103 protein-coding genes and 1 tRNA gene (2 of these 104 running past the window's edge) are annotated in these 114374 nt (G+C 66.2%); 43 read left to right on the top strand and 61 right to left on the bottom strand.

The features are described 5' to 3' along the window. From B3349_RS13830 to B3349_RS13840, 3 genes are all read left to right on the top strand, one after another. Positions 1–422, top strand: partial view of a serine/threonine protein kinase gene (locus tag B3349_RS13830; protein WP_291589487.1) — the 3' end only. The gene continues 583 nt to the left of window position 1, outside the view; only the last 422 of its 1005 coding nucleotides appear in the window; the start codon falls outside the window, past its left edge; it ends in the stop codon at positions 420–422. Positions 423–498: 76 nt separating this feature from the next. Continuing rightward, positions 499–1197, top strand: coding sequence for a response regulator transcription factor (locus tag B3349_RS13835; protein WP_066541151.1), 699 nt, complete (start codon positions 499–501; stop codon positions 1195–1197). 89 nt (positions 1198–1286) lie between these two features. Continuing rightward, on the top strand, positions 1287–4112 hold the full coding sequence (locus B3349_RS13840; RefSeq protein ID WP_291589488.1) for an ATP-binding protein: 2826 nt from the start codon (positions 1287–1289) through the stop codon (positions 4110–4112). Between the two features lie 10 nt (positions 4113–4122). On the opposite strand, the gene B3349_RS13845 is transcribed toward B3349_RS13840, so the two are convergent. Both B3349_RS13845 and B3349_RS13850 read right to left on the bottom strand, forming a co-directional pair. Then, on the bottom strand, positions 4123–4554 hold the full coding sequence (locus B3349_RS13845; protein WP_291589859.1) for a hypothetical protein: 432 nt from the start codon (positions 4552–4554) through the stop codon (positions 4123–4125). 71 nt (positions 4555–4625) lie between these two features. After that, positions 4626–5351, bottom strand: a complete 726-nt coding sequence (locus tag B3349_RS13850) for a TetR/AcrR family transcriptional regulator (protein ID WP_291589489.1) — start codon at positions 5349–5351, stop codon at positions 4626–4628. A gap of 146 nt (positions 5352–5497) precedes the next feature. Here B3349_RS13850 and B3349_RS13855 point away from each other — a divergent pair, with 146 nt between their 5' ends. Beyond that, positions 5498–6703, top strand: a complete 1206-nt coding sequence (locus tag B3349_RS13855) for an MFS transporter (RefSeq protein ID WP_291589491.1) — start codon at positions 5498–5500, stop codon at positions 6701–6703. A gap of 15 nt (positions 6704–6718) precedes the next feature. Here the strand turns inward: B3349_RS13855 and soxR are convergent, their stop codons facing one another. Continuing rightward, positions 6719–7225: a redox-sensitive transcriptional activator SoxR gene (gene soxR, locus B3349_RS13860; RefSeq protein ID WP_291589493.1), complete on the bottom strand. Its 507-nt coding sequence runs from the start codon at positions 7223–7225 to the stop codon at positions 6719–6721. A 180-nt stretch (positions 7226–7405) separates the two neighbouring features. Here soxR and B3349_RS13865 point away from each other — a divergent pair, with 180 nt between their 5' ends. Both B3349_RS13865 and B3349_RS13870 read left to right on the top strand, forming a co-directional pair. Beyond that, positions 7406–7894 carry a RidA family protein gene (locus B3349_RS13865; protein WP_291589495.1) on the top strand — a complete coding sequence of 163 codons (489 nt, stop codon included), beginning with the start codon at positions 7406–7408 and terminating at the stop codon, positions 7892–7894. 72 nt (positions 7895–7966) lie between these two features. Further along, positions 7967–9112, top strand: a complete 1146-nt coding sequence (locus B3349_RS13870; protein WP_291589861.1) for an MFS transporter — start codon at positions 7967–7969, stop codon at positions 9110–9112. A gap of 80 nt (positions 9113–9192) precedes the next feature. Here B3349_RS13870 and htpG read toward each other — a convergent pair whose 3' ends face one another. Further along, positions 9193–11136 (bottom strand): molecular chaperone HtpG, encoded by a 1944-nt coding sequence (gene htpG, locus B3349_RS13875; protein ID WP_291589497.1) that lies wholly within the window; start codon positions 11134–11136, stop codon positions 9193–9195. Between the two features lie 306 nt (positions 11137–11442). On the opposite strand from htpG, the gene aqpZ reads away from it, so the two are divergent. Further along, positions 11443–12147: an aquaporin Z gene (aqpZ, locus tag B3349_RS13880; protein WP_066541559.1), complete on the top strand. Its 705-nt coding sequence runs from the start codon at positions 11443–11445 to the stop codon at positions 12145–12147. 143 nt (positions 12148–12290) lie between these two features. Here aqpZ and B3349_RS13885 read toward each other — a convergent pair whose 3' ends face one another. From B3349_RS13885 to B3349_RS13905, 5 genes are all read right to left on the bottom strand, one after another. Further along, complete coding sequence (locus B3349_RS13885) at positions 12291–14747, bottom strand: TonB-dependent siderophore receptor (protein WP_291589500.1); 2457 nt, start codon at positions 14745–14747, stop codon at positions 12291–12293. Positions 14748–14971: 224 nt separating this feature from the next. Beyond that, positions 14972–16012 carry a FecR domain-containing protein gene (locus tag B3349_RS13890; RefSeq protein WP_349682191.1) on the bottom strand — a complete coding sequence of 347 codons (1041 nt, stop codon included), beginning with the start codon at positions 16010–16012 and terminating at the stop codon, positions 14972–14974. Positions 16013–16059: 47 nt separating this feature from the next. Beyond that, complete coding sequence (locus B3349_RS13895) at positions 16060–16569, bottom strand: sigma-70 family RNA polymerase sigma factor (protein WP_066541166.1); 510 nt, start codon at positions 16567–16569, stop codon at positions 16060–16062. 261 nt (positions 16570–16830) lie between these two features. Next, on the bottom strand, positions 16831–18942 hold the full coding sequence (locus B3349_RS13900) for a pseudouridine synthase (RefSeq protein ID WP_291589506.1): 2112 nt from the start codon (positions 18940–18942) through the stop codon (positions 16831–16833). Positions 18943–18949: 7 nt separating this feature from the next. Next, entirely contained in the window at positions 18950–19741 is a 792-nt protein-coding gene (locus B3349_RS13905; RefSeq protein WP_291589508.1) for a Crp/Fnr family transcriptional regulator, read from the bottom strand. 343 nt (positions 19742–20084) lie between these two features. Between B3349_RS13905 and B3349_RS13910 the strand changes: the two genes are divergently transcribed. The 8 genes from B3349_RS13910 to B3349_RS13945 all read left to right on the top strand — a co-directional run bounded on the left by B3349_RS13910 (position 20085) and on the right by B3349_RS13945 (position 30009). Further along, a complete protein-coding gene (locus tag B3349_RS13910) occupies positions 20085–22019 on the top strand; it encodes an AMP-dependent synthetase/ligase (RefSeq protein WP_291589510.1) in 1935 nt (644 codons plus the stop codon). A gap of 21 nt (positions 22020–22040) precedes the next feature. Further along, positions 22041–22826, top strand: a complete 786-nt coding sequence (locus B3349_RS13915) for an ABC transporter ATP-binding protein (RefSeq protein ID WP_291589512.1) — start codon at positions 22041–22043, stop codon at positions 22824–22826. A gap of 25 nt (positions 22827–22851) precedes the next feature. Then, positions 22852–23781 carry a branched-chain amino acid ABC transporter permease gene (locus tag B3349_RS13920; RefSeq protein ID WP_066541174.1) on the top strand — a complete coding sequence of 310 codons (930 nt, stop codon included), beginning with the start codon at positions 22852–22854 and terminating at the stop codon, positions 23779–23781. 33 nt (positions 23782–23814) lie between these two features. Next, positions 23815–24891: a branched-chain amino acid ABC transporter permease gene (locus B3349_RS13925; RefSeq protein WP_291589514.1), complete on the top strand. Its 1077-nt coding sequence runs from the start codon at positions 23815–23817 to the stop codon at positions 24889–24891. Between the two features lie 83 nt (positions 24892–24974). Continuing rightward, on the top strand, positions 24975–26297 hold the full coding sequence (locus tag B3349_RS13930) for an ABC transporter substrate-binding protein (RefSeq protein WP_291589517.1): 1323 nt from the start codon (positions 24975–24977) through the stop codon (positions 26295–26297). Positions 26298–26459: 162 nt separating this feature from the next. Continuing rightward, positions 26460–27269, top strand: a complete 810-nt coding sequence (locus tag B3349_RS13935; protein WP_291589518.1) for an ABC transporter ATP-binding protein — start codon at positions 26460–26462, stop codon at positions 27267–27269. A gap of 112 nt (positions 27270–27381) precedes the next feature. Further along, positions 27382–28629 carry a phenylacetate--CoA ligase family protein gene (locus B3349_RS13940; RefSeq protein WP_291589520.1) on the top strand — a complete coding sequence of 416 codons (1248 nt, stop codon included), beginning with the start codon at positions 27382–27384 and terminating at the stop codon, positions 28627–28629. Between the two features lie 390 nt (positions 28630–29019). Then, positions 29020–30009 carry a tripartite tricarboxylate transporter substrate-binding protein gene (locus tag B3349_RS13945; protein WP_291589521.1) on the top strand — a complete coding sequence of 330 codons (990 nt, stop codon included), beginning with the start codon at positions 29020–29022 and terminating at the stop codon, positions 30007–30009. A 119-nt stretch (positions 30010–30128) separates the two neighbouring features. Here B3349_RS13945 and B3349_RS13950 read toward each other — a convergent pair whose 3' ends face one another. The 3 genes from B3349_RS13950 to B3349_RS13960 form a co-directional block, all read right to left on the bottom strand. Continuing rightward, positions 30129–30476 carry a DUF1840 domain-containing protein gene (locus B3349_RS13950; RefSeq protein WP_291589524.1) on the bottom strand — a complete coding sequence of 116 codons (348 nt, stop codon included), beginning with the start codon at positions 30474–30476 and terminating at the stop codon, positions 30129–30131. 14 nt (positions 30477–30490) lie between these two features. Beyond that, positions 30491–31756 carry a class I SAM-dependent methyltransferase gene (locus B3349_RS13955; protein WP_291589527.1) on the bottom strand — a complete coding sequence of 422 codons (1266 nt, stop codon included), beginning with the start codon at positions 31754–31756 and terminating at the stop codon, positions 30491–30493. Positions 31757–31891: 135 nt separating this feature from the next. Continuing rightward, a complete protein-coding gene (locus tag B3349_RS13960) occupies positions 31892–32506 on the bottom strand; it encodes a hypothetical protein (protein ID WP_066541189.1) in 615 nt (204 codons plus the stop codon). 67 nt (positions 32507–32573) lie between these two features. Between B3349_RS13960 and B3349_RS13965 the strand changes: the two genes are divergently transcribed. Then, positions 32574–33755, top strand: a complete 1182-nt coding sequence (locus B3349_RS13965; RefSeq protein ID WP_291589531.1) for an aminopeptidase — start codon at positions 32574–32576, stop codon at positions 33753–33755. Next, positions 33736–34029 (top strand): polyhydroxyalkanoic acid system family protein, encoded by a 294-nt coding sequence (locus B3349_RS13970; protein WP_291589533.1) that lies wholly within the window; start codon positions 33736–33738, stop codon positions 34027–34029. The genes B3349_RS13965 and B3349_RS13970 overlap by 20 nt, the downstream gene beginning before the upstream one ends. Positions 34030–34311: 282 nt before the next feature. Here B3349_RS13970 and B3349_RS13975 read toward each other — a convergent pair whose 3' ends face one another. Both B3349_RS13975 and B3349_RS13980 read right to left on the bottom strand, forming a co-directional pair. Continuing rightward, a complete protein-coding gene (locus B3349_RS13975) occupies positions 34312–34566 on the bottom strand; it encodes an acyl-CoA-binding protein (protein ID WP_066541566.1) in 255 nt (84 codons plus the stop codon). Positions 34567–34746: 180 nt separating this feature from the next. Next, a complete protein-coding gene (locus tag B3349_RS13980; RefSeq protein ID WP_291589536.1) occupies positions 34747–35955 on the bottom strand; it encodes a M20 aminoacylase family protein in 1209 nt (402 codons plus the stop codon). Between the two features lie 571 nt (positions 35956–36526). Between B3349_RS13980 and B3349_RS13985 the strand changes: the two genes are divergently transcribed. Continuing rightward, on the top strand, positions 36527–38593 hold the full coding sequence (locus B3349_RS13985; RefSeq protein WP_291589538.1) for a molybdopterin-containing oxidoreductase family protein: 2067 nt from the start codon (positions 36527–36529) through the stop codon (positions 38591–38593). A gap of 71 nt (positions 38594–38664) precedes the next feature. On the opposite strand, the gene B3349_RS13990 is transcribed toward B3349_RS13985, so the two are convergent. Next, positions 38665–39576 carry a LysR family transcriptional regulator gene (locus B3349_RS13990; RefSeq protein WP_291589540.1) on the bottom strand — a complete coding sequence of 304 codons (912 nt, stop codon included), beginning with the start codon at positions 39574–39576 and terminating at the stop codon, positions 38665–38667. Positions 39577–39710: 134 nt separating this feature from the next. Between B3349_RS13990 and B3349_RS13995 the strand changes: the two genes are divergently transcribed. Continuing rightward, on the top strand, positions 39711–40613 hold the full coding sequence (locus B3349_RS13995; RefSeq protein WP_291589543.1) for a pirin family protein: 903 nt from the start codon (positions 39711–39713) through the stop codon (positions 40611–40613). 71 nt (positions 40614–40684) lie between these two features. After that, entirely contained in the window at positions 40685–41314 is a 630-nt protein-coding gene (gene ycaC / locus B3349_RS14000) for an isochorismate family cysteine hydrolase YcaC (RefSeq protein ID WP_066541200.1), read from the top strand. 103 nt (positions 41315–41417) lie between these two features. Here ycaC and B3349_RS14005 read toward each other — a convergent pair whose 3' ends face one another. Then, complete coding sequence (locus B3349_RS14005) at positions 41418–41813, bottom strand: winged helix-turn-helix transcriptional regulator (protein WP_291589546.1); 396 nt, start codon at positions 41811–41813, stop codon at positions 41418–41420. A gap of 176 nt (positions 41814–41989) precedes the next feature. On the opposite strand from B3349_RS14005, the gene B3349_RS14010 reads away from it, so the two are divergent. Together B3349_RS14010 and B3349_RS14015 are read left to right on the top strand one after the other, a co-directional pair. Beyond that, positions 41990–42997 carry a zinc-dependent alcohol dehydrogenase family protein gene (locus tag B3349_RS14010; RefSeq protein WP_291589547.1) on the top strand — a complete coding sequence of 336 codons (1008 nt, stop codon included), beginning with the start codon at positions 41990–41992 and terminating at the stop codon, positions 42995–42997. Positions 42998–43328: 331 nt separating this feature from the next. Further along, positions 43329–44897 carry a sensor domain-containing diguanylate cyclase gene (locus B3349_RS14015; protein ID WP_291589549.1) on the top strand — a complete coding sequence of 523 codons (1569 nt, stop codon included), beginning with the start codon at positions 43329–43331 and terminating at the stop codon, positions 44895–44897. Between the two features lie 211 nt (positions 44898–45108). Here the strand turns inward: B3349_RS14015 and B3349_RS14020 are convergent, their stop codons facing one another. From B3349_RS14020 to B3349_RS14030, 3 genes are all read right to left on the bottom strand, one after another. Next, positions 45109–46107 carry a Bug family tripartite tricarboxylate transporter substrate binding protein gene (locus B3349_RS14020; RefSeq protein ID WP_291589551.1) on the bottom strand — a complete coding sequence of 333 codons (999 nt, stop codon included), beginning with the start codon at positions 46105–46107 and terminating at the stop codon, positions 45109–45111. Positions 46108–46189: 82 nt separating this feature from the next. Then, positions 46190–47212, bottom strand: coding sequence for a TraB/GumN family protein (locus tag B3349_RS14025; protein WP_291589553.1), 1023 nt, complete (start codon positions 47210–47212; stop codon positions 46190–46192). A gap of 64 nt (positions 47213–47276) precedes the next feature. Beyond that, complete coding sequence (locus tag B3349_RS14030; RefSeq protein WP_066541209.1) at positions 47277–48326, bottom strand: fumarylacetoacetate hydrolase family protein; 1050 nt, start codon at positions 48324–48326, stop codon at positions 47277–47279. Positions 48327–48414: 88 nt separating this feature from the next. Here B3349_RS14030 and B3349_RS14035 point away from each other — a divergent pair, with 88 nt between their 5' ends. The 4 genes from B3349_RS14035 (at position 48415) to B3349_RS14050 (ending at position 53184) form a co-directional block, all read left to right on the top strand. Beyond that, positions 48415–49230 (top strand): IclR family transcriptional regulator, encoded by an 816-nt coding sequence (locus B3349_RS14035; RefSeq protein WP_291589556.1) that lies wholly within the window; start codon positions 48415–48417, stop codon positions 49228–49230. A gap of 11 nt (positions 49231–49241) precedes the next feature. Beyond that, a complete protein-coding gene (locus B3349_RS14040) occupies positions 49242–50381 on the top strand; it encodes a DUF3108 domain-containing protein (RefSeq protein ID WP_291589558.1) in 1140 nt (379 codons plus the stop codon). Between the two features lie 154 nt (positions 50382–50535). Beyond that, the gene (locus B3349_RS14045) at positions 50536–50832 is read left to right on the top strand and encodes a BTH_I0359 family protein (RefSeq protein WP_066541219.1); all 297 of its coding nucleotides are present in this window, start codon (positions 50536–50538) and stop codon (positions 50830–50832) included. Between the two features lie 207 nt (positions 50833–51039). Beyond that, a complete protein-coding gene (locus tag B3349_RS14050; RefSeq protein ID WP_291589560.1) occupies positions 51040–53184 on the top strand; it encodes a TonB-dependent receptor family protein in 2145 nt (714 codons plus the stop codon). 260 nt (positions 53185–53444) lie between these two features. Here B3349_RS14050 and B3349_RS14055 read toward each other — a convergent pair whose 3' ends face one another. Beyond that, positions 53445–53708, bottom strand: coding sequence for a hypothetical protein (locus B3349_RS14055; protein ID WP_291589562.1), 264 nt, complete (start codon positions 53706–53708; stop codon positions 53445–53447). Here B3349_RS14055 and B3349_RS14060 point away from each other — a divergent pair. Continuing rightward, positions 53707–55884: a c-type cytochrome gene (locus B3349_RS14060; protein WP_291589564.1), complete on the top strand. Its 2178-nt coding sequence runs from the start codon at positions 53707–53709 to the stop codon at positions 55882–55884. The genes B3349_RS14055 and B3349_RS14060 overlap by 2 nt on opposite strands. A gap of 148 nt (positions 55885–56032) precedes the next feature. Here B3349_RS14060 and B3349_RS14065 read toward each other — a convergent pair whose 3' ends face one another. From B3349_RS14065 to B3349_RS14080, 4 genes are all read right to left on the bottom strand, one after another. Beyond that, complete coding sequence (locus B3349_RS14065) at positions 56033–57100, bottom strand: AbrB family protein (protein ID WP_280057953.1); 1068 nt, start codon at positions 57098–57100, stop codon at positions 56033–56035. Positions 57101–57336: 236 nt separating this feature from the next. Continuing rightward, on the bottom strand, positions 57337–57882 hold the full coding sequence (locus B3349_RS14070) for a hemerythrin domain-containing protein (protein WP_218334138.1): 546 nt from the start codon (positions 57880–57882) through the stop codon (positions 57337–57339). 135 nt (positions 57883–58017) lie between these two features. After that, positions 58018–60498, bottom strand: coding sequence for an adenosylcobalamin-dependent ribonucleoside-diphosphate reductase (locus B3349_RS14075; protein ID WP_291589568.1), 2481 nt, complete (start codon positions 60496–60498; stop codon positions 58018–58020). 391 nt (positions 60499–60889) lie between these two features. Further along, positions 60890–63583, bottom strand: coding sequence for a sensor domain-containing protein (locus tag B3349_RS14080; protein WP_291589571.1), 2694 nt, complete (start codon positions 63581–63583; stop codon positions 60890–60892). A gap of 97 nt (positions 63584–63680) precedes the next feature. Between B3349_RS14080 and purU the strand changes: the two genes are divergently transcribed. The 8 genes from purU (at position 63681) to B3349_RS14120 (ending at position 74856) form a co-directional block, all read left to right on the top strand. Beyond that, positions 63681–64529, top strand: a complete 849-nt coding sequence (purU, locus tag B3349_RS14085; RefSeq protein WP_291589573.1) for a formyltetrahydrofolate deformylase — start codon at positions 63681–63683, stop codon at positions 64527–64529. Between the two features lie 10 nt (positions 64530–64539). Continuing rightward, the gene (locus B3349_RS14090; protein ID WP_083520620.1) at positions 64540–65478 is read left to right on the top strand and encodes a LysR substrate-binding domain-containing protein; all 939 of its coding nucleotides are present in this window, start codon (positions 64540–64542) and stop codon (positions 65476–65478) included. A gap of 180 nt (positions 65479–65658) precedes the next feature. Then, positions 65659–67161 carry an FAD-linked oxidase C-terminal domain-containing protein gene (locus B3349_RS14095; protein WP_291589576.1) on the top strand — a complete coding sequence of 501 codons (1503 nt, stop codon included), beginning with the start codon at positions 65659–65661 and terminating at the stop codon, positions 67159–67161. Positions 67162–67424: 263 nt separating this feature from the next. After that, on the top strand, positions 67425–68045 hold the full coding sequence (locus B3349_RS14100) for a TetR/AcrR family transcriptional regulator (RefSeq protein ID WP_291589578.1): 621 nt from the start codon (positions 67425–67427) through the stop codon (positions 68043–68045). A gap of 186 nt (positions 68046–68231) precedes the next feature. Beyond that, positions 68232–69677: an efflux transporter outer membrane subunit gene (locus B3349_RS14105; RefSeq protein WP_414646899.1), complete on the top strand. Its 1446-nt coding sequence runs from the start codon at positions 68232–68234 to the stop codon at positions 69675–69677. Positions 69678–69692: 15 nt separating this feature from the next. Then, complete coding sequence (locus B3349_RS14110; protein WP_291589581.1) at positions 69693–70772, top strand: HlyD family secretion protein; 1080 nt, start codon at positions 69693–69695, stop codon at positions 70770–70772. Between the two features lie 6 nt (positions 70773–70778). Next, positions 70779–73547, top strand: a complete 2769-nt coding sequence (rbbA, locus tag B3349_RS14115; RefSeq protein WP_291589582.1) for a ribosome-associated ATPase/putative transporter RbbA — start codon at positions 70779–70781, stop codon at positions 73545–73547. Positions 73548–73728: 181 nt separating this feature from the next. Then, positions 73729–74856, top strand: a complete 1128-nt coding sequence (locus B3349_RS14120) for an ABC transporter permease (RefSeq protein ID WP_291589584.1) — start codon at positions 73729–73731, stop codon at positions 74854–74856. 26 nt (positions 74857–74882) lie between these two features. Here B3349_RS14120 and B3349_RS14125 read toward each other — a convergent pair whose 3' ends face one another. From B3349_RS14125 to B3349_RS14160, 8 genes are all read right to left on the bottom strand, one after another. Continuing rightward, entirely contained in the window at positions 74883–76214 is a 1332-nt protein-coding gene (locus tag B3349_RS14125; RefSeq protein WP_291589586.1) for a serine hydrolase domain-containing protein, read from the bottom strand. Positions 76215–76346: 132 nt separating this feature from the next. After that, the gene (locus B3349_RS14130) at positions 76347–77252 is read right to left on the bottom strand and encodes an ABC transporter permease (RefSeq protein ID WP_291589588.1); all 906 of its coding nucleotides are present in this window, start codon (positions 77250–77252) and stop codon (positions 76347–76349) included. 7 nt (positions 77253–77259) lie between these two features. Next, positions 77260–78249: an ABC transporter ATP-binding protein gene (locus tag B3349_RS14135; RefSeq protein ID WP_291589863.1), complete on the bottom strand. Its 990-nt coding sequence runs from the start codon at positions 78247–78249 to the stop codon at positions 77260–77262. Positions 78250–78418: 169 nt separating this feature from the next. Beyond that, on the bottom strand, positions 78419–79477 hold the full coding sequence (locus B3349_RS14140; RefSeq protein WP_414646909.1) for an ABC transporter substrate-binding protein: 1059 nt from the start codon (positions 79475–79477) through the stop codon (positions 78419–78421). 165 nt (positions 79478–79642) lie between these two features. Further along, positions 79643–80578: a TauD/TfdA dioxygenase family protein gene (locus B3349_RS14145; RefSeq protein ID WP_291589590.1), complete on the bottom strand. Its 936-nt coding sequence runs from the start codon at positions 80576–80578 to the stop codon at positions 79643–79645. 148 nt (positions 80579–80726) lie between these two features. Further along, on the bottom strand, positions 80727–81272 hold the full coding sequence (locus tag B3349_RS14150) for a hypothetical protein (protein WP_291589592.1): 546 nt from the start codon (positions 81270–81272) through the stop codon (positions 80727–80729). Between the two features lie 139 nt (positions 81273–81411). Then, positions 81412–83556 (bottom strand): TonB-dependent copper receptor, encoded by a 2145-nt coding sequence (locus B3349_RS14155; protein ID WP_291589594.1) that lies wholly within the window; start codon positions 83554–83556, stop codon positions 81412–81414. Positions 83557–83680: 124 nt separating this feature from the next. After that, on the bottom strand, positions 83681–84139 hold the full coding sequence (locus B3349_RS14160; RefSeq protein WP_291589596.1) for a hypothetical protein: 459 nt from the start codon (positions 84137–84139) through the stop codon (positions 83681–83683). Positions 84140–84296: 157 nt separating this feature from the next. On the opposite strand from B3349_RS14160, the gene B3349_RS14165 reads away from it, so the two are divergent. After that, on the top strand, positions 84297–84758 hold the full coding sequence (locus B3349_RS14165; RefSeq protein ID WP_291589598.1) for a hypothetical protein: 462 nt from the start codon (positions 84297–84299) through the stop codon (positions 84756–84758). 39 nt (positions 84759–84797) lie between these two features. On the opposite strand, the gene B3349_RS14170 is transcribed toward B3349_RS14165, so the two are convergent. Next, the gene (locus tag B3349_RS14170) at positions 84798–85781 is read right to left on the bottom strand and encodes a siderophore ABC transporter substrate-binding protein (protein WP_291589600.1); all 984 of its coding nucleotides are present in this window, start codon (positions 85779–85781) and stop codon (positions 84798–84800) included. A gap of 177 nt (positions 85782–85958) precedes the next feature. Between B3349_RS14170 and B3349_RS14175 the strand changes: the two genes are divergently transcribed. Then, positions 85959–88181 carry a FepA family TonB-dependent siderophore receptor gene (locus tag B3349_RS14175; protein ID WP_291589602.1) on the top strand — a complete coding sequence of 741 codons (2223 nt, stop codon included), beginning with the start codon at positions 85959–85961 and terminating at the stop codon, positions 88179–88181. A 184-nt stretch (positions 88182–88365) separates the two neighbouring features. After that, a complete protein-coding gene (locus B3349_RS14180) occupies positions 88366–89751 on the top strand; it encodes a class I SAM-dependent methyltransferase (RefSeq protein WP_291589604.1) in 1386 nt (461 codons plus the stop codon). Positions 89752–89862: 111 nt separating this feature from the next. On the opposite strand, the gene B3349_RS14185 is transcribed toward B3349_RS14180, so the two are convergent. After that, entirely contained in the window at positions 89863–91635 is a 1773-nt protein-coding gene (locus tag B3349_RS14185; RefSeq protein WP_291589606.1) for a phosphoethanolamine transferase, read from the bottom strand. A 141-nt stretch (positions 91636–91776) separates the two neighbouring features. On the opposite strand from B3349_RS14185, the gene B3349_RS14190 reads away from it, so the two are divergent. Together B3349_RS14190 and B3349_RS14195 are read left to right on the top strand one after the other, a co-directional pair. Continuing rightward, positions 91777–92436: a response regulator gene (locus tag B3349_RS14190; protein WP_066541267.1), complete on the top strand. Its 660-nt coding sequence runs from the start codon at positions 91777–91779 to the stop codon at positions 92434–92436. Then, positions 92433–93842, top strand: coding sequence for an ATP-binding protein (locus B3349_RS14195; protein ID WP_291589608.1), 1410 nt, complete (start codon positions 92433–92435; stop codon positions 93840–93842). The genes B3349_RS14190 and B3349_RS14195 overlap by 4 nt, the downstream gene beginning before the upstream one ends. Before the next feature lie 7 nt (positions 93843–93849). Here B3349_RS14195 and B3349_RS14200 read toward each other — a convergent pair whose 3' ends face one another. Further along, on the bottom strand, positions 93850–95133 hold the full coding sequence (locus B3349_RS14200; protein WP_291589610.1) for a DUF445 domain-containing protein: 1284 nt from the start codon (positions 95131–95133) through the stop codon (positions 93850–93852). A gap of 184 nt (positions 95134–95317) precedes the next feature. Here B3349_RS14200 and B3349_RS14205 point away from each other — a divergent pair, with 184 nt between their 5' ends. Continuing rightward, positions 95318–95560 carry a DUF3297 family protein gene (locus tag B3349_RS14205; RefSeq protein WP_291589612.1) on the top strand — a complete coding sequence of 81 codons (243 nt, stop codon included), beginning with the start codon at positions 95318–95320 and terminating at the stop codon, positions 95558–95560. A 179-nt stretch (positions 95561–95739) separates the two neighbouring features. Here B3349_RS14205 and B3349_RS14210 read toward each other — a convergent pair whose 3' ends face one another. The 3 genes from B3349_RS14210 to B3349_RS14220 all read right to left on the bottom strand — a co-directional run bounded on the left by B3349_RS14210 (position 95740) and on the right by B3349_RS14220 (position 98330). After that, positions 95740–96123 (bottom strand): FKBP-type peptidyl-prolyl cis-trans isomerase, encoded by a 384-nt coding sequence (locus tag B3349_RS14210; protein WP_255578914.1) that lies wholly within the window; start codon positions 96121–96123, stop codon positions 95740–95742. 201 nt (positions 96124–96324) lie between these two features. Continuing rightward, positions 96325–97461 (bottom strand): aminotransferase class V-fold PLP-dependent enzyme, encoded by a 1137-nt coding sequence (locus B3349_RS14215; RefSeq protein ID WP_291589614.1) that lies wholly within the window; start codon positions 97459–97461, stop codon positions 96325–96327. A gap of 140 nt (positions 97462–97601) precedes the next feature. Beyond that, positions 97602–98330 (bottom strand): YggS family pyridoxal phosphate-dependent enzyme, encoded by a 729-nt coding sequence (locus B3349_RS14220; RefSeq protein ID WP_291589616.1) that lies wholly within the window; start codon positions 98328–98330, stop codon positions 97602–97604. Between the two features lie 206 nt (positions 98331–98536). Between B3349_RS14220 and B3349_RS14225 the strand changes: the two genes are divergently transcribed. Then, the gene (locus tag B3349_RS14225) at positions 98537–99439 is read left to right on the top strand and encodes an NAD(P)-dependent oxidoreductase (RefSeq protein ID WP_291589617.1); all 903 of its coding nucleotides are present in this window, start codon (positions 98537–98539) and stop codon (positions 99437–99439) included. 82 nt (positions 99440–99521) lie between these two features. Here the strand turns inward: B3349_RS14225 and B3349_RS14230 are convergent, their stop codons facing one another. From B3349_RS14230 to B3349_RS14240, 3 genes are all read right to left on the bottom strand, one after another. After that, entirely contained in the window at positions 99522–100181 is a 660-nt protein-coding gene (locus B3349_RS14230; protein WP_172591761.1) for a BON domain-containing protein, read from the bottom strand. After that, on the bottom strand, positions 100178–100774 hold the full coding sequence (locus tag B3349_RS14235) for an SIS domain-containing protein (RefSeq protein WP_066541284.1): 597 nt from the start codon (positions 100772–100774) through the stop codon (positions 100178–100180). The genes B3349_RS14230 and B3349_RS14235 overlap by 4 nt, the downstream gene beginning before the upstream one ends. Before the next feature lie 126 nt (positions 100775–100900). Next, positions 100901–101314, bottom strand: a complete 414-nt coding sequence (locus tag B3349_RS14240) for a YraN family protein (protein ID WP_291589621.1) — start codon at positions 101312–101314, stop codon at positions 100901–100903. Here B3349_RS14240 and rsmI point away from each other — a divergent pair. Next, positions 101314–102249: a 16S rRNA (cytidine(1402)-2'-O)-methyltransferase gene (gene rsmI / locus B3349_RS14245; RefSeq protein WP_291589622.1), complete on the top strand. Its 936-nt coding sequence runs from the start codon at positions 101314–101316 to the stop codon at positions 102247–102249. The two genes, B3349_RS14240 and rsmI, sit on opposite strands and share 1 nt — an antisense overlap. A gap of 201 nt (positions 102250–102450) precedes the next feature. Here rsmI and B3349_RS14250 read toward each other — a convergent pair whose 3' ends face one another. The 20 genes from B3349_RS14250 to B3349_RS14345 all read right to left on the bottom strand — a co-directional run. Next, the gene (locus tag B3349_RS14250) at positions 102451–103701 is read right to left on the bottom strand and encodes an Hsp70 family protein (protein ID WP_291589624.1); all 1251 of its coding nucleotides are present in this window, start codon (positions 103699–103701) and stop codon (positions 102451–102453) included. A 351-nt stretch (positions 103702–104052) separates the two neighbouring features. Then, positions 104053–104129 (bottom strand) — tRNA-Met (locus B3349_RS14255). Between the two features lie 24 nt (positions 104130–104153). Further along, on the bottom strand, positions 104154–104540 hold the full coding sequence (rplQ, locus tag B3349_RS14260) for a 50S ribosomal protein L17 (RefSeq protein ID WP_066541296.1): 387 nt from the start codon (positions 104538–104540) through the stop codon (positions 104154–104156). Positions 104541–104676: 136 nt separating this feature from the next. Further along, positions 104677–105675 carry a DNA-directed RNA polymerase subunit alpha gene (locus tag B3349_RS14265; protein WP_066541298.1) on the bottom strand — a complete coding sequence of 333 codons (999 nt, stop codon included), beginning with the start codon at positions 105673–105675 and terminating at the stop codon, positions 104677–104679. 107 nt (positions 105676–105782) lie between these two features. After that, positions 105783–106406 (bottom strand): 30S ribosomal protein S4, encoded by a 624-nt coding sequence (gene rpsD / locus B3349_RS14270; protein WP_066541300.1) that lies wholly within the window; start codon positions 106404–106406, stop codon positions 105783–105785. A gap of 90 nt (positions 106407–106496) precedes the next feature. Further along, positions 106497–106901 (bottom strand): 30S ribosomal protein S11, encoded by a 405-nt coding sequence (gene rpsK, locus B3349_RS14275; RefSeq protein WP_066541302.1) that lies wholly within the window; start codon positions 106899–106901, stop codon positions 106497–106499. 16 nt (positions 106902–106917) lie between these two features. Beyond that, entirely contained in the window at positions 106918–107283 is a 366-nt protein-coding gene (gene rpsM / locus B3349_RS14280) for a 30S ribosomal protein S13 (protein WP_066541304.1), read from the bottom strand. A gap of 25 nt (positions 107284–107308) precedes the next feature. After that, complete coding sequence (rpmJ, locus tag B3349_RS14285; RefSeq protein ID WP_003050535.1) at positions 107309–107422, bottom strand: 50S ribosomal protein L36; 114 nt, start codon at positions 107420–107422, stop codon at positions 107309–107311. Positions 107423–107557: 135 nt separating this feature from the next. Next, the gene (gene secY, locus B3349_RS14290) at positions 107558–108874 is read right to left on the bottom strand and encodes a preprotein translocase subunit SecY (RefSeq protein WP_291589678.1); all 1317 of its coding nucleotides are present in this window, start codon (positions 108872–108874) and stop codon (positions 107558–107560) included. 19 nt (positions 108875–108893) lie between these two features. Further along, the gene (rplO, locus tag B3349_RS14295; RefSeq protein WP_066541308.1) at positions 108894–109328 is read right to left on the bottom strand and encodes a 50S ribosomal protein L15; all 435 of its coding nucleotides are present in this window, start codon (positions 109326–109328) and stop codon (positions 108894–108896) included. Between the two features lie 11 nt (positions 109329–109339). Further along, complete coding sequence (gene rpmD / locus B3349_RS14300; protein ID WP_066475638.1) at positions 109340–109522, bottom strand: 50S ribosomal protein L30; 183 nt, start codon at positions 109520–109522, stop codon at positions 109340–109342. A gap of 13 nt (positions 109523–109535) precedes the next feature. Then, complete coding sequence (rpsE, locus tag B3349_RS14305; RefSeq protein ID WP_291589681.1) at positions 109536–110057, bottom strand: 30S ribosomal protein S5; 522 nt, start codon at positions 110055–110057, stop codon at positions 109536–109538. A 16-nt stretch (positions 110058–110073) separates the two neighbouring features. Then, on the bottom strand, positions 110074–110439 hold the full coding sequence (gene rplR, locus B3349_RS14310) for a 50S ribosomal protein L18 (protein ID WP_066541313.1): 366 nt from the start codon (positions 110437–110439) through the stop codon (positions 110074–110076). A gap of 11 nt (positions 110440–110450) precedes the next feature. Beyond that, complete coding sequence (rplF, locus tag B3349_RS14315; RefSeq protein ID WP_066541315.1) at positions 110451–110984, bottom strand: 50S ribosomal protein L6; 534 nt, start codon at positions 110982–110984, stop codon at positions 110451–110453. Positions 110985–111008: 24 nt separating this feature from the next. Then, positions 111009–111404 carry a 30S ribosomal protein S8 gene (rpsH, locus tag B3349_RS14320; protein ID WP_066541317.1) on the bottom strand — a complete coding sequence of 132 codons (396 nt, stop codon included), beginning with the start codon at positions 111402–111404 and terminating at the stop codon, positions 111009–111011. A gap of 20 nt (positions 111405–111424) precedes the next feature. Then, entirely contained in the window at positions 111425–111730 is a 306-nt protein-coding gene (gene rpsN, locus B3349_RS14325) for a 30S ribosomal protein S14 (protein ID WP_066541319.1), read from the bottom strand. An 8-nt stretch (positions 111731–111738) separates the two neighbouring features. Continuing rightward, positions 111739–112278: a 50S ribosomal protein L5 gene (rplE, locus tag B3349_RS14330; protein WP_066541321.1), complete on the bottom strand. Its 540-nt coding sequence runs from the start codon at positions 112276–112278 to the stop codon at positions 111739–111741. A 10-nt stretch (positions 112279–112288) separates the two neighbouring features. After that, positions 112289–112609 (bottom strand): 50S ribosomal protein L24, encoded by a 321-nt coding sequence (gene rplX, locus B3349_RS14335; RefSeq protein WP_291589689.1) that lies wholly within the window; start codon positions 112607–112609, stop codon positions 112289–112291. Between the two features lie 11 nt (positions 112610–112620). Continuing rightward, positions 112621–112989 (bottom strand): 50S ribosomal protein L14, encoded by a 369-nt coding sequence (gene rplN, locus B3349_RS14340; protein ID WP_016449173.1) that lies wholly within the window; start codon positions 112987–112989, stop codon positions 112621–112623. 428 nt (positions 112990–113417) lie between these two features. Continuing rightward, positions 113418–114374 carry the 3' portion of a glycerol-3-phosphate dehydrogenase/oxidase gene (locus B3349_RS14345; RefSeq protein ID WP_291589698.1) on the bottom strand. The gene runs 636 nt beyond the window's last position, so 957 of the gene's 1593 nt are visible here — the last part of the coding sequence; its start codon lies off the right edge, out of view; the stop codon is at positions 113418–113420.

Genomic DNA, 114374 nt, shown 5'->3' on the forward strand with positions numbered 1-114374 from the left:
CGCTGCACACCATCCGCCTGCATGGCGACTGCCACCCCGGCAACATTCTGTGGACACCGGTGGACGATAACGGCCAGGGCGGCCCCCATTTCGTCGACCTGGACGACGCCCGCATGGGCCCGGCCGTGCAGGATCTGTGGATGCTGCTGTCCGGCGACCGGCGCCAGCGCAGCCAGCAGCTGTCCACCCTGGTGGATGGCTATGAGCAGCTGCGCGACTTTGACCGGCGCGAGCTGCGCCTGATCGAGCCGCTGCGCACGCTGCGCCTGATCCACTACAGCGCCTGGCTGGCCCAGCGCTGGCAGGACCCGGCATTTCCCCGCGCCTTCCCCTGGTTTGGAACCGAAGCCTACTGGCTGGAACAAACTTCCATCCTGCTGTCCCAGGTCCTGACCATGGAAGAAGAACCATTGGCGATCTGAACGGCGGATATTGAAACATTTTGTTTCAACGTTCACCAGACAGCGGTACGCTCTGGGCTTTCGATCCGAGGACACCATGCTGATAGCCATAGTGGATGACGACAGCAGCATGCAATGTCTGCTGCAGGCAGCACTGGAACACGCCGGCCACCAGGTGCGCCTTTTCCCCGATGCCCATTCCTTTCTGGACCCCGGCTGCAACCCGGATCTGGGCATGCTGGTGGTGGACTGGCTGCTGCCCGACATGCAGGGGCCGGAGCTGGTCCGGGCGGCGCGGCAGCACTATGGCGCCCAGCTGCCCATCCTGTTTGCCACCCAGCGCCAGCAGGAGCGCGACCTGGTACAGGCCCTGGAAGCCGGTGCCGACGACTTCATGTCCAAGCCCCTGCAGTTGCCGGTCTTCATGGCACGGGTCCAGGCCTTGCTGCGCCGGTCGTACCGCGCGGGCCGCGCGCACACACCGCAATTCGGCCCCTACCGTTTTGACCCGGATGGCCGCCACGTCGAATTCGGCGCCCAGCGCGTCGCCCTCAAGGGGCGGGAATACGCCATCGCCCAGCACCTGTTCAGCCACTCCGGCCAGTTGGTCACCCGCCAGCAACTGCACCAGTTGTTCTGGCAAGGCAAGCCGGCGGTGGAAACCCGCTCGCTGGACACCCACATCTCCCAGCTGCGCAACAAGCTGCAGTTGGGCCTCAGCCATGACCCCCAACACCCCTGCCGGTTCGCCCTGCAAATGGTCTATGGCACCGGCTACCGCCTGGAACGGCTGTAACCACGGCAGAATCGGCCGGCACACTGGCACCGCACCGCGACCAGGCTGCCCCAGCCGCCGCACCCCACCCTTCCCCCCCTCCGCACGGCATGAAAGCACAGGATCCCACGACCTTGCCGGAGCGCACCGCGCGAATGCCGTGGCCGTCCGGCCAGCGCCTGGGCCGGTGGCTGGCCAATCTGCCCCTGGCCACCAAGACGGCGGCCCTGGTCGGCCTGACCGGCACGCTGTCTGCCGTGATTGCCATCAGCGCCATGCTGCTCTGGCAGAAGGTGGACGCACGCTACTACACACGGCTGAACCAGGAGACCCAGAACACCCTGCAGCTGGCCACCATTGCGGTCTACCTCAGCGATGCCACCCGCGAGATCCTGAGCGCCCCTGCCGCGCAGGAGCTGTTCGATCTGTCGCAGATCCGCCAGCAGCTGCTGCAGATCCAGATGGACCTGCGCCACGAGCTCAGCAGCATTGCCCGCCGCTCTCCCGAGCTGACCCTGGAAATCGAGTTTCTGGACCAGCGCTCCCAGCGCCTGTTCCTGCTGGGCCATGCCGTGGTGGATGCCGCATCGGCCGACGACCATGATCTGACCCAGGGACTGATCGAGTACAACTTCACGCCCGCCATGCGCATCCTGCGCCAGGACATCGAGCGGCTGCAGTACCTGACCCAGAAGCTCTACACCGACCTGGGCAAAGCCCAGCGCGTGGCCCGCCAGGAAGCCATCGTGCTGATCATTCTGGCCGTGGTGTCCGCCATCTGCCTGGTCAGCGCCTTGTCCGCAGCCTCCGCCGTGCGCTGGATTTCCCAGCCGATTGCACAGATGACGCGCAGCATGCAGCGGCTGCTGCGGCGGGACTACCACCTCCCCCCCCTGCCCCAGCAGCGCCAGGATGAAGTGGGCACCATGGCCATGACGCTGCAGGGCTTTCGCGACAGCATGCTCCACAACGAGATGCTGTCGGAACAGGTGCTGCAGGCCCAGGCCTCGCAGCTGCTCTCGGAGCAGCTGCTGGAGCTGACCGGCGCGGTGCCGGTGGCCATCTTCCAGCTGCACCTCACGCGGGAGGGACACAGCGACCTGCGCTTTGTCACGCCGCGCTGGGAAGCGGTGGTACGCCACGCACTCACCCCCCACCAGGAGCCAGCGCTGTGGGAGCAGTTCATGCGCAGCGTGCACACGCTGGAATCGGTCACGCACGACCTGCTGGTGACCCCGCCACGGCTGCCCGGCGCCACCTGGTTCAAGATCCTGGCCAGCACCCGGCGGCTGCCCGACGGCAGCGTCCTGTTCAACGGCGGCTGGCTGGACATCACCCAGGAAAAGAACCAGTCCCTGGCGCTGGCCCAGGCCAAGCAGGCCGCAGAAACCGCCGCGCTGGAACAGTCCCGCTTTCTGGCCACCATCAGCCATGAGATCCGCACCCCCCTGAATGCCATGCTGGGCATGACCCAGTTGCTGCAGCGCGCGTCCCTTCCGCAGGCACAGCAGCAGCAGCTGGACAACCTGGACCGCGCCGGCCGGCTGCTGCGCAGCCTGGCCAACGACGTGCTGGACTTCTCCAAGCTCGACGCCCACCGGGTCACGCTGGAGCACACGGTGTTCGCGCTGGACCAGGTGATCGATGATGTGCGCCGCATGTGCCAGGAAGACCTGCATGCCAAAGGCCTGCAGCTGGACTGCAAGGTCGCCCCCCAGGTCCCGCCCTGGCTCGGCGGCGATCCCTACCGCCTCACCCAGGCCCTGCTCAACCTGGTGCACAACGCCATCAAGTTCACAGCCCGGGGGCGCATCCGCATCCGGGTGACCGCCCTGCCGACAACGTCTACCGCCAAGGTGCTGCTGCGCTGGAGCGTGTCCGACACCGGCCCCGGCCTGACCCGTGCCGATGCGGCGCACCTGTTCCGCCCGTTCTTTCAGGTGGATGCCTCCATCTCCCGGCGCTTTGGTGGCACCGGCCTGGGCCTGGCCATCGTGCACCGGCTGGCACAGCTGATGCAGGGGAAGACGGGCCTGCACAGCCGCCCCGGCCAGGGTAGCTGCTTCTGGTTCACCACGGTCTTGGCGGTGGCCACGGCCCCGGGCACAGCTGCTGCGACCTCGGCCTTGCCGTCCATTCCGGCACTGCAGGGGCGGCGCATGCTGCTGGTGGATGACCACGCCCTGAACCTCGAGGTCTTGCAGGGCTTTCTGCGCCCCAGCGGCGCGCAGCTGGACTGCAGCAGCGATGGCGAATTCGCCTGGGAGCGGCTGCTGCAGCACGCCCCGGGCCACTACGACGTGATCCTGATCGACTTGCAGATGCCGCGGCTGGATGGCTGGAGCTTCTGCCGCCGCCTGCGTGCCCACCCGCTCTACCGCCATGTGCCCGTGCTGGCCATGACGGCGCACACCCGCCCGGAAGACCTGCGCCACTGCCAGGACGTCGGCATGAACGGGCTGGTGGCCAAACCCATTGTGGAAGCCACGCTGTGGGAGACCCTGGCACGCACGCTGGGGGAAAGCGCCACGCCCTTGCAGCAGGGCCTCCATGCCCCCGCGCTGGCGCCGCAAGCGCTGCAGCCCTGCGGCGTTGCGCACACCCCCGACTTTGCCGCGGCAGCCGTCGAAGTCCTGCGTCGCCATGTGCCGGGCGCGCGCCTGGCACCCCTGGTGCAACAGTTCAGCGCAGACCTCGAACACCGCCTGGACACGCTGGAGCAGGCCCGTGGCGATCTTGCCCTGCTGCGCCAGCAGGGCCACCTGGTGGCCGGCAGCGTTGCCACCTTCGGGCTGGAGCGCCTGGGCCAACTGGCCGCTCAACTGGCCGATGCGACCGATCTGCCATCGGCCATCGCGCTGCTGCCGGCGCTGCAATCCAGTGCCCGCAGCGGCCTGGCCCAGCTGCACGCCCAGCTGCAGACCGACACCCGCTGACGCAGGCGGCTCAGCAGCGCCCTTCGACGCGGCAGGTGGGCACCACCTGCCCGCTGGCATCGCGCCACTGGATCGGTGCCTGTGCCGGGGCTGGGTTCGGGTGCTCCGCCGTAGCAGCCCCGGCAGGTGTGGCAGCCGCTGGTGTCGGCGCGCGGGCGGGGTCATGCAGCACGGTCGATGTGCCCACCCCGGCCCCCACGCGGGCTCCGCCCACACCTGTGGACAGCCCCACGCCGGCATTGCCGGTGACCTGACCGCGCTGGTTGACCCCCACCCCCACGCCCAATGGGCCCCATCCGGTGCCGACCCCGGCACTCACGCCGCCGCTGCCCATGCCAACCCCGACCGACACCGGCCCCACCGGGATGCCCACACCCACCCCGGCCCCCACCGAGCCACAGCCCGCCAGCAGCGCAGCCGCCGCCAGCCCCAGCACAGTCATCAGGGAACGGGCCGCATGCGGCCGGGCCTTGGCCGTCTGTGCGTCCCGAATGGCAAAGGTGGTGTGGGGTGTCATGGCAGGCTCCGGACAGGCTGGGAGGAGGAAGGCAAGGGTGAGGCAAACAGTAACGCAATCAGCTGTTCCATCAAGGGCGCGATAGCCACGTGCTGCTGCGGGTCGTCCGTCAGCAGGCCGTTGTGCACCATGCCCATCCAGAACGGACTGGCCAGCAGGCGGGCATAGTCCTCCGGGGTCCGGCTCTGCAACTCCCCTTCCTCGCAGGCCAGCTGCAAAATGCCCAGCACATGCTGCTGCCAGGGGTCGAATGCCAGTTCCTTGTACAGCCGCGCCAGTTCGGGGTGCTGCTTGGCTTCGGTCAGTATCAGGCGTGCCAGGCTCCCACGTTCGCTGCGCTCGATGGCCTCCATGGTCGGCAGCAGACTGCGGCGCAGCAAGGCCTGGGCGGTTTCGCCCGGCTGGCGGCACAGCGGCTGGTAGGCAGCCGACTGCGCCAGGGCCTGCAGCACCACGCCGCGCAGCAAGGCCTCCTTGGAGGGGTAGTAGGTGTAGATCGTGCCCTTGGCCACGCCAGCCCGCACCGCGATCTGCGCCATGGTGGCGCGGGTGATGCCCTGCTCCAGAAAAATGGCCAGCGCGGCTTCGGTGATCTGGCGCTGCGTCTGTGCCGTCTTGTCCAGGCTGGGCCCGCGCCGGCGGCACACCGCCTCGGCAACGGGGGCGCCCCCCTTTTCCGGGACGGCATCAGGGCTGCAGGCAGCAGTGCGCGGCACAGACACGGGTTTTCTCCTTAGAATTCACAAAATTGACCGAAAAGTCATTTTTAATTGTATGCAGGCACCGGTCTTTCGCCGACCGACCGCCTCCATACCCGGCGCAGGGCCATGGAAATGCACCTGCCGCCTCCCTTACTCACTGTCCGATCATGCAAATCAAATGGGCCCCCTATCCCTGGGTGTGCTTCTCCATGTGCGTGGGCGTCATGGGCACCGCCCTGGCCAGCCCGCTCTATCCGCTCTACCAAACCCTGTGGCAACTGCAGACCAGTGACATCACGCTGGTCTATGCCATGTACATGGCCGGCGCCATGCTCAGTCTGCTGACCCTGGGCAGCCTGTCGGACCGGCACGGCTTTGTCCGCGTGCTGCGCTGGGGCCTGGTCGTCGTCACGGCCGGTTCGCTGCTCAGTGCCCTGGCCTGGAGCTACGCCAGCTTTGCCGTGGCGCGGGTGCTGGTCGGGCTGGCCTCCGGCATGATCACCACCTCGGCCTCGCTGGGGCTCACCCAGCTCAACAACAAGGGCGATCTGCAGCGCGCCGCCGCCATGGCCAGCCTGACCATTGCCTTCGGCTTTGGCCTGGGCCCGGTGCTGGGCGGTGTGGTGGCGCAGTGGCTGCCACAGCCTTTGCTGACGGCCTATGTGCCTTCGCTGCTGCTGGGGGTGCTGGCCGTGGTGGCGCTGGGCCGCATCCGCCACCAGGTTCCAGTGCCCACACCCAACCCCGACCTTGCGACCCCCAGCTGGATGCCGCAGATCACCCTGCCCGCACCGGAGCACCGCCGCCGCTACCTGCTGGCCAGCATGTGCGTGTTTCTGGCCTTTGGCGCCTTCAGCCTGTTTGCCTCGCTGGCCCCCAGCTTCATGGCCCGCATGGTGCCCTGGCATGGACCTGCCGTTTCCGGCCTGGCACTGGGCATGATCCTGTTTCTGTCCGCCGGGTTTCAGTTCCTGTCCCGTGCCCGCAGCAGCCGCTGGTGCGCACAGGCCGGGCTGGGCGCACTGGCCGCCAGCATGCTGATCCTGCTGGTCAACAACTACCTGGGCTCCAGCCTGCTGTTTGTGCTGTGCGTGCTCACCGTGGCGCTGGGCCACGGCCTGTGCAACATCGGCGGCATGTCGCTGGTCAACCGCGTGGCACAGGCCCACAACCGCTCCGGCCTGATTTCCACCTACCTGGTGATTGGCTACATCGGCTCCATGCTGCCCATCATGGTGCTGGGCAGCATGGCCGACCACATGGGGCTGGAAACCGCGCTGCCGCTGTACTGCGCCGCCATGGGCACGCTCACGCTGTGGGTGCTGTGGCGCATCTACCGCCTGCCCCCCATGGCCGTGGCACCTGCCGCCTGATCCCCCTGCGGGGACTCAGCGGAAATGCGGCCCCGGCCCGGCATGGGCCAGCTGGTCGCTGTCATTGCGCAGCGGGCAGTCCTGCAGTGACAGACAGCCGCAGCCGATACAGCCGTCAAGCTGGTCGCGCAGCTGCGTCAACTGGCGGATGCGGGCATCCAGATCGCCGCGCCAGCGTTCCGACAAGGCCCGCCAATCCTGGGCGGTAGGCGTGCAGCGCGGCAGCGCGTCCAGGGCCGCAGCAATCTCGGCCAGCGGCACGCCCATGCGTTGCGCCACCTTCACCACCGCCACCCGCCGCAGCACCACCCGCGCATAGCGGCGCTGGTTGCCGGCGGTGCGCACACTGTGGATCAGGCCCTTGGATTCGTAGAAATGCAGCGTGGACACCGACAGGCCGCTGCGCCGGGCCACCTCGCCCACGGCCAGCAGCGTGCCATCGGTGCCGCTGTCGTCCGCCTTCTCGCCAGGCACGGCCTGCTGCGCGCAGCTGCGGCGTGCCGCGCCGGTAGATTCCCACATCGCTAACAGCCTTTCGCATGTGTCGATTTCGGTACGTAAAAGCCTTGCAAAGCATGGGCCCAGGCTATTGACCTCAAGTGAACTTGAGGTTGAAGAATGTAACCCGTTTTGGTGCTGCTTTGGTGTGGCACCACGGCACCCTCCCCCCCATCCCGCGCTTCTTGATTCGGAATCTCCTCCATGGCCCAGGCCCTTGCCGCTGTTGCTCCGTCCTCCCCCTCTCCCGCCGCCCTGCCCAAACCCCAAAGCGGCCACCTGCAGCACCTGCAGCCGCCCGGGCTGTATGACGCCGCCCCGAACGGCTACACCCATGTGGTGCGGGTGGAGTCCCCGCTGCGCTGGGTCTTTGTCTCCGGCCAGGGGGGAGAAAACATGGCCGCCGAACTGCCGGACGACTTTGCCGCCCAGGCCCACCAGGCCCTGGCCAATGTGCAGACCGCCCTGCATGCCGCCCATGCCGACATGGCCGATGTGGCCAAGCTCACGGTGCTGATCGTGGACCATTCGCTGGAGCGCTTTCACCTGTGGCAACAGGCGCTGCGCCAGTACTGGGGCGAGGCCCACCAGCCACCATTGCCCTTTCCGGCCTGCACGCTGATCCCCGTCCCCAAGCTGGCCCTGCCGGGCATGCTGATCGAGGTGGAAGCCACGGCCGTGCGCCCTTTGTGAGTGTTGGTGAGCGCCGCCCCGGTGTCTGCCACCACGACCCCCATCCCCCTGTCCACCCGCACCCTGGTGCTGATGGCCGCCACCTGCGGCCTGTGTGCCGGGGCCAATTACTTCAACCAGCCGCTGCTGCACTCCATCGCCCAGAAGCTGGGCGTGCATGACGGCCAGGCCGCCAGCATCGTCACCCTTGCCCAGGTGTCGTATGCCTTCGGCCTGCTGCTGCTCGTTCCCCTGGGCGACATGCTGGAGCGCCGGCGTCTGGTGCTCAGCCTGATGGTGCTGGCCGCCATCGGCATGGCGCTGTCCGGACTCAGCGGCCCCAGCCACAGCTTTGCGCTGCTGGCCCTGGGCACGGGCATGACAGGGCTGTTCTCCGTGGCCGCCCAGGTGCTGGTGCCCATGGCGGCCAGCTTGGCGGCGCCGGGCACCAGCGGCCGTGCCGTGGGCCTGGTCATGAGCGGTTTGCTGATTGGTATTCTGGCGGCGCGCAGTGTGGCCGGTGTGCTGTCGGGCCTGGGCGGCTGGAACGCGGTGTACGGCGTGGGCGCCGTGGCCACGCTGGCCATGGCCGTGCTGCTGGCCCGCGCCCTGCCCACGGCGCCGGTGGCGGTGCGGCTGGGCTATGGCGCCGTGCTGCGTTCACTGGGCCAGCTCTGGCGCCAGTACCCGCGCCTGCGCAGCCGGGCGCTGATTGGCGGACTGGGCTTTGCCACGGTGAGCGTGCTGTTTTCCACCATGGCCCTGCTGCTGGCGGGCCCGGCCTATGGCCTGAATGACACGCAGATCGGTCTGATCGGCATCGTCGGTATTGCCGGCGCCCTGATGGCCAACGTGGCCGGCCGCATGGCCGACCGGGGCCGGGAACAGGCCACCACCCTGGCCGGTGGCCTGCTGATGCTGCTGGGCTGGGCGCTGCTGTGGCAGGGCGGTCACAGCCTGTGGGCCTTTCTGCTGGGCTTTCTGGTGGTGGATGGCGCGCTGCAGGCACTGCACATCAGCAACCAGAACGTGGTCTATGCCCTGGAGCCTCAGGCACGCTCGCGCATCAATGCGGTGTACATGACCACCTACTTCGTGGGCGCGGCCGGTGGTTCGGCGGTGGGCGCCTGGGCCTGGCTGCAGGCCGGCTGGGGCGGCGCCAGCCTGGCTGGGGGCACGCTGGGCCTGCTCACCCTGGCCGTGGTGCTGCGGGACCAGCGGCTGGCGCGGGCGGGTTAGGCCCCGAAAAACAAAACCCCGGCACCCAAGGGGCCGGGGTCGGGGATCCACGGGGCAGACCGGACGGTCTGCCCGCAGGCTCAGACCAGCAGCGCGTTCACACGCTTCACATAGGCGGCGGGGTCTTCCGGCATGCCGCCGTCGGCCAGCACCGCCTGGTCGAACACGATCTGCGCCAGATCGTGGAAATGCACCGATCCGTCCAGCTTCTTGATCAGCGGGTGTTCGGGGTTCACTTCCAGCACTGGCTTGCTCTCCGGCATGGCCTGACCGGCCTGCTTGAACAAACGGGCCATCTGCAGGCTCATGCCGCCGTCCTGCACCACCAGGCAGGCGGGCGAGTCCACCAGACGGCTGGTGGCGCGCACGTCTTCGGCCTTGTCCTTGAGCGCTTCCTTGAGCTTGGCCAGCAGCGGCTTGAAGGCTTCGGCGGCTTCCTCTGCCGCCTTCTTCTCTTCGTCGTTCTGCAGCTTGCCCAGGTCCACGGCGCCCTTGGCCACGGACTGCAGCGGCGTGCCGTCAAAGTCCTGCACGTAGTTCAGTGCCCATTCGTCCACGCGGTCGGTCATCAGGAGCACTTCGATGCCCTTTTTCTTGAAGACTTCCAGCTGCGGGCTGTTCTTGGCGGCCGCCAGGGTGTCGGCGGTGATGTAGTAGATGGCCTCCTGGCCTTCCTTCATGCGCGCCTTGTAGTCGGCCAGCGAAGTGGACAGACCGTCGTGCGTGGTGGAGGCAAAGCGCAGCAGCTTGGCAATGCGGTCCTTGTTGGCATGGTCTTCACCCAGGCCTTCCTTCAGCACGGCGCCGAACTCGGCATAGAACTGGCTGTACTTGCCTTCCTTGGCCTTATCCTCGTCACTGACCACATCGGTCACGTCGGCATCGGCCGCTGCTTCGTGCTTGTCGTGGCGGGCCAGGTCTTCCAGCATGGACAGCACGCGCTTGACCGAGCCGTCGCGGATCAGCTTCACGTCGCGGCTTTCCTGCAGCAGCTCGCGGCTCACGTTCAGGGGCAGGTCGGCCGAGTCGATCACGCCCTTCACAAAGCGCAGGTACTGGGGCATCAGCGCTTCGGCGTCGTCCATGATGAAGACACGCTTCACATACAGCTTGATGCCGGCGTGCTTGTCGCGCTGGTACAGGTCGAACGGGGCCTTGGCCGGGATGTACAGCAGCTGCGTGTACTCGGTATTGCCTTCGACGCGGTTGTGGCTCCAGGTCAGCGGGGCTTCGAAATCGTGGCTGATGGCCTTGTAGAACTCGACATACTGCTCGTCCGTGATGTCCTTCTTGGGACGGGTCCACAGCGCGCTGGCCTTGTTCACGGCCTCCCATTCGCCGGTCTTGACCATGGCGCCGGGTTGGTCGTTCTCGCCGTCCTTCCACTCTTCCTTTTCCATCAGGATGGGCAGGCTGATGTGGTCGGAGTACTTGGTGATCAGCTGCTTGAGCTTCCAGCCGTTCAGGAATTCCCGTGCGTCTTCGCGCAGGTGCAGGATCACGCTGGTGCCGCGCTGCTCGCGGGTGATCTGCTCCACCTCGAAGTCGCCGGTACCGGTGCTGGTCCAGCGCACGCCTTCGCTGGCGGGCAGGCCGGCACGGCGCGATTCCACGCTGATCTTGTCGGCCACGATGAAGCCGGAGTAAAAGCCCACGCCGAACTGACCGATCAGCTGAGAATCGGTCTTCTGGTCGCCCGAGAGCTTGTCCATGAAGGCCTTGGTACCGCTCTTGGCGATGGTGCCCAGGTGCTCGATGGCTTCCTGTGCGCTCATGCCGATGCCGGTATCGGTGATGGTCAGCGTCTTGGCCTTGTCGTCGAAGGCGATGCGCACTTCCAGGTTGGGCTGGTCGCCGTACAGGCTGCTGTCGTTCAGCGCTTCGAAGCGCAGCTTGTCGCAGGCATCCGAGGCGTTGGAGACCAGCTCGCGCACGAAGATCTCGGGGTTGGAATACAGCGAATGCGTGACCAGGTGCAGCAGCTGGGCCACTTCAGCCTGGAAGGAATGGGTTTGCTTGCTCATAGGATTCTGCTGGTGAATGCGAAATCGGGGTGGGGGTCCACCAAACCCTCAAGTGTGGCATGACCGCCACGCCCTGGTGTCGATAGACCACGACGCAACCACATTTAGGGTCTGCCGCCACAGTTTCAAGACGCTGCCCGCTACACGCTGACACCAACATGCGCTAGCCTGGGCTTCCACGATGGGGACGTTTCTTGACAGTTGGCCCCTCCCGCGAAGAGCGGCCACTTCCTATGATCCGCGCCAGTACCGGCAACCATCTGCATGGACCGGCATTTTTGTGGCAACTGCAAATGGAGGATGCGCATGCACAGCAATCTGAAGAAATGGTCGGCCGAGTTCATCGGCACCCTGTGGCTCACGCTGGGTGGCTGCGGCAGTGCCGTACTGGCCGCCGCATTTCCGGAGGTGGGCATCGGCCTGGCCGGCGTGGCGCTGGCCTTCGGTCTGACGGTGGTCACCGGGGCCTATGCGCTGGGCCCCATTTCGGGCGGGCACTTCAACCCGGCCGTCTCCGTGGGTCTGGCCGTGGGCGGGCGCTTCTCCTGGGGTGAACTGCCGGGCTATGTGATTTCGCAGGTGCTGGGCGCCATCGTGGGCGGCGGCATTCTGTATGTGATTGCCACCGGCAAGGCCGGTGCGGCCATTGGCGGCTTTGCCACCAACGGCTATGGCGAACATTCCCCCGGCGGCTACAACCTCACCGCCGCCATCGTGACCGAGGTGGTGATGACCGCCATCTTCCTGATCGTCATCCTGGGCGCTACCGCCAAACGCGCTGCCGCCGGCTTTGCCGGCCTGGCCATCGGCCTGTGCCTGACGCTGATCCACCTGATCTCCATCCCCGTGACCAACACCTCGGTCAACCCCGCCCGCTCCACCGGCGTGGCCGTGTTCGGCCCCGACATCGCCGTCAGCCAGCTGTGGCTGTTCTGGGTGGCCCCCATCGGGGGGGCCATCGTCGGCGCGGTCATCTACAAGGCCCTGCTGAGCAACGGCAAGGACGATTGAACGTCCACCTCCGCGCGGCCTGGCCGCTGCGAGAAAAAAAGGAGCGCACCGCGCTCCTTTTTTGATGGGAGGGCCGGCCGCCAGCTCCCGCCGGCTTGGCCGAGGCACCCGACGCGCTGCAGCCGGCCGCAGTGCTGGTGCACTCAGAAGTTATAGCGTGCCGTCACCAGCACATTGCGGGGATCGCCATACACCCCCGTTCCATAGGATCCCAGGCCCGGCATATAGGTCTTGTCGAACAGGTTGTTGACGTTGACCGACATCGACCAGTGCTTGTCCAGCTCATAGCGCGCCATCAGGCCCACCACCGCATACGAAGGCTGGATGGCACGCCAGTACGGTGCGGCAGGCTGCTGGTAATAGGTTTCGCTCTGCCAGGTGACATTGCCGCCCACGGTCCAGCGCGACCAGTCGCCGCGCAGGCGGTAGGTGGTGCCCAGCTTCAGCAGGTGGCGCGGCTGGTTGGTGTTCACCGCAGGCGTCACCACATCCGGCTGTGTCGGCGCCTTGGAAGTGCGGTAGGTATAGCCCCCGAACACATTCCAGCCCGGCACGATGCTGCCGGACAGCTCGGCCTCCAGGCCCTGGCTGGTGATGCCGTCGATGGCGGTGTAGATCTCCTCGCCGGTGCTGCCGTTCACGCCCTCGTACTGCGCCGCATTCTTTTGCTTGATGTGGAACAGTGCCAGGCTGGTGTTGAGCCTGCCGTCCAGCAGCTCGCCCTTCACACCCACCTCTTTGCTCAGCCCCGTCAGCGGCGACAGCGGATTGCCGCCCGCATCCTTGTAGTAGGTCTGCGGGTTGAAGATGTTGGTCACGCTGCCATAGACCGACCAGGTCGGGTTCAGGTCGTACACCAGGCCAGCATAGGGCGTGATCTTGCGGTTCACACGCAGGTCGTTGCCCACGGTGCGATTGCCGGTGGCCAGGACGGTGGTGGTGTCCAGCATGTCGTACCAGCTGGCGCGGGCGCCCAGAATGACCGACAGATCGTCCGTGGGCCGCAGCCGGGTGGCCGCCGACAGGCCTTTTTCCACCACCACGATCTCGCGGTCCGAGGTGCGGGTGAACGCGGGCTGGGCAATATTGCCATCCCAGGCAAAGTAGTTGGGGATGGTGGTCCAGACCGTGTTCGACAGCTGGGCGTCCCGGTGCTGGCGCGAAGTGCCCGCGCCCAGCATCACATCGTGCGTGCGGCCCAGCAGCTGGAACTTGCCGCTCAGCGCGGCATTGAAGGTGTTGGCATCGGTCTGCGTGGGAATGGTGCCTGCGATCATGCGCACGCCCGCGCCCGTAACCGGGTTCACGGTGCCGTTGTAGGCCGCGCCATAGACCACATCGCGCGACTGCGTAAGGTGGCTGGCCGAGGCATCCAGCACCCAGCCGCCACCGAAGTCATGCTTCAGGCTGGCAAACAGGTTGCGGCTGGTGTTGTCCCAGTAGGACCAGCGTGCCGCCGGGTTGCGCGAGCGGCTGAAATCGGTGCGCGAGCCATCGCTGTAGAACAGCGGCAAGTGACCGAAGGTGGAGCCATCGGCCTTGGACTGCATGTAGTCAAAACCCAGGCTCAGCAGGGTGTTGGGCGTGAGATCCGCCTCGACGATGGCGTAGAAGTTGCGCGTATCCCGGCTGTAGTAGTCCACGTTGGACTCGGCATTCTGGCCAGCCACCACGACACGTCCGCGCACCGTCCCGGCGGCGTTGAGCGAGCCTGACACATCGGCGGTTGAACGGTAGCGGTTCCACGAACCGGCTCCCACCTCCACCGACGCGGCGAAGTCCTTGGTGGGCTTTTTGCGCACCAGGTTGACCACGGCCGAGGGGTTGCCCGCCCCGGTCAGCAGGCCGGTGGCACCTTTGACGATCTCCACCCGCTCATAGATGGCGCTGTCGGCCAGCGAGGTGGTGTACTGGTTGGCCGAGTCCATGGTGTTGGGCACACCGTCAAACTGGAAGTTCTCGATGGTGAAGCCGCGCGAGTAGAAGGTGTAGCGCTCGCTGTCGTTGCGGCCCACGGTAATGCCCGGCGTTTTCTCCAGCACATCAGGCATGGCGGTCAACGCCATGTCGTCCATCAGCTGGCGTGTCACCACGCTTACCGACTGCGGCGTCTCGCGCAGCGTCAGGCCCATGCGCGTGGCGGTGGATACCGCCCCGGTAGGGGTATAGGCCTGTTCGGCCACCGGGCCGTTCAGCGCAGCCGCGGTGACGGTCACCGGGGCCAGTGCCTCGGCACCGGCGGCCGGACGGGCTTGTTCCACCCGGCGCAAGGCCCAGCCCCCGTTGCTCTGGCGCACCGCCTGCCAGTCGGTGCCTGCCAGCAGGGCACCCAGGGCGCCGTCCACCGTGTAGCGGCCACGCAGGCCGGGGCTGTTACGGCCTGCGGTCTGCTCAGGGGTGAAGGTGAGCGCCACACCCGCCTGGGCAGCGGCACTGCGCAAGGCCGTATCGAGCGGGCCGGCAGGAATGTCGTAGCTGCGCTGGTCCGCCACCTGGGCATGGACGGCCGTGGCGGCCAGCGGCAGCGCGGCAACGAAGCCTGCGCACAAGGCCCAGTGCACGGCACGGGCGATCACGGTCGGCGCGAGAGAATGGCGCACGGGGCGCGGGAAGGAATGAGGGTGCATGGCGTGAAACAGTCTGTGGAATCCGATGGCAATCAATGAAAGCTCTCAGAAACCAGGACGCCTGGAACGCGCAATCGGGTCACCCTGTGCCGCATTTTTTCAAAAAAAGTCCACAGGGGTTGGTGATGGCGGCGACAGCGGCGAAAGTCCGCCCCCGGGATGCACCGGGAACAGTGACGCGCCCTCCGCAGGCCGCATCACCGCCCGGTCGCGGCCTCCACCACGACCCACCAGCGCGTACGCCAGCGCACCTGCACCGGCAGCGAATTGGGCAGCATGGACAAAATGGCGTCGGCATCGGCCTGCCCATCGACCGCGCCCACAGGGAACACCCCTGAAAAGCGCAGCCCCGCCACTGCGGGGTCAACGCGCAGCCAGCCGCTGCGGTAACGCCCCAGCTCGGCCAGAAAATCGTCCAGCCGCTGGTTGTCCACCCACAGCTGTCCCCGGCTCCAGGCGACCTCGCGTTCCCCGGCTGCCGAAGGGGGCAAGGCCCGCATGCGTTCGAAAGACGTGGCCTGACCGGCATCCAGCCGCAGCGGGAGCGTGCCCGGGGGCGCATCGGCAGCATGGACTTCCACCGCACCCTCCAGCACCGCCACCTGGGTCAAGCCGTCGTGCTGGTGCACGGTAAAGCGGGTGCCCAGCGCCCGGACATGGCCTTCAGCGGTCTCGACCACAAACGGCAGAGCGCCCAGCGCCCCTTGCGGATGCCCGGTGGTGAACAGGGCTTGGCCCTGCAGCAGCCGCACACGGCGCTCGGTGGCCGTGAAATGCAGGGCCACGGCGCTGCGGGTGCCCAGCAACAGGAACGTGCCATCGGGCAGCTGGAACTGCCGGCGCTCGCCCGGGCCGCTGCGGTAGTCGGCCGCGATCTGCTGCCACTGCGGCGTGCGCGCCGCCATCCAGCCGGCGCCGACCGCCGTCCCCACACCGGCAGCCACGCCCAGCAGGCGACGGCGGGCGGCCGACGCAGGCGCGCCGTGCAGCACCCGGTAGCCCAGCCCGCCGGCATTCAAGCCCGGCAGCACACCGGTAATGGACTGCAGGTGCTGCCAGGCCCGTGCATGGTCAGCATGCGCATCGTGCCACCGGCGCCAGCGTGCCTGTTCGGCAGTGGTGAACCCGCCGGCATGCCAGCGCGTGAACCAGTCCGCAGCCGCTTCGGCCACGGCGGCATCGATGGCCACGCCGCCTGCACGCGGCAGTGCCTCGGTACCAGGCGCGGAGGTGCTCAAAGGAGCTGGTGTGCGGGATCGCATGGCAAGCGGGTGTGTGCAGCCGGTCAGGCCAGCGCCAGCAGAAAGCACTGGCGGTGCGCCTGCATCAGATAGCGCTTGACCGAAGTCATCGACACCCCTAGCCGTTCGGCGATGGCGGCGTAGCTCAGCCCCTCCAGGTGCGCCAGCAGAAAGGCCTCGCGGGCCTTGGGGGCCAGGGCGTCCAGCACCTGGTCCACCGCCTGCAGGGATTCGATGGCGATCACGCGTTCCTCCGGGGAAGGCGCCAGGTCTTCGGGCAGCAAGGCCAGCGCATCCAGGTAGGCGCGCTCCAGCACACGGCGGCGGTAATGACCGATGACCAGACGTTTGGCCACCGTGGCCAGGAAAGGCCGCGGCTGTTCGATGCGTGCGGCCATGCCCGAGCTGATGACATTGACAAAGGTGTCGTGCGCAATGTCCGCCGCTTCAAAGGTATTTCCCAGCTTGCCGCGCAGCCATGTCTGCAACCAGCTGTGGTGTTCAACGTACAGGGTGCGGACCGGATCGGCAGGGGGAGAGGGAGAAGCAGTCACGGACGAGAGACCGCAGCCAGGCGGTGGACATGTTGTATTTGAGAATAATTCGCATTCTATACACGACGACCTTCCCCTGCCAGCCACACCCCACACCGGCACACAGGGCATCCCTGCCGTCGGCCCCTGCGCACTGGTCACGCCCGGCTCGCAGCAGACACGGCCATGAAAAAGGAGCGCACAAGGCGCTCCTTTTGGATATCGGGCCGGGGATTTCCCCAACCGGCTCTGCAAGCGCCCAGGGCGCTCATTTTTTATGGGTCAGAACTGCTCGTTGGCACCCAGGTAGCGCCACTGGCCCACCGGCAGATTGCCCAGCACCACCTTGCCGATGCGGATGCGCTTCAGGCCCACCACGTGCAGGCCCACCTGTTCGCACATGCGGCGAATCTGTCGCTTCTTGCCTTCGGTCAGCACAAAACGCAGCTGCTCGGGGTTCTGCCAGTCCACTTGCGCAGGCTGCAGCGGCTCGCCGTCCAGTTCCAGTCCGTGGCGCAGACGGGCCAGTTGGTCGAGCGGGAAGACAGACTGGATGTCCACTTCCCGGTCGCCATAGGTCACGCGCACCAGGTACTCCTTGTCCATGGTCGAGTCCTCGCCAATGATCTGGCGGGCCACGCGGCCATCCTGGGTCAGCACCAGCAGGCCCACGGAATCGATGTCCAGACGGCCGCAAGGCGCCAGGCCCTTGAGCTGGCTGAAATTGAAGTGGGTCTTGCTGGTGTCGTGGTTCCAGCGTGTCTGGGGATTGATCAGCACCACGGCAGGCTCATGGCCGTCTTCGGCTTGGCCGCTGACATAGCCCATGGGCTTGTGCAGCAGGATGGTGACCTGCTGCTCCTGGCGGTCCTGGGCGGCACGGTCGATCTCGATGCGATCGCTGGGCACCACCAACTGGCCCATCACAGCCACCACGCCGTTGACCTTGACCCAGCCGTTTTCCACCCACTCGTCGGCCTCGCGGCGCGAGCACATGCCCAGTTCGGCCATGCGCTTGTTGATGCGGGCGTCGCCGGGACGCGCATCTTCGCGCGGCGCGACGGGCTCGGGACGGATGATCTTCACCGGGGCGGCCTTGCCACCCAACGCCTCGGGCGCACGGTAGGTGCGGATGCCACCGTAGGAACGCTCTTCGCCCGGCTTGGGGCCGGCACGGCGTTCGGCACGGAAATCGTCGCGGGTGCGATGGTCGGGGCGGGCAGCGCGGTCGTCACCCTGGGGGCGGCGCTCGCGGTCGCCGCGCTCCGGACGGTCGCCACGGGGAGCGAAGCCTTCACGGCCTCCGCCCTGCCCGTCGCGCGGGGCGTAGGGACGGCTGGGGCGGTCCGAGCGTTCGACACGCTCACCGCCGCGGTCACCACGGTCACCACGGTCACCACGGGGGGCGTAACCTTCACGGTCGCCACGGAAACCTTCGCTGCGCTCACCGCGGGGCTGGTACGGACGGTCCGGACGGCCAAAGCCGCCTTCGCCACGGCTGTCACGGCCACCGCCTTGCCCGTCGCGCGGGGCGTAGGGGCGGCTGGGGCGGTCCGAGCGTTCGAAACGCTCACCGCCACGGTCACCCCGGGGCGCATGGCCCTCGCGGTCGCCGCGGAAACCTTCGCTGCGCTCGCCACGCGGCTGATAGGGGCGGTCCGGGCGGCCAAAGCCGCCTTCACCACGGTTGTCGCGGCCGCCGCCTTGCCCGTCACGCAGGGCATAGGGGCGGCTGGGTCGGTCGTTGCGCTCGAAACGGTCGCCATGGTCTGCACGGGGCGCGTGGCCCTCGCGGTCGCCACGGAAGCCTTCGCTGCGCTCGCCGCGCGGCTGGTAGGGTCGGTCCGGGCGGCCAAAACCGCCTTCGCCACGGCTGTCGCGGCCACCACCTTGCCCGTCACGCGGGGCATAGGGGCGGCTGGGTCGGTCCGAACGCTCGAAACGGTCACCACGGTCACCGCCGCGATCCCCCCGGTCACCGCGGGGCGCATAGCCCTCGCGGTCGCCACGGAAACCTTCGCTGCGCTCTCCGCGCGGCTGGTAGGGACGGTCCGGGCGGCCAAAGCCGCCTTCGCCACGGCTGTCGCGGCCGCCACCCTGCCCGTCACGCGGGGCGTAGGGACGGCTGGGGCGGTCGGTACGTTCAAAACGGTCGCCACGGTCTGCACGGGGCGCATAGCCCTCGCGGTCGCCACGGCTGTCATCCCGACGGGGACGGTCGTCACGGCGGCCGGCACCGCCACGGGGCGCACCGGAGTCTTTGCCGCCGGCACGGGGACCGGGCTTGCGGGCAGCGGGCGCCGCGGCAGGCGCGGCGGCAGGGGCTTTCACGCGCAGCGTGGCCCGGGATGCGGAATGGTCCGCATCGTTGGATTTGGGTGGTGTCGAGGACATGGGGGCGCTATTGTCGCGCCACTGCCGATTCCCCGCCGTTCGACTGGCTCTTGTGCACCTCGGCAGCACGGGGCTTTGCCGCGCAGCCGGGCTCGAACACCCGGCTGCGCAGGCCCGTCAGGTCCAGCACCCGCAGCCCGCCGTACTCTACCTGGATCACGCCTTCGGCCTCCAGCGCCGCCAGCGCCTCGTTGACACGCTGGCGCGACAGGCCCACCAGATAGGCCAGTTCCTGCTGGGTGATGCGCAGCACCACCCCCACGCCCGGGTACAGCACAGGGTTGAACAGCGCGGCCAGACTGCGCGCCACCCGCACCTCGGGGTTGTTCAGGCGATCGATCTCCCGCGCCGCAATGAACTGACCCAGCCGCTCGTTGAGCTGGTTCATCACAAAGCGGTTGAAACCGATGGAGTGGTCCAGCAGCCAGTGGAAGGTGTCCACGGGCAGGCCCGCCACCACGCTTTTGCGCAGGGCCTGGATGTTGTACCGGTAGGGTTCGCGCTTGAGGGCCGTGCCTTCGCCGAACCAGCCACCGGGGGGGACGCCGGTGAACGTCATGGTCATGCCTTGTGCGTTGTCGGCGCTCATCTTCAGCAGGCCTTCGACCAGGCCGAACCAGTAGGTGACCGGGCGACCGACGGCGCAGATCAGCTCGCCGGCCTCTGCCTCGCCCACCTGCAGATCGGCAATGGCCCGCTCGCGCTCGGGCGACTGGAGCAGGCGCAACCAGGGGATCTCGTCCAGTTCATGGGGCAAGGGGGGGCGGCGGCGTTGGTGGAGGGACGGTGGCGAACTCATGGCTGCAAGCATCTCCCGATCTGTGCTTACAAAAATATTGGGTTTTCCCCAGGCTTGTAAGCAGGCTTTGCCCCATGGCAGACAAATGTGCAAAAGCAGCCTTCCGGGCGACAAATTTACGCCCCTGGCCCAGACTCTGTGACGTGGCGCAAGGCGGTATGCCTGCACTTCAGCGATCGTCCGACAGACGGCGCGTGTTTTCCCGATAAGGAGTTTCCCCCGGAAAGTCGTTGCAAAGACAACCCGGCGTCAAACCGCTTCCTACCATCGCTGCAACACCACCACTCCATGGGGCTTGCGCCCGGTGGAACGGCCTGAAACCAGCATCCTGTGAGGACCCGGAATGAGCAACACATTCCCGCATCTGCTCCTGAAGCACGCCGCCGAGCGCCCCGACGCGCCCGCCCTGCGTGAGAAAGAGTACGGCATCTGGCAAACCTGGACCTGGGGCGAAGTCGCTCGCGATGTGCGCGCCCTGGCCTGCGGTCTGGCCGACCTGGGCCTGGCCAAGGGCCAGAACCTGGCGTTCATCAGCGACAACCGCCCCCACCTGTACATGGGCTTTGTGGCCGTGCAAAGCATCGGCGGCGTCCCCATTCCGCTCTACCAGGACGCGGTCGCCCAGGAAATGTCCTTCGTCATGCAGGATGCGGAAGTGGCATTCGCCTTTGCCGAGAACCAGGAACAGGTGGACAAGCTGCTGGAAGTGCGCGAGACCGTACCCAGCATCCGCCACATCATCTATGACGACCCCCGCGGTCTGCGCAAGTACGACCAGCCCGGCCTGATCAGCACCGCACAGCTGATGGAGCGGGGCCGCGCCTGGGACCAGGCCCATCCCGGGGTCTGGGACAGCATGGTGCAGCAGGTGAAGGCCTCCGACGTCTCGGTGATCCTCTACACCTCGGGCACCACCGGCAAACCCAAGGGCGTGTGCCAGACGCACAGCAGCTTCATCGGCTCGGCCCGCGGCGCGGTGGAAGTCGACGGTCTGAACCCTGCGGACAATGTGATGTCCTACCTGCCTCCGGCCTGGGTGGGCGACCACCTGTTCTCGCTGGCGCAGTGGATGGTGGCGGGCTTCACCATCAACTGCCCGGAGTCCGGCAGCACGGTGAATATCGACCTGCGCGAGGTGGGCCCCACCTATTACTTTGCCCCGCCCCGGGTGTTCGAAGGCATGCTGACCTCGGTCTCCATCCGCATGGAAGATGCTGCCAAGAGCAAGCAGTGGCTGTATGAAAAATGCATGCAGCTGGCCAAGCGGGTGGGCGCCGACATCCTGGACGGCAAGCCCGTGAGCGCGCTGGACCGCATCAAGTACAAGCTGGGCGATCTGCTGATCTACGGGCCGCTGCGCAATGTGATGGGCCTGTCGCGCATCCGCGTGGCGTACACGGCCGGCGCGGCCATCGGGCCGGACCTGTTCCGCTTCTTCCGCTCCATCGGCATCAACCTCAAGCAGCTGTATGGCCAGACCGAGACCTGCGCCTATGTCTGCATCCAGAAGAACGGCCATGTCAAGCTGAACACCGTCGGCCAGGCCGCTCCCGGCATCGAGCTGAAGATCGCCGACAACGGCGAGGTGCTGGTCAAGGGCGTGTCGGTGCTCAAGGAGTACTACAAGCGCCCCGATGCCACCGCCGAGGTGATCGATGACAACGGCTACTTCCACACCGGCGACGCCGGCGTGCTGGATGCCGACGGCCACCTGCGCATCATCGACCGCGCCAAGGATGTGGGCAAGATGAACAGCGGTGCCATGTTTGCGCCCAACTACATCGAGAACAAGCTCAAGTTCTTCTCGCACATCAAGGAAGCCGTGTGCTTCGGCAATGCCCGCGACGAAGTCTGTGCCTTCATCAACATCGACTACGAGGCCGTGGGCAACTGGGCCGAGCGCCAGAACATCCCCTACGGCGGCTATGTGGACCTCGCTTCCAAGCCCAAGGTGCTGGAGCTGGTGGCCGAATGCCTGGGCCAGGTCAATGCCGATCTGGCCACCGAGCCCGGCATGGCCGACACCCAGATCGCGCGCTTCCTGGTGCTGCACAAGGAGCTGGACCCGGACGATGACGAACTGACCCGCACCCGCAAGGTCCGCCGCAACTTCATCGCCGACAAATACGGCGTGCTGGTGGATGCGCTGTATGGCGGCAAGAAGGAGCAGTTCATCGAGACCCTGGTCAAGTTCGAGGACGGGCGCACCGGCAGCGTCAGCGCCACGCTCCAGATCCTGGATGTCAAGACCTACCCGGCCGCACGCGCCGCCGCCTGACCCGCAACGAGGCAAGCAGCCATGACAGACAAAAAGATCGGCGATGTCATCCTGGACATCCAAAACATCAGCCTGCGCTTCGGTGGCGTGAAGGCCCTGACGGACATCTCGTTCAACGTGCGCGAGCACGAGATCCGCTCCATCATCGGCCCCAACGGCGCCGGCAAGAGCTCCATGCTCAACTGCATCAACGGCGTCTACACCCCGTCGGAAGGCTCCATCACCTTCCGGGGCCAGAAGTTCGACCACATGAACAGCCGCCAGGTCGCCGAAATGGGCGTGGCCCGCACCTTCCAGAACCTGGCACTGTTCAAGGGCATGAGCGTGATCGACAACATCATGACCGGCCGCAACCTGAAGATCAAAAGCAATCTGCTGATGCAGGCGCTGCGCATCGGCCCGGCCGAGAAGGAAGAAATCGCCCACCGCGAATTCGTCGAACACATCATCGACTTCCTGGAAATCCAGGCCTACCGCAAGACACCGGTGGGCCAGCTTCCCTACGGCCTGCAAAAGCGCGTGGACCTGGGACGCGCCCTGGCCATGGAGCCGCAGGTGCTGCTGCTGGACGAGCCCATGGCCGGCATGAACGTGGAAGAGAAGCAGGACATGTGCCGCTTCATCCTGGACGTGAACGACGAGTTCGGTACCACCATCGTTCTGATCGAGCACGACATGGGGGTGGTGATGGACATCTCCGACCGCGTGGTGGTGCTGGACTACGGCAAGAAGATCGGTGACGGCGCCCCCGACGAAGTGCGCAGCAACGAAGACGTGATCCGTGCCTATCTGGGCACCAGCCACTGACACCACGGAACACGGGAGACCCGCAATGGCATTCTTTCTGGAAACCCTGTTTGGCGGCCTGATGGCCGGCATGCTCTACGCCCTGGTGGCACTCGGCTTCGTGCTGATCTTCAAGGCCTCGGGCGTCTTCAACTTCGCCCAGGGCGCGATGGTGCTGTTCGCCGCGCTGGCGATGGCGCGCTTTGCGGAATGGATTCCGCAGTGGACCGGCATCGAGAACAAGATCGTCTCCAACGTCGCCGCCTTCATCATCGCCGCCGCGATCATGTTCGTCTGCGCCTGGGTCATCGAACGCCTGGTACTGCGCCACCTGGTGAACCAGGATGCCGCCACCCTGCTGATGGCGACGCTGGGCATCACCTACTTCATGGAAGGGGTGGGCCAGACGCTGTTTGGCAGCGAGATCTACAAAATCGACATCGGCATGCCGAAGGACCCGGTGTTCCTGCTGGATTCGGTGTTCGACGGCGGCGTGATGGTCAACCAGGAAGACGTGATCGCTGCCGTGATCGCCGCCTGTCTGGTGGCTGCCCTGTCGGTCTTTTTCCAGAAAACCAGCACCGGCCGGGCCCTGCGCGCCGTGGCCGACGACCACCAGGCCGCCCAGTCCATCGGCATTCCGCTGAACCGCATCTGGGTGATCGTGTGGTGTGTGGCCGGCATCGTGGCCCTGGTGGCCGGGATGATCTGGGGCTCCAAGCTGGGAGTGCAGTTCACGCTGACCACGGTGGCGCTGCGTGCGCTGCCCGTGGTCATCCTGGGCGGCCTGACCTCGGTCCCCGGCGCCATCATCGGCGGCCTGATCATCGGCGTGGGCGAAAAGCTGTCCGAGGTCTACCTGGGCCCCTATGTGGGCGGCGGTATCGAAATCTGGTTTGCCTATGTGCTGGCCCTGGTGTTCCTGCTGTTCCGTCCGCAGGGATTGTTCGGCGAGAAGATCATCGACCGCGTCTGACCGGTCCATCCCAAGAACAATTAGGAGACACACATGTTCTATCGTGAGAACGGTCAGTTCAAGACCAGCTACCGGGCGGACCAGCAGATCTTCACCATCCGCCAGGACAAGGTGGCGATTCTGCTGCTGATCGCCGCAGCCTTCCTGGTGGTGCCGATGTTTGCATCGGACTACTTCTACCGCGCCATCCTGATTCCCCTGGTCATCATGTCGCTGGCCGCACTGGGCGTGAACATCCTGGTGGGCTACTGCGGCCAGATCTCGCTGGGATCGGGCGCCTTCATGGCCGTGGGTGCCTACGGCGCCTACAACTTCATCGTACGCATTCCCGGCATGCCGCTGATTCCGGCGCTGATCCTGGGCGGCCTGTGCGCGACCTTCTTCGGCATCCTGTTCGGCCTGCCCAGCCTGCGGGTCAAGGGCCTGTACCTGGCCGTGGCCACGCTGGCGGCGCAGTTCTTCAGCGACTGGATGTTCCTGCGCATCAAGTGGTTCACCAACGATTCGCCATCGGGTTCGGTGTCGGTGAGCAATCTGCAGGTGTTCGGCATGCCCATCGAATCGGCCACCTCCAAGTACATCTTCTGCCTGGCGGTGCTGGTGGTGATCGCGCTGCTGGCCAAGAACCTGGTGCGCGGCGCCATCGGGCGCGAATGGATGGCTATTCGCGACATGGACGTGGCCGCCAGCGTGATCGGCATCCGCCCCATGTACGCCAAGCTCAGCGCCTTTGCCGTCAGCTCCTTCATCATCGGCGTGGCCGGCGCGCTGTGGGCCTTTGTGCACCTGGGTGCCTGGGAGCCTGCGGCCTTCTCGGTGGACGTGTCCTTCAAGCTGCTGTTCATGGTGATCATCGGCGGCCTGGGCTCCATCATGGGCAGCTTCTTCGGTGCGGCCTTCATCGTGGTGCTGCCCATCTTCCTGAGCCTGCTGCTGCCCGCCGTGGCCGGTCTGCTCGGCTTCGAAATCTCCACGGCCGGTGTGTCGCATGCGGAATTCATCATCTTCGGCGGCCTGATCGTGTGGTTCCTGATCGTGGAACCCCATGGTCTGGCCAAGCTGTGGTCGATTGGCAAGCAAAAGATGCGTGTCTGGCCTTTCCCGCATTGATGCGGATTGAGTTTGCAAGGTGTGTGTGCGCGCACAGCGCGCTTTCGGTGACGTTAGATCGATTCCAATCAAGGAGACAAACCATGAAGTTCACCCGTCTGGCCCTGGCGGCCACCCTGGTTGCAGCAGGCGCCGGTTTTGCCGGCAGCGCATCGGCCCAGGCCAATGAGCAGTTCATCCCCCTGCTGTCCTACCGCACCGGCGCCTACGCCCCCAACGGCATTCCATGGGCCAACGGCAAGCAGGACTACCTGAAGCTGATCAACGAGCGCGATGGCGGCATCAATGGCGTGAAGCTCACCTACGAAGAATGCGAAACCGGCTACGCCACCGACCGCGGCGTGGAATGCTACGAACGCCTGAAGAGCAAGCCCAATGTCGCGGCCTTCGACCCCCAGGCCACCGGCATCACTTTTGCGCTGACCGAAAAAGCGCCCGTGGACAAGATCCCGCTGATCACGCTGGGCTACGGTCTGTCCATCGCCAAGGACGGCAATGCCTTCCAGTGGAACTTCCCCTTCATGGGCAGCTACTGGACCGGCGCCGACATCCTGATCCAGCATATCGGCAAGAAGGCCGGCGGACTGGATAAGCTCAAGGGCAAGAAGATCGCGCTGATCTACCACGACAGCCCCTTCGGCAAGGAACCCATCCCCGTGCTGCAGCAGCGCGCCAAGATGCATGGTTTCGAGCTGCAGCTGCTGCCCGTGACCGCCCCGGGCGTGGAACAGAAGGCCACCTGGCTGCAACTGCGCCAGAGCCGTCCGGACTATGCCCTGCTGTGGGGCTGGGGCGTGATGAACTCCACCGCGCTGAAGGAAGCCCAGGCCACCGGTTTCCCGCGTGACAAGCTGTATGGCGTGTGGTGGGCCGGTGCCGAACCCGATGTCCGCGACGTGGGCGAAGGCGCCAAGGGCTACCAGACCCTGGCTCTGAACGGCTACGGCCAAGGCACCAAGGTGGCCCAGGACGTGCTCAAGCATGTGCACGACAAGAAGGCCGGCACCGGCCCGCGCGACGAAGTCGGCTCCGTGCTCTACACCCGCGGCATGATCATTTCCATGCTGACGGTGGAAGCCATCCGCACGGCACAGGAGAAGTTCGGCAAGGGCAAGCCCATGACCGGCGAGCAGGTGCGCTGGGGTTATGAGAACCTGAACCTGACCGAAGCCCGCCTGAAGGAACTGGGCTTTGACCAGGTGATGCGCCCGCTGAAGACCAGTTGCGCCGACCACATGGGTTCCACCTCGGCCCGCATCCACACCTGGGACGGCAAGAAGTGGAACATGGGCTCCGACTGGTACCAGTCCGACGACGCAGTGATCGAGCCGCTGATCAAGGAACAGGGCGACAAGTACCTGGCCGAGAAGAAGCACACCCGCCGCGCCGCGGCTGACTGCAAGTAAGGGCATCCGGCCCGGCATGTGGCCCCGTGCTGCATGCCGCTGCCGCCCGCGCTTGCGCACCGGCACTGCCCGCCTCCGCACGGCAGTGCCCAGCCGACAGTCCTGCACGCTCCACACATTCCGGCGGCATGCAGGCCTGCCGATTGGTTGAAAGGCACGCACATGGAACCCAAGAACATCGTCCTCAATGTCAACGGCATTGAAGTCATCTACAACCACGTCATCCTGGTGCTCAAAGGCGTCTCGCTGCAGCTGCCGGAAAAGGGCATCGTCGCCCTGCTCGGCGGCAACGGCGCAGGCAAGACCACCACGCTGCGGGCGATCTCCAACCTGCTCAAGGGGGAACGTGGCGAGGTCACCAAGGGCTCCATCGAGCTGCGTGGCGAACAGATCCAGAACCTGTCGCCCGCCGATCTGGTCCAGCGCGGTGTGGTGCAGGTGATGGAAGGCCGCCACTGCTTTGCCCACCTGACAATCGAAGAAAACCTGATGACGGGCAGCTACACCCGCACCGACAAGGGCGAGATCGCGGCCAACCTGGAGAAGGTCTACAACTACTTCCCGCGCCTCAAGACGCGCCGCACCAGCCAGGCGGCCTACACCTCGGGAGGGGAGCAGCAAATGTGCGCCATTGGCCGCGCCATCATGAGCAACCCCAACATCGTGCTGCTGGATGAGCCCTCCATGGGCCTGGCGCCGCAGATCGTGGAAGAGGTGTTCAACATCGTCAAGGACCTGAACACCAAGGAAGGCACAACCTTCCTGCTGGCCGAACAGAACACCAACATGGCGCTGAAGTACGCCGACTACGGCTACATCATGGAAAGCGGCCGCATCGTCATGGACGGCTCGGCCAGCGACCTGGCCAGCAACGAAGACGTCAAGGAGTTCTACCTGGGCGTGGGCGGCGACCAGCGCAAGAGCTTCAAGGACGCCAAGAGCTACAAGCGCCGCAAGCGCTGGCTGGCCTGATCCGCAGCGGTGCCTGGCACCGCGGCTGCATCCACCGCTGCTACCGCGCCTGCTGTCGGCGGTAGAGCCTGTTTTTTTCTGAAAACTTCTTTCCGCATGCAGGAGCCCTGACATGAGTTCGTTCTACGACGCCCTGGAAACCCGCAGCCCCGCCGAGCGCGAGGCCGATCTGCTGGCCCGGCTGCCCACGCAGATTGCCCAGGCCCAGCAGCATTCCCCGGCCTTTGCGCAGATCCTGGCCGGCGTGGATGCCAGCCGCATCACCAGCCGCACAGCGCTGGCCCAGCTGCCCGTGACCCGCAAGTACGAGCTGCTGCAGCGGCAACGCGACCACCTCGCCCACAGCCCTTTCGGCGGCTTTGCCACGCACGGCTTCGGTCGGCAGATGCCCCGCGTGTTCAGCAGCCCCGGCCCCATCTATGAGCCCGAAGGTACGCGTGGCGACTACTGGCGCATGGCCCGCGCCATCTACGCGGCGGGCTTTCGCCCCGGTGAGCTGATCCACAACTGCTTCTCCTACCACTTCGTGCCCGCCGGCTCGATGATGGAGACCGGTGCCCATGCCCTGGGCTGCACCGTCTTCCCCGGCGGTACCGGCCAGACCGAGCAGCAGGTGCAGGCCATGGCCGAGCTGCGTCCGGCCGGCTACATCGGCACGCCCAGCTTTCTGAAGATCATCCTGGAAAAAGCTGCCGAACAGGCGGTGCCGCTGCCCACGCTGACCAAGGCCCTGGTCAGCGGCGAGGCCTTCCCGCCCTCGCTGCGCGACTGGCTGGCCGAGCGGGGTGTGGCCGCCTACCAGGCCTATGCCACGGCCGATCTGGGGCTGATCGCCTATGAAACCAGCGCCCGCGAAGGCCTGGTGCTGGACGAAGGGGTGATCGTGGAAATCGTGCGCCCCGGCACCGGCGACCCGGTGGCCGAAGGCGAAGTGGGCGAGCTGGTGATCACCACGCTGAACACCGATTACCCGCTGATCCGCTTCGGCACGGGCGACCTGTCGGCCGTGCTGCCCGGCCACTGCCCCACCGGCCGCACCGCCACCCGCATCAAGGGCTGGCTGGGCCGTGCCGACCAGACCACCAAGGTGCGCGGCATGTTCGTGCACCCCGCCCAGGTGGCCGAGGTGGCCAAGCGCTTCCCGCAGATTCTGAAAGCGCGCCTGGTGGTCAGCGGCGAGATGGCCAACGACCAGATGGCGCTGCAGGTGGAGACCACCGAAACCGCCGAAGGCCTGGCCCGGCTGATTGGCGACGCCATCCGTGACGTAACCAAGCTGCGCGGCGATGTGCAGCTGCTGCCGCCCGGCAGCCTGCCCAATGACGGCAAAGTGATCGAGGACGCGCGCAGCTACCGCTGAGCCCCAGTCCGCCCGGCAGCATGGAAACCGCCCGCAGGCGGGCTCCATGCTGTTTTTTTATGCCTATCCCTGGCCCCCAAGGCCATACAGGCCGTGCTCTGCCCCCAATCCGTGCGCCGCGACGGCCACCGCGCAATGCCCCAGATCAACACCCGGCCACCGCTGACGCAAATGCGACAGTTGTTGACAACTTGCTGACGCACGGTGGTGCTCCCCCCTGGTTTCTTCCAATTTCTTGACTTCAAAAAAAGGAGCATCCAAGGCTTGCACCGCAATGTGTAACGGCTTGTAGTTCTTCAAACTGGGCCCCCAACCGCTCGGGTTAGTACTAGGCCGATTACGGCAGATGTTAGACACCATGGCGCCCTTGTTTTCGTAGGAGTTGAGTCAATGAAAAACACCATCCGTCTGGCCACTTTGGCCGTTGCCGCCGCTGCCGCTTGCGGTGCCCACGCCCAAGCCTTCCCTGCCGCTGGCAAGAACATCACCATCGTGGTGCCCTTTGCGGCCGGTGGCCCGACCGACCGTGTCGCCCGCGATCTGGCCGAAGCCCTGCGCAAGCCCCTGGGTGGCGCCACGGTGGTGATCGAGAACGCTGCCGGCGCCGGCAGCACCATCGGCGCCGCCAAGGTGGCCCGTGCCCAGCCCGATGGCTACACCCTGCTGCTGAACCACATCGGCATGGCCACCATCCCCTCGCTGTACCGCAAGCTGTCGTTCAACGTGCTCAACGACTTCGAGTACCTGGGTATCGTCAACGACGTGCCCATGACCGTGGTGGGTCGTCCCACGCTGGAAGCCTCCAACTACGCCGAACTGAGCAAGTGGATCAATGCCAACAAGGAAAAGGTCAATCTGGGCCACTCCGGTCTGGGTTCGGCAGGCCACCTGTGCGGCCTGATGTTCCAGAGCGCCGTGAACGTGCAGATGACCACCGTGGCCTACAAGGGCGCGGCGCCTGCCATCACCGACCTGATGGGCGGCACCATCGACCTGATGTGCGACCAGACGACCAACACCAGCTCGCAGATCGAAGCCAAGAAGGTCAAGGGCTACGCCGTCACCACCAAGGAACGCCTGAAGACCCCGGCTCTGAAGCACCTGCCCACCCTGAACGAATCGGGTGTGAAGGGCTTCAACGTCACCGTCTGGCACGGTCTGTACGCTCCCAAGGGCACGCCTGAGGCGGTCATGGCCCAGATCAACACGGCGCTGAAGGCCGCCCTGAAGGACCCCACCTTCATCCAGAAGCAAGAAGGCCTGGGAGCCATCGTGGCGACCGACAACCGCGTGGAGCGTACCGGCCACAAGGAATTCGTGAAGTCGGAAATCGACGCCTGGGGCAAGGTCATCAAGGCCGCCGGCCAGTTCGCAGACTGAGCCGGGCCTAGCAGGCCTGCCTTCGCAGGCTTGTGACCCCTTCCCCCATAAAAAACGGTGCCTCTGGCACCGTTTTTTATGGCCTGCGCATACGGGTGCACAGGCGGGGCAGACCCGGATCAACGCTCCCAGGTCACATCCTTGCCCTCCTGGGCACTGGCACGGAACATGTCCACCAGCGGCTTGACACGCTGTCGCAGGCTGACGGCCCCCAGCTCATCACTGAGCTTGGCCAGGGCTTCGCCGGCCTTGGGGTTGCCGTTCTGAACCTCTTCCTCCAGGGCCTTGCGGCGTTTTTCATCTTCCACCACCGCAGTTTCCAGTGCGGTGATGGCGCCGGGGATCTGTTCCACGGTCACGATGCCTGGCTCGCCGGGCGTCTTGCCCAGGACCAGCAGAATCTGTTTGCCGGGGGCATCCAGCATGGTGAGGTCGGCGGTTGCGCGGGATTTGAATTTATAGGCCATGGTGCTTGCTCCTTTTATCGGTACATATAGTCTCGCTGGAAAGGGTAAGCCGATTGTGCGCCAGGCAGCTTGCCTTGACGCAAATCACCATCCGGATGGATGACCAGCATCTGGTACAGAGCCATCCAGCCACGCTCGAACCCCATGGCGCACCCCGCCAGATACAGGCGGTAGGCACGCAAGGCCTTGTCCGCACGCTCGGGCGCCACCTGCTGCTGCAGGATCTGCGCGGCCTGCGCCAGCTGCGCTTCGAGCGCGTCCGACCAGGACCAGAGCGTGCGCGCATAGTGCGGCCGCAGGTTTTCGGTGTCCACCATCTCCAGGCCGCTGCCGGCCATGTCGTGCAGCACGGTGCTCACATGCAGCAGCTCCCCGCCGGGAAAGATGTAGCGGCTGATGAACTCGCCCATGCCGGCGCCCAGTTCGTGGTTGTCCACCCCGCCGGCCGTGATCCCGTGGATCAGGGCCATGCCGCCGGGCCGCAGCAGTTTTTTCACGGTCTGGAAATACTCCGGCATGTTGGCCCGGCCCACATGCTCGAACATGCCCACCGACGCCACCTTGTCGAACGGGTCCGCAGCGGACTTCTGGCGGTAATCGCACAGCTCCACGTGCACCCGGCCCTGCAGGCCTTTCTGCGCAATCAGCTGCTGCACATGGTTGTACTGGTTGCGCGACAGCGTGATGCCATGCGCCTCCACCCCGTAATGCTCGGCAGCCCACAGCAGCAGCCCGCCCCAGCCCGCGCCGATGTCCAGAAAGCGCTCGCCCGGCTGCAGCTGCAGCTTGCGGCAGATATGGTCCAGCTTGGCCTCCTGGGCCTGGGCCAGCGTCATCCCGGGTTCGCGGTAGTAGGCGCAGGAATAGACCCGGCGCGGGTCCAGCCACAGCGCGTAGAAGTCATCCGACAGGTCGTAGTGGAACTCGATCTGCTGTGCATCCCGCACCAGCGTGTGCATGGCCATGGAGCGCATCTTGCCGACCGCACTGGTCCAGCGCCCGGGCTGCGGCTTGAGGGGGTCCTCCCCGTCCAGCAGGCCGGCTGCTGCATCCATCACGTCGCGCATGGTGCCCTCCACGTCGACCTGGCCTTCCACGATCGCCGTGCCCAGCGAACCGATCTGCCCATCGGTCAGGAACGGCAGGGCCAGGGCCGAGCGCACCCGCAGGCGCACGGGAGCATCTTCCGGTCCGATCCACTGCCCGGCAGGCAGCTGTACAAGGACAGGGGTGGAGAGTGAGGCCAGACGCGCCTCCAGCTGGGAGAGCATGACTTTCATGGCGCTCCATTCTTCGCACGCCTTGCAGTGCGTCAATGGCAAATGTCCGACCCGGCCGTGCTGCGCAGGCGCACATTTCCGGGCGCGCAGCCTTGGCGGGTGCGGGCGCAGCACAGGCCGCACCCATTCTGCAGTTTATGCAGTTTTAAGCAACTTTTTGTAAGCGTACAAGGTTTGGGGTGCCACAGACTGCAACACCTGTTCGTAGCTGCTCTTGTGGCGGGCCATCAGCCGCACCGACGCCACGGTGCGCGACTTGCAGAACCAGTGGCAGGTGTGCTGCATCAGCATCAGCTCGGCCGTCATGGTGAAGGCGCGTTCCTTGCGCTGCTGCGGCGTCATGCTCTCGTCGCCACAGGCGGCGCGGATGGCCTGGGCGTGCAGTTGCAGCGCCTCGCGCATGTCAAAGGACGCCGCCGGCACAATGCGGTCGAAATAGGGCAAGGCCAGCGGCAGGGTGCTGACCCGGGCCCGGTTGTCCGGCACCTGGGCAAAATCGTCGGCAAAGCGCTGGAACTGGCCCACCAGCTTCTCTTCGTTCTGCGCCAGGACGGCCCAGACCTGGGCCTGGCGCTGCGGATCCTGCTCTCCGGCGGCACGCAGATAGCCGTCCATCAAGGTGCCCAGCAGCTTCTCAATCTGCGTGCCGCCCAGAAACGAGGCCAGCAGCAAAACCCGCTGCCTTTGCTCCTGCACCTTGAGCAGGTACAAAGCTACCGAAACCACCAAAAACAGCGTGAACCAATCCATCAGAGTGCGCCATACGCAAAGCAACAAAGCTGAGAGTGTAGTCAGCCCGGACCGACCCTGCCGCACGATGCCCTGGCGGCGCAGTGGCGCCAGCCTGGCTGCGGCACTGCTGCTGACAGGCTGTGCCGCCCAGAGCCCGCTGGGCTACTACTGGCAGGCAGCGGCCGGCCAGGTGCGGATGCTGGCCGCTGCCCGCCCGGTGGCCGAGGCCGCGCAAGACCCGCAGTTGCCCGATGCCCTGCGCCAGCGCCTGCTGCGCACACAGCAGATCCGCAGCTTTGCCAGCCAGCAACTGGCCCTGCCCGACAATGCCAGCTACCGCCGCTACGCCGATCTGGGCCGCAACAGCGCGGTGTGGAACGTGGTGGCCGCACCCGTCGATGCGCTGGAACTGCACCGCTGGTGCTACCCGGTGCTGGGCTGCGTGGGCTACCGCGGCTACTTTGCCGAAGCCGATGCCCAGCAACACGCCGCCCGGCTGCGCCAGCAGGGGCTGGAAGTGCATGTCTATGGCGTGCCCGCCTATTCCACGCTGGGCTGGTTCAACTGGCTGGGCGGGGATCCGCTGCTGAACACCTTCATCCGCTGGAGCGAGCCCGAGCTGGCCGGACTGGTCTTCCACGAGCTGGCCCACCAGCTGCTGTATGTGCAGAACGACACGGCCTTCAACGAATCCTTCGCCACCGCCGTGCAGCGCCTGGGCACGCAGCAGTGGCTGACCACGCAGGCCTCTCCGGCGCTCCAGGCCGCCTTTGCGGCGGCCGAACTGCGCCGCCAGGAGTGGCGCGAACTGACGCGCAGCACCCGTGCCGCCCTGGCGGAACTCTATGCCGAACACGCCCGCTCCCCCTGGTCGGCCGGCACACTTGCGGCACGCAAGCAGGCGGTGCTGGCGGACTTTCACCAACGCTACGCCCGGCTGCGTGCGGGCTGGCAACAGGAATGGCAGGCCGTGCTGGCCCAGCGCGCCGCTGCGGCACCGGCCGTGACCACGCCCACCGATCCCTGGGCACTGACCGATGCCTGGGTGGCCCAGGCCAACAATGCCAGCTTTGCCGCACTGGGCGCCTACGAAGACTGGGTGCCGGCCTTCGTATCCATGCACCAGCAGGCCGGCGGGGATTGGCCGCGCTTTTATGATGCCGTGCGCGCGCTTGCCCGGCTGCCGGCGGCGCAACGCCAGGCGGCGCTGTGCGCCGCGCTTCCCCCCACTTCACCGCATCCCGACTGTGTCCGACATCCAGATTGACCGCACCCACACCCTGGGCCTGCCCACCGCCCGCCAGCACGCCCGTCTGTGGGCCGACAAGGCCCAGGCCAAGTTCGGCGTGGAATGCCGCTACGAGGAAGGGGCCGAGCACGATGTGCTGCATTTCAGCGGCAACGGCATTGACGGCCAGCTGCAGGTGAGCGCCGATGCGCTGCAGCTGCGCGCCTCGCTGGGCTTTCTGGCCGCCATGTTCAAGGACCAGATCGAAGCCAAGCTCCGCGCCCAGTTCGACGACATGGCCGCCGCGGCCTGAGCGATGCCGGGGCCACTGCCGCCGTGCCGCCATACCACGCGGCGGCTGGCCGGACACCCGCACCATGGCCTGCACCGCAGGCCCTTTCAACGCCGCAGGGGCTCTGGGGTCATCCAGGCTTGCCGGTCCTCGCTGCCCGCATGCAGTGAGGCCTGGGTCACCGATGCCGGTGCAGCCACCCGCACACCACCCCGCCGCCCCCCCTTGTGGCGGCCATAAAAAAAGCGGCCCGGGCGGGCCGCCTACCTTGAAGCTGTGTGTGCGGTGCAGAAACGCAGAGGCTCAGCGCAGCGATTCGATCAGATCGATGTACTGCTGCTTGGCATCGTCCAGCGAAGTGTCCTTGAGCTTTTCCCAGGCATCCCACTTGGCGCGGCCCACCATGTCGGAGAAGCTGGGCTTCTTGGCCTCGTTGTCGCCTTCGGTGGCCTGCTTGTACAGCGCGTAGATCTTCAGCAGCGTGGCGTTGTCGGGACGCTCGCTCAGGGTCTTGGAATTGGCAACGGCGGCTTCGAACGTGGCGTTCAGATCGGACATGGAAGGCATCTCCTCGCGGGTCATGGAATACCTGCAGTGTAGCGACAAACTGGCTTAAAAAGCACGATCGTTCGCATCCAGCATATCCGGCTTTACCCTAGGAGGCATACGCCGCCGCCCCGCAGGGCCGCCCACCGCCAGGGCGGATGGGCAGCCTGCGCCTGCGGGCAACGCAAGCGCTCAGCGTGTGGGCTGCTCCAGCCACTGCTGGGCCAGCAGCACCCAGAACGCCGCACCGCGCGGGATCAGCGCATCGTTGAAGTCGTAGCTGGGGTTGTGCAGGGTGCACGGGCCGCCGCCATGGCCCAGGGCGCGGTGGTCGCCGTCGCCATTGGCAATGAAGCAGTAGGCGCCGGGCTTTTCCAGCAGCATGAAGGCAAAGTCCTCCGCGCCCATGGAAGGCTCCTGGGGCAGGGCATTGGCCTCGCCCACCACCTGGGCCATGACACGGCGGGCGAAGTCGGCCTCGGGTGCGGTGTTGATGGTCGGCGGGTAGTTGCGCACAAACTCGAACGTGCACTGCACGCCATGGGCAGCGCAGGTGCCGCGCACCACCTCTTCCATGCGGCGCTCGATCAGGTCCAGCACCTCCAGCGTGAAAGTGCGCACCGTGCCCTGCAGTTCCACGCTGTCGGGCACCACATTGGTGGCCTCGCCGGCGTGCACCATGGTGACCGACACCACGCCCGCCTCGATGGGCTTGACGTTGCGGCTGACGATGGTCTGCAGCGCGGTGATGATCTGCGCCGCCACCGGCACCGGGTCCAGCACCATGTGCGGCATGGCGGCATGCCCGCCCTTGCCGCGCACCACGATCTTGAATTCATTGCTGGACGCCATGGCCGGGCCGGGGCCCACCGCCATCGTGCCTTCGCGCATGCCGGGCCAGTTGTGCATGCCGAACACGGCCTGCATCGGGAACTGGGTGAACAGCCCGTCCTTGACCATCTCGCGCGCGCCGCCACCGCCCTCTTCGGCCGGCTGGAAGATCAGGTACACCGTGCCGTCCAGGCTGTCGCGGTGGGCTGCCAGGTATTGGGCCGCCGCCAGCAGCATGGCGGTGTGGCCGTCATGGCCGCAGGCGTGCATCTTGCCGGCATGCTGGCTGGCGTGGGCAAAGGTGTTGAACTCCTGCATGGGCAGGGCATCCATGTCGGCGCGCAGGCCAATCGCCTTGCCGTTGGTGCCTCCGTCCTTGCCGTGCAGGATGCCAACCACCCCGGTCGTGCCCAGGCCGCGGTGCACGGGAATGCCCCACTCCGTCAGCGTGGCCGCCACCACATCGGCGGTACGCACTTCTTCGAAGCACAGCTCGGGGTGGGCGTGGAGGTCACGGCGGATGGCGGTGATCTGGGGGGCCTGGTCGGCCAGGAATGCGGTCAGGGACATACAGCGGTCTTTCCAAAAATCCAGGGCGGGCAGCACTGGCACACAGCCAGGGCCTGCCACCCGCACAGCGGGCAGGGCCTGCGACAAAAAGCATAGCAGCACCCATTCACCCTGCGCGCGCTGCGTGCATATTTCATGCCATCGTGCACCGTGCAACCGTCAGCGCACGCCGTAGCGGTACGCGAAATAGGCCGCCGCCAGCACGCCCAGCAGCGCCAGAATGCGCATGGCCTTGCCCATGGTCTCGCTCCCCTGCGGAGGAACAGCCTCCGCTGCTGCACAGTATCACCCTCTTCCGACCCGGCCGGTGCCCATGCCTGCACCGATGGCCCTGCACCATCGATGGCGAGCACCGGCGGATCGCAGCCCAGGCCGAAACCAAGGGCCGGGACCTGCTGCCGGCAGCCGGCCACGACGGGAACCGCCGAGCACCGCGCCAACCTGCTGCACCGCAGCAGATATGCATATGCACTGCGGCCGGCGCAGGACGTGGTGAAATGCGCAAAACCGTGTGCATGCCAAGCCCGCACTGGCCTGCCGAGCCTCCTCCCCCACGACTTCAGCCACCGCCATGTCTGCTCTCCCCGACTCCGCTGTCACTACCGTCACCGGCGCCTGCCCCCACGACTGCCCGGACACCTGCTCGCTGCGCACCACCGTGATCGACGGTGTGGCCACGCGCGTGCAGGGCAACGCGGACCATCCGCACACCGGCGGCGTGCTCTGCGCCAAGGTCAGCAAGTACACGGAGCGCACCTACCACGCGGACCGGGTCCTCCAGCCGCTCAAGCGCAGCGGCCCCAAAGGCAGCGGCCAGTTCACCCCGGTCAGTTGGGACGAGGCCCTGGGCGACATCGCCCGGCGCCTGCACACGATTGCGCAGCACAACCCCGAAGCCATCCTGCCGTACAGCTACGCCGGCACCATGGGCCAGGTACAAGGCGAAAGCATGGACCGGCGTTTCTTCCACCAGCTGGGCGCCAGTCTGCTGGACCGCACCATCTGCGCCAGCGCCGGCAGCGAGGCCCTGACCGCCACCTACGGCGGCAAGCTGGGCATGCGGGTGGAGTTCTTTGCCGAAAGCCAACTGATCCTGATCTGGGGCAGCAACGCCATCACCAGCAGCCTGCACTTCTGGCGCTATGCCCAGGAGGCCAAGCGCAACGGCGCCAGGCTGGTCTGCATCGACCCGCGCAAGAGCGAGACGGCCGACAAATGCCATGAGCACCTCCAGCTGCTGCCCGGCACCGATGCCGCGCTGGCCCTGGCGCTGATGCACGAGCTGATCCGCAACGACTGGCTGGACCACGACTACATCGCCCGGCACACCCTGGGCTGGGATGCGCTGAAGGCCCGGGCCCTGGAATGGCCGCCCGCACGCGCTGCCGCCGTCTGCGGCCTGCAGGAAGCGCAGATCACGGAACTGGCCCGCGCCTACGGTACCACCCGGCCCGCCGCCATCCGTCTGAACTACGGCATGCAGCGCGCGCGCGGGGGTGGCAACGCCGTGCGCGCCATCGCCTGCCTGCCGGCCCTGGTCGGCGCCTGGCGCCACCGTGCCGGTGGCCTGCTGCTGTCCAGCTCGGGCGTGTCCCCCTTCAACAAGGCGGCGCTGCAGCTGCCGCAGCTGCTGGGTGACCGCCGTCCGCGCACGCTGAACATGAGCACCATCGGCGATGTGCTGCTGCACACCGGAGACGCACACTGGGGGCCCCAGGTCGAGGCCGTGGTGGTCTACAACAGCAACCCCGTGGCCGTGGCCCCGGAGTCGGCCAAGGTAGCCGCCGGTTTTGCCCGCGAGGACCTGTTCACCGTGGTGCTGGAGCATTTCCTGACCGACACCGCCGACCATGCCGACTATGTGCTGCCCGCCACCACGCAGCTGGAGCACTGGGACATCCACGGCAGCTACGGCCACACCGATGTGCTGCTGAACCGTCCGGCCATTGCCCCCGAAGGCCAGGCACGCAGCAATGCGCAGATTTTCAGCGCCCTGGCCGCGCACATGGCCGCGCTCGACCCGGCCTTTTCGGCCCCGCACTTCCAGGCATCCGACGAAGCGCTGTGCCGTGCTGCCGTCGCCCAGACCACGGTGGATTTTGACGCCCTGCTGCAGCACGGCTTTGCCCGCATTCCGCTGGCCGATGCACCGTTTGCCGAAGGCGGCTTTGCCACGCCGTCCGGCAAGTGCGAGTTCGACAACCCGCTGCTGGCCCAGCGGGGCATCAACACCCTGCCGGACTACCTGCCCAACTACGAGACACCGACCGCCGCCTACCCGCTGGCCATGATCTCGCCCCCGGCACGCAATTTTCTGAACAGCAGCTTTGCGAACGTGGCCAGCCTGCAGCGCATGGAAGAACGCCCGCTGCTGGAGCTGCATCCGGAGGATGCCGCCACGCGCGGCATTGCCGACGGCGATGCCCTGCGCGTCTTCAACGCCAGGGGCGAACATGTCTGCCATGCCAGCCTGAACGGCCGCGCCCGTGCCGGCGTGGTGGTGGGGTTGGGCCTGTGGTGGCGCAAGCACGGCGCCAACGGCACGAATGTGAACGAGCTGACGCACCAGCAACTGACCGACATCGGCCGCGCGCCCTGCTTCTACGACTGTGCCGTGCAGGTCGAGCGGCTGGCGTAACGCACCGCAGCGGGCACGGGTGCTTCGGGGCATTCACGTTGCCAAAGCGCCTGCGGGCTGGGGCAGCGGCCTCAGTCCTCTCCCATCGTCTGGAACTGCTGCACCAGAAAATCCAGCAGTGCCCGCACCGCCGGCAACTGACCCCGGCGCGAGGCATAGACAGCGTGGATGATTTCCACACGCGGGGCCCAGCCCGGCAGCACCTGCACCAGGGCGCCGCTGTCCAGCTCGGCCTGGATGAACATGCGGGGCAGCTGCACCACGCCCGCGCCCTGCAAGGCCGCATCGCGCAGCGCCAGCATGGACTGGGTCACCAGCCGGGGCTGGTGGCGCACCTCGGCGCGCTCTCCCCCCGGCCCCAACAGCACCCAGCGGTGGGTCTCCTGGGGCAGCCCCATCTCCAGGCTGGGCCAGTGCGATAAGTCCATGGGGCCTGCGGCCTGGCCGCACTGCGCCAGCAGTGCCGGGCTGGCCACCAGGCACTGGCGCCGCTCGGCCAGGGTGCGCAGCACCAGATCGCTGTCCTGCAGCGGGGGCGGGCGCACGCGGATGGCCAGGTCCAGCCCTTCGGCCACCACATCCACGCGGCGGTTGGTTTCGTCCACCTGCAGCTGCACGCGTGGATGCAGCGCCATGAACGCCCCCAGCATCTTGCCCACCTGGGCCGCCAGCAGGGCCACCGGGCAACTCATGCGCACCACGCCGCAGGGCTCGGCATGGGTGATGGCCACGGACTCCTCGGCCGCCTCGGCCTCGGTCAGCATGGCGCGGCAGTGCTCGTGGTAGCGCTTGCCCACCTCGGTCACCGCAAAGCTGCGGGTGGAGCGCAGCAGCAACTGGGCGCCCAGGCGTTCTTCCAGCTGGGCAATGCGGCGGCTGAGCTTGGATTTGGGGATGCCCAGGGCGCGGCTGGCGGGCGCAAAGCCGCCGTGCTCGACCACCAGGGCGAAGTAGTACAGATCGTTGAGGTCGGGCAGTTTCATCGTTTCAAAAATAGAACGCTGCAGTGATTTTTTGCAGTCTACCGCGAACATCGTTCTGATTCCATACTTCACCCATGTTCAACGCACCGCTGGCAGACCCAAGCTGCCGCGGTCCAGACCAAGGAGAGAGCGCCATGCTGAAGAAGATTCTGGGTGTATACGACGGCCCCCGTCCCCACTGGGTGGGCAATGGCTTCCCGGTGCGCTCGCTGTTCAGCTACGGCGACCACGGCCGCGCCCTCAGCCCGTTTCTGCTGCTGGACCATGCCGGCCCGCACCAGTTCACGCCCACCACCGGCCGCCGCGGCGTCGGCACCCACCCGCACCGGGGCTTCGAGACCGTGACCATCGTCTACGACGGTGAAGTCGCCCACCGCGACTCCACCGGCGCCGGCGGCACCATCGGCCCGGGTGATGTGCAGTGGATGACGGCCGCCTCGGGCATCCTGCACGAGGAGTACCACTCCGAAGCCTATGCCGCACAGGGCGGCGCCTTCGAGATGGTGCAGCTGTGGGTCAATCTGCCGGCCAGGGACAAGCTGTCCGCCCCCGGCTACCAGACCCTGCTGAACGCCGACATTCCCCGCGTGGCACTGCCCGACGGTGCCGGCTCGGTGCGCGTGATTGCCGGTGACTTTGCCGCCGCCCACGGACCGGCCCGCACGTTCACCCCCATCAATGTGTGGGATGTGCGCCTGAACGCCGGTGCCAGCACGCAGCTGCATGCCCAGCCCGGCCACACGCTGGCTTTGGTGGTGCTGCACGGCACGGTGATGGTCAATGGCCAGGACGTGGTGCGTGCCGGCCAGTTGGTGCACATGGACCGTGCCGACGATATGGTCCAGCTGGAGGCCAACAACGAAGTCACGCTGCTGTGGCTGTCGGGTGAGCCCATTGACGAGCCCGTGGTCGGCCATGGCCCGTTCGTGATGAACACCGAGGCCGAGATTGACCAGGCCTTGGACGACTTCCGCAACGGCCGCTTCGGGCGCATGCCTGCGGCCGAACGCAGCCCTGGCGCCACCCTGGCCCACTGACCATCCATTTTTCCTCCGGCGGGCCCGCCCGCCGGATTCTTTCCCCTCCCCCCGCTCCCAAGGAGACTCCCATGAGCAAAAAGCCTTACGTTCGCCTCGACAAAGACAATGCCGCCGTGCTGCTGGTGGACCACCAGACCGGCCTGCTGTCCCTGGTGCGCGACATCGACCCGGACAAGTTCAAGAACAATGTCCTGGCCCTGGCTGACATGGCGGAATACTTCAAGCTGCCCACCATCCTGACCACCAGCTTTGAAACCGGCCCCAATGGCCCGCTGGTGCCCGAGCTGAAGGAAAAATTCCCCACCGCTCCTTATATTGCCCGCCCTGGCCAGATCAACGCCTGGGACAACGAAGATTTCGTCAAGGCCGTCAAGGCCACCGGCAAGAAGCAGCTGATCATCGCCGGCGTGGTGACCGAAGTCTGCGTGGCCTTCCCGGTGCTGTCGGCCCTGGAAGAAGGTTTCGAGGTGTTCGTCATCGCCGATGCCTCGGGCACCTTCAACAGCATGACCCAGCAGGCCGCCTGGAGCCGCATGGAGCAGGCCGGTGCCCAGCTGATGACCTGGTTCGGCGCGGCCTGCGAACTGCACCGCGACTGGCGCAATGACATCGAGGGTCTGGGCCAGCTGTTCAGCAACCACATCCCCGACTACCGTAACCTGATCCACAGCTACACCACGCTGACCGCCGGCAAGTAAGCCACGGCCACACCCGAGGCGGCCTTCCCCCTCCACCCAGCGCGCAGGAGCCAGCGTTACTGCGCGCTGGGTCCTGTTCCGCTGGCCGCAGGCCCTCTGGTGCCTATGCCGCGCGCTGCAGCGGCACGGCGGCCTCGGTGTCCATGGTGCAGTGCGCAGGGGTGGCCTCTTCCTGCAGGTGCTCGCGCGCATAGCTCTCGCCCCAGTGGCGCATGGCCAGCAGCACCGGTTGCAGCGTCTGGCCCAGCGCGGTCAGCGCGTAGTCCACGCGCGGCGGCACTTCGGCGTGCACGGTGCGCTCCACAATGCCGGCCTCTTCCAGCTCGCGCAGCTGCAGCGTCAGCATGCGCTGGGTGATGCCGCCGATCTGGCGGCCCAGCTCGCTGAAGCGTTTTTTGCCATGCAGCAGATGGAACAGGATGATGGGCTTCCAGGTGCCCCCCATCACGGACAGCGTCACCTCCACGGCGCAGCCGCTCTTGCGATTCAAACGTTTCATCACGGTCCTCCTGGGTGGTGCGGGACAGGCATGCCGCAGCCCGGCAGCGTAGCGCCAGGCCCGCACCGGCGCATTACTTACATTTTTAATACTACCCCACAAATATGTCGGTTCTGGCGCCTGCAGCCGCTGCATTGCACCATACACCCCATCGTATTTCTCACCCAAGGATTGCCATGAAAGCCATGCACATTGCCGCCCCCGGCGGCCTCGACCACCTGGTCCCCGTGGAACTGCCCGCTGCCGCCGCGCCTGCCGCTGGCGAAATCCAGGTGCGCGTGCACGCCAGCTCGCTCAACTACCACGACCTGCTGGTCGCCAGCCGCCCCGGCGCCACGGCCGACGGCCGCATTCCCATGGCCGACGGCGCGGGCGTGGTCACCGCCGTGGGCGCGGGCGTGACGGAGTTCGCTGTGGGAGATGCCGTGGTCTCCACCTTCTTCCCACAATGGCTGGCCGGCCGCCATGTCCCGTCCGACTTCAAGCTGGTGCCCGGCGACGGCGTGGACGGCTTTGCGCGTGAATCCATCACCCTGCCGGCCACCGCCTTCACCCACGCCCCCCAGGGCTGGAGCCATGAAGAAGCCTCCACCCTCACCACGGCCGGCCTGACGGCCTGGCGCGCCCTGGTGGTGGACGGCCGCCTGCAGGCCGGCCAGACCGTGCTGGTGCTGGGCACAGGTGGGGTCTCCATTTTTGCGCTGCAAATGGCCAAGAGCATGGGCGCGCGCGTGATTGCCACCACCTCCAGCAGCGCCAAGGCCGAACAGCTCAAGGCCCTGGGCGCCGACGTGGTCATCAACTACCGGGAACAGCCCGAATGGGGCAATGCCGTGCTGGCCGCCACCGGCGGGCGCGGTGCGGACATCGTGGTGGAAGTGGGCGGCCCCGGCACGCTGCCGCAGTCCATCCGCGCCTGCGCGCCCGGCGGCCACATTGCGCTGATCGGGGTGCTCACCGGTTTTGCCGGTGCCGTGCCCACGGCGGAGATGATGGGCAAGCAGCAAACCCTCAAAGGCCTGATCGTGGGCAGCCGCGAACACCAGCAGGACATGGTGCGTGCGCTGGAACAGTTTGCCTGGAAGCCGGTCATCGACAGCCGCTACCCGCTGGAGCAATTGCCCGCCGCCTTTGCCCACCAGCAATCCGGCCAGCACTTCGGCAAGATCGTGGTGCACTGCTGATCTGCCACTCCACCCCGGCCGCCTGCGGGCACGCTGCCGGGGTGGGCTGCGGGCGACGGGGGTGCCCTCGGCGGCAGGGCATGTCCCGTGCGCGTGACCATACCTGCATCCGCGCTGCGCACCCGGCTGCAGCCCAATGCCGCACCGGCGTGGCGGCAAGCCGACACCGCTCGTCGCCAGTCCCCCGCATAATCCGTTCATCGGCGGGGACTCTGTTCCGCAGACACGGCCCAGGTCGCTCCGCCCCCGCACACGCTGCCTGCCGCAGCCTCCGCCGGGCTACCGTGTAGCCGCTTTTTGACGGGCAGGACCTCCGCACTGCCCCTGCGCCATGGACTTACGCCGCCTCATCCTGGGCCTGACACTGTGCAGCGCCCTTCTGCCGTTTGCCAACACCTTCTACGCGGGCTATACGGTGCAGCGCCAGCAGCTGATCGACACCACCCAGGACAGCAATGCCGCCTACGCCCGCAAGCTCGCCAAGAGCACCGACGATTTTCTGCAGTCCGCGCTGCAGCAGCTGGCATATACGGCCAAGCTGCTGGCCGAGCACATGGACGACGAGCACCAGCTGATCGACGAAGCCACCCGCCTGCGCCTGCAGACCCAAAGCTTCAATTCCATCACCATCTACAACCCGCTGGGCACGGTGCTGGCCACCTCGCCAGAGACGTTGCAGATCAAGGGCAAGACACTGACCAGCACCGCTGTGCAGGACTCGCTGCGCACGCAGGGCCCGGTGATCAGCCAGGCTTTTATGTCCACGGCAGGCAATCTGATCATCTTTCTATCCCAGCCGATTTTTTCCGCCCAGGGCGACTACCTGGGTGCCGTGGGCGGCAGCATCTACCTGAAGCAGGAAAGCATGCTGGACAAGCTGCTAGGCGAGCATTTCTACGAAGACGGCTCCTACCTGTACGTGGTGGACAAGGCCAAGCGCATCATCTACCACCCCCAGAGCCAGCGCGTGGGCGACACGGTCACCGGCAACGCAGCCATCGACCAGGTGCTCAGCGGCCATTCGGGTCGCATTGCCGTCACCAACAGCCAGGGCGTACCCATGCTGGCCGGCTACGCGCCCGTGCCGTCCGCGGGCTGGGGCATCGTGGCCCAGCGCCCGCAAAGCGCCACCCTGGCACCGCTGGATGCGCTGATGCGCACCATGCTCTACAAGACACTGCCGCTGACCGTGCTGCTGCTGCTGCTGATCTGGTGGGGCGCACGCCGCATCGCCCAGCCGCTGCGCCAGCTGGCCAATGGCGCCCACACCATGGACCGCCCGGAGACAGCACAGACCATCCAGTCCGTCCAGTCCTGGTATTACGAGGCGCAGGAGCTGAAGAAGGCCTTGCTGGTCGGCCTGGGCCTGCTGCACAAGAACATCACCAAGCTGCGCCAGGATGTGCACACCGACCCGCTGACCGGCTTGGGCAACCGCCGTCACCTGGATGCGGCCCTGGTCAGCTTTGCCGCCAACCGCACGCCGTTTGCGGTGCTGGCCATCGACATCGACCATTTCAAGAAGGTGAACGACAGCTTCGGCCACCAGGTGGGCGACACCGTGCTCAAGCACCTGGCCCTGCAGATGCGCGATGTCTCCCGCATTGACGACCTGCCCTGCCGCGTGGGCGGTGAAGAGTTCGTGATCCTGCTGCCCGGTGCGCCCCGCCACATTGCCGCCCAGGTGGCCGAACGCCTGCGCCTGCTGGTGGAAACCACCGAGCTGCCCAATGTGGGCCACATCACCATTTCGCAAGGCGTCTCCAGCTGGCCCGATGGCAGCACCGACATGCCCACGGTCTTCAAGCAGGCCGACGACATGCTCTACGCCGCCAAGCGTGCCGGTCGCAATCGGGTGGAAGTCTTCATGCCGGGCAAGAAAGTGGCGGAGACCGTCTAGGTCGCGCGTCCTGGGCGCTGCGGGCTTTCGTGCGCAGCGCCTGCGTCCCTGCGGCGGTGCGCCCATTGAAAAACGCTTTGCAGCCCCGCCAGATCGGAGCATGCACACCCTGGCGCCACCGCACCTCCCAGGCCTGCGGCTGCAAAGAATTTTTCAAACGTGCCACCACACGGCTGCGCGCTCCAGCGCCCATGGCATCAGGCCTTGCCCCTCAATCCAGCTGCACACCCGCCCGCTGGATGATCTCGCCCCAGCGCCGCGCCTCTTCCCGTGCCTGGGCGTAGAACTGGGTGGGGCTGCCAGCCAGCGCATCCATGCCCAGTTCCTTGAGCCGCAGCGCCACGGCAGGACTGGCCAGGGCGCGGTTCAGCTCGGCATTGAGCCGCTCGACCACCGCCGTGGGAATGCCGGCCGGGCCCAACACGCCCTGGAAGGCATAGACCTCGGCACCGCTCACCCCCGCTTCGGCCAGCGTGGGCACGTTGGGCAGCGCGGCCAGCCGCTGGGCCGAGCCGCTGGCCAGCGGCCGCACCTTGCCGGTCTGCATCAGCGGCAGGCCGGCAGCCAGGTCCAGAAACATGCACGGCACCTGCCCGCCCATCACATCCGCCACGGCAGGGGCCGCGCCCTTGTAGGGCACATGGGTCAGCTGTGCCCCGGTGCGCTGCTTGAACAGCTCCATGGCCAGGTGGTGGGGGGAGCCATTGCCCGGTGAGGCGTAATGGATGCCGCCCGGCTGGGCCTGGGCCCGCTCCAGCAGCTGGGCCACGGTCTGCACCGGAAACGCCGGGTTCACCACCAGCACCAGCGGAAAGCGGCTGATACCGCCGATGTAGCTGAAGTCGCGGGCCGGCTCGAACGGCAGCTTGCGAAACAGGTGTTCGTTGAAGGCCAGCACCGCGTTGTCGGCGGACATCAGGGTGTAGCCGTCCGCCCGCGCCGTGGCCACCTGGTGGGCCGCGATGTTGGTGGAGGCTCCGGGCTTGTTCTCGATCACGATGGGCTGGCCCAGCACGGGGCGCATGGCCTCGGCCACGGTGCGGGCCAGCACATCGGTGCCGCCGCCCGGCGGGTAGGGCACCAGCCACCGGATGCTCTGGCGCGGCCAGCCGGAGGGGCCGGGTGCAGCGGTCTGCGCCAGCGCCCGTGTACCCCAAAGTCCGCTGGCCGCCACCGCTGCGGTGCCGGCCAGCCACTGTCTGCGATCCATGTTCTGCCTCCTGTGGGCGGCGGAAGCCGCCCTGACCTCCATGCTGCCGCAATCCGCGCGGGCCCGTCGCCCGCGCTTGCCGCTATTGCGCGGGCGTCTTTTTTGCGCCAGAAGCGCCCGCAGCGCCGCCCGGCGTCCTGCTCCCCCATGCCACCGGCTGTACGTCAAAGCCCTGTGCCGCCAGCAACGCAGGCAGGCCTTGGGGACCGACCAGGTGCATGGCGCCCACGGCCACAAACAGGGTGTGGCCGGCACGCAGCTGCTCGGCAATGGCACTGGCCATGCCCGGGTTTCGGCCGTCGATCAGGCGGGCGTAATCGGCGCGCTCCTGCGCCGTGTTCAGGCAGTTGCACCACTGCGGGTAGCGTTCGAGCTGGCGCACATCGCCATCGGCCCAGGCCTGTACCAGGCGCGCAAGTTGCTGTGACGCATCCGCGCGCTCCAGCTGGCGCAAGCCGCTGTCCACACTGCGCTGCACCTCGGCCGGGTCGTCGGACACCAGCTCACGCAGTTGGGTTTCCGGGGTTTCCAGCCCGATCACCGGCTTGCCCTGGGCATGGGCCGCACCGGCCAGCACCAGATCCACTCCCAGCTGCGGATCCAGCCCCTGGTGGCGACCCACCATGGTCAGCAGCGTGACCAACTGGGCCTCGGGCCGCAGCGGTGCCAGGGCCTCGGGCATGCAGGCCGCCTGCAGCTGGCGGTCCAGTCGTTGCTGCAGCGCCGGCGGCAGCGGCGGTGCCCCCTTGCGGGCGCGCAGACCTTCGGTCAAGGCCTGGAGCACGGCCGGGTCCAGCAGATTCAGCTCCAGCGCCAGGCGGTCCACGCCCATCAGCGCCCGGATGGTGCGGGGACCGGGCATCATCCATTCGAGCTTGTTGACGTGGATAGTGCCGTACAGCCAGCTGGTGCGGCCGCCATGCTCCAGCTTCCAGAGCATGCCGCGGTCGCGCGCATGGCGCTGCAACAGCACCAGCTCCTGCTGGCTGGGCGCCACCAGCGTGGGCGGGCAGCCCTGCGCAGCAGGGGCCGGTTTGCCGGACGGAGGCGCTGCAGCCTGTGCCAGCCCCCAGCCTGCGCCCCATGCCAGCAGCGCGGCCGCCAAGCGGCTTTTCCAGGGAGACCGCATCGGGTGGCCGTGCTGCATGCGCTGACGGTCCCTTTCTGGCTTATTCGTCATCGGCACCATCACCCCGATCGGCACCGGGCGGCACCACGTTCTGGTCGATGGCACCAAACAGGCTGGCCCCGTCCTTGCCCTTCATCTCGATGCGGATGGTGTCGCCGAACTTCATGAATTCGGTCTGCGGCGCCCCGTCCTGGATGGTTTCGATGCAGCGCTTCTCGGCAATGCAGCTGTAGCCCTTGGGCCATTCCATGCGCTTGGCCTTGCCCTTGCCGGTTTCCACCCCGGGGTTGCTGACCGTGCCGCTGCCAATGATAGAGCCGGCACGCACATTGCGCGTCTTGCAGATGTGGGCAATCAGCTGGCCGAAGTGGAAGGTCATGTCCTCACCGGCATCGCACATGCCCACCTTGCGGCCGTTCCAGGTGGATTGCAGCGTCAGGTGCAGGCGGCCGTTCTTCCAGCTGTCGCCCAGCTCGTCCAGCGTCACCGCCACCGGGCTGAAGGCCGTGGCCGGCTTGGCCTGGAAAAAACCGAAGCCCTTGGCCAGCTCGTTGGGAATGAGGTTGCGCAGGCTCACATCGTTGGCCAGCATCACCAGGCGAATACCGTCCAGCGCCTGGGCCGGCGTGCTGCCCATGGGCACATCGGTGGTGACCACGGCGATTTCGGCCTCGAAGTCGATGCCCATGGCCTCGCTGGGCACCACGATGTCATCGCACGGCCCGATGAAATCATCGCTGCCGCCCTGGTACATCAGCGGGTCGGTGTAGAAGTTGGCCGGCACCTCCGCATTGCGCGCCTTGCGCACCAGCTCCACATGGTTGATGTAGGCCGAGCCGTCGGCCCACTGGTAGGCGCGCGGCAGCGGCGCCATGCACTGCTGGGGATCGAACGGGAAGGCATGCGGGGCCTTGCCGTGGTTGAGCTGGTGGTAGAGGTCCTGCAGCTGCGGGGCCAGAAAAGCCCAGTCATCGAGCACCTGCTGCATCCGGCTGGCGATGCCAGTCGCATAATGGGCCAGCCGCAGATCGCGCGAGACGACGACCAGTTGGCCGTCACGGGAACCATCTTTGTAGGTGGCGAGTTTCATTGGCCTGTGCCTCCATGCCGCAGACCGCTGCGGTCTGCCAGAATTACGTTCAGTGAAATGGATTTAACTAAACAAAAATTCTAGTGCAATGGACAAGGAACGCGCGGGCATCCAATCGGTGGAAGTGGGCTTCACCCTGCTGCAGGCACTGGCCGGCGCAGGGCGCGCGCTGATGCTCAAGGACCTGGCAGGCACCGCTGGTATGAGTGCCGCCAAAGCCCACCGCTACCTGGTGAGCTTTTTGCGCCTGGACCTGGTGGTGCAGGACGCACGCGGCCGCTACGACCTGGGCCCGGCCGCCCTCCACCTGGGCCTGGCTACGCTGCAGCGCCAGGACCCGGTGCGCCTGGCCCGCGAACGCCTGCCGGCACTGCAGGCGCAGATTCCGCACACGCTGGCCCTGGCCGTCTGGGGCAACCGCGGCCCCACCCTGGTGCACTGGGAACCCAGCCCCCAGGCTGCGGTGGCCCATCTGCGCCTGGGCGATGTGATGCCCTTGCTCAGCTCTGCCACCGGCCGCTGCTTTGCCGCCTGGATGCCGCCCGCCCTCACCGCACCGCTGCTGGCCGCCGAACTGCAGCAGGCCTGCAGCAGCGCACGCAACGACCTCCCCCGCACCGATGCCGCACTGCAGCAACTGCTGGCCGGCATACGCCAGCAGGGCTGCGCCCGTGTGATCGACACCCTGCTGCCGGGCACAGCGGCATTCTGCGCCCCGGTGTTCAACGCCAGCGGCCACCTGGCACTGGGCATCCTCAGCCTGGGAGCGACGGCCGCTTTCGACACCGCCTGGGGCGGCAGCGTGCACACCCCGCTGCAGTCCATGGCGCAGCAGCTGTCGCACGACCTCGGCCACCGCGCCACGGCGTTACCCGCACACCCCACGCCCACGGCGGCCGGTTGAAAGGTCCGACCATGCGCCGCCGCATCCTGGTGATTCTGCTGCTGACCGTGGCGGTGGGCGCGGCCCACTGGTGGCTGCTGAACGATCTCCCCTGGGGGCAGACCACCGCCCAAGCGCCCGCCCCTGACGCTGCGCCGGTGTTCGACACCCGCAGCATTGCGCCGCCCCCGCCCCCACCACCTCCGCCCCCCAAGCCCGCCCCGGCACCCAAGCCACGCCCTCCGGCGCCAGCCCCCCAGCCGGCTCCACCGCCTGCGCCGGAACCCGTATCGGAGCCCGTGGCAGCGCCCGAGCCGGCGCCGGACGCCATGCCGGAGCCTGCGGTGAACAATGCCGCCGCCGGAGCCGCGCCGGTGCCTGCCGAAGCCGCACCGTCCACCACGACCGCGCCGGCGGACGACGAAGACGACGAGGACAGCGCCAGCCCACAGCCGGGCAACGCCAATGCCCCGCCACAAGGCATCAGCCTGCGCGCCGCCCCCGGTCAGCCACGGCAGACCGATCTGGCCTACCAGACGCCACCGGCCCAACAGCTGGTGTTCCAGGTACAGGGCCAGGTCAAGGGCTTCAGCTACAGCGCCAGCGCCAGGCTGCGGTGGCAGCCCCAAGGCCCGTCCTACCAGGCCAGCCAGGAGATCAGTGCCTTCCTGCTGGGCACACGCTCCCAGGCCAGCCGCGGGCAGATCACCGCCAGCGGCCTGCAACCCGACCGCTTCGAAGACCGGGCGCGCAAGAAGCTGCGTGCTGCCAGCATGGACTGGGTCGCCGGCTTGGCACGTTTCGAGCCCGAAGCTCCGCTGGCCCGCATCGCCCCCGGCACGCAGGACCGGCTCAGCGTGTTCCTGCAGCTGGCCGGCCTGCTGGCCGCCGCGCCGCAGCGCTACCCCGCCGGCGCTGAAATCACCCTGCCCACGGCCAGCACCAAGGCCGTGGAGCCCTGGACCTTCCAGATGCACGGCGCCGAGCCACTGGAGCTGCCAGGCGGCGCGCTGGACACGCTGCGCCTTGAACGCCTGCCGCGCAACGGCCGCGACCAGAAAGCCGAGCTCTGGCTGGCGCCGGCACTGGGCTATCTGCCGGTGCGCATCCGGTTGAGCGAAAGCAATGGCGACTACGCCGACCTGCGGCTGCAATCCCACAGCAGCCCTTGAATACCGCCCACAAGGGTGTTGTCCAAGCATCCTGCGCGCCGGGGCATTTCCATGGAATACTGGGCCTGTGACGACCGGACCAAGGGACTCCCCCTTGAAACCGCCGCCACGGCGGCCATCTAGAGCCTGCAACAGGCAACAGGAGGTGCTATTTATGCAAATGCTTTACGACTCGGATTCCTTTGTGGTCCTGCACATGCAGCCCGAGCTGGAGACACCCTCCGCCATCACCCTCGCCGACGGCAAGACCCCGGCACCTCCCATGCCCCGCCACGGCTTCGAAATCGTGGACAAACGCTCGGGCAAGGAGGTCTACCTGGACGGCTCCTGGGCCGAGATGTTTCAGAAAGTCATCCTGGAGTGGCAGCGTGAATCGCCCACCCAGGAAGAAGTCGAGGACACGCTGGAGCTGTATTCCGGCCTGGCCCAGAACCCGGTGCTGGTGCACTGACCCCTGATTCCACCTCCCCCCAAGGCCGCACCAGCGGCCTTTTTTGCGCCCGGCACCCGGCCTGCGGCGAAGGCACCGACCCTGTCCGCAACGCGTTTATCGTGGGCAACGCCTGCACACAGGACTCAGGGTTACTACCATGACGGGAGCGGCAAGCGGCCCGCCTGGGGTTCGCAGGCATGGCGCGGTGCCCACCCTGACTCCCCCATGCACCTCACCACGTCCCCCTCCCTGATTGCGGCAGCCTGCGCCCTGTGCTGCGCCGCTGCCTCCGCCCAGACCCCGACCGCAGACGCGGTCATGGCCACCACCGAAGTGCGCTCTGCGGCCGGCAGCCCCAGCCTGCAGGCCCTGCCCACCTCCGCCACCGTGCTCGACGGCGAAGCCCTGCGCGACCGCCAGCTGCAGGTCAACCTGTCCGAAAGCCTGGCCAGTGTGCCCGGCCTGCAGATCAAGAACCGCCAGAACTACGCCCAGGATCTGCAGCTGTCCGTGCGCGGCTACGGTGCGCGCTCCACCTTCGGCCTGCGCGGCGTGCGCCTGTATGTGGACGGCATTCCCGCCACCATGCCAGACGGCCAGGGTTCGCTCTCGCACATCGACATTGCCAGCCTGGAGCGCGTGGAAGTGCTGCGCGGCCCGTACTCGGCGCTGTATGGCAACTCAGCCGGCGGCGTGGTCAGCATGTACACCGAAACCCCGACCGGCGCCCCCAGCGTCGAAGGCGGTTTCGCCGTGGGCAGCAACGGCCAGAAGCGCCTGTCGGCCAAGGCCAGCGGCCAGACGGCCCAGGGCCTGAGCTATGTGCTCAGCGCCAGCCGCTTTCTCACCGATGGCTACCGCGACCACAGCGCCGCCGACCGCAACATCGCCAATGCCAAGCTGAGCACCGCCATCGGTGACGATGCACAGCTGACCATCGTCGCCAACACCATGGAATCGGATGCACAGGACCCCCAGGGCCTGACCTGGAAGCAGTACCAGGCCGATCCACGCCGCGCCTCCTACCGCGCCGACAACGGCCAGGCCGTGGCCGAGCTGTACAACACCCGCAAATCGCTGAAGCAGACCCAGGTGGGAGCCACCTACGAACGCCGCCTGGACGCCGTCAACAGCTTCGCGCTGACCACCTATGCCGGCCACCGCTCCATGGTGCAGTACCAGTCCACTCCAGTTAACAACCAAAGACCTGCTCGTCAGGCTGGCGCCGTCATTGACATGGCCCGTGACTATGCAGGTATGGATGCCCGCTGGACGGGGAAATTCAGCGAGGCTCCCGTACCTGTCACAGTGACTGCGGGGTTGGCGGTGGACTACACGCAGGAAGACCGTCAAGGATATGAAAACTTTATTGGCAGTCAGCTAGGTGTCAAAGGCGCTCTGCGCCGTGACGAAAAAAACACCTTCTACAACATCGACCCTTATGTCCAAGCCACTTGGAAGCTAGCCCCCCAACTCGCGTTGGATACAGGTTTGCGATTCAGCTCCGTCAAATACAAAATTGACGACCGCTACACAGCGCCAGCTAACTCTGCCGTGCCTGGCGATGAACCCAACGTGGACGACTCCGGCAGCTCATCCCAACACAAGGCATTGCCTGTCGCGGCACTGTCCTATCTGATTACCCCCGATCAAACCTTGTATGCAAGCGTTGGCCGCGGCTTTGAAACACCGACCTTTGCCGAACTGTCCTACCGCAACGACGGCAGTGGCATGAATAGCGCGCTGCAGCCCAGCGTCAGCACCCAGTACGAAGTGGGCTACCGCCAGCGCCTGAACGGCGCGCTGAAGGGCAGCTGGAGCGCCGCGCTGTTCCAGTCCCGCACCAGCGACGAAATCGTCAGCGACCGCAACGACAATGGCCGCACCACCTACCGCAATGCCGGTGACACCCGCCGCCAGGGCGTGGAGCTGCAGGCCGACCTGCGCCTGACGCCGCAGCTGCAGCTGCAAGCCGCCTACACCTACCTGGACGCCACGTTCCGCCAGGCATCGGGCGCTGCCGCGGCCGGCAATTTCCTGCCCGGCCTGGCCAAGCAGCACCTGTGGCTGGGGCTGGACTACCGCATCACCCCCGAGTGGACGGCGGGCGTGTCCGCCGAGCACATGGGCAAGGTGTTTGTGAACGACGCCAACAGCGAAGCCGCCCCCAGCTACACCATGGCCGCCGCCAGCGTGGGCTACCGCAAGGTCATGGGCCCCTGGACCCTGCGTGCATTCGCCCGCGTGGACAACCTGTTTGACCGCCAGTATGTGGGCTCGGTCATCGTCAACGACGGCAATAGCCGCTACTACGAAGCCGCTCCCGGCCGCAACTGGAGCACCGGAGTGAACCTGGCCTACAGCTTCTGAGCCTGCACCACCGCCCAACCACAGCACATGGCCACAGTCCCGATCTCGGGGCTGTGGCTTTTTTCATGGCGCCCGTATTTATCAGGATGCCGGTCGGCATGCCAGTGCCAAATAATCATTCAGATATTCAGGCAGGCATTCTTTCATTCCTTAAATCAGAATAATTAACCAAACATTAAGCATGCTATTTTTCTGAGAATATCGCTGCGCCAATCGATTTATTCTCGCGCCCATTGCCGATAATCGGGTGCGACACGCCTTCACTCTTCATAGCACGCCAAGCACAACCCTGCTGGATCCTCACTGAATCCGGCGCCTCCATCGCGCCCTCCGCAGCCACCCGCGACACACCCCGCCATTTGCACGGCGAGGTGTTGATGTCCTGGGTGGCTGATTTTCATGGCAATGAAAAATGCATTATTTGGCTGATGCACATCAACGCGGCAGCGCATGATTTTATTTTTATGACATGCAGTGAAGGCAATATCACCCCACCACCTTATCCCGCGTGGAGAAAATGGCATGAAAATCACCTACAAATATGGCCTTATCCCCCTGGCAGCCGTGCTGGGCGTGTGCTGGCACCTGGCCACCGCCGCCGTGCAGGAACACGCCCCCGCCCCTGCACCCCAGGTCATTGACGACCTGCCCGCCGATTACGCCGCCGATCTGACGGCCGAGCAGCGCACCCTGGTGGAGCGTGGCCGCTATGTGGCCCGTCTGGGCGACTGCGTGGCCTGCCACACCGGCAGCAAGACCGCCCCCATGGCCGGCGGCCTGGCGCTGGAGACGCCTTTCGGCAAGCTCTATTCCACCAACATCACACCCGACAAGACCACCGGCATGGGCGGCTACAGCTTTGCGCAGTTCGACCGCGCCATGCGCAAGGGCGTGGCGGCCGACGGCCGCAACCTCTACCCGGCCATGCCCTACCCCTCCTACGCCAAGATGACGGAGGACGACATGCAGGCCCTGTATGCCTACCTGATGCAGGGTGTGACGCCGGTGCAGGCAGCGAACCAGCCGTCGGAGATGGGCTTCCCCTTCAACCAACGCTGGGGCCTGTCGTTGTGGAACTGGCTGTTCCTGGACGACACCCCCTTCCAGCCCCAGGCTGGCCAGAGCGCCGAATGGAACCGCGGCGCCTACCTGGTCCAGGGCCTGGGCCACTGCGGCGCCTGCCACACCCCGCGCGGCATCGCTTTCCAGGAAAAGACCATGACCGGCGAAGGCCAGAATGGCCCGCTGTTCCTGGCCGGCGAAACCGTGGAAGGCTGGCGCGCACTGAGCCTGCGCGACCTGTGGACGCCGCAGGAAACCGCCGAGCTGCTGAAGACCGGGCGCAACCGCCATGGCTCGGTCTCCGGCAACATGGTGGACGTGGTGCAGCACAGCACCCAGTACATGAGCGACGGCGATCTGCTGGCCATCGGCACCTACCTCAAGGCCCTGCCGGCCGGCAAGAACGACCTGCCCATGCAGGTGGCCCAGGGCCCGGCGCCGGTGATCGCCATTCCCGCACGCAGCGTGGGCAGCACCGAGGCGCTGGCCACCACGGCCTCCGCGCACTACAACGTGCCGGCCGACCTGTACCGCACACGCGGCGGCCTGGGCTATCTGCAGTTCTGCGCGGACTGCCACCGCTCGGACGGCGCGGGCGTGGACGGCATCTTCCCGCCGCTGGCCGGCAACCGCTCGCTGCAGTCGGACAACGCCAGCACGCTGATCCACATCATGCTGACCGGCTGGACCACCCCCGTGACCCAGGCCCACAGCCGCCCGCTGACCATGCCGGCCTTCGCCCAGCTGGGCAACCAGGAGATTGCCGATATCCTGAACTTCACCCGCCGCAACTGGGGCCGCAAGGATGCGCCCGAGGTCCAGGCCAAGGACGTGCAGTCGCTGCGCAAGACGCTGGACGCCAAGGGCGAGAACAGCCGCCCCTTCGAAACCCCGCGCCTGGCCAGCATGCTGGACGAGAAGAACGCCGACCAGCTGGTCTATGGCGCGCGCCTGAACATCGAAACGCGGGACCTGCTGCCCAAGAACGTGGGCAATGCGCTGAACTGCGCCAGCTGCCACCTGAACGCAGGCACCGTGGCCGACGGCTCGCCCTACATCGGCATCTCGGCCTTCTTCCCCAGCTACGCGCCGCGCGCCGGCCGGGTGATCACGCTGGAAGACCGCATCAACGGTTGCTTCCTGCGTTCCATGAACGGCAAGCCGCTGCCGCTGGACTCGGACGAGATGAAGGCCATGGTCGCGCTGTTTGACTGGATGCGCAACGAGACCAAGCCCGAAGACAAGGTCGAAGGCCGGGGCGTGGGCAAGATCAGCCAGCAGATCATTCCGAATGCGGAAAACGGCAAGCAGATCTACACCCAGCAGTGCGCGCTGTGCCACGGCGCCGACGGCGAAGGCATCAAGAACGCCAAGGGCCAGTGGGTCTATCCGCCGCTGTGGGGCGATGAGTCCTTCAACATCGGCGCCGGTCTGGCCCGCACCTATACCGCCGCCGCCTTTGTGAAGCGCAACATGCCCATCGCCTTCCACGGCAACTTCCCGCTGGGCCAGGGCGGCCTCTCCGACCAGGACGCCGTGGACGTGGCCGAGTACTTCAGCCACCAGCCGCGCCCGGACTTTGCACCCAAGCTCAAGGACTGGCCCAACGGCAAGAAACCTGCCGATGCACGGTACTGATTAGCACATCGGATCCATCCGGTACCGCCCATGTCCGCATGGGCTTCCCGCCGCACAGCCTTCGGGCTGCTGCGGCTTTTTTGCGCCGCGGGCGACGCCATGTCTCACCGTGCAGCGTGGTATTCAGCCCCGCGGAGCTGACAACGCCTCAATGCGACGGATACAGGCGCCGGTACATCGGCGCCACCAGCAGCAGCACGGCAATCAGGCGGCACACCTGGAAGGCGGTGACCACCGGCACCCCCAGCTGCAGCACCTTGGCGGTGATGGCCATCTCGGCAATGCCGCCAGGGGAAGTCCCCAGCACCAGCGTGACCCAAGGCAGGCCTGTGGCCCAGTGCAGCAGCCAGGCAAAACCGGCACACACGACCATCAGGCCCACCGTGCCCACGGCCACCGAACCCAGCCACTGCGGTGCGGCACGCAGGAATTCCCGCCGAAAGCGCACGCCCAGGCTGACCCCGATCACCAGCTGCGCCGCATTCACCCAGCTGACCGGCAGCGCCGACAGCTGCACATCGGCCACCGTCAGCCCGACGGATACGCCCAGCGCCCCCAGGAACCAGGGGTTGGGCCGGCCGGTGCGCTGCATCAGCGCCACCCCGCACAGCGTCAATCCCGCCAGCAGCGCCAGGCCCAGAGGCTGCACGGTGCGGATGGCGGCCGGCATCAGGTCGGGCAGTGGCTGCGCCCCCAGCCACTGCAGCGCAAACGGAATGCTGACCGTGACGATCACCAGCCGCAGACTGTGGCTGGCGGCCACCAGGTCGGTGCGAGCATGTTCGCGCTCGGCCAGCAAGGTCATCTCGGATGCCGCGCCAATGGCCCCGGCAAAGTAGGCCGTGGCGCGCAGCTGCGGCGCCGGCACCTGGGGCATGCGGGCGGCATTGTGCCGGTACAGCCAGGCGCTGAAAGCCCAGCCCAGCAGCAGCGCCCAGACAATGCCCAGGCCGATGGCCCACCACAGGCTGCCCACCATGCGCGCCACCTGAGGCGTGAAGTACAGACCCAGCGCCGTGCCCATGGTCCACTGGCCCAGGTTGCGCAGCACGTTCCAGCTGACCGTGGGGGCGCCGGTCATGGAGCACAGGGCCGTGGCCAGCAGCGGCCCGATCATCCAGGGCAGCGGGGTGTGCAGCGCCGTACACAGCAGTGCGGCGGCCCAGGCCAGGGCCAGGGTCAGCGCCGCGCGGGTCGCAAAATTCAGTCGGGGCATGGAAGGTAGGCGGGGCGAAAAGCAGCCCCGGCGCAGGGCGTGCATGCCCAGGCATGCAGCGCGCGGGGTGGCGAAAGCAACAAAGCGCCCAGTATCACCGGCTTGTGCGCTGCAGCAAATTTTCCGCCGAATTGTTCTCTAGCGCCCGCACCTTGGCTACAGGCAGCTATCAAAACCCAAGTACGCCGTCCCTTCGCTGTCGCACGTGCAGCAGGGCGGGCCCTGCACGGCGGGGCTCAGCCCCCGCGCCGCGCCGCCATTTCACGCCCCATGGCCTGCTGGCCCGCCGCGTCCACCAGTTGCCGGGCCGCGGGGTAGACCTGCCCTTCCTCGTGCCGGATGTGGTCGGCATACAGACCCGCAAAGCGCTGCAACAGCGCCTGGTCCGCCGCCGAAAAAGCCTGCTGCACCCCGCCGGCCAGTGCCTGCAGCGGCATACGGGCCTGGGCCCAGCAGGCGGCCATGGCCACGTGGTCACGCTGCAGCTGGCGCACCACGGCCTGGGTGCCGGCGTCGGTGCCGGGCTGCAGCAAGGGCGGGAAGATGTGCAGCTCCTCGTCCTCATGGTGCAGGGGCGCGGCCACATCGAAATAGCGCAGCACATCGCGCGCGGCCTGGCGGGCGCTGTCGTCCACGCCCTGTTCGGCCAGGTAGGTCTGCAGGCGCTGCAGCAGATCCAGGGTGCGCTGCACCCGCTCATGGCAGGCGCCCAGCATCTCGAACGGCTGGTCAAAGCCCGCACCGGGGGAGCGCAGGCCGGGCAGGGCCACACGGCTGGTCATGGTTTCATCCTTCGGGGCGGATGCAATCCGCCGCTGTCCGCCATGGTGCACAAAAAAACGGCGGCTACATTGATGCAAGCCGCCGTTCGTGTCGACAAGCCCACTGCATGCAGGGGCTTCACCGCGGGCCTGGGCTTAGCCGCAGCTGCCCAGGTGACCGCAGGAGGTGCAGTACTCGCAGCCATCCTTGCGGATCATGGCATGGGCACCGCATTCGGGGCACTTCTTGCCGGCCATCAGCTGGGCGCCGGCCTTGTCACTGTGCTGCTCGTGCACGCTGGGGGTCACGGCTTCCTGCGCATCGGTCAGCGCCAGTTGCAGCTGCTCGGGCGAGCGGGCGCGCTCGGCCAGGATCTGCTGGATGGCGTAGGCGATGGCCGCCACTTCCGAGTCGTGCCACATGGGCACGCGGGCACCGTCGGGGCGCTCGAACGTGCCCAGACGCACCGGGCCGCGGTCCCAGACCACCTTGCGCATGTCTTCCAGCGCACGCTCCAGGAAGCCGCCGCGTGCAGCCAGCGACAGCAGGCGCATGCTGGAGGTGATCCATTGCTGCGATTCTCCGTTCTGGCCCACGGGCATGAAGAACTCGATGGCACGGTCCACGGTACCGCCTTCGGGGCGCTCCACGGGCAGGAAGGAGACGATCAGGTACAGGCGCTTCTGGCCTTCCTGGGTCCAGTACTCGATCTTGTCGGTCACGGCCGACAGCGAACCCTTGGGACGGCTTTCGATCACCGTGCGCATGGGATCGACCAAGGCCTGCACTTCTTCCTTGGCGGGAGCGGCAGCAGGCTTGGCCTCTTCCTTGGGCTTGGTGGTTTCCAGCACCGCACCCAGGATGGAGTTGGGACGGTAGGTGGCACAGCCCTTGAGGCCGGCCTTCCAGGCGCCCAGGTACAGGTTCTTGAAGTCCTCGAAGGGGTAGTCTTCGGGGATGTTCACAGTCTTGGAGATCGAGGTGTCGATGAAGGGCTGCACCACCTGCATCATGGCGATGTGGTCGGCCGCGCTCATCTCCAGGGCCGAGACGAAGTACTCGGGCAGCTGGTTCACGTCACCGCCCATGGCGTTGTACAGGCGCCAGGCGTGGTCTTCCACCGTGTACTCGCTGGTGGAGCCGTCGGCCTCGCGCTTGCGGCGGGTGTAGGTCCAGGAGAACGGCGGCTCGATACCGTTGGAGGCATTGTCGGCAAAGGCCAGCGACACCGTGCCCGTGGGCGCGATGGACAGCAGGTGGCTGTTGCGGATGCCGTGCTTCTTGATGGCATCCTGCAGGGCCTTGGGCAGGCGGCTGGCGAACGTACCTGCCTTCAGATAGCCCTTGGCGTCGAACTTGGGGAACGCGCCCTTTTCCTTGGCCAGCTCCACCGAAGCGGCGTAGGCGGCGTTGCGCATCACTTCGGTGATGCGGGCGCCCATGTCGCGGCCTTCGGGGCTGTCATAGCGCAGCTTCAGCATGCACAGGGTGTTGCCCATGCCGGTGAAGCCCACGCCGATGCGGCGCTTGGCCATGGCTTCGTCGCGCTGCTGGGGCAGCGGCCAGAAGGTGGCATCCAGCACGTTGTCCAGCATGCGCACTTCCGTCGCCACCACTTCTTCAAAGGCGGCGAAGTCGAACTCGGCCGTGCCGTGGATGCCGAAGGGGTTCTTGACGAAGCGCGTCAGGATGATGGGGCCCAGATCGCAGCAGCCGTAGGACGGCAGGGGCTGCTCGCCACAGGGGTTGGTGGCGTTGATGGTTTCGCAATACGACAGGTTGTTGTCGGTATTGATGTTGTCGATGAACAGAATGCCGGGTTCGGCGAAGTCGTAGGCCGACTTCATGATGCTGTCCCACATGGCGCGGGCCTTGACGGTCTTGTAGACCCACTGGCCGTCGGCACGCTGGTGGGCGCCCTTGGCGATCAGGCCGGCACCGGGCTTGGCGCCATGCACCAGTTCCCAGTCGGCGTCCTGTTCGACGGCCTGCATGAAGCCGCCGGTCACGCCCACGGACACGTTGAAGTTGTTCCAGCGGCCCGGGGTGCGCTTGGCCGTGATGAATTCCTGCACATCGGGGTGGTCGATGCGCAGCACGCCCATCTGGGCTCCACGGCGGGCACCGGCCGACTCCACGGTGGAGCAGGACTGGTCGAACACATTGATGTAGCTGCAGGGGCCGGAAGCCATGGAGGCCGTGCCCTTCACCTCGGCACCACGGGGGCGGATGCGCGAGAAGTCATAGCCCACACCACCGCCGCGGCGCATGGTTTCGGCCGCTTCGCGCAGCGCTTCGTAGATGCCGGGGAAACCTTCGTCGTCCACACCCTGGATGCAATCGCCCACGGGCTGCACGAAGCAGTTGATCAGCGTGGCCTGGATGTTGGTGCCCGCGGCACTCATGATGCGGCCGGCGCCGATGCCGCCGGCACGCAGGTTCTGCAGGAAACGGGCTTCCTGCGCGGCGCGCTGGTCTTCGTTCTCGACCGAGGCCAGCGAACGGGCCACACGGCGGAACAGGTCTTCCATGCCGGATTCACCGGCCTTGAGGTACTTTTCCTTCAGCACGTCCAGGCTGATGGGTTGTTCCGTCAAACCGTTTTGTGCAGCCACGTTCATGTCTTCGCGCTTCATTGTTTTCCACACCCTTTAGGGGATCTGCAAGCCGGGGGGCCGCAGCCATTGCCAATCCAAAATAACCGTCAAATTCTGTCCATCATGCCCCAAGTTTTGGGCTCCTACATCTGCGAATCCATACAGGGCGCAGGGGCCGCTTCCGGTCGCCACGTACCATTTTTGCAACGCAGCGGCGCAGCCTGCTCACAGCGGAGCACGCGGGGCAAACAAGGGGGAATGAACGAGAAAAAGCCCTGCATCCGGCCAGCTGAAGGCAGCAGGGGGCAAGGCTTGAAATGAAGACGCTATTGTGCCGCTGTTTGACCTGCCGCGGGCCAGTGCCCCGGCATGTCCCGTGGAATGCGCGCGCATGTCGGCCGTCACATACGCGCGCCTTTTTTTCTGGTATTTACAGGCTGTCGGTGCCGGGATCATCGGCCGTCAGCGCCACCGGCTGGACGGCATGGCCGGCCATCCGCGCCGTGCCCCCGCTACCGGCCAGCAGCGCCGCAAACTCGGCCGCAGGCAGGGGTTTGCTGCACAGATAGCCCTGGAAGGCATCGCAGCCGTTGCTGCGCAAAAAGTCCAGCTGCTGCACGGTTTCCACCCCTTCGGCCAGCACCTGCAGGTCCAGGCTGCGGCCCATGGCGATGATGGCCCGGCTGATGGCCATGTCGTCGCCGTTGTGCGGGATGTCGCGGATGAAGCCCTGGTCGATCTTGAGCACATCGATGGGAAAGCGCTTGAGGTGGGCCAGCGACGAGTAGCCGGTGCCGAAGTCATCGATCGCCAGGCGCACCCCCAGCTCGCGCAACTTGCGCAGCACGGCCAGGGCTTCGTCCGGACGCTCGGCCAGCGCACTTTCGGTGATCTCCAGTTCCAGCGCCTGGGCGCTGTAGCCCGAGCTTTGCAGGGCCCGGGCAGTGCAGCCGGCCACATCGGTCAGCAGAAACTGGTGCGGCGACACGTTCACCGCCACCGACACCTCCGGCAGGCCCTGCAGGCGCCAGGCCTGCGCCTGGCGGCAGGCTTCGTGGATCACCCACTCGCCCAGCGGACCGATCAGGCCCGAGCTTTCCGCCACCGGAATGAAGCGCGCCGGGGAGATGAAGCCTTCCTGCGGATCGTTCCAGCGCAGCAGGGCTTCAGCGCCCACAATGCGGCCGCTGGCAATGTCCACCTGCGGCTGGTAGTACAGCTGCATCTGCCCCAGGCCCATGGCCCGGCGCAGCTTGGCTTCCAGCGCAATGCGTTCGCGCGCGGAAGCGGTCATGCCTTCGTCGTAGAAGCACCAGGCGCTGCTTTCGCCCCGCCCTTCCTTGGCGCCGTACACGGCGGCATGCGCCCCCTGCAGCAGGGAGGCCGTGGTGTCGGCATGTTCGGGGAACATGCAGATGCCGGCGCTGACGCTGACCACCACCGCAAAGCCGTCCGGGGAATGCCAGGGCTGGGCGGCGGCACGGATCAGGCGCTCGGCAATTTCCTCCGCGTCGCCATGGCCATGCAGCTCGCGGGCCAGCACGATGATTTCATCGCCCGCCATGCGGCCGATCATGTCGCCGGGGCGCAGTGCACCCTGCACCTGACGGGCAATGTGCTTGAGCACTTCGTCCCCCACCAGATGGCCGTAGCTGTCGTTCACATCCTTGAAACGGTCCAGGTTCAGCAGCAGCACCGCCATCTGCTCGCTGCCCTGGCGGGCCTGCTGCACCGCACGCTCCAGCTCCTGGCCGAACCAGGAGCGGTTGGACAGGCCGGTCAGCGGGTCCTTGTGGGCCAGGAACTCCAGCCGCTGCTGCTGTGCCTTCTCCTCGGAGATGTCGGTGAACATGCAGACATAGTGGGTGACGGCGCCCTGGGCATCGTACACGGCGCTCAGCGACATGCGCTCCGGGAAGATGTCACCGTTCTTGCGGCGGTTCCAGATCTCGCCCCGCCAGTGGCCCGTCTGGTTGAGCGCCTGCCACATGCCCTGGTAGAACGCCTGGCCGTGGCGCCCGGACTTGAACGCGCGCGGCGTCCGTCCCAGCAGCTCTTGCTCCGTATAGCCCAGCAGGCGGGTGAACGCGGGGTTCACCGACAGGATGAGGCTTTGCGAGTCCGTCACCACCACGCCTTCCATGGTGTTGTCCACCACGGTGGCGGCCAGGCGCAGCCGGTCCTGCTCCCGGCGGTGCTCGGTCTGGTCGGTGAAGATGCCGGAGAACCGCAGCACCCGGCCCTGGGCATCCAGGTGGCGCGTGCCGCGCGCCTGGAACCAGCGGTATTCGCCATCGAAGCAGCGCACCCGCGCCGTTACTTCGAACAGGGCGCCGGTCTGCAGCGCCTGGGCCACGGCACGGTGCACCTGTTCGCGGTCCTCCGGGTGCAGCAGTTCCTTGAAGCGCACGTCATGCGCCAGGTCCTTGCCGGTGTAGCGCAGCATGGCCGCGACCCCGTCGGAGAAGGTGTAGCGGCGGCGTTCCATGTCCCAGTCCCACATGCCGCTGCCGCTGCCGTCCAGCGCTAGCCGCAGCTGCTGGGTGCTGTAGTCCATGGCCTGGCGGGCGGCCTCGATCTCGCTCAGGTCCTGCAGCACATGCACCAGCATGGGCGTACCGTGGTTGTTGCGCACCACGGCCACCGTGCACAGCACCGTGGCACTGCGGCCGTTTTCGGCGTTGCGCACCGTGCGCTGGTTCTGGTAGTGGTCGATCTCGCCGTTCAGCAGGCGGCGCATCTGTTCCTGCGCTTCGCCTTCATCGCGGGACGGCGCCAGGGCACGGAAGTCCCGCAGTGCCAGCTCCTGCAGTGTCAGGCCCAGCATGCGGCACAGCCGGCCGTTGGCCCACTGCACATGGCCGGTGCCGGGCTCCACGCGGGCAATGCCGACCGGCGCATGGCGCACGATGTGGAAAAACTCCTGCATGGTGGCCACGCGCGCGGCTTCGGCACGCATCATGCGCCGCACCTGCCAGGCGGCAAGCAAACCGGTGATGAAGACAAAGATATAGGTCTTCCAGCGCAGCAGCCCCGGCAAAGCCACCGGGTCGTCCACCCAATGCGGAGCCAGCACCTCGGCCGCCCCGAACCAGAGCAGGCCGAATGCCACATAAAAAGCCATGGCCCGCCACGGGGCCAATTGCGGGACAGAGCCCTCTTGCTGCATGTATTACCTCAATCCCTGGCTTGCCCCAGCTTGCTGCGACAATTGCAGGGCTATGACCCAAGCCTATATTCTTACTCTCTCGTGCCCCGACCGCCGCGGCCTGGTGCATGCTGTCTCCGGCTTTCTGCTGGAACAGGGCGCCAACATCGAAGAGGCTGCCCAGTACAACGACAACGCCACCGGGCTGTTTTTCATGCGCGTGCAATTCGCATGCGACAGCCAGGACATGCAGACGCTGAAGACCGCCACCGCCGAAATGGCCGAGCCCTTCCAGATGCAATGGAGCCTGCACGCCCGCTCTGAAGCCATGAAAACCGTGATCATGGTCAGCAAGGAAGGCCACTGCCTCAACGACCTGCTGTTCCGCTGGAAGTCCGGCCTGCTGCCCGTGGACATCCGCGCCATCATCAGCAACCACCGCGAGTTCTACCAACTTGCAGCCAGTTACAACATTCCCTTCCACTACATCCCCGTGAACGCGGCCACCAAAGCCCAGGCCGAAGCACGCCAGATGGAAATTATCGAGGCGGAAGGCGCAGAACTGGTGGTGCTGGCACGATACATGCAAGTCCTGTCGGATAATTTGTGTCAAAAGTTGTCTGGCCGTGCTATCAACATCCACCACAGCTTCCTGCCCAGCTTCAAGGGAGCCAAGCCCTACTACCAGGCCCATGACCGGGGCGTGAAGCTGATCGGAGCCACCGCTCACTACGTGACGGCGCACCTGGATGAAGGCCCCATCATCGAGCAGGACGTGGCCCGTGCCGACCACACCGACACCGTGGAAGACCTGACCGCCCGCGGCCGCGACACCGAAAGCCAGGTGCTGGCCCGTGCCGTGAAGTGGCACAGCGAACACCGCGTGATCCTCAACGGCACCAAGACCGTCGTTTTCCGCTGACACCCGGCCCATGGTCTCGCCCGCCTCGAAACCGCCGCAGCTGCCGGTGACCACGCCGCCGCAGGCCTTCTTCAACAGCAGTGCGGCGCGGCGGATTCCGCCCATCCAGTGCCTGCTGACCTTCGAGGCCCTGGCGCGCCTGCGCAGCGTGACCCAGACGGCCGAGGAGCTGTGCGTCACGCCCAGCGCCGTCAGCCACCGCGTCAAGCAGCTGGAGCAGACCCTGGGCACCCGCCTGTTCGGGCGGGCCGACTTTTCCCTGACCACCGACGGCAGCGCCTACCTGGCCCAGGTGCGCGAAGGCCTGGGCGCGCTGCAGCGCTTTCCCGGCGCCAGCATGCCCACGGGGCGGCGGCGGCTCAAGCTGGCTGTCACGCCCACGTTTGCACGCTGCATCCTGATTCCCCGGCTGAGCCAGTTCACCGCGGCCTACCCCGAGATCGATCTGACCTTGCAGGTGGCCATCCCGCTGCTGGACGTGGTGGCCGAAGACGCCGATCTGATGGTGCGCTACGGTCCCGGCCACTACGCTGACGTGGAGCACATGGAAATCGCCCGCGATGTGCTGACCCCGCTGGCCTCGCCCGCCTTCGTGCGCGATTACGGCCCCTTCGACACCCCGGCCGACCTGGAAAACGTGCCCCTGCTGCGCAGCCCGCTGGAGCCCTGGCGCACCTGGCTGGACGCCGCCGGCCTGGCCTGGCCCGAACCCTCCGAAGGCTCTCAGTTCAACGACATCGGCCTGCTGTGCGACGCTGCGGCGGCCGGCATGGGCGTGGCACCGGTACGACTCAAGCTGGGCGCCCCCTGGCTGGACAACGGCGCGCTGGTGCGCCTCTTCGATCTGGAAGTGCCCAGTCCCCATGCCCACTACCTGTGCTGGCGCACCGGCACCATGGACCGCTGGGAATGTGCGGCCTTTGCCGAATGGGTCAGCAAGGCCATCTGAAAAGCTGCGCCACGCGGTGAAGCCGGCCTGCGGCCAGGCAGGCGCGGGGCGCTGCCCTGGCGTGCTGCCCGCACGGACGCCCCCGCAGAAACGGTCGTCCTTGCCGCTCCGCACCATTTCACACGGGGCTGCAAGAAAACTCACGCACGGGCGGGCCGCCTTCCTCTACAGTGGCAGGCTATGAGCTTAGCCAGCCCCACCCACACCCCGAGCGCGTCCGAGCGCGCCGCCCGCCAGGCCGAAGTGGTCGCCGCCCTGCGCGCCCATGTGCCCGAGCATGCCCTGCTCTACCAGAGCGAAGACACCACTCCCTACGAGTGCGACGGCCTGACCGCCTACCGCCAGCGTCCGCTGGTGGTCTGCCTGCCCGAGACCTATGCCCAGGTCCAGGCCGTGCTCAAGGCCTGCCACGCCGTGCAGGTGCCCGTGGTGGCACGCGGTGCGGGCACGGGACTGTCCGGCGGCGCCATGCCCCACGCCATGGGCGTGACCCTGTCGCTGGCCAAGTTCAACAAGATTCTGAAGGTGGACGCTTTCAGCCGTACGGCCCTGGTGCAGTGCGGCGTGCGCAACCTGGCCATCAGCGAGGCGGCCGCGCCCTTCAACCTGTACTACGCCCCCGATCCCAGCAGCCAGATCGCCTGCACCATCGGCGGCAATGTGGCCGAGAACTCCGGCGGCGTGCACTGCCTGAAATACGGACTGACCGTGCACAACGTGCTGAAGGTCAAGGGCTTTACCATCGAAGGCGAGCCGGTCGAGTTCGGCTCCGATGCGCTGGACGCCCCCGGCTACGACCTGCTGGCCGCCATGATCGGCAGCGAAGGCATGCTGGCCGTGGTGACGGAAGTGACCGTCAAGCTGGTGCCCAAGCCGCAACTGGCGCGCTGCATCATGGCCAGCTTCGACGATGTGCGCAAAGCCGGCGACGCCGTGGCCGCCGTGATTGCGGCGGGCATCATCCCGGCCGGGCTGGAAATGATGGACAAGCCCATGACGGCCGCCGTGGAAGACTTCGTCAAGGCCGGCTACGACCTGACGGCCGAGGCCATCCTGCTGTGCGAATCCGACGGCACGCCCGAAGAGGTGGAAGAGGAAATCGGCCGCATGAGTGCCGTGCTGCGCCATGCCGGCGCCACCGCCATCACCGTGAGCAACAGCGAAGAGGAGCGCATGCGCTTCTGGAGCGGCCGCAAGAATGCCTTCCCGGCATCGGGCCGCATCAGCCCCGACTACATGTGCATGGACTCCACCATCCCGCGCAAGCGCCTGGCCGACATCCTGCTGTCGATCCAGGAGATGGAAAAGAAATACCAGCTGCGCTGCGCCAACGTGTTCCACGCCGGCGACGGCAATCTGCACCCGCTGATTCTGTTCGATGCGAACAATCCGGACGAGCTGCACCGCTGCGAGCTGTTTGGTGCCGACATCCTGGAAACCAGCGTCGCCATGGGCGGCACGGTCACGGGCGAACATGGCGTGGGCGTGGAAAAGCTCAACAGCATGTGCACCCAGTTCACCACCGAGGAGAACCTGCAGATGTTCGCGCTAAAAGCCGCGTTCGATCCGGCCGGTCTACTGAATCCCGGCAAGGTGATTCCCACCCACAACCGCTGCGCCGAATACGGCAAGATGCTGGTGCGTGGCGGGCAGATCAGCCACCCCGATCTGCCCCGATTCTGACGACGGTCAGCCGCCTTGGGCCGCCCATGGCCTCATGGCCGCGGCGGGGGCCTTGGCGCAGCAGCCTGCCCTCCCGCCCGGCCTGACATCCGGGTACAAAGCGTGGCCCGCGCCGCTGCGCCGAAGGCATCACCGCCAGGCACACCTGGCAAAGGTTGCGCCAGCGCAGGCAAACTCTTTCGGGCCTGGTGCAAGATGGCGCTCAACCGCCTGCCGCCACCGGTGTGATCACCGGCTGCGGCGATTCCACCTGCGCACGCACCATGCCCACCGCACCCCGCCGCCAACGCCTGCCGGCCGCTGTCCGCATTCAGCAGATCCTGGACGCCGCCCTTGCCGAGTTCTCGCGCCAGGGCTACACCGCGGCCCGCATGGAGGACATTGCCCAGGCGGCCCAGCTGTCCAAGGGCGGGCTGTACGCCCATTTCCCCAGCAAGGAGGCCCTGCTGCAGACCCTGCTGGAACGGCTGCTGGAGCGCCCCCTGGTGGAGCAGCCAGACGGGTGGCCCGATGGTGTGCAGACCCTGGAAGAGTTGGTGGGCGCATTCGTGGACCACACACTGCAGCGCCTGGCGGAACCCGCCACCCTGCCCGTGCTGCGCCTGCTGCTGGCCGAAAGCCCGCGCCTGCCCGCAGCCATGCAAGGCTGGCAGCAGCGCATGCTGCAGCTGCATGCCCAGACCCATACACGCCTGATCCAGCGCGCCGTCGACCAGGGCCTGTTGCCCACCGACCCGGCACCGCCGGACTGCAGCCTGCTGCTGGTGCCGCTGCTGCACAGCGTATTCATGATCCTTGCCAGCGGCCAACCACTGAGCACCTCCCAGCTGCAAGCGCTGCGCCCCCAGCACCAGGCCCTGCTGCTGCGCCTGCTGCGCCCCTGACCGCACAGCAACCGAACCTTCCATGCAGCCCGCAATCGATGTGTCGCTAAAAACCGACCAGTCGGTAGCGCACTTGACTTAACTCAAGGCACCCGCGAGGCTTGAGAATGAAACTGTCAAGTAACAAGGGCCATGGTCCCATGGCCCATGTGCCGGTCTTGAACTGGCCATACCGAGTGCCTTGCCATGCAACCACCTGTATTTACGCCTCCTGTGGGTCGTCCAACCTGGCTTGCCGCCGTGCTGTGCACTGCCTTGCTCAGCGGCTGTGCCCCGGGTGCCAGGCCGCTGGCCCAGCCCGATACCGCGCTGCCCGGCCAGTGGCCGGACGACAGCCCTGTCGGCAGCACCGCCGCTGCGGATGCCGTCCTGCCGGACTGGCGCGCCATGGTGCAGGATCCCACGCTGGCCCAGCTGCTGGAGCAGAGTCTGGCCCACAACCACGATCTGCGCCTGGCCCTGCTGCGCGTGGAAGAGGCCCGTGCCGCCCATGGCATCCAGCGGGCCGACCGCTTCCCCTCCCTGGCAGTGGGCAGCAACCACGCCCGCGCCCGCGTGCCGGGCGACCTGAATGTCAGCGGCCGCCCGGTCACAGGCAGCGACCACGAGGTGTTCGTGGGCCTCAACAGCTGGGAGCTGGACCTGTGGGGCCGCGTGCGCAGCCTGGACGAAGCCGCGCTGCAGCAGTACCTGGCCACCGCCGCGGGCGCCCGGGCCACCCAGCTCAGCCTGCTGGGCCAGGTGGCCCGTAGCTACCTGGCGCTGCGCGAGCTGGATGAACGCCTGCGCCTGGCGCGCAGCACCGTCGAGAGCCGGGCAGAAACGCTGCGCATCTTCACCCGGCGCTATGAAGTGGGCAGCATTTCCAGGTACGCGCTGACCCAGGTGCAAAGCCTGCACAACCAGGCGCTGTCGCTGGCCGTCTCGCTGGAGCAGGAACGCGCACAGATCGCCCACAGCCTGGCGCAGCTGACCGGCCAGCCCGTGGCCCAGCTGGCCGAACTGCCGGCCTTGCCTGCGGGGGCCTCCGTGTTCCGCGCCGTGCCGGTGGGCCTGCCCTCGGCCCTGCTGCAAGCCCGGCCGGACATCGTCGCGGCCGAGTACCAGTTGCAGGCCGCACACGCCCAGGTGGCCGCCGCGCGGGCCGCGTTCTTTCCGCGCATTGCACTGACCGGCAGCTTTGGCACGGCCAGCGCCCAGCTCGATGGGCTGTTCGGCTCTGGCAGCCAGGCCTGGACGTTTTCCCCCAGCATCTCGCTGCCGATCTTTGATGGCGGCCGCCGCAGCGCCAACCTGGACCTGGCCGCCGTGCGCCAGCACAGCGCCGTGGCCAGCTACGAGCGCAGCGTGCAGACCGCCTTCCGCGAAGTCTCCGATGCCCTGTCCGCCCGCCACCACCTGGCCCGCCAGACCCAGGTGCAGCGCGACAACCTGCAGGTGCTGCAGGAACGCGCCCGCCTGGCCCAGCTGCGCTACGACAACGGCGCCTCGCCCTATCTGGATGTGCTGGATGCCCAGCGCGACCTGCTCACCGCCGCCCAGCAGGCGGTGCAGGCCCATTACGCGCTGCAGACCGCCCAGGTCAGCCTGTACACGGCCCTGGGTGGCGCACCGGCCCCTGTGAACCCTTAACCGAAGTCCACCGCCATGTCCCTGTCCCCCCGTACCCAGAAATCCCTGACCCTGGTGGCCATGGCCGCCGCACTGGTGCTGGCCGGCGGCTACGCCTGGAAGCAATGGCAGGCCAGCCATGCCGATGCCGGACTGGCCAGCGGCAACGGCCGCATCGAGGCCACCGAGATCGACGTGGCCACCAAGCTCGGCGGCCGGGTCGAAGAGATCCTGGTCACCGAAGGCGCGTTTGTGAAGGCCGGCGAACTGCTGGCACGCATGCAGATCCACACCCTGCAGGCCCAGCGCGCCGAAGCCGTGGCCGGCAAGGACCGTGCCGTGCACACCGTGGCCGCCGCCAAGGCCCAGGTGGCGCTGCGCGAAAGCGACCACGCCGCTGCGCTGGCCATGGTGAGCCAGCGTGAAGCTGAGCTGGACGCAGCCCGCCGCCGCCTGGCCCGGTCCGAAACCCTGGCCAAGGAAGGCGCCAGCGCCGTGCAGGAGCTGGACGATGACCGTGCCCGCGTGCGCGGCGCCGAAGCCGCACTCAAGGCCACCCAGGCCCAGGCCGCCGCCGCCAAGGCCGCCATCGAGGCGGCCCGTGCCGACGTCACCGGCTCGGACTCTGCCGTCAAGGCCGCGGCCGCCACCGTGCAGCGCGTCGATGCCGAACTGGACGACAGCCAGCTCACCGCACCGCGCGATGCACGCGTACAGTTCCGTCTGGCCCAGCCCGGCGAGGTGCTGGGTGCCGGCGGCAAGGTGCTGAACCTGGTGGACCTGTCGGACGTCTACATGGGCTTTTTCCTGCCCGAAACCGTGGCCGGCCGCGTGGCACTGGGCTCGGAGGTGCGCATCGTGCTGGACGCCGCGCCGCAATGGGTAATTCCTGCCACCGTGAGCTTTGTGGCCAGCACGGCCCAGTTCACCCCCAAGACCGTGGAAACTGCCAGCGAACGCCAGAAACTGATGTTCCGCGTCAGAGCCCAGATCGACCCCGAGCTGCTGCAGAAACACCTCAAGCAGGTCAAGACCGGCCTGCCCGGCCAGGCCTGGGTGCTGGCCGAACCCGGCGCCCAGTGGCCCGCCCACCTGCAGGTGAAGCTGCCGGAGTAAGCGCGCATGGCCATCTCCCTCACCGCCCCGCCTGCGGCCCGGCTGCAGGACGTGCACCTGCGCTATGGCGCCACCGAAGCCCTGCGCGGCATCACGCTGGACATTCCTGCGGGTGGCATGGTGGGCCTGATCGGCCCGGACGGCGTGGGCAAGTCCAGCCTGCTGTCGCTGCTGTCGGGCGCCCGCGCGGTGCAACAGGGCGAAGTCTGGGCACTGGGCGGCGACATGCGCAGCAAAGCACACCGCGACCGCGTCTGTCCCCGCATCGCCTACATGCCCCAGGGCCTGGGCAAGAACCTGTACCCCACGCTGTCGGTGGAAGAGAACCTGCAGTTCTTCGGCCGCCTGTTCGGCCACGATGCAGCCGAGCGCCGCGCCCGCATCGACGATCTGACGCAGAGCACCGGCCTGAAGAAATTCCTGCAGCGCCCGGCCGGCAAGCTCTCGGGCGGCATGAAGCAGAAGCTGGGGCTGTGCTGCGCGCTGATCCACGACCCGGACCTGCTGATCCTGGACGAGCCCACCACCGGCGTCGACCCGCTGGCCCGCGCCCAGTTCTGGGATCTGATCCAGCGCATCCGCACCACCCGCCCGCAGATGAGCGTGCTGGTGGCCACGGCCTATATGGACGAGGCCCAGCGCTTTGACTGGCTGGTAGCCATGGACGACGGTCTGGTGCTGGACACCGGCACACCGGCCGAGCTGCTGGCGCGCACCGCCACGCAATCGCTGGAAGCGGCCTTCATCGCCCTGCTGCCCGAAGCCAAGAAGCGCGGCCACGCCGAGGTGGTGATTCCGCCGCTGCCCGCCGGCACCGGCGGCGCGGAAGACATCGCCATCGAGGCCCAGGACCTGACCATGCGCTTTGGCGACTTTGTCGCCGTGGACCATGTGAACTTCCGCATCCGCCGGGGCGAGATCTTTGGCTTCCTCGGCTCCAACGGCTGCGGCAAATCCACCACCATGAAGATGCTGACCGGCCTGATGCCGGCCAGCGAAGGCCAGGCCTGGCTGTTCGGCAAGGCCGTGAATCCCAACGACATCGCCACGCGCAAGCGCGTGGGCTATATGTCGCAGGCGTTTTCGCTCTATGGCGAGCTGACGGTGGAACAGAACCTGGTGCTGCACGCCCGGCTGTTCCATGTGCCCGAAGCCGAGGTGCCGGCGCGCGTGCAGGAGATGCTGGAGCGCTTCGGCCTGACCGGGGAACGCCAGGACCTGCCCGACAAGCTGCCCCTGGGCCTGCGCCAGCGCCTGTCGCTGGCCGTGGCCATGGTGCACCGGCCCGAGCTGCTGATCCTGGACGAACCCACCTCGGGCGTGGACCCGGTGGCGCGCGACCAGTTCTGGCGCCTGCTGGTGGAGCTGTCGCGCCGCGACCGGGTGACCATCTTCATCTCCACCCACTTCATGAACGAGGCCGCACGCTGCGACCGCATGTCCATGATGCACGCCGGCAAGGTGCTGGACAGCGACACGCCCGCCGCGCTGACCGCCAAGCGCGGCGCGGCCACCCTGGAAGAAGCTTTCATCGGCTATCTGGTCGAAGCCTCGGGCGAGGCGGCACCGCAGCTCGACGCCCCCCAGGCAGCCGCCCCCTCGACAGCCGCCCCTGCCATCACGGCGCCGGATGCCGGCAAGGCCCCTGCCCGCTTCAGCCTGCAGCGCCTGTGGAGCTATCTATGGCGCGAATCGCTGGAGCTGCAGCGCGACCCGGTGCGCGCCACGCTGGCCCTGGTCGGGTCGCTGGTGCTGATGGTGGTGATCGGCTTTGGCATCAGCATGGACGTGGAGGACCTGAAATTCGCCGTACTGGACCGCGACCAGAGCACGCTGAGCCAGAGCTACACGCAAAGCCTGTCAGGTTCACGCTACTTCATCGAGCAGCCTCCGCTGACCTCCTACGAGGACCTGGACCAACGCATGCGCAGCGGCGCCATCGCACTGGCCATCGAGATCCCGCCGGGCTTTGGCCGCGATGTGCTGCGCGGCAGCCCGGTGGCAGTGGGCGCCTGGTTCGACGGCGCCATGCCCCAGCGCGGCGAGACCGTCAAAGGCTATGTGCAGGGCATGCACCAGCACTGGCTGGTCCAGCAGGTGCGTGAGCGCACGGGGATCAGCATGGGCAGCCAGGTTTCCATCGAGACCCGCTTTCGCTACAACCCGGACGTGAAGAGCCTGCCGGCCATGGTGCCCGCCGTGATTCCCATGCTGCTGCTGATGTTCCCCGCCATGCTCACTGCCCTGGCCGTGGTGCGGGAAAAAGAGCTGGGCTCCATCGTCAACCTGTACGTGACGCCTGTCACGCGCACGGAGTTTCTGCTGGGCAAACAGCTGCCCTATGTGGCCCTGGCGCTGCTGAACTACCTGCTGATGTGCGCCATGGCGGTGTTTGCCTTTGGCGTGCCCATGACCGGCAGCTTTGTGGCACTGACGCTGGCCGCCGTGCTGTTTGCCATCATCGCCACCGGCATGGGGCTGCTGGCCTCGGCCGTCACGCGCAGCCAGATCGCAGCCCTGTTCTTCGCCATGCTGGGCACCCTGATTCCGGCCACGCAGTTCTCGGGCCTCACCGACCCGGTCAGCTCGCTGGAAGGCGCGGGCCGCTGGATTGGCGAGATCTACCCCGCCACCCACATGTTCGCCATCAGCCGCGGCGTGTTCAGCAAGGCCCTGGGCCTGCAGGACCTGGGCAGCGCCTATGTGCCACTGCTGCTGGCCATCCCTGTGATCATGGGCATTGCCATCTGGGCGCTGCCCAAGCAGGAAAAATGATGGAGCACCGCACTGCGTCGCTGCGCGAGGGCGGTGCGACGGCCGCCTCTCGGCGGGGCGGCGCCGGCGCGCTGCCGGTGGCGAACAGAGTCCGGGCATGCGACCGGGGCCGCCCCAGGTATCCCGCCTGCGGGCCGGGCGCCCCGCACGAACCACCCAACCATGCAGGGGGAGCCATGCCATGCTGCATAGCCTGAAGAACATCTGGCGCCTGGGCGTCAAGGAACTGTGGAGCCTGTGGCGCGACCCGGTGATGCTGGTGCTCATCGCCTACACCTTCACCGCATCGGTCTACACCTCCGCCTCGGCCATGCCCGAGACCTTGCACCACGCGCCCATCGCCATCGTGGACCAGGACCAGTCTCCGCTGTCGGCCCGCATCAGCTCGGCCTTCTATCCGCCGCAGTTCATGCCCCCGCAGATGCTGGAATGGCAGCAGGTCGACCCCGGCATGGATGCCGGCCGCTTCACCTTTGCCCTGACCATTCCCCCCGGCTTTCAGCGCGACGTGCTGGCCGGCAAGAAGGCCGAGCTGCAGCTGAATGTGGACGCCACCCGCATGAGCCAGGCGTTTTCGGGCAGCGGCTATATCCAGCAGATCGTCACGGCCGAAATCACTGAATTCACCCAGCGCCACCGCTCGGCCAGCACGCTGCCGGTGGACCTGGAGTTGCGCGCGCGCTTCAACCCGTCGCTGAACAAGGTCTGGTTCGGCGGGCTGATGCAGATCATCAACAACGTGACCATGCTGTCCATCATCCTGACCGGCGCGGCCCTGATCCGCGAGCGCGAGCACGGCACCATCGAACACCTGCTGGTGATGCCCGTCACCCCCACCGAGATCATGCTGGCCAAGGTCTGGTCCATGGGGGCGGTGGTGCTGGTGGCGGCCGGAGTGTCGCTCAATCTGGTGGTGCGCGGCTTTCTGCAGGTGCCGATCGAGGGCAGCATTCCGCTGTTCATGGCCGGTGCGGCCCTGTGCCTGTTTGCCACCACGGCCATGGGCATCTTCATGGCCACGGTGGCGCGCTCCATGCCCCAGTTCGGCCTGCTGATGGTGCTGACCCTGCTGCCGCTGCAGCTGCTGTCCGGCGGCATGACCCCGCGCGAATCCATGCCCCAGCTGGTGCAGGACATCATGCTGCTGGCGCCCACCACGCACTTTGTGGAACTGGGCCAGGCCATCCTCTACCGTGGCGCAGGCCTGGACGTGGTGTGGAAGCCGTTTGCCGCACTGGCCGTGATCGGCGCGGCGCTGTTCGCCCTGTCCCTGGCACGTTTCCGCAAGACCATCAGCCAGATGGCCTGATCCCCGCCATGGCGCCCTGCGGCACCTTAGGGCGCCTTGCCGGAGCGCATCAGGTGCAGCGCCAGGGCATGGTAGGCCGGCAACGAGGTGGCGTCGTTGGCCGCATTGCCGGCCACCGGGTGTGATGCAAAACGGGCGATCACCATCTCGGCCTGGGGGTCGATGTAGATCGTCTGTCCGTGCACGCCGCGCGCAGCAAAGGCCCCGTGGGCGTTGTGCGTCACCCACCACATGTTCCGGTACGACCAGCCGGGCAGCTGGCGGTAGCCGGCCTGCGCAAAATCGGCCGGATTGCCGCCGCGGCGGATGTCGGCCACGGCCGCCGCCGGCAGAATGCGCCGGCCCTGGAACACCCCGCCATTGCGCAGCATCTCACCGAACCGGGCCATGTCGCGCAGGCCCAGGTTCAGGCCACCGCCGGCAAAGGGCGTACCGCTGGCGTCCACGGTCATATAGGCATCCTGCTCGGTGCCCAGCCGGCTCCAGATGCGGTCGGACAGCAGCTCGGCCACCGACTGCCCGGAAACCCTCGCCAGCACCCAGCCCAGGGCATCGGTATTGGCCGTGCGGTAGCCAAAGGCCGCCCCATGCGTGCCCAGCGGCTGCACCGTCTGCAGAAACTCGTAATAGCTGCGCGGGCCGGTGTAGTCCGCCGGCTTGGGCAGCGGGTTGCCTGCGGCCGCATGGGCCCAGACCTCGGCCTTGGGATCGGCATAGTCTTCGCTGAAGCGGATGCCGGTGGTCATGTCCATCACCTGGCGCACGGTGGCGCTGCCGAATGCGGAAGCCGCCAGCTCCGGCACATAGTCGGCCACGCGGCGTGCCGGGTCCAGCCTCCCTTCGGCCACCAGCATGGCGGCCAGGGTCCCCACGAACGACTTGGTCACCGACATGGCCGCATGCTGGCCCTGGGGCTGCAGCGCACCAAAGTAACGCTCGTACACCACGCGGCCGCGGTGCAGCACCACCATCCCGTCGGTGTAATTGGCGGCCAGCGACTGCTCCCAGGTCATGGGCTGGTCGGACCCCAGGGGCAGGAACTGCAGCGCATCGATATCACTGCGCAGCGCGCGCGGCAACGCCGCAGGGGCTCCCAGCCCGCGCGACACATTCACCGTGGGCATCAGCTGGCGAAAATGGGCCACGCTCCAGCGCAGTGCCGGAAAGCGGAAGTACGAACCATCGTCAAAACGCAGCACGCGGTCGGCAGGCGGCGGCGACCCCACCATCCACCCCATGCGGACCGGGTCACTGGCCGCGGCGTCGGGGTAGGCGGTCTGGACCTGGGCCTGCACCCCGGCCGATGCCAGAAGCAGCCATGCACAGGCGATGGAGGAAACACGGTGTGGCAATGTCATGGCAGCAGGCTTTCAGAAGGCGGTGCCCCACAGCACCTCCCTGCATGCTGCCAGAACCTGCCGTCTACTGCCCCGGCAACACCCTTCGGCGCCGCACCCAGGCGAACCGCGAGACCGGCGCCCAGGCAGTGCTCAGCGCTGCACGCCCCATTTACGCACCGTCAGGCGCTCCAGCGTGTGGAAGCCCAGGGTCTCCACCAGCAGGCCGATGGCAATCACGGTGAGCAGGCCGGCGAACACCTTGTCGGTGTAGAGCTCGTTGCGGTTCTGGAAGATGTACCAGCCCAGCCCGCCTTTGCCGGAGGAGGCACCGAACACCAGCTCGGCCGCAATCAGCGTGCGCCAGGCAAAGGCCCAGGCGATCTTCAGGCCCGACAGAATCGACGGCAGCGCGGCCGGAATCAGGATCTGCAGCACATAGCGCACACCGGACAGGCCGTAGTTGCGCCCCGCCATGCGCAGCGTCTCGGGCACGGCCTGGAAGCCGGCATAGGTGTTCAACGCCAGCGGCCACAGCACCGAATGCACCAGCACGAACAGCAGGCTGCCCTGGCCCAGGCCGAACCACAGCAGCGCCAGCGGCAGCAGCGCAATCGCGGGCAGCGGGTTGAACATGCTGGTCAGCGTGGTCAGCAGATCGCGCCCCAGCTGGGTGGACACCGCCAGCGTGGTCAGCACCAGCGCACCGGCAATGCCCAGCGCATAGCCCTGCACCAGCACCGCCAGCGAAGCCACGGCCTTGACCAGCAGTTCACCGCTGGCCCAGCCGTCCACCAGGGCGCGCACCGTGGCGGTGAAGGTGGGCAGCAGCAGATCGTTGTCCTGCCACAGCGCCAACACCTGCCACAGCGCCGCCAGCACGGCCAGAATCAGCCCCCGGCGCACGGCGGCCAGTCCCCACAGCCGGGCGAACCAGGGCAAGGGCTCAGTGGGCGCGACCGTCCCCAAAGGCTCCAGCGCACGTTCGTATTCAGGGCGGACCGGCGGCTGTGTCCCGCCCTGGGTGGCCAGATCCGGAGGAATGGTGATCGTGCTCATGGCGTACTCACAGGCTGACGGGCATGGTGGCCCAGGTGGGTGGCAGGCCGTCCGCCAGATGGCGCGCCTCCTGCACGGGCGGGTCTGCCGACGGCGGTTGCGCACCGGGTGCGGTGGGTGAGGCAGCCACAGGCGGCGCTTCAAACAGCAGGCGGTGGATGCGCTGGGCCGTGGCCTGGAACGCTTCGCTGCCCTGGCTGGCCAGGTCGAAGGCATGGCTGTTGACCTCGGCCCGCACCCGGCCCGGATGGGGCGAGAGAATGGCAATCCGGTTGCCCACCACCAGCGCCTCTTCGATCGAGTGGGTGACAAACACCAGCGTGAAGCGGAACTCCTCCCACAGCGCCAGCAACTCCTCCTGCATGCGGCGGCGGGTCAGCGCATCCAGCGCGGCAAAGGGCTCGTCCATCAGCAGCACGCGCGGCTGCATAGCCAGCGCGCGGGCAATGGCCACGCGTTGCTTCATGCCACCGGACAGCTGGTGCGGGTGCGCATCGGCAAACTGCGCCAGGCCCACCTTGGCGATCACGGCATCGGCGCGTTCGCGTGCGGCTGCGCGTGGTAACTGGCCGGAGGCCAGCAGCGGGAACATCACGTTCTCGCGCACCGTCTTCCAGGGCGGCAGCTGGTCAAACTCCTGGAACACCACCACCCGGTCCGGACCGGGGCCGTGCACCGGCTGGCCGTCCAGCAGGATCTGCCCCTCGGCCGGGGTGATGAAGCCGCCCAGCGCCTTGAGCAGGCTGCTCTTGCCGCAGCCCGAAGCACCCAGCAGCACAAAGCGGTCGCCTTTGAACACATCCAGGCTGACCCGGTGCGTGGCCCGCACCTGCTGCCGCGCCGTGGCGTAGACCAGGCTCACGTCCTGCACCTGCAGCAGCGGCTGGGGACTGCGCTCTGCGTGCGCGGACGCTTCGCCTGCAGCCGCAGCGGGTGCCGCCGCCTCCTGCCCCACCGCCGTTCTGTGCACCGGCGCCGCGTGGGTCGGCCACGGCATGACGGCGGCGGGCACGGCCGCGGCTTCGGCCAAATCGGTGTGCCAGTGGCCCCCAGCCATCAGCCCGGCAGGGCCTTCCCATTCGGCTGCCAGTTGCTGCCAGAAGCGCTGGCGCACCGCTGCAAAGCGTGTCATCGTCATTTCTCCCAACCCGGAAGCCGGCGCAGCGTCAGTTGCCGCCCGCCACGCGGGGATCGTCAAAGAAGTAATCCGACAGCTGTGCCGGCGTGGCCTTGATGGCCCCCACACGCTGCAGGAACTGGCCCAGCGCCAGCGTGCGCTGCGGCTGCACGGTGAACTGCACCTGCGGGCTGCGGATGACATCCAGCACCAGCTTGCGGTCCTGCTTGCCGCCGGTGACCTTCAGGTAAATGTCGGCCGCCTGCTCCGGGTTCTTCTGCACGAATTGCGCCGCCTCGTGCAGCGCATCCAGGAAGGCGCGGTAGGTCTTGGGGCTGTCGTTGCGGAACTTCTCGGTGGCGTAGAGCACGGTGGACGAAGCCGGTCCGCCCTGCACGTCGTACGAGTTCAGCACCACGCGTGCCTGCGGGTTGGCGGCCAGCTCCTGCTCCTGGAACGGCGGGTTGCCGAAGTGGGCGGTGATTTCCGTGCCGCCCTTGATGATGGCCGCGGCCGCCTCGGGGTGGGGAATGGCCACTTGCAGCCGGTCCAGCCTGTTGTACTGCGCGTCGCCCCATTGCTTGGCCGATGCCAGCTGCAGAATGCGCGACTGCACCGACACGCCCACCGCCGGCAGGGCAATGCGGTCCTTGTCGCTGAAATCGGCAATGGTCTTGACGGCCGGGTTGTTGCTCACCAGCAGGTAGGGGAAGTTGCCCAGCGAGGCCACGCCCTTGACGTTCTGCTTGCCCTTGGTGCGGTCCCACAACGTGAACAGCGGGCCCACGCCGGCTCCGCCAATGTCCACATTGCCGGACAGCAGGGCATCGTTGATGGCCGAGCCGCCGGAGAGCTGCAGAAAGTCCACCTTGATGTCCACACCCCGGCTCTTGCCGTGCTTCTCGATCAGCTTTTGCTCCTGCGCCACGTTCAGCAGCAGGTAGACGATGCCGAACTGCTGGGCAATGCGCAGCTGGCCTTCCTTGGCATGGGCTGCAGGTGCGGCCATGGCGGCGGCCAGCACCGCAGTGGCGGCCAAGGTGCCGGTCACGGAACGGCGCAGCGCGGGGAGGTGAAAGATTTTGTTCATGATGAAGGTGAAGTCCAGACGGAGGCTGCGGAGCAGTAGCAGTAGCTGCAACACCAGCTCCTGCAGCATCAAAGCCAACCCTTGCGCCGCACACCGGCGCAACATGGGGAGTGAAATCCAGAGCGGGCCTCCCTGCGGCGCACGGCATCCGAGCACTGCTGGGCGGCACCTGCCTGCGCGGCATCAGGCCACGGGCGTATCGCCTTCCACCGTGGTGCGGTAGAGCTTGCGGCGCAGGTGTTCCGGCGTGCCGCTGGCCAGGTGCAGCACCGAACGGTTGTCCCAGAACACCAGGTCGTGCGGCTGCCACTGGTGGCGGTAGACAAACTGCGGCTGCACGCTGTGGGCAAACAGCTGGTTCAGCAGGTCGCGGCTTTCGTCATCCGTCAGGCCCAGCACGCGGCTGGTGAAATGCTCGCTGACAAACAGCGCCTTGCGGCCGTTGCCGGGGTGGGTGTGAACCACGGGGTGGACGGCCGGCTTGACCTCATCGATCTGCGCCTGCGTCAGCGCCGGGCGCCAGGGGCTCTTGGCGCGCAGCGTTTCGTAGTGCAGCAGGTAGCTGTGTTCGGCCTGCAGACCCTGCAGGCGCTTTTTGACGATGTCCGGCAACGCGTCGTAAGCGGCATGCTGGTCCGCAAACAGGGTGTCCCCCCCTTCGCTGGGCAGCTCCTGCGCATGCAGCAGGCTGCCCAGCGAAGGCTTTTCCTTGTACGACAGATCGGAATGCCACAGCTGCCCGGCATCGCCCAGCCCCTCCGGCTGACCCTGGGCATCACGGATGTTGGAGACCTGCAGGATTTCCGGGTGGCCCGCCAGCTGGAACTGGCGCAGCACATGGATTTGCAGCGGGCCCCAGCGGCGGCTGAACGCCACCTGCTGGGCCGGGGTGATGCGCTGGTCGCGGAACACCAGCACATGGTGCTGCCAGTGCGCCTGCTGCAGGCGCTCAAAATCGGCATCCGACAGCGGACGGGACAGGTCCAGCCCGACCACCTCCGCCCCCAGATTGCCTGCGGCACCCGGGGCCGGACGGATCACAAAGTCCTGCGGCGGCACCGCAGCGTCCTGCAGGCGGGAGGGTCGGGAGAAATCGTAGGTGGCGAGGACGGCAGACATGGTGGGCTTCCTTTTTCTGGCAGTCGAATGACGTTGGAAGCCAGTCTAGAAAGCCCTCTTCATTCTGAAAACGAATAAATTTCGACTTGCTTATGAACAAATCATCTTTATCTGCCGCAGCGCCCGTCACCCGCAAACACGGGCGGCCTCAGCCCAGCGTGACCTGGGTCGCCCCGGCATCGGACAGCCGCCACAGCAGCGCTTCCAGCGCCTCGGCCGGGGCAGAGCCCAGGTCGACCGCACTGCGCCAGCCTTCGCCGGCTGGCTGCAGGTCCGACAGAAAATGCAGCACGCCATACAGGCCATCGGTCGCCAGGGCGTTCTGGTCTTCGGCGTCGAACCCCTGCCAGAACCACTCCTGGAGCGTATGCGCCACCCGGTCCCGGCCCAGGCCCTGTACCTCCAGCTGCAGCCAGTCCCAGGAGAACGGCACCATGGTCACGGCCGTGCCCGCCAGCTGCAGCTGCACCGGATCGAACTGCAGACGGCTGCGTGCATCCACGGTCAGGCTGCTGCCGTCCTGCTGCACGATGGCGTCCACCCTGCAAGGCAGGCCCAGCTCCCCTTCGGTGGCCAGCGCACCATCCGCCGTGCGCAAGGCCGGCTCCACATGGCAAGCCTGCTGCTGCACGGCCTGGGACAGGGTGTCGGTATAGGCGCCGCGCACGGCCTCCAGAAGTTCGCTGAATGTCATGGTGAAAGTTGCACACAGCCCCGCCCCATGGCCGGGGGCTGTCAGAGAGAAGGACGGCCGATCGTAACCCCGTGCAGCGCTGCCACCGCGGCCACCGCGCGCACGCGGGGACCGCCTGGTGCCGTCCCTGCAGGCGGTGTCAGAACTTCATGTCGGCGCGCAACCACCAGGTGCGGCCGGTCTCGTTGATGCGCGTGTTGCCGGGCAGACCGAAGCCGGCGTTGCCCGCCAGGTTCAGGTGCTCGGCATAGGCCTTGTCGAACAGGTTGTCCACGCCCAGCAGCAGCTTGAGCTTCGGGTTCACGCGATAGCTGGTGTTGAGCGACAGCACGCCGAACCCGGCGCTGGCCCCCAGATCCTGCCCCACCACATTGCCCTGGCCCCGGGCCACACGGTGCTGGGCCGCCACCAGACGCCACAGCGCTCCGGCCGTCCAGGGCCCTTGGGCATAGTCCAGCCCCAGGCGCAGTTCCACCGGCGGTGTCTGCGGCAGCGGCCGGCCATCGCTGCGGTTCTGCGCCCAGGTGCCGGCCAGCGTGGCCTGCGCCGCCCATGCGGTGCTGAGCTGGTGGCTGCCCCCCAGCTCCAGACCGGCGCGGCGTGCGTCGACGTTGCGCACATTGGAGGCCATGCCCACATAGTCGAACAGGATGTAGTCCTGCACCACGGCGGCGTAGCCCGATGCCCAGGCCTGCCAGCCCTCGCCCTTCCACTGCCCGCCCACATCCAGCTGGGTGGTTTTTTCCGGCTTCAGGCTGGCAAAGGCATTGCCTGCCGTGGCGGCGCTGTTGCTGGGTGAGATCAGTTCCCAGTAATCCGGAAAGCGCTGCACATGGCCCAGGCCGGCATAGACCGTGGCGCCGGACGCCAGCTGCTGTTCCCAGCGCACAAACCCGCTGGGCATGGCACTGCGGTCGCGGTCGTTGTCGGCCGTGGCGGCAGCCATGCCGCCCATGCCTCCCATTCCCCCCATGCCGCCGCTGCTGGCGGGATAGCGCCGGGCCTCGGACTGGTCCAGCCGCAGACCGCCCACCCAGCGCGTGCGCTCGCTGGCCTGCCAGCCCAGCTCGGCAAACCAGCCCCAGCTGGCGAACTTGGCATCCCGCGTCCATGCCTGGCTGTCGTAGGACAGGCTGGGCGTGCCGCTGCGCTTGTCGTGCGGGCTGCGCAGGGCGTCAAAGCCCGTGACCAGCTGCCAGCCCTCGACGGGCAGCAGCGTCGCCGCCACCCTGCCACCAGTGGTGGTGCGGCGCACATTGCTGGCCATGCCGCCCGCCATCATGCCGGTGGTAGGGGGCGTGCGCAGCGTGTAGTTGTCCATCACATGGTCGGCCTGGTTGCGGTAGACCTGCGCCTCCAGCTTGGCCAGCCAGGGCGTGAGGTGCTGCTTTTCAAAGCGCAGGCCCCAGCTGTCGCGGCGGAACTGCGTCCCGTCCATGCTGCGGCCGCCATAGCGTGCTTCGCCGTCACCCGCGCCGGCGCTCAACTCCAGCAGGGTATGGGCGTCGGGGGTGAAACCCACGGCCACATCGGTATTCCATTTGTCCCAGCCGGAAGGCACACGGCGGCCATTGCCGTCCTTGTAATCCTGCCCATGGGAATGGTTGGCGGTGGCACGCAAATAGACCTGGGCGTTGCCGGCCTCCAGGTCCACGGTCTGGTCGTTGCGGCCGCCGCTGGCGCCCAGCAGGCTGGCGGACAGGCGGGCGCCGGCTTCGGAGAATTCGGGCGGCAGCCGGTCAAAGCGCACCACCCCGGCCGAGGCACCCGGCCCCCACACCACCGTCTGCGGGCCCTTGACCACAGTGAGCTGGTCATAAGTTTCCGGCGAAATATAAGAGCTGGGCGCATCCATGCGCGCCGGGCAGGCGCCGATCAGGTTCGTGCCGTTGGTCAGCAGCGGCAGGCGCGATCCGAACTGGCCACGGAACACCGGGTCGCTGTTCGACCCACCGCTGCGCACGGCCGAAAACCCGGGAATGGTCTTGAGGTAGTCGGCCGCATCGCTGGCCGGAATCGGCTGGCGCGGCTGCTTGGGGTCAGCCACCACCTGCACAGGGGAATGGTCGTGCACCGCAGTGACCACCACTTCACCCAGTGCGCGGCCAGGAGCCTCCTGGGTCTCTTGCACCACGTCACGGGTGTTCGCCGCTTGCGCGGCACCGGACATACCGATGGCGGGCAACCCGGCCAGCACACAGGCCAGCGCGCAGGGCGACCAGCGGAAACGGAACTGCGGGGCGCGCGCAACGGCGACCCGGGAAAAAACGGAATAAGTTGGCATGCGACATCCACGCCGCCGCCCACCGGCGCAGACAGGCACAGGCCATGCGGCCTGCACCCACCGGGCACGGTCGGCAGGGCTTCAAAACAGGGAAATTCACGGCATGCGCACCGGCATGCCGCACTCAGGCGTGGAGAGGTGCCGGCGGACCGCGTGCCGGCAGGGGCGCAGCGGCCAGGCGCGAAAGCGGCGGCCGTGCCGGGGCGTGCCACCCCAGTCCCTGGCGCGGCGCGGGCGGACGGTAGACGACCACGGCCACCGTGGCCGGCGGACTGAGGGCGATGCACAGCACGCAATCCGGGCCATGCGGACCGTGACCGCTGTGCTCATGGGCAGGCTCGGGCGCAGCCCCCCCATCCGGAATCGCCGCATGGGGGCTGTCATGGGCGGCATGCGTGCCGTGGACATGGGCTGCCGCGTGGGATTGAACGGCGCTGGCAGGCGCCATGGCCGCCACCACCGGTGCCGGCCCGGACACGGCGCGCACGCGCACCCCGGCCCACAGCGCCACCAGCCAGAGCGCGATGCACAGCAGGAGCACCGTGGTGCCCAGGCGTCGGTTGCGTCGAATCTGCTCCAGCATGCGGGCGATTATCTGGTTCCCGGCCTGCGGTGGAGGACGTTTGCGCACACATGCTGCCTATCGCCCACACCCGGTGTCGCCTACATGCCAGATATCTGTGCTACATCAAGTGCGCATCATCTCCCACTGCATGCCAAGGCAGGCGACAATGCCCACCATGTCTCAAGACAGTTACCGCCCCCATATGGAAGCAGGCAACGCGCTGGTGCGCGAAGCCCAGCGCATTGCCACCGCCGATTTCACCCAGGCACGTGCCCTGTGGCAGGCCGCCGGCAAGGAGTTCTACCGCGCCCACCAGGCCGACCCCGAGCAGGCCGAAGCAGGCTTCCGCCTGGCCCAGGCCTGGATGGCCGAGGCCCATGCCCTGCAAAAGGAAGAATCACCCAACGCACCCGTGATGTGGGCCAATGCCGCCGCCCAGTGCGAAAAGGCGTTCGACCTGGAACCCAGCAACGGCCGCATCGCCATGACGGCCGCCAGCTGCCACCACTTTGCCGGCCAGCACGATGCCGCCAAGGCCTGGCGCCAGATCGGCGAGCACCTGCTGCACGACGATGCGGCCGATGCCGGCCAGGGTCCGCACGGCAGCGGCGGCACTGCAAAAGGCCGCGGCGGCTGACACGCCGGGGCGCCTTGGCCGCCCCTGGCGACCTCCGGCTTAGCGGGCTGCCGCCTGGTAGACCTGCTTCAGCTGGGCCACATTGCCCAGCAAGGCCGTGGGGCCGGTGCTGCCCATCAGATACCAGCCCTTGGGATCCAGAAACACCACCTGCCCTTTCTGGCCGGCCGCCGAGCCCTTGACCTGGGCGTTGTCGAACACCTGCTGCGACGGGATGATGGCGCCGCCGCCGGCCGCCTGCCCGGTGGCGGTGTTGCGGTCGATCACGTACAGCCACTGCGGGTTGAGCCTGGCCACATCGTCAAAGGTGTAGGCCGTGCCGCGCGCCGGCACCTGCTGCGCGGTGATGGCCGACTTGGCGCCCAGCACATCGAACAGGAAGCCAAAACGCGTCCCCGGCGCCTGCGGCATGATCTTGTCGTTCACCGCCATCAGCAGCAGTCCAGGGGCAGCCTGGCTGGAGAGCTGGCGCAGCGCCGCCACCTCCTGCTGCATCCGGTCGACCAGTGCCTGGCCCTGGGCCTGCTTGCCATACAGGCTGGCAATGGCCGCCACATTGCGCGCCATGTCCTGCAGCATCTGCTGGCCGTTGACCGAGAAATCCACCGTGGGCGCGATCTTGCGCAGCAGGTCGTACTTGGCTGCGGAGCGGCCACCCACAATGATCAGATCCGGCCGGATCCGGCTCAGTGCCTCGTAATCCGGCTCGAACAGGCTGCCCGCCACGGGATAGCGGGCTGCGGCATAGCCCTTCAGATAGTCCGGAAACTGCGCCTTGGGCACCCCTGCCACCGGCAGACCCAGGGTGTGCATGGTGTCCAGCGCCCCCAGATCGAACACCACCACGCGCTGTGGTGCCGCAGGCACCGGGGTCACGCCCTTGGCATGGGTGATAGCGATGGGTGCGCGCGCCGCAGAGGGGCTGGCCGCCCAGACCCCTGCGGTCATTCCCGAGCAGCAGACCCCCGCCAGGGCAGAGGCCAACCAACGGCGGCGCGACGGGGTCAGAGGGGTTCCAAGCATGGCATTCCTTTCAATGAAGTTGACTATTCACAACTTTTTGCAGCATCCATCGCCATTTCGCACGCTTTTTTGAGCAAAAAACAACAACATGCAAACAAGAACAATTCTCGATCGTACAGCATGTAACTACAATGTAATGAGAACGATTCCTGTTAACGAATTCTTTACTGCAGCTTCATGTCCCGCTCACTGAATTTCCGCCTTTTTGCCCTTTCCGCCATCGCGATGGCCGCCCATCTGACCGCCGCCCACGCCGCCACCGACACCGTGCTGGGTGAGACCACGGTCCGCGCCACTGCCGAAGAAGAACTGAAGCAGGCCCTGGGGGTGTCCGTCATCACCCAGGAAGAGCTGACCGAACGCGCTCCGGCCAATGACATTTCCGAGCTGGTGCGCACCATGCCGGGCGTCAACCTGACCGGCAACTCCGCTTCCGGCCAGTACGGCAACAACCGCCAGATCGACCTGCGCGGCATGGGCCCGGAAAACACGCTGATCCTGATCGACGGCAAGCCCGTGCAATCGCGCAACGGTGCCAAGATGGGCCGAAGCGGCGAGCGCGACACCCGTGGCGACTCCAACTGGGTGCCGGTGGAAGCCATCGAGCGCATCGAAGTCATCCGTGGCCCTGCGGCAGCGCGCTACGGTTCGGGTGCCGCCGGTGGTGTGGTGAACATCATCACCAAGAAGCCCACCGACAAGCTGCAAGGCTCGGTCACTGTCTACGGCAAGTTCCAGGAAGACTCCAAGGAAGGCGATACCAAGCGCAGCAGCTTCAACCTGTCCGGCCCGCTGGCAGAGAACCTGTCCTTCCGCCTGTTCGGCAACATGGCCCACAGCGATGCGGACAGCCCCGACCTGAACCGCACCGCATCCACCACCACCGCCATGGCCCCCGCCGGCCGCGAAGGTGTGAAGAACAAGGACATCAACGCCCTGCTGCGTTGGGACCTGACCCCCCAGCAGGTGCTGGAGTTCGAGATGGGCGCCAGCCGCCAGACCAATGAATACGCCGGTGAAACCGCCGTCAGCATCGACGCCAATGCGCCCATCCGCGAATCGCTGCTGGGCCAGGAAACCAACCGCACCAACCGCAACACCCTGGGGGTGACCCACCGCGGCAAATGGGACTGGGGCACCTCGCGCCTGATCTTCCAGTACGAAAACACCCGCCGCTGGCAAAACCCCGTGGCGCTGGCCGGTGGCCCCGAAGGCTCCATCAGCAGCACTACAGACAAAATCACTTCCAAGCTGGGCAACTACTTCCTGTCCGGGGAAGTGAACACCCCGCTGAAGCTGGGCGGCACCACCCACATGCTGACCACGGGCTTCGAGTACCGCAACGAGAAGCTGGACGATGCCGCAGCCATGAGCCAGACGACGGGCACGGGCGCCAACAACGTCGGTGGCCTGGTGGGCAGCGCAGGCACCCGCAGCGGCAAGTCCGATGCACAGAACTTCGCGCTGTTCGTGGAAGACAACTTCGAGCCCATCCAGAACCTGATCCTGACCCCGGGTGTGCGCTTTGACCACCACAGCCAGTCGGGCAACAACTGGAGCCCCAGCCTGAATGCCACCTACCAGCTGAACGACAGCTGGCAGGTCAAGGGGGGTATTGCCCGTGCCTTCAAGGCGCCCAATCTGTACCAGACCAACAACAACTACCTGTACTTCACCATGGGCAATGGCTGCCCGGTGAGTTCGCCCAGCCTGGGCGGTGGTTGCTACGTCGTGGGTAACCCCGATCTGCAGGCCGAAACCAGCATCAACAAGGAACTGGGGGTTGCGTACACCAACCACAACGGTCTGGACGCCAGCCTGAGCTACTTCCAGAACGACTACAAGGACAAGATCTACGCCGAAATGAACGACGGCACGCCGGTCGTGGTCGGCACCTCCCAGGTCTACCAGTGGATGAATGCCAGCAAGGCCATCGTCAAGGGCTTCGAAGGCAATCTGACCGTGCCGCTGGATGGCAAGAACGGCAACACGCTGAAGCTGGTGAACAACTTCACCTACATGCTGAAGAACCACAACAAGGACAGCAACCAACCGCTGTCCGTGATTCCCAAGTACACCGTGAACTCCACACTGGACTGGACCATCAACGCCAACTGGTCGACCCAGCTGAACGCCACGTTCTACGGCCGCCAGGAACCCCGTACCGTCCAGACCGGCGGTGCTGCCTCCACCGGTGCACAGCTGCAGGAAGTGAGCTCCTACGCCCTGTACGGCATTGGCGCACAGTACAAGATCAACAAGTCGTATGCGCTGAACTTCGGCATCACCAACCTGGCGGACAAGCGCCTGTACCGCGAGTCCAACAACTCCGCCGCAGGCGCCTCCACCTACAACGAACTGGGACGCGCCTACTACGTGTCGCTGACCGGCCGCTTCTAAGCCGCCCGCCCCTGCCGGTTGCAGCCCCCACGCTGCAGCAGGCAGGGACGCTTCCGGCACTGGTCGCAGACTGCTGCACACGCGGACCTGCCCACCCGGGCAGCCCGTGCATCCGCAGCTGTGACACCATCAAGCCTGCAGCCTTGGCTGCGGGCTTTTGCATTGCTTCTTTCCCCTGCCGCCCATGACACCCCCTGCCGCGCACCTGGATGGCTACGTCACCGACGTCGCCTACCCCGACTACTTCCACCGCGAAATCATGCCCGTCTGGCTGTGCAGCACCCTGCAGGCACTGGGGCGCCGCACACCCGATCTGCAGCAGCCCTACACCTGGCTGGAACTGGGCTGCGGCACGGGCATCAGCACGGTCATCGCTGCCGCCACCAACCCACAGGGGCAATTCATCGGCCTGGACCTCAACCCGGACGCCATTGCCCAGGCACAGGCGCTGGCACAGGCGGTGGGTGTGCCCAATGTGCGATTTGTGTGCCAGAGCTTTGAAGCCGCACTGGCCGCAGACGCCGAAGCACTGCCCCCCTGCGATTTCATCGTCAGCCACGGGGTGTACTCCTGGATCAGCACCAGCAACCGCGCCGCCCTGCGCCAGCTGCTGGAACGCCACCTCCGCCCCGGCGGCGTGCTGTACCTGGCCTATATGAGCCAGCCCGGCTCTGCCGCCATGGCCGCCGCGCAAAAACTGGTGCACCTGGCCACGCAAGACATGGCAGGCAGTTCCACGGACAAGACCGACGCCGGCCTGGCACTGCTGCAGCAGATGGCCGAAGCCGGCACCGGCTACTGCACCGAACACCCGCGCATCGCGACGGAACTGGGCCAGCTGCGCGGCATGGACCGCCGCTATATCGCCCATGAATTTCTGAACGCGCACTGGGAATCCCTGCACGTGGCCGATGTCATGGCCGATCTCGCACCGGCCGGCTGTGACTACGCCGGCAGTGCCACGCTGCTGGAAAACATCGACGGTGCATCCCTGCCCGAACAGTCGCTGCCGCTGCTGAACCGCCTGCGCCAGCAAGGCCGCAGCGTGGCCGCCCAGGAAACCTTCAAGGACATTGCCCGCAACCAGAACCAGCGCCGCGATATCTACCAGCGCCACCACCCCCAGGGCAATGGGCTATCTACCGACGCACACCGCCACGCCTTGCTGGCACAGCGCATTGCCCTGCTGCCTGCCGCACCCTCGCTGCAGGCGCCCTTGCCGGCAGCCTTCACGCTCGACACCCGCATCGGCCCGGTGCAGATGCCCATGGCCCATGTGGCACCACTGCTGGCCGCCCTGCAAAACGGCCCGCAAAGCTATGCCCAGCTGGTGCAGCTGCCGCTGTATGCCCAGCAGCCCGGCGCGGTCAGCCAGTTGCTGCAGCTGCTGGCCTGGGTGGGCTGGGTGCAATTCGTGCGGCCGGACTGGCAGACCGACGCATCCCCGGCCCCAGCCACATCCGCCATGCTGGAACGCTTGAATGCGGCGCTGGCCCTGCGCCCCTGCGGCCAGCCGGCCGTGCATTACCAGGCCCATGCGGCCGCGGGCAGCGCCATTCCGATGCCATAAGCGTGTGCCCCGCACCGCGCACCGCGTCGCGGGCTGGGGGCCGAAAACGGGAACAAAAAAAGGGGCGATAGTGCCCCTTTTTTTACGCTGCACTGCAGTGCGGCAGCGGCGTCACGAACGGCACGTGGCCAGCATGTCCAGTTCCGGCTTGTAGAGCGGGCTGCGCACATCCAGCATGCCCAGCACGGTGTGGAAGTAGTTGTCGTGGGTGATGCGCTGCTCCACCCCGGAACGGGCGCAGGCCTCTTTCATGCCGGTGCGCGCCTGCAGGGTACCGGGCCACAGCACCCAGGGCACATGCTTTTGCGTGTCGGGGGCAATCGCATAGGGCAGGCCATGCAGATACAAGCCGTTCTCGCCCAGGGATTCTCCGTGGTCGGACACGTACATCAGCGCCGTCGCGTACTGGTCCTGCTTCTTTTGCAGCCAGTCGATGGTCCTGGCCAGAAACAGATCGGTTTCGCGCATGCTGTTGTCATACACATTGACCAGTTCGGCATGGCTGCAGTCCGAGGTCACATGCGTGGTGCACTCGGGCTTGAACTGCTTGGTCTGCGCACTGGAGCGGCGGTAGTAGGCCGGGCCGTGGCTGCCCATCTGGTGCAGCACCAGCACCGCGCCCTTGCTGCGTGCGGCTTCGGGCAGCGCCTGCAGGCGCTGGTCCAGCAGGCCCACCATCAGCTGGTCCAGGCACTCCCCGTCCTTGCACCATTGCTTGACCTCGGCCGGCGTGGCCACCTGGTCGGCCTGGGCGTGGGGAATGCGGTCGCACACGCCTTTGCAGCCGGCCTGGTTGTCCAGCCAGTCCACACCCAGACCGGCGGCCTGCAGCACGTCCATCAGATTGCCGTACTCGAACTTGCGCCCTTCATAGCCCGACTTGCCCAGGTGCGAGAACATGCAGGGCACCGACGCCAGCGTGTTGGTGCCGCAGGACCAGGCCTGGCGCCAGTTGATGACCTGGCGCGCCGCCAGTTCGGGCGTGGTGTCACGCGGGTAGCCGTTCAGGCCGAAGTGGTCGGCGCGCGTGGTCTCTCCCACCACCAGCACCAGCAGCGGCGGCTTGTGCGTGGCGGCAGCGACGGCCGAGGCAGCGCCATAGCTGCTGCCCAGGGCAGCGCCCTCCGTGATGGCGCGGAACGGCCGGTTCGGCTTGAAAATGGGTTTGAGCGTGACCTGCGCAAACGACACCACCGTGGCCAGGGGGTTGATCAGAAAGCGGATCTCCGTGTGGTTGCGGATCAGCGGCGCCAGCTGGCGGTACATGGCCACGCTGCCCCCCAGCAGGGTGCCCAGCGCCAGCAGCACCGCCAGGGCCGACAGGCCCCAGGCACGCCGCCCCCGGCTTTCCTGCCAGCGCACACCACGGTAGAGCCACAGCACCGGCAGTCCGGCAAACACTGCCACATGTACCAGCATGAGCGGACTGAACAGCGCCATGCCCTCGGTGAAGTTGGTCTGCATCACATTGCGTACCATGCTGCTGTCCATCACCATGCCGTAGTGCAGCATGTAGTACTGCACCACCGCGGACAGCACCAGGATGGCGCTCCAGGCGACCCGGCGCAGGCGCGGCCATGACCACAGCATGAACCACAGGTAGGTGGCACAGCCCACCAGCACCGCCATCACCGCCCGGCGCAGCATCCAGGGGTCCGAGAAGTCGTCCAGACCCGCGAGCTTCTGCCACAGCGCCTGGTTCAGCAGCAAGGTGCACCACAGCACCAGCACGCCGGCCACGGTGCGGGGCGACAGCTGCAGCGCGGGCCAGCGCCAGCGGCGGCCGACATGCGGCGGCGCAGCATCGGCGGCAGAAACGGAATCGGACGTGGGGAGTGCCACCGCAGCGATGGCATCGCCGCGGCCGGGAAACATGTTGTGCATGGGCCCGTACAGTAGGGACCCAAGCTGAACCTGCAGTGAACCCTCTGTTCAGACTCCATTCAGCTCTCGTGCAAAGCCGCCTTTTTCAACACGGACTGCCAGCGTCTCTACACTGGTGTTTTCCGTTCATGATCCTGCACCATGCGAATACTGTTGGTGGAAGACGATGCAGCCCTGGCCCAGGCGGTGCTGGGCTATCTGCACAGCAAGCAATTCAAGGTGGATCTGGCCCCCGACCTGACGACCGCACGCGCCCTGGTGGCCGTGACCCACTACGCCACCATCCTGCTGGACCTGAACCTGCCTGACGGCGATGGACTGGAATTGCTGCAGCACCTGCCCAGGCGGGACGATGCCCCCACCGTGGTGGTGGTGACCGCCCGCGACCAGGTCAGCGACCGCATCCGCGGCCTGGACACCGGCGCGGACGACTACCTGGTCAAACCCTATGACCCCGAGGAGCTGCTGGCCCGGTTGCGCGCCATCGAACGCCGTCGCAGTGCCCAGGCCAGCCCGGTGCTGCAGCGGGGCCCCGTCAGCATCGACCTGGCGCGCGAGGTGGTCAAGGTCGACAGCCTGCCGGTGGTGCTCACGCCCAAGGAATGGGCCCTGCTGCGGGTGCTGGCCAGCCGGCCGGAGCAGACCTTCACCCGCGAGCGGCTGCTGGAGGCGCTCTACCAATGGGACAGCACCTCGGACAGCAACACCCTGGAAGTATTCATCAGCCGGCTGCGCCGCAAACTGGGCAGCCCCCTGATCCAGACCGTGCGCGGCACAGGCTACCGGCTGGCGGTGGCATGAAGTCCGCCCCCGTCAGCCTGGCCCGCCGCCTGACCCGCCCGCTGGTGGTGGCGGTGATCACCGTCTGGGCACTGGGCACGGCCCTGGTCGCCTGGTATGTCGATGCCCAGATCCAGCACAACTTCGACACCGAACTGGTGGAGAGTGCCCACCGCCAGCTCTACCCGGCCCTGCTGGACGTGCGCCAGTCGCGCATCGACTCGGACACGCCGGGCCAGGAGATCCTGACCATGGGGGAGGTGCCCGGTGACGACCATCCGGAACCCTTGCTGCTGCAAGTGCGCACCCCCGACGGCAAGGTGCTGCTGCGCTCGCGCGGCGCCCCCATCACACCGTTCGACGCCCCCTTGAAGCCGGGGTTTCACAACTCCATCGAACACCGCATCTACACGCTGTACACGCCGCAGGACGACCTGTGGCTGCAGCTGGCAGACCCGCTGGGCGAACGTGCCGAAATCCGCAGCGGCACACTGACCGGGCTGATCACCGTGCTGCTGCTGATGCTGCCAGTGCTGACCGGATTGATCCGCCACATTGCCCGCAAGGAACTGCGCAGCGTGCAATGGCTGCAGCAGCAAATCACTGAGCGCAGCAGCAGCAATCTGCAGCCCCTGGTGCTGCAGGACCTGCCGCTGGAACTGCGCCAGGTGGGCGAAGGCGTGAACCAGCTGATGGACCGCCTGCACCAGGCCCTGGATGTGGAACGTGCTCTGGCCGCCAATGCCGCGCACGAGCTGCGCACCCCGCTGGCCTCCGTGCGGCTGCGGCTGCACACGGCGGTGGAGCAGGCCCAGCTGCAAGGCAGCACCCAGATTGCCGTGGGCGAGGCGCAAACCGCCCTCACCGCCCTGGAAACCCTGAGCCACCGGACCGAGCGGCTGCTGCAGCTGTCACGTGCCGAAGCGGGGAACACCGCGCGCTTTCACACCATCGATCTGCTGCAGCTGGCCACCACCATGGCCCAGGAGTTCTGGCAGCACCCCCGCGCCCAGCGGCGACTGGACTGGGAGCCACCCGAGGATGCGGCACCGGTCTGGGTGCAGGGCGATATGGACACGCTGGCCATTGCGCTGCGCAACCTGATCGACAACGCCCTCACCTATTCCGGCGGCGAGGTGGTGCTGACCGTGCTGCGCCAGCCACCGGCCCTGGTCGTACGCGACGACGGTCCCGGCCTGGATGCGACACAGCGCCTGCAGATCCAGGAGCGCCATGTGCGCGGTGACACCCGCCACATCGGCTACGGGCTGGGCATGTCGATTGTGCGCAGCATTGCCGACCGGCACAGCGCCCAGCTGGAGCTGCTGTCGCCTCCGCCCGGCAAGGCACAGGGGCTGGAAGTGCGGCTGGTGTTTGCCACCATCACCGAAGAGGATCTGGCATCAGCCCCCCAGCCGCTGACGTGATGACCGTTCAGCGCGGTACGCTGCGCAGCAGCTCGGGCAGGTGGCTGAAGGCAAACAGCAGCAGACCGATGGCACCGCCCACCAGGGTGCCGTTGATGCGGATGAACTGCAGGTCCTTTCCGATGTGCTGCTCCACCAGGGCCGACAGCTCGCGCGCGTCCCAGCGCTGCACGGTTTCGCGGATGTGGCGGGCAATGAACTCCGACACCTCGGGCGCCAGCGCCTGCGCCCAGCGCTCCAGCCGTTCGTTCATGGAGCGGCGCAGCGCCGCATCCTGCGCCAGCGACAGGCCCAGCCAGCGCCCCAGACCGCCCAGCTTGCGCGCGATATGGGATTTCGGGTTGTCCAGATCCGCCTCCAGGCGCTGGCGCATGCCGCTCCACAGGTCGCGCAGATAGGCGGCCAGCTTCTCGTCGTGCAGCAGATAGTGGCGCACCTGCTCGGCGCGCGCGGCGTAGTCCGGGTCGTTCTGCAGCCGCACGATCAGCCGCTGCACGGCCGCATCGAAGGCCTCGCGCATGCGGTGCTGGGGGTTGTGGGCAATGTCGTCCAGCAGGCTTTCCAGCGCCTGGGCCACCAATTCGGCGCCCTTGTCGCCCAGCCAGTCGGTGGGCAGCATTTTTTCCTTCAACGGGTGCTCGCGCTTGAGCCACTGCACGATGGCCTCGGCAATGAAATGGTGCGTATCGGCCTGCTGCAGCACGCCGCCGATGCGGCGCAGCACATCGTCCAGCACCGCCTGGTGGCGCCCGCCTTGCGTCAATGCCCCCAGCACCGTGGCCAGCGAGCGTGACAGGTCCACCTGTGCCAGCACGCCACGCAGCGTCTGGGTCAACAGCCGCTCCACCTGGCGGTCCTGCACCATCTCCAGCCCGGCCTGGGCCAGGCGGGCCAGCTGGCGGCCCAGCAGCTGGCTGTTGCCGGGCGCGCCCAGCCAGTCGGCCAGCGACTGGGCGGCATCGTGGCGGCGCAGCAGTGCCACCAGCGAGGGCGCATCCAGGAATTTGTCGCGCACGAACACGGCCAGGTTCTCACCGATACGGTCCTTGTTGCGCGGGATGATGGCCGTGTGCCGCTGCACCCAGGGAATGGGGATGTGGCGAAACAGGGCCGACACCGCAAACCAGTCGGCCAGCGCGCCCACCATGGCGGCTTCGGCCACGGATTGCAGGCAGCGCACCAGCAGCGTCTGGTGCAGAAAATGCGTGGCCACAAACACGGCCGTCACCAGAAGCAGCAAACCCAGCGCCAGGCGCTTGGCGCGTTGCAGTGCGGATGCAGTCGAAGTCATAGGCGTGCGGTTCACTCCGGCGCGCTGCAGCAGCCCATCTGCCCCAGCAGCGGTTTCAGCCTAGCACGCGTTGGTGGCTACCCGGTGTAGGGCGCTCCCGCAGCCGCAGCACGGCAGCGGGCGCCAGGGCCAAGGCAAATCCCGGACAATCCGGGCATTCACAACTTTCTGACCGACCTGCACCATGAGCGACAACCGCCCCGAACTGCCCGACCACCTGTCCATCGACCCGCGCAGCCCCCACTATGTGGCCGCGATTTTTGAGCACGACATCGGCATCCGCTTCAACGGCAAGGAGCGCTTCGACGTGGAGGAATACTGCATCAGCGAAGGCTGGGTGCGTGTGCCTGCAGGCAAGACCGTGGACCGCAAGGGCTACCCGCTGCTGATCAAGCTCAAGGGCCCGGTCGAGGTGTTCTACAAGTAAGCCCGCTGGCAGGGCCCGCCGCAAGGCTGCCCTGCCCCCGGGCAGATGGGCGTGGCCGTGCTGTGCATGCCACTCTCCGGCCTGTACCGCCTTGCAACAGGCCATACCCAAGCACCCGATGCGCCCCGCAGCGCGGCATCGGGCGGGAGCGGCCGCCGACCGGCGGCACGCCGCAGCATTTACTTGCCGTTGATGCCCAGCAGCTCGACTTCAAACATCAGCGTGGCATTGGGCGGAATCACCCGGCCCGCACCACGGCTGCCGTAGGCAATGCCGGGTGGGCAGGTCAGGCGTGCTTTGCCCCCCACCTTCATCTTCTGCACGCCTTCGGTCCAGCAGGGAATCACGCCGTTGAGCGGAAACTCGATCGGCTCGCCCCGGGTGATGGAGCTGTCGAAATCCGCACCGGTCTGCGGAAAGTAGCCGCGGTAATGCACCTTCACCTTGTCCGTGGCCTTGGGGCTTGCGCCCGTGCCGTCCTTCAGGCTTTCATAGACCAGGCCGCTGGCCGAGGTCACCGGTTGCGACTGTGCCAGTGCGTGACCGGCCAGCATCGCGCCCATCAGGCAGGCAGCGCCTGCAATGCGTGCAAACATGAAAACATCCTTTCAATGGGGCTGTTCCAGCGCATGCCGTGCGCTGGAACAGCCATTCAAACCATAGGGAATCGGTCAATGCGCCGCGCAGGGGTAGCCCCTGCGCGCTGCGGTCTCTCACCTCCGGCGCAGCCAGAGTGGGGAAAAGCACACACCGGCCGGCGGGCGTCAGACCCCGATGCGGTCCAGCGCATCGCGCAGATGGCCCACGGTGCGGTCCACGTTGTGCCACTTCTCCAGGCCGAACAGGCCGATGCGGAAGGTCTTGAAGTCCGCGCCTTCGTCGCACATCAGCGGCACACCCGAAGCGGTCTGCAGGCCCACATTCAGGAAGGCCTTGCCGCTCTGGATATCGGGGTGGGTGGTGTAGCTCACCACCACGCCCGGGGCCTTGAAACCACCGGCCGCCACGCTGGGGAAACCGCGCGACTCCAGCAGCTTGCGCACCTGGTCACCCAGGGCGATCTGTTCCTCGCGCACCTTCTCAAAGCCGTAGGCACAGGTTTCCAGCATCACATCGCGCAGGCGCACCAGGGCGTCGGTGGGCATGGTGGTGTGGTAGGCGTGCTGGCCTTTTTCGTAGCCTTCGGCAATCTGCATCCACTTCTTCAGATCGCAGGAGAAGCTGGAGCTTTGCGTGTGTTCGATGGCTTCGCGCGCACGGGCCGAGAGCATCACCATGGCGCAGCAGGGCGAGCTGCTCCAGCCCTTTTGCGGCGCACTGATCAGCACGTCCACGCCCGTCTTTTCCATGTTGACCCACATGGCGCCGGAGGCCACGCAATCCAGCACCATCAGCGCACCCACGTCATGGGCGGCGTCGGCGATGGTGCGGATGTAGTCATCGGGCAGCATGATGCCGCTGGCCGTCTCGACATGGGGGGCGAACACCACCTTGGGGCACTCGGCGCGGATGGTGTCGGCCACGTCCTGTGCCGGGCATGGCGTCCAGGGATCCTGGCTGCCTTCGCCCTGCTTGCGCGCCTTGCAGACCACGGCACCGCCGCCCAGGCCGAAGTTGCCGGTGTCGAAGATCTGCGTCCAGCGGTAGCTGAACCAGCCGTTGCGCACGATCAGCACCTTCTCGCCATTGGCGAACTGGCGCGCCACGGCTTCCATGCCAAAGGTGCCGCTGCCAGGCACCAGCACGGCAGTGTGGGCGTGGTAGACCTCTTTGAGCGTCCCCAGAATGTCCTGCATCACGCCGGCAAAGCGCTTGGACATGTGGTTCAGGGCGCGGTCGGTGTAGACCACCGAGAATTCCAGCAGTCCATCGGGATCGATATCGGGCAACAGTCCGGGCATGAAGAGGTATCTCCTTGGGCTATGGATCAGGTCCGGCGGGTGGTTCTGTGGCCACCGGGTCGGACAGGTATGTCCCCATCTTAATATGCCGCCTGCCCCTCTCCGGCTGATCTGGCGCAGGCCACCACGGTGGCGCGCATTCAGGCGACAGGCGCCGCCGGATAGCTGCGGCGGCCAAAGATGCCGCTGCCCACGCGCACCAGGGTGCTGCCGGCCTGTACGGCCAGTTCCAGATCGTCGGTCATGCCCAGGCTCAGGGTGTCGAAGGCCTCCAGCCCCGGCAGGCCGCTGGCGCGGATCTGCGCAAACACGGCCGCCACCCGCTGGTGCACGGTCAGCATGGCCTCGGGGGTTGGCTGGGGGTCGGGAATGCTCATCACCCCGCGCAGCTGCAGCTGCGGCAAGGCGGCAATGGCCTGGGCCAGTGCCGGCGCGTCCTGCGGGCTGCAACCGGATTTGGTCTCACCTCCGTCCACATTCACCTGCAGACAGATCTGCAGCGGTGGCAGGCCGGCAGGCCGCTGGTCGGACAGGCGCTGGGCAATCTTCAGCCGGTCCACCGTGTGCACCCAGTCAAAGTGCTCGGCCACCAGCCGGGTCTTGTTGCTCTGGATCGGGCCTATGCAGTGCCAGGTGAGCGGCGGTACATCGGCCATGGCGCGCACCTGGGCGATCTTGTCCACCGCTTCCTGGATGTAGTTCTCCCCAAAGGCGCGCTGGCCGGCCAGCGCCGCCTCGCGCACGGCATCGGCACCAAAGGTTTTGGACACGGCCAGCAGGCCCACGCTGGCGTGGGGGCGCTGCGCGCCATCACAGGCGCGTGCCATGCGGTGGTGTATCTGCTCAAGGTTCTCGGCTATGGTCGTCATAAGCCGTGGAGCGTACCAAACCCTTGTGCCACATGGAGACAGCCCGCACAAGCCGCCTGCAGGATCGGACCAGGCCGCCTGCCTGCGTCCACTTCGCCGGTGTCTGATCTGTCGCAAGAAGGGGCGACAAGCGGGGCCGCCTGTGTCACCATGGGGGCTTCGCCGCAGCGTCTGCGCGCTGCTTTCTGCCTTTCTGATCCACCGACATGTCGAGCATCCACCCCCGCGATTACGCTGCTACTCCTTCCCGCAAAGTTGCCTTCCTGGGCCTGGGCGTCATGGGCTACCCCATGGCCGGCCACCTGACCAAGGCAGGCCACCAGGTCACCGTGTACAACCGCAGTGCCGCCAAGCGCCAGGCCTGGGTGGCCGAATTCGGCGGCGCCGAAGCCGCCACGCCGCGTGCGGCGGCCCAGGGCGCCGACGTCGTGTTCTGCTGCGTGGGCAATGACGACGACCTGCGTTCCGTGGTACTGGGCGCCGACGGCGCACTGGCCGGCATGCAGGCGGGGGCCATTTTTGTCGACCACACCACCGCTTCGGCCGAGGTGGCCCGCGAGCTGTATGCCGCGGCACAGGCACAGGGGCTGCATTTCATCGACGCACCGGTCTCCGGCGGTCAGGCGGGCGCCCAGAATGGTGCGCTGACGGTGATGTGCGGCGGTGACCAGAGCGTGTTCGACACCGTGGCACCGGTGGCCCAGTGCTTCTCGCGCGCCTTCACGCTGATGGGTGCCAGCGGCGCGGGCCAGCTGACCAAGATGGTCAACCAGATCTGCATTGCCGGCGTGGTGCAAGGCCTGTCCGAAGCCATTGCCTTCGGCGAAAAAGCCGGGCTGGATGTGCACAAGGTGCTGGACGTGGTCAGCAAGGGCGCGGCCCAGAGCTGGCAGATGGAAAACCGCGGCAAGACCATGGTGGAAGGCAAGTTCGACTTCGGCTTTGCCGTGGACTGGATGCGCAAGGATCTGGGTCTGGTGCTGGACGAAGCCAAGCGCAATGGCGCCCGCCTGCCGCTGACCGCCCTGGTGGACCAGTTCTACGCCGATGTGCAGGCCATGGACGGCGGTCGCAACGACACCTCCAGCCTGATCCGCCGCCTGCGCTGATCCGCGCAGCTTCGGCGGCCCACCAAAACAAACGGCAGCCTCGCGGCTGCCGTTTTGCGTTTGGCGTAGCAACGCCTGGCGGTCAGTTTTCTGCCGCGGGGTCGCGCGTCACCGGTGCGCTGCCGGGCATGTAGTTGGCCAGGGCATCTTCGGTGGTCAGCTCGAACACCCGGACCACCTTGCGCACATCGTTCACACCGCGGGCAATTTCCGCGGCGCGCCGGGACTCACGCTCGGTCACGATGCCCAGCAGGTAGACCACGTTCATCTCGGTCACCACCTTGATGGCCGAGGCCTGCAGATCCCGCGCATTGATCAGGCTGCCCTTGACCTGGCTGGTGATCATGGTGTCCTTGCTGCGCTGGCCCAGCGAAGAGGAAAACGGCGTCACTTCCAGCTCGTTGTGGATGCCGTCCACATTGTTCACATCGCGCACGATGCGGGCCACTTCCTGCTTGTCCTGCTCGTTGCGCACTTCGCCGGTGATCAGCACCTTGCGGTTGAAACTGGTGATGTTGACGCGGCTGCGCTCGTTCAGCGGAGACTGGCGGATGCGGTCCTGTGCCCGCAGCTCGATCCCCTGGTCTTCCACCTGCGTACCGGTCGTGCGGCGGTCGGCCGCCGACAGTGCGGCGGTGGCCATGCCGCCACCGACCACCAGGGGGACGCAACCCGACAGGCCTGCAGTGATGGCTGCCGCAGCCAAGACTGCGCGTACCAGAGGGGAACCCATTCGCTTCATAACATCTCCTGTTCGCCAAGCAACTGTGTGTCCACGCCGTCGCACAGGCAATGGACCACCAATTCATGGGCTTCGCGCACGCGCGCAGCCCGCTCATGCGGTACGCAGATCAGCACATCGGTCTCGCGCACCCGGGAAGCCAGGGCGCCGCCAGTATGGCCGCTGAGCACCACCACCATCATTTCGCGCTCGTGCGCCGCATCCACGGCTTCCAGCAGGCTGTGGTCGTTGCCGCTGACCGAGATCACCAGCAGCAGATCGCCCGCCTGACCCAGCGCACGCACCTGGCGCGCCAGGTACTGCGAGCCCGGCGCCGTACCGGCCGAGCCGCCCAGCAGCCCGCCATCGCTGCCCAGGGCCATGGCGGCCAGCTCGGGGCGTTCGCGCTCGAAGCCGGTCACGCACAGGGTGGCAAAGGTCTGGGCCTGGCTGGCGGACACACCGCTGCCGCAGGCCAGTACCTTGCCGCCACTGGTCACGCTGGCCAGAATGGCCTGCACGGCCAGGGCAATGGGTTGGCTCAGCGCCTGGGCGGCCTGGTATTTCAGGTCGGCGCTGTCGATGAAATGCTGTTGGATACGTAGCTCTAGCATGGGCTGCGATGATACCTGTGCTGCGTTATACCTTTGGTAGCAGAAAGTTTGTGCTGACACTGTGTGCAACGCCCCTGGGGCTGCAACGGCCTGGCAGCGGCGGGCGACAGGCGCGGGCACCCGGCCTCATTCTGCGTCGAAGGCCGCTTCCAGCCACTGCAGCTGGTCCTGCTGTACCAACGCCGCATCAAAACGGCAGGCCGGCACCGACGGCTGGCGCGCCAGCCAGTGGCGGGCGGCCAGCACGATGCGCTGCCGCTTGGCCGCATGGATGCTGGCATCGGCCCCTCCAAACTGGCTGCTGGCGCGGCTGCGCACCTCCACGAACACCACCGTGTCATCCGCGGCACGCAAGATAAGGTCTATCTCGCCCCCGCCGCGCCCAGGCGTCCGATAATTGCGCTCTATCAGCCGCCAGCCCCGCGCCAGCGCATGACGCAGCGCCCGGTCTTCGGCCTGCTGGCCCGGCGTGCGGCCTGTGGCCGCCTCCAGCGGCGGCTTTTTTGCCTCCAGCGGCGGCTTTTTTCCAAGGAAACCCATTGAGCACCTCTTTCGCTCCGGCCCTGCATGCTGCCCGCGAGGCAGCGGCTGCCCAGAATTATCCGCAGGGCACGCTGTATGTGATGGCCACGCCCATCGGCAACCTGGCCGACATCTCGCTGCGCGCCCTGCATGTGCTGCAGCTGGTCGATGCCGTGGCCTGCGAGGACACACGCCACACCCAGGGCATGCTGCGCAGCTACGGCCTGGAGCGCCCCGGCAGCCAGCTGCTGGCCGTGCACCAGCACAACGAGGCCGAAGCCGCCGCCGGTGTGATCGCACGCCTGCAGCAGGGCCAGCGCATTGCCTACGTCAGCGATGCCGGCACCCCCGGCGTCAGTGACCCCGGCGCGCGCCTGTGCGCCGCCGTGCAGGCGGCCGGGCTGCGCTGCATGCCGCTGCCGGGTGCCAGCAGCATCACCAGCGCCATCAGCGTGGCCGGCTGCGTGCCGCCGGGGCAGACCGATGGCGGCTTTGTGTTTGCCGGTTTTCTGCCCACCAAGAATGCCGAGCGCCAGGCAGCCGTCCAGCGGCTGTCGGCCGAGCCGCGCTGCACCGTGCTGCTGGAAGCCCCGCACCGCATCCACGAGCTGGCCAAGGCCCTGGCCGTGCTGGGCGAGCGCCCGGTGACGCTGGCGCGCGAAATCACCAAGCAGTTCGAACAGATCAGCACCCACGCCGCCCAGGACCTGCCCGCCTGGCTGAATGGCGACGCCACCCGTGCCAAGGGCGAGTTTGTGGTGGTGCTGCACCCGGTGGCGGTGCACCAGGACGACGGCGATGCCGAGCGGGTGCTGCGCATGCTGCTGGCCGAATTGCCGACCAAGACCGCCGTCAAGCTGGCGGCCGACATCACTGGCGGCAACCGCAACCAGCTGTATGACCTGGCGCTGCAGCTCAAGCGCGCGGACCAGGACGGCGACGAAGCCGAATAAAGCGGCAAAGCGCGCCTGGGAAGGCGCAGCGGACCCGGCATGCCTGCCCACTGCCGGTGAGAACGCGGCGCGCGCCGACTGCGCCGCATGTCCCCAGCGCTGCCGCCACCCCGCAGTGCGCACCGCGCCATCTGTCGGGGTGTTCCGCACTTGAGCGCAGCACGCAGCCAGCGCTCCTCGGCGCAGCGGAGGCCCGCGGACTCAGGCGTAAGCCAGGCCCGTGGCCACCCCGCCAAACAGATCGCCTTCCACCTGGGGCACAGCCGGGAAGGCCTGGGCCAGCGCATCGCGCAGCGTACGCAGCGCCGACGAACCACCGGTCAGGTAGATGGCATCCACACCTCCCGCGGGCAAGCCCGCCAGCTGCACGCAGTCCTGGGCACATTCCACCACCTGCACCAGTGGTGCCTGCAGCGAACGGTGCAACCCGTCCTGGGTGATGCCTGTCTGCAAACCCGTCTCCAGCCAGCCCAGGTCCAGCATGGCATCGCCACCGGTGCTGGAGGCCTGGATCTTGCCCTGCTCCACGGCATCGGCCAGCCGGTGGCCCAGGCGCTCTTCCAGCACCGCCATCAGGCGCTGGTGCAGCTGCGGGTCCCGGTAGTCGGTACGCAGTGCCTGCGCATCGCGCAGCGCCTTGGGGCTGTATTGCCACTGGATCAGGTGCCAGGTGGCCAGGTCGTAAAACACGCGGCTAGGCACTTCGCGGCCGCTGGGCCCGGTGTGGCGCAGGCCCAGCAGCGGCATCGCCGTATCCACGCTCAGGCGGTGGTCAAAGTCGGTACCGCCGATGTGCACGCCGCTGGTGGCCAGGATGTCGGCCGTGCGGTCGGGCTTGCCCGCATGCTGCGGCCCCAGGCGCACCACGGTAAAGTCCGAGGTGCCGCCGCCGATGTCCACCACCAGCACCACGGTCTCACGCTCCAGGCGCTGTTCGTAGTCCAGCGCGGCGGCAATGGGCTCCAGCTGGAACTCCACCTGCGCAAAACCGGCGGCCTGCGCGGCTTGTTCCAGCGCATCCTGTGCCTGGCGGTCACGCTCGGGGTGGGCATCGACAAAATGCACCGGCCGGCCCAGCACCACCCGTTCGGGCAAACCGCCCAGTTCCTGCTGGGCACGCTGGGCCAGCTGCTTCAGAAACAGCGCAATGATGTCCTGGTAGCTGACCATCTGGCCATGCACGGCCGTCTTGTCCTGCAGCAGGCTGCTGCCCAGCAGGCTTTTGAGCGAGCGCATCAGCCGGCCGTCTTCTCCCGCCAGGTACTGGCGCATGGCGTCGCGGCCAAAGTGCGTACCCTGGGTTTCCGTGTTGAAGAACAGCGCCGTGGGCATGCCGGTGGCGCCACCTTCCAGCGCAAGCAACTGTGCCGCACGCGCGCCCTGGCGCCAGGCCATGGCGGAGTTGGAGGTGCCAAAATCGATGCCAAGGGTGGTGCCAGTGAGGGTCTGCATAGCGAATTCCGGGGGCAGCCGCTGCCGAAAGCGGGCTGCATTTCTTCCAAAGAGGCGCGGTCGCTACCGCAACCGCTTCACATTCAAGACAAAGGCATGCGCCTGGTAGCGAGGCGCATGCGGCGCATATTTTCAAAGCAAGCCGCTGCAGACCGCTGCGTGGATCCTGCACGGCACTGACCCGCACCACCGGTGCACGGTGAACGCCTGGGCGCGCACTCTCCAGTGCTGCACAGATCGTGCCGGCGGGCCTCCAGGCCCAGTCGCCCCAGGTGGGGCCTGGGGCACCGACCTTGCACGGGAGATGCAAAAACAAAAACGCCTGCTGTTTCCAGCAGGCGTTGATGAATTTGGTTGCGAGGGCTGGATTTGAACCAACGACCTTTGGGTTATGAGCCCAACGAGCTACCAGACTGCTCCACCTCGCGATATGTCCAAATTATAGCACAGAATTATTCTGCAGCTTGGGTTTGAGCCACTTCTTCTTGCTCAACCAGTTCCACATAGGCCATGGGAGCGTTGTCGCCCACGCGGAAGCCCATCTTCAGGATACGGGTGTAGCCGCCAGGACGCTTGGCGTTGCGGGGACCCAGCACGTTGAACAGCTTGGTCACGCTGTCGCGGTCGCGCAGACGGTCGAAAGCCAGACGGCGGTTGGCAACGGAGTCAACCTTGGCCAGGGTGATCATGGGCTCGATCACGCGGCGCAGTTCCTTGGCCTTGGGGACGGTGGTCTTGATGGCTTCGTGCTCGATGAGCGAATTCATCATGTTTTGCAGCATCGCCTTGCGGTGAGACGAAGTGCGGTTCAGTTTGCGGAGGCCGTGACCGTGACGCATGGTGCTTTCCTTTGATTTGATGTTTGCGGGCAAGCCGTATCAGGTACTGCCCGGTGCACTGTATAAATGTTGCGGCCCACCACCCTCTCGGGTGGGGAGCCGCAGATTATAGCGTGATGCTGAAAAAAGCGTCTGATTAACGCTTTTCCAGGCCAGCGGGCGGCCAGTTTTCCAGCTTCATGCCCAAGGTCAGGCCGCGCGAAGCGAGGACTTCCTTGATTTCGTTGAGCGACTTGCGACCCAGGTTAGGCGTCTTGAGCAGCTCGTTTTCGGTGCGCTGAATCAGATCACCGATGTAGTAGATGTTTTCTGCCTTCAGGCAGTTGGCCGAGCGAACGGTCAGTTCCAGCTCATCCACAGGGCGCAGCAGGATCGGATCGAACGTTGCGTTGGCACGTTGGTTGCCGCCGGCTTGCAGGATGCCGCCTTCACCGAACTCGCCTTCCAGCTGTGCAAACACAGCCAGTTGTTCCACCAGGATCTTGGCAGATGCGCGCACGGCGTCTTCGGCATTGATGGCGCCGTTGGTTTCGATTTCAACGACCAGCTTGTCCAGATCGGTACGCTGCTCCACGCGGGCGGATTCCACGTTGTAGCTCACGCGGCGCACAGGCGAGAACGATGCGTCCAGCACGATACGGCCGATCGACTTGGTCGACTCGTCACCATAGCGGCGCACGTTACCGGGCACATAGCCACGGCCCTTTTCCACCTTGATCTGCATGTCCAGCTTGCCGCCTTGCGACAGGGTGGCGATGACGTGATCAGGGTTGATGATTTCCACATCGTGCGGAGTCTGGATGTCACCAGCGGTGACCACACCTTCGCCGTCTTTGCGCAGGCTCAGGGTGACTTCATCACGGTTGTGCAGCTTGAACACCACGCCCTTGAGGTTCAGGAGGATGCTCACCACATCTTCTTGCACACCGTCGATGGACGAGTACTCGTGCAACACGCCAGCAATCGTGACTTCCGTCGCTGCATAACCCACCATGGACGACAGCAACACGCGACGCAGGGCGTTGCCCAGCGTATGGCCGTAGCCGCGCTCGAAAGGCTCCAGGGTCACTTTGGCACGGTTGTGGCCCAGCTGCTCTACATTGATCGTCTTGGGTTTCAGCAGATTTGTTTGCATGCAGACTTCCTCTCAATACCCCCGGCTCGTTACACCGGTAAGGCTGGTGAAGCACCTACGGCGCGATGCCTCGCGCCGTAGGGACGGGTTGCTAAAAACCGGGAAAATTAACGCGAGTACAGTTCAACGATCAGAGATTCGTTGATGTCGGCGCCGAATTCGTCGCGGTCAGGAGCCTTCTTAAAGGTACCTTCAGCCTTGTCCAGGCTCACTTCCACCCAAGCGGGGAAGCCAACTTGCGAAGCCAGTTGCAGGGCTTCGACCACGCGGGCTTGCTTCTTGGACTTTTCGCGCAGAGCGACCACGTCGCCTTCCTTGACCATGAAGGAAGGAATGTTCACGGACTTGCCGTTCACGGTGATGGCCTTGTGCGACACCAGTTGGCGTGCTTCAGCGCGGGTGGAGCCGAAGCCCATGCGGTACACCACGTTGTCCAGACGGCTTTCCAGCAGGGTCAGCAGCATGGCGCCGGTGTTGCCACGGCGGCGATCGGCTTCAGCGAAGTAGCGGCGGAATTGCTTTTCCAGCACGCCGTACATGCGCTTGACCTTCTGCTTTTCACGCAGTTGCAGACCGAAGTCAGACGTACGCTGACCCGAGGTGCGACCGTGTTGGCCGGGCTTGGAGTCGAACTTGGCCTTGTCCGCGATGGAGCGGCGAGCGCTCTTCAGGAACAGGTCGGTGCCTTCACGGCGGGCGAGTTTGGCCTTGGGGCCGGTATAACGTGCCACTTGATTTCCTTTGTTTCATCTACCGTGCCAATAACGCACGGGAGCCGCCAGGGGTGAAACACCCCGGGCGGCGGTGGTCTTCAGTACAGATTAGATACGACGACGCTTTTGAGGGCGGCAGCCGTTGTGGGGAACCGGGGTCACGTCCGAGATGGAAGTGATACGGATACCCAGAGCACCCAGGGCGCGGACCGAAGATTCGCGGCCAGGACCGGGACCCTTGATTTCCACGTCCACGTTCTTGATGCCTTGTTCGATAGCAGCACGGCCGGCCACTTCCGAAGCGACCTGAGCAGCGAAGGGAGTCGACTTGCGCGAACCCTTGAAGCCCTGGCCACCCGACGAGGCCCACGACAGAGCGTTGCCTTGGCGGTCGGTGATGGTGATGATCGTGTTGTTGAACGAAGCGTGCACGTGAGCGATACCGTCAGAAATGTTCTTGCGAACTTTCTTGCGCACGCGTTGAGCTGCGTTGTTAGAAGGAGACTTTGCCATAGTGATCTCTCAATCCTTACTTCTTCAGAGCCGCTGCGCCCTTGCGCGGACCCTTGCGGGTGCGAGCGTTGGTGCGGGTACGTTGACCACGCATGGGCAGGCCACGACGATGACGGAAACCACGGTAGCAACCGATGTCCATCAAACGCTTGATGTTCATCGTGGTCTCGCGACGCAGGTCACCTTCCAGGGTCATGGGAGTCAGCTGGTCGCGGATCTTTTCCAGATCAGCGTCAGTCAGATCCTTGACCTTCTTGGAGTAATCGATGCCGCATGCTTCGCAGATCTTGCGTGCAGTGGTACGACCAATGCCAAAGATGGCGGTCAGGCCGATTTCAGCATGCTTGTGCGGCGGGATGTTAATGCCGGCGATACGTGCCATATTAGTAGTCCTCTAATACTTTCAATCAACCTTGGCGCTGCTTGTGGCGCTGGTCGGTACAGATCACGCGCACCACACCCTTGCGGCGGATGATCTTGCAGTTGCGGCAGATTTTCTTGACCGAAGCCGAAACTCTCATTTCATTCTCCTAAAACTTTTCATCCGAGCTCTTTCTTGTCCTGGGCACTGCCTGTGACCGACAAGAATTGCGCAGGGCTCTTCACGAGGTTGGGGCACCTTACGGGCGAACCCGCAAGGATAGACCATTTCTTGCTTAATTGCCAGATGTCTTGAAGTTGGCCTTCTTCAGCAGTGACTCGTACTGCTGAGACATCATGTAGTTTTGCACCTGTGCCATGAAGTCCATGGTCACCACCACAATAATCAGCAGCGATGTACCACCGAAGTAGAACGGAACGTTGTACTTCAGGATCATGAACTCGGGCAGCAAGCACACAAAGGTGATGTAGACAGCACCAGCCAGTGTCAAACGCACCAGGATCTTGTCAATGTAGCGAGCCGTCTGGTCACCAGGACGAATCCCGGGGATGAAGGCGCCGCTCTTCTTCAGGTTGTCCGCAGTTTCCCGGCTGTTGAAAACCAGGGCGGTGTAGAAGAAGCAGAAGAAGATGATGGCGGCTGCGTAGAGCATCACGTAGATGGGCTGACCGGGGGTCAGAGCACCTGCGATGTCCTTCAGCCAGCGCATGGACTCCCCTGCACTGAACCAGTTCACCACCGTTGCGGGCAGCAGGATGATGGACGAAGCGAAGATGGGAGGAATCACACCTGCCATGTTCAGCTTCAGCGGCAAGTGCGAAGACTGGCCACCATACACCTTGTTGCCGACTTGACGGCGTGCGTAATTCACCAGGATCTTTCGTTGGCCTCGCTCGACAAACACGACGAAATACGTCACGCCTGCCACCACGAGAACAATGATGATCGCGGCCAGAATGCTCATGGCACCGGTGCGCACCAGCTCCAGCAATCCACCGATCGAGCTGGGCAGGCCTGCGGCGATACCAGCAAAGATCAGAATGGAGATGCCGTTGCCCAGACCACGTTCAGTGATCTGCTCACCCAACCACATCAGGAACATGGTGCCGGCTGTCAGGCTGGCCACCGCCGTGAGGCGGAAACCGATGCCTGGCGCAAACACCAGACCTGCTTGGCTTTCCAGAGCGACTGCAATACCCAGGGATTGAAAGATTGCCAGGCCCAAAGTGCCATAGCGGGTGTATTGGGTAATCTTGCGACGACCCGCCTCACCTTCCTTCTTCATCTGTTCGAATGTCGGGATGACATAAGACATCAGCTGCATGATGATCGATGCCGAGATGTACGGCATGATCCCCAGAGCGAACACCGAGAAGCGCGACAAGGCGCCGCCCGAGAACATGTTGAACAGATTGAGGATACCGCCTTGCTGGCCATTGAACAGCTGTTGCAGCTGCGCAGGGTCGATTCCCGGCACCGGGATGTGAGTCCCGATGCGGTACACGACCAACGCGAGCAGCAGAAAAACCAGTCGGCGACGCAAGTCACCGAACTTGCCAGTTTTTGCAATTTGCGCTGCGCTAGTAGCCACGGATGTCTTCTTTCAGATCTTATTCAGCGAAGCTGCCACCGGCAGCTTCAACGGCAGCCTTGGCACCAGCAGTAGCGCCGATACCGCTCAGCTTCACAGCCTTGCTGATTTCGCCGCTCTTGATGACCTTCACCACCTGAGCAATAGCGGGCACCAGGCCAGCTTGCTTCAGTGCGGCGAGATCAACTTCAGCCAGACCCAGTTGCTCCAGAGCGGACAGGGTCACTTCTGCATTGAACTTCAGCAGATGCGACTTGAAGCCACGCTTGGGCAGGCGACGCTGCAGAGGCATTTGACCGCCTTCGAAGCCCACCTTGTGGTAGCCGCCCGAACGCGATTTCTGACCCTTGTGACCACGGCCGGCGGTCTTACCCAGACCAGAACCGATACCGCGACCCACGCGACGCTTGGCGTGCTTGGCGCCGTCTGCAGGCTTGATGCTATTGAGTTCCATCATCAATCCTTTCAGAGAACCTTCACCAAGTAGGCGATCTTGTTAATCATGCCGCGCACTTCAGGGGTGTCCTTCAGTTCGCTGATGCTATTCAGCTTGCGCAGACCCAGACCGCGCACGGTAGCGCGGTGATCTTGCTTGGTGCCAATGGGGCTGCGCACCAATTGCACCTTCACGGTTTGTTGCGTTGTCATGTGCTAACTCCGATCAGGCGGTGAAGATGTCTTCAACCGACTTGCCACGCTTTGCAGCCACTTCCGAAGGGGTCGTAGCGTTTTGCAGAGCGTCGAACGTGGCGCGAACCATGTTGTAGGGGTTCGAAGAGCCGTGGCTCTTGGCCACGATGTCGGTGATACCGACCACTTCGAAAACAGCGCGCATCGGGCCGCCAGCGATGATGCCGGTACCCTTGGGTGCGGGGTGCAGCTCAACGCGAGCAGCACCGTGGTGACCCATCACAGAGTGGTGGATGGTGCCGCTCTTCAGCGAAACCTTCACCAGATTGCGACGGCACTCTTCCATTGCCTTTTGCACGGCTGCGGGCACTTCCTTGGACTTGCCCTTACCCATACCCACGCGGCCATCACCGTCGCCAACCACGGTCAGTGCAGCGAAGCCGAGGATACGACCGCCCTTCACAACCTTGGTGACGCGGTTCACCGCGATCATTTTTTCGCGCAGACCGTCGTCACGACCTTCGTCTTGCACCTTGGGGGAAAACTTTGCCATTTTCTATCCGCTCCGCTTAGAACTGCAGGCCCGCTTCGCGAGCGGCTTCAGCCAAGGCCTTCACGCGGCCGTGGTATGCGAAACCAGCGCGATCGAAAGCCACCTTCTCAACGCCAGCAGCCTTTGCCTTTTCAGCAATGCGCTTGCCGATCAGCGTGGCGGCAGCCACGTTGCCGCCCTTGCCTGCGGCGCCGATTTGCGAACGCACTTCGACTTCTGCAGTGGAGGCCGAAGCCAGCACCTTGGTGCCGTCTTCCGAAACCACGGAGGCGTAGATGTGGAGGTTGGTGCGGTTCACGCTCAGACGCGCCACGCCTTGCTGTGCAATGCGAATGCGGGTTTGACGTGCACGACGCAGACGCTGCTCTTTCTTGGTCAACATATTGCAGCTCCTTACTTCTTCTTGGTCTCTTTGATCACGACCTTCTCACCCACATAGCGGATGCCCTTGCCCTTGTAAGGCTCGGGAGGACGAACGGCGCGGATCTCAGCAGCCAGCTGACCCACCACTTGGCGGTCAGCACCCTTGATCACGATTTCGGTCGGAGTGGGGGTAGCAACGGTGATGCCGGCAGGCATCTCGAAGTTGACGGGGTGCGAGAAGCCCACAGCCAGGTTCAGCTTGGAACCTTGTGCAGCGGCCTTGTAGCCCACGCCGATCAGCGACAGCTTCTTTTCGAAGCCTTCGGTCACGCCCTTGACCATGTTGTTGACCAGCTGGCGGAAAGTACCGGCCAGAGCGTCAGCTTCACGGGAGTCATTAGCGGGTGCGAACGACAGCTTGCCGTCGTTATTGCTGATAGCCACCAGAGCGTTCATGGCCAGGGACAGATCGCCGCCCTTGCCCTTGACTTTGATGGAGTCAGCATTCAAAGACACATCCACGCCAGCGGGGATGGTCACAATAGCTTTTGCTACGCGAGACATTTCAGTATTTCTCCTTAATGTCCGTTAGGCCACATAGCACAGCACTTCGCCGCCGACACCGGTAGCACGTGCTTTGCGATCGGTCATCACGCCCTTGGGAGTGGTGACGATGGCCACGCCCAGACCGTTCTGGACCTGGGGGATTGCGTTGCTGCCCTTGTACACGCGCAGGCCAGGACGGCTCACACGTTCGATACGCTCGATCACAGGGCGACCAGCGTAGTACTTCAGGGTAATAACGAGTTCAGACTTGCCGTCTTCGGTCTTGACTTCGAAACCGTCAACATAGCCCTCGTCCTTCAGCACTTGTGCAATGGCAACCTTCACTTTGGAGGAAGGAGCCGACACGGTGGCCTTGGACACCATTTGGGCGTTGCGGATGCGGGTCAGCAAGTCGGCGATAGGATCACTCATGCTCATCTTGTATCTCTCCTGCTTGCTTACCAGCTGGCCTTGGTCACGCCGGGGATATCACCAGCAAAGGCCATTTCACGCACCTTGGCGCGGCCCAGACCGAATTGACGGAATGTGCCACGGGGACGGCCCGTGATTTCGCAACGGTTACGTTGGCGAGTGGGGTTCGAGTTACGGGGCAGCTTTTGCAGACCCAGACGGGCTGCATCACGCTCTTCGTCGGAACGCTTGGCGTCGCCGGCGATGGCCTTCAATTCTGCGTACTTGGCAGCGTACTTGGCGGCCAGTTTTTCGCGCTTCAGTTCGCGCTCGATCAAAGCTTTCTTAGCCATGCGCTGCCTCAGTTCTTGAAGGGGAATTTGAACGCAGCGAGCAGTGCCTTGCACTCTTCGTCGTTCTTCGCCGAAGTCGTGATGCTGATGTTCAGACCACGCAGAGCATCCACTTTGTCGTATTCGATTTCAGGGAAGATGATCTGTTCTTTGACGCCAACGTTGTAGTTGCCGCGACCGTCGAACGAACGGCCCGAAATACCACGAAAGTCACGCACGCGGGGCAGAGCCACGGTGACGAAACGGTCCAGGAATTCGTACATTTGGACGCCACGCAGGGTCACCATGCAGCCGATAGCCTGGCCTTCGCGGATCTTGAAACCAGCGATAGCCTTCTTGGCCTTGGTCACCACAGGCTTCTGACCAGCAATCTTGGTCAGGTCAGCCACGGCGTTGTCCATCACCTTCTTGTCGGCCACGGCTTCGCTCACACCCATGTTCAGGGTGATTTTGGTCAGACGGGGCACTTCCATAGCGGAGGTGTAGCCGAACTTTTCTTTCAGTTCAGCCGCGATCTTTTCGCGATAGAGTTTTTGCAGTCGTGCCATGTGTTACTCCTCAGGCAGCCTTGATTTCGGCGCCGCTGGACTTGAACACGCGAGCACGCGTGCCGTCGGCGTTCACCTTGATGCCCACGCGATCGGCCTTGCCGGTCGCAGCATTGAAGATAGCCACGTTGGACTGGTGGATAGGCATGGCCTTTTCCACGATGCCGCCAGTGGTGCCCTTCATGGGGTTCGGCTTGACATGCTTCTTCACCAGGTTGATGCCATCGATCACCAGGTGGGAGTCATCCTTGCGCAGCGAAACGACGCCACGCTTGCCCTTGTCACGGCCAGTCAACACGATGACTTCGTCGCCCTTGCGAATCTTGTTCATGTGCTATTCCTTTAGAGAACTTCAGGGGCCAGGGACACGATCTTCATGAACTTCTCATTGCGCAGTTCACGGGTCACGGGGCCAAAGATGCGGGTGCCGATAGGCTCCAGCTTGGCATTCAGAAGCACGGCGGCATTGCCGTCGAACTTCACGAGCGAACCGTCAGCACGACGGATGCCCTTGGCAGTGCGCACCACCACAGCGCTGTAGACCTCGCCTTTTTTGACGCGGCCACGCGGAGCGGCTTCTTTGATGCTCACCTTGATGATGTCGCCAACACTTGCGTAGCGACGATGAGAACCGCCCAGCACCTTGATGCACTGGACAGACTTCGCGCCGGTGTTGTCGGCAACCTCTAAACGAGATTCTGTTTGGATCATTTCAATATTCCCAACTTGCTCCAGCAATCTCGACAGCCCCAGAGAACTTCTCAAGGGCTGAACAAAACAGCCGGTCAGTCTTGGGCCCGTCGTCCACCTCTCGGACCATTCCGAAAGGCTTCCCGCTGGGCAGAAAGCTCACACTTTTACATGTGAAGCCTGGGATTGTCGCAGAAATTCCTTTATGCGTCAAGCGTTTAGCCAGGCACTCCCCTGTTGCGCAAATGCCTCCCGCACCGGCGCCGAAACACCCCAAAAACCATAGCTGTCGCGACCGTTGCAACAAAGCGCTTGCGCTAAAAGAGGCGCGAAACAGCCAGCCAGAAACGCACAAGCCGCTCCATTCCGAAGCGGCTTGCGGGGTACGGCTTGGACGGAGAACGCCGCAGCAACGGCCACCCGGGACCGCCGCCGCGGGCGCCCTGCCCTCAGGCGCCGGCAGGCAGGTACTGCTGCGCCAGTGCCAGGAAATCTTCCAGGCGAGGATCCTGCCCCAGCTCTTCTTGCAGGATCTCGGCCACGCGCGGCGCCACGGCAGCGGCCTGGCGGGCGTCCAGGAACAGCAGGCGGCTGCGGCGCGCCAGCATGTCTTCCACCGTGCGCGCGTATTCAAAGCGCACGGCAAAGCGCACCATGGCCTCGGTCAGACCGGGCACCAGCTCCACACCGGCACCGGGCAGCGCCTGCACGACCTCCCCCTCGGTGCCATAGCTGTGCAGCCCCTGGGCGGCATTCATGCCGTGGCGCACGGCGCCTGCGGCGGGCGCCCCCACCAACGGCAGGTGCACGGTCACGCCACCGGCACGCGGATCCAGCAGGTGCTGGCTGAAGCATTCGGCCAGCACATCCTCGGCCATGGCCCGGTAGGTGGTCCATTTGCCGCCGGTCACAGTCACCAGTCCGGACTTGCTGGTCAGCACCGTGTGCTCGCGGCTGATCTTCTTGGTGTTCTCGCCGTCATCGTCCTGCGGCTTCACCAGCGGGCGCAGACCCACCCAGATGCTGCGGATGTCGGCCCGCGTGGGTCGGCGGCTCAGGTAGTTGCCCGCTTCACGCAGGATGAATTCGATTTCTTCGGCAAAGGCCTGCGGCTCCCGCGCCAGGTCGTTGCGGGGCGTGTCGGTGGTTCCCAGGATGACCTTGCCCAGCCAGGGCACGGCAAACAGCACACGGCCGTCGGCCGTCTTGGGCACCAGCAGCGCATGGTCCGAGGGCAGGAAATCGCGGTCCACCACCACGTGCACGCCCTGGCTGGGCGCCACCATGGGCTTGACCGGCTTGCCCAGCAGCTCGGCGTCCTGCTGACGGAACAAATCCACCCAGGGGCCGGTGGCGTTGACCACGCAACGCGCCTTGACGGTAAAGCGGCGGCCGGTTTCGGCGTC

It is taken from the genome of Comamonas sp. UBA7528, assembly GCF_002479375.1.
Classification (GTDB): domain Bacteria; phylum Pseudomonadota; class Gammaproteobacteria; order Burkholderiales; family Burkholderiaceae_C; genus Comamonas.

Bases quoted from the DNA above. Each gene is read 5' to 3' on its own strand.
- B3349_RS13835 (WP_066541151.1), top strand. From the start codon at position 499: ATGCTGATAGCCATAGTGGATGACGACAGCAGCATGCAATGTCTGCTG.
- B3349_RS13840 (WP_291589488.1), top strand. From the start codon at position 1,287: ATGAAAGCACAGGATCCCACGACCTTGCCGGAGCGCACCGCGCGAATG.
- B3349_RS13845 (WP_291589859.1), bottom strand. From the start codon at position 4,554: ATGACTGTGCTGGGGCTGGCGGCGGCTGCGCTGCTGGCGGGCTGTGGC.
- B3349_RS13855 (WP_291589491.1), top strand. From the start codon at position 5,498: ATGCAAATCAAATGGGCCCCCTATCCCTGGGTGTGCTTCTCCATGTGC.
- soxR (WP_291589493.1), bottom strand. From the start codon at position 7,225: ATGTGGGAATCTACCGGCGCGGCACGCCGCAGCTGCGCGCAGCAGGCC.
- B3349_RS13865 (WP_291589495.1), top strand. From the start codon at position 7,406: ATGGCCCAGGCCCTTGCCGCTGTTGCTCCGTCCTCCCCCTCTCCCGCC.
- B3349_RS13870 (WP_291589861.1), top strand. From the start codon at position 7,967: ATGGCCGCCACCTGCGGCCTGTGTGCCGGGGCCAATTACTTCAACCAG.
- htpG (WP_291589497.1), bottom strand. From the start codon at position 11,136: ATGAGCAAGCAAACCCATTCCTTCCAGGCTGAAGTGGCCCAGCTGCTG.
- aqpZ (WP_066541559.1), top strand. From the start codon at position 11,443: ATGCACAGCAATCTGAAGAAATGGTCGGCCGAGTTCATCGGCACCCTG.
- B3349_RS13900 (WP_291589506.1), bottom strand. From the start codon at position 18,942: ATGTCCTCGACACCACCCAAATCCAACGATGCGGACCATTCCGCATCC.
- B3349_RS13905 (WP_291589508.1), bottom strand. From the start codon at position 19,741: ATGAGTTCGCCACCGTCCCTCCACCAACGCCGCCGCCCCCCCTTGCCC.
- B3349_RS13910 (WP_291589510.1), top strand. From the start codon at position 20,085: ATGAGCAACACATTCCCGCATCTGCTCCTGAAGCACGCCGCCGAGCGC.
- B3349_RS13915 (WP_291589512.1), top strand. From the start codon at position 22,041: ATGACAGACAAAAAGATCGGCGATGTCATCCTGGACATCCAAAACATC.
- B3349_RS13920 (WP_066541174.1), top strand. From the start codon at position 22,852: ATGGCATTCTTTCTGGAAACCCTGTTTGGCGGCCTGATGGCCGGCATG.
- B3349_RS13925 (WP_291589514.1), top strand. From the start codon at position 23,815: ATGTTCTATCGTGAGAACGGTCAGTTCAAGACCAGCTACCGGGCGGAC.
- B3349_RS13930 (WP_291589517.1), top strand. From the start codon at position 24,975: ATGAAGTTCACCCGTCTGGCCCTGGCGGCCACCCTGGTTGCAGCAGGC.
- B3349_RS13935 (WP_291589518.1), top strand. From the start codon at position 26,460: ATGGAACCCAAGAACATCGTCCTCAATGTCAACGGCATTGAAGTCATC.
- B3349_RS13940 (WP_291589520.1), top strand. From the start codon at position 27,382: ATGAGTTCGTTCTACGACGCCCTGGAAACCCGCAGCCCCGCCGAGCGC.
- B3349_RS13945 (WP_291589521.1), top strand. From the start codon at position 29,020: ATGAAAAACACCATCCGTCTGGCCACTTTGGCCGTTGCCGCCGCTGCC.
- B3349_RS13950 (WP_291589524.1), bottom strand. From the start codon at position 30,476: ATGGCCTATAAATTCAAATCCCGCGCAACCGCCGACCTCACCATGCTG.
- B3349_RS13955 (WP_291589527.1), bottom strand. From the start codon at position 31,756: ATGAAAGTCATGCTCTCCCAGCTGGAGGCGCGTCTGGCCTCACTCTCC.
- B3349_RS13960 (WP_066541189.1), bottom strand. From the start codon at position 32,506: ATGGATTGGTTCACGCTGTTTTTGGTGGTTTCGGTAGCTTTGTACCTG.
- B3349_RS13965 (WP_291589531.1), top strand. From the start codon at position 32,574: ATGCCCTGGCGGCGCAGTGGCGCCAGCCTGGCTGCGGCACTGCTGCTG.
- B3349_RS13975 (WP_066541566.1), bottom strand. From the start codon at position 34,566: ATGTCCGATCTGAACGCCACGTTCGAAGCCGCCGTTGCCAATTCCAAG.
- B3349_RS13980 (WP_291589536.1), bottom strand. From the start codon at position 35,955: ATGTCCCTGACCGCATTCCTGGCCGACCAGGCCCCCCAGATCACCGCC.
- B3349_RS13985 (WP_291589538.1), top strand. From the start codon at position 36,527: ATGTCTGCTCTCCCCGACTCCGCTGTCACTACCGTCACCGGCGCCTGC.
- B3349_RS13990 (WP_291589540.1), bottom strand. From the start codon at position 39,576: ATGAAACTGCCCGACCTCAACGATCTGTACTACTTCGCCCTGGTGGTC.
- B3349_RS13995 (WP_291589543.1), top strand. From the start codon at position 39,711: ATGCTGAAGAAGATTCTGGGTGTATACGACGGCCCCCGTCCCCACTGG.
- ycaC (WP_066541200.1), top strand. From the start codon at position 40,685: ATGAGCAAAAAGCCTTACGTTCGCCTCGACAAAGACAATGCCGCCGTG.
- B3349_RS14005 (WP_291589546.1), bottom strand. From the start codon at position 41,813: ATGAAACGTTTGAATCGCAAGAGCGGCTGCGCCGTGGAGGTGACGCTG.
- B3349_RS14010 (WP_291589547.1), top strand. From the start codon at position 41,990: ATGAAAGCCATGCACATTGCCGCCCCCGGCGGCCTCGACCACCTGGTC.
- B3349_RS14015 (WP_291589549.1), top strand. From the start codon at position 43,329: ATGGACTTACGCCGCCTCATCCTGGGCCTGACACTGTGCAGCGCCCTT.
- B3349_RS14020 (WP_291589551.1), bottom strand. From the start codon at position 46,107: ATGGATCGCAGACAGTGGCTGGCCGGCACCGCAGCGGTGGCGGCCAGC.
- B3349_RS14030 (WP_066541209.1), bottom strand. From the start codon at position 48,326: ATGAAACTCGCCACCTACAAAGATGGTTCCCGTGACGGCCAACTGGTC.
- B3349_RS14035 (WP_291589556.1), top strand. From the start codon at position 48,415: ATGGACAAGGAACGCGCGGGCATCCAATCGGTGGAAGTGGGCTTCACC.
- B3349_RS14040 (WP_291589558.1), top strand. From the start codon at position 49,242: ATGCGCCGCCGCATCCTGGTGATTCTGCTGCTGACCGTGGCGGTGGGC.
- B3349_RS14045 (WP_066541219.1), top strand. From the start codon at position 50,536: ATGCAAATGCTTTACGACTCGGATTCCTTTGTGGTCCTGCACATGCAG.
- B3349_RS14050 (WP_291589560.1), top strand. From the start codon at position 51,040: ATGCACCTCACCACGTCCCCCTCCCTGATTGCGGCAGCCTGCGCCCTG.
- B3349_RS14060 (WP_291589564.1), top strand. From the start codon at position 53,707: ATGAAAATCACCTACAAATATGGCCTTATCCCCCTGGCAGCCGTGCTG.
- B3349_RS14055 (WP_291589562.1), bottom strand. From the start codon at position 53,708: ATGCCATTTTCTCCACGCGGGATAAGGTGGTGGGGTGATATTGCCTTC.
- B3349_RS14065 (WP_280057953.1), bottom strand. From the start codon at position 57,100: ATGCCCCGACTGAATTTTGCGACCCGCGCGGCGCTGACCCTGGCCCTG.
- B3349_RS14070 (WP_218334138.1), bottom strand. From the start codon at position 57,882: ATGACCAGCCGTGTGGCCCTGCCCGGCCTGCGCTCCCCCGGTGCGGGC.
- B3349_RS14075 (WP_291589568.1), bottom strand. From the start codon at position 60,498: ATGAAGCGCGAAGACATGAACGTGGCTGCACAAAACGGTTTGACGGAA.
- B3349_RS14080 (WP_291589571.1), bottom strand. From the start codon at position 63,583: ATGGCTTTTTATGTGGCATTCGGCCTGCTCTGGTTCGGGGCGGCCGAG.
- purU (WP_291589573.1), top strand. From the start codon at position 63,681: ATGACCCAAGCCTATATTCTTACTCTCTCGTGCCCCGACCGCCGCGGC.
- B3349_RS14090 (WP_083520620.1), top strand. From the start codon at position 64,540: ATGGTCTCGCCCGCCTCGAAACCGCCGCAGCTGCCGGTGACCACGCCG.
- B3349_RS14095 (WP_291589576.1), top strand. From the start codon at position 65,659: ATGAGCTTAGCCAGCCCCACCCACACCCCGAGCGCGTCCGAGCGCGCC.
- B3349_RS14100 (WP_291589578.1), top strand. From the start codon at position 67,425: ATGCCCACCGCACCCCGCCGCCAACGCCTGCCGGCCGCTGTCCGCATT.
- B3349_RS14105 (WP_414646899.1), top strand. From the start codon at position 68,232: ATGCAACCACCTGTATTTACGCCTCCTGTGGGTCGTCCAACCTGGCTT.
- B3349_RS14110 (WP_291589581.1), top strand. From the start codon at position 69,693: ATGTCCCTGTCCCCCCGTACCCAGAAATCCCTGACCCTGGTGGCCATG.
- rbbA (WP_291589582.1), top strand. From the start codon at position 70,779: ATGGCCATCTCCCTCACCGCCCCGCCTGCGGCCCGGCTGCAGGACGTG.
- B3349_RS14120 (WP_291589584.1), top strand. From the start codon at position 73,729: ATGCTGCATAGCCTGAAGAACATCTGGCGCCTGGGCGTCAAGGAACTG.
- B3349_RS14125 (WP_291589586.1), bottom strand. From the start codon at position 76,214: ATGACATTGCCACACCGTGTTTCCTCCATCGCCTGTGCATGGCTGCTT.
- B3349_RS14130 (WP_291589588.1), bottom strand. From the start codon at position 77,252: ATGAGCACGATCACCATTCCTCCGGATCTGGCCACCCAGGGCGGGACA.
- B3349_RS14135 (WP_291589863.1), bottom strand. From the start codon at position 78,249: ATGCCGTGGCCGACCCACGCGGCGCCGGTGCACAGAACGGCGGTGGGG.
- B3349_RS14145 (WP_291589590.1), bottom strand. From the start codon at position 80,578: ATGTCTGCCGTCCTCGCCACCTACGATTTCTCCCGACCCTCCCGCCTG.
- B3349_RS14150 (WP_291589592.1), bottom strand. From the start codon at position 81,272: ATGACATTCAGCGAACTTCTGGAGGCCGTGCGCGGCGCCTATACCGAC.
- B3349_RS14155 (WP_291589594.1), bottom strand. From the start codon at position 83,556: ATGCCAACTTATTCCGTTTTTTCCCGGGTCGCCGTTGCGCGCGCCCCG.
- B3349_RS14160 (WP_291589596.1), bottom strand. From the start codon at position 84,139: ATGCTGGAGCAGATTCGACGCAACCGACGCCTGGGCACCACGGTGCTC.
- B3349_RS14165 (WP_291589598.1), top strand. From the start codon at position 84,297: ATGTCTCAAGACAGTTACCGCCCCCATATGGAAGCAGGCAACGCGCTG.
- B3349_RS14170 (WP_291589600.1), bottom strand. From the start codon at position 85,781: ATGCTTGGAACCCCTCTGACCCCGTCGCGCCGCCGTTGGTTGGCCTCT.
- B3349_RS14175 (WP_291589602.1), top strand. From the start codon at position 85,959: ATGTCCCGCTCACTGAATTTCCGCCTTTTTGCCCTTTCCGCCATCGCG.
- B3349_RS14180 (WP_291589604.1), top strand. From the start codon at position 88,366: ATGACACCCCCTGCCGCGCACCTGGATGGCTACGTCACCGACGTCGCC.
- B3349_RS14185 (WP_291589606.1), bottom strand. From the start codon at position 91,635: ATGCACAACATGTTTCCCGGCCGCGGCGATGCCATCGCTGCGGTGGCA.
- B3349_RS14190 (WP_066541267.1), top strand. From the start codon at position 91,777: ATGCGAATACTGTTGGTGGAAGACGATGCAGCCCTGGCCCAGGCGGTG.
- B3349_RS14195 (WP_291589608.1), top strand. From the start codon at position 92,433: ATGAAGTCCGCCCCCGTCAGCCTGGCCCGCCGCCTGACCCGCCCGCTG.
- B3349_RS14200 (WP_291589610.1), bottom strand. From the start codon at position 95,133: ATGACTTCGACTGCATCCGCACTGCAACGCGCCAAGCGCCTGGCGCTG.
- B3349_RS14205 (WP_291589612.1), top strand. From the start codon at position 95,318: ATGAGCGACAACCGCCCCGAACTGCCCGACCACCTGTCCATCGACCCG.
- B3349_RS14210 (WP_255578914.1), bottom strand. From the start codon at position 96,123: ATGGGCGCGATGCTGGCCGGTCACGCACTGGCACAGTCGCAACCGGTG.
- B3349_RS14215 (WP_291589614.1), bottom strand. From the start codon at position 97,461: ATGCCCGGACTGTTGCCCGATATCGATCCCGATGGACTGCTGGAATTC.
- B3349_RS14220 (WP_291589616.1), bottom strand. From the start codon at position 98,330: ATGACGACCATAGCCGAGAACCTTGAGCAGATACACCACCGCATGGCA.
- B3349_RS14225 (WP_291589617.1), top strand. From the start codon at position 98,537: ATGTCGAGCATCCACCCCCGCGATTACGCTGCTACTCCTTCCCGCAAA.
- B3349_RS14230 (WP_172591761.1), bottom strand. From the start codon at position 100,181: ATGAAGCGAATGGGTTCCCCTCTGGTACGCGCAGTCTTGGCTGCGGCA.
- B3349_RS14235 (WP_066541284.1), bottom strand. From the start codon at position 100,774: ATGCTAGAGCTACGTATCCAACAGCATTTCATCGACAGCGCCGACCTG.
- B3349_RS14240 (WP_291589621.1), bottom strand. From the start codon at position 101,314: ATGGGTTTCCTTGGAAAAAAGCCGCCGCTGGAGGCAAAAAAGCCGCCG.
- B3349_RS14250 (WP_291589624.1), bottom strand. From the start codon at position 103,701: ATGCAGACCCTCACTGGCACCACCCTTGGCATCGATTTTGGCACCTCC.
- rplQ (WP_066541296.1), bottom strand. From the start codon at position 104,540: ATGCGTCACGGTCACGGCCTCCGCAAACTGAACCGCACTTCGTCTCAC.
- B3349_RS14265 (WP_066541298.1), bottom strand. From the start codon at position 105,675: ATGCAAACAAATCTGCTGAAACCCAAGACGATCAATGTAGAGCAGCTG.
- rpsK (WP_066541302.1), bottom strand. From the start codon at position 106,901: ATGGCAAAGTCTCCTTCTAACAACGCAGCTCAACGCGTGCGCAAGAAA.
- rpsM (WP_066541304.1), bottom strand. From the start codon at position 107,283: ATGGCACGTATCGCCGGCATTAACATCCCGCCGCACAAGCATGCTGAA.
- rpmJ (WP_003050535.1), bottom strand. From the start codon at position 107,422: ATGAGAGTTTCGGCTTCGGTCAAGAAAATCTGCCGCAACTGCAAGATC.
- rplO (WP_066541308.1), bottom strand. From the start codon at position 109,328: ATGGAACTCAATAGCATCAAGCCTGCAGACGGCGCCAAGCACGCCAAG.
- rpmD (WP_066475638.1), bottom strand. From the start codon at position 109,522: ATGACAACGCAACAAACCGTGAAGGTGCAATTGGTGCGCAGCCCCATT.
- rpsE (WP_291589681.1), bottom strand. From the start codon at position 110,057: ATGGCAAAGTTTTCCCCCAAGGTGCAAGACGAAGGTCGTGACGACGGT.
- rplR (WP_066541313.1), bottom strand. From the start codon at position 110,439: ATGTTGACCAAGAAAGAGCAGCGTCTGCGTCGTGCACGTCAAACCCGC.
- rplF (WP_066541315.1), bottom strand. From the start codon at position 110,984: ATGTCTCGCGTAGCAAAAGCTATTGTGACCATCCCCGCTGGCGTGGAT.
- rpsH (WP_066541317.1), bottom strand. From the start codon at position 111,404: ATGAGCATGAGTGATCCTATCGCCGACTTGCTGACCCGCATCCGCAAC.
- rpsN (WP_066541319.1), bottom strand. From the start codon at position 111,730: ATGGCTAAGAAAGCTTTGATCGAGCGCGAACTGAAGCGCGAAAAACTG.
- rplE (WP_066541321.1), bottom strand. From the start codon at position 112,278: ATGGCACGACTGCAAAAACTCTATCGCGAAAAGATCGCGGCTGAACTG.
- rplX (WP_291589689.1), bottom strand. From the start codon at position 112,609: ATGAACAAGATTCGCAAGGGCGACGAAGTCATCGTGTTGACTGGCCGT.
- rplN (WP_016449173.1), bottom strand. From the start codon at position 112,989: ATGATCCAAACAGAATCTCGTTTAGAGGTTGCCGACAACACCGGCGCG.